This window comes from Saprospiraceae bacterium (assembly GCA_016719615.1).
GTDB lineage: Bacteria > Bacteroidota > Bacteroidia > Chitinophagales > Saprospiraceae > Vicinibacter.
Window position 1 is genome coordinate 1 of the sequence record JADJYQ010000006.1, and the last position, 115,343, is coordinate 115,343.

The window sequence follows — 115,343 nt, forward strand, 5'->3', positions numbered from 1 at the left end:
CAATTCGAAAATCACTTCAATAAAAAATTTAGGTAAAACGGATTTAATTTAGCAGCAAAGGAGTCCTTTACAATCTGTACTCTGCAATTTATTTCACATTGATTTTCCAACGGGAAATATTCTCTTTCAGATTGTAAGGTTTTTCTTAAAGCGAGAATCATCCCATCATCAAATCTGCTTTACCTATTGCTCTGGCGATCAATACGCAGGGATTCCGATTGGTAGGCACTACAGATACCTACGGGCATTGGACTCAATTCAATTTGAAACAGGACAATGGTTCGACAAGGATTTTCATGCAGTTATAGGATCAGAAGCCGCGATAAAAACAGGATTGAAAATTAATGATACGCTTTTATTTCAGGTCATGGTATCCAAACCGAAAATGTCAATGAACATCAACACGATGAACATCAGTTCAAAGTTTGCGAATCTTAAAACCTACCGGAACGATTACCGATCAACTCATCCTCATCTCTATTTCTTCTTATTGGGCTTTGCACCACGCCGAGTTGGTGCGAAGACCATTCTGCACATCACCACGGACCAGCTTTGTCTGACAAATCTAGACCTCATAAACACTGGAAGGTGAAATTACATCTGTCCTATTGGAATTTTGAAGAAACGAATATTCAAAGTTTAAATTTTGGCAGAAGCATCAATGAAAATACATAGAAATGATGGCAGCAAGTCCAGCCATCGAATTAAACAGATTGTATGAACTACAGGCACAGCCACTGAATTATTATCCTTTGTTTTGATCGCCTTAGTTTTGATCTCTGTTAAGCCTTTTATCAGCTTATGGCAAGCAATGGAGGAACGCAAATACGAAATGACTTTGTTGAGATTTGCAGGAGCGAGCCCTTCTAAAATAATTCGATGGACACTTTCAGAAGCCGCGCTGCTTAGTTTTTCAGGTGTTACAATTGAAAGCTTAGCACATATTTTGCTTGCTATTGTCAATCCACTACTCAAACTCGAAATGAAACATGGAATCCGTGCAGATGTCTTGCTGTCAGGTGAGTGGCCGATCCTGATTGCAGCTTGTTTATTGGGCATTTTGGCGGCATTAATTCCTGCCGTTCAGTAAGAGAAAACAGATATGAAGATCACACCTTAAGTTCTGAATAATATACTTATGAAAATAAATGTTATTTACATAAACTACTTTGGATTACAATACTAACATTCGTTTGTATTGTTAAAACCACATCCCTATATTCCCCAAAGCATGGCCAGTTTTAGCAAAAGTCACTTACAAAAAGAGTATGATGAATTACTTGGAATAAAGTCGATAAACCTTTATTCAGTAAAGATTTAAAAGATCTTTGAAGGTAAAACCATCAAACTAAAAGGGATATATTATTCCAACGGAAGATTTAAAAGTCATACGGAATTTGTGTTCTCTTGCATTTCCCTATGCAAGTTGTTTTTTTTTGCGGCAAAGCAGGTCCAGAAACCGTTGTAGAAATTAAAGCAAAAAAACCAATCCCATATACCTCCGAGCCTATAGATATTCAGGGAAAATTAATATTGAATTCTAAAGATATCAATCGCTTAATGTTCCTGTTGGAAGAGGTGGAGAAAATATGAAGGAAGGGGAGAAGGGAAAAGGTTAAAGGATCCCGACATGAAAAATACTATTGGTAGAAAAAAAATTATCATGTCGGGAGGCTAAAGTGAATGATTATAGATCAAAAGTATAGATTATGGAGTATGGATTATAGAGTATAGATTGTCAATGCCTAAATAGGGTTGACCGTTTTGTGTAACTTTACTGAATTATTTGCAGAGAATACATCAAGATTCTGAGGTGTATTTGCTCAAAATATATGGGGTTCGATACCCTATATATTTTGTTATTTGCATCAAATGACTCTTTCATCCTCGGTGTTTTTGCAAGTGTAAAGTTATATCCAAATTTTCAAATTCAACAGGACTTAATCTTTGTAACTCTTTTTATGAGTTTTTCTAAGTTATAAAGTTGTACACTTCGGTCAACCTCTATAGTCAATTGATGATAATTTTTAATATCCCTGTGTATCAAATAGTTATTCTTTATGATTCCATTAATCCTTTCAGCTTTACCATTTTCCCAAGCATATTCACACATACTGTTTCTGATTTCATATTTGCGGTAAGCTCTAAAAAAGGATTTTTGTATAGTATTGTCCACCACCATCGGAATGGAATATTAATTCGCTCATCTTTTGTTTGGCTCGCAACTTTATAGCCATTTTTAAGTTGGCATTGTGGTACAAATGGTCGTTAAATTATCCGACACGTTATGCCCAACAATTCGTCTAGAATAAGCATCAAGGATAAAGTTAAATAATAAAACCTATTGTTTAATTCAAAATAGGTTATGTCGCTTTGCCAGACTTGATCAACTCGATTGATTTGGAGATCTATAAGCAAATTGTCAAATCGTATAACCCCTGTGTTGTCTGTTGTTCTTGGCCTAAATACTTTCTTAAGGGACATCAAACTATTTTCTTTACAAAAGGCTTCAAAACGGTCCCTGCCCATGGATTCTGGCCGAATTTTATAAAACAGATCACGCACTCCCATCGTAGGGTGATCTTCACGAATTTGGTGTATGAGCCACAGAAGTTGTGCTTCTATTTCTAGATCCTGGTGATTCCTTTCTATTCTTTGATGAACAGATTGTTTGCTGATATTCATTACTCTGTACAACTTATTTAATGAGAATGGATATCGCTTTCGCTCCTGTCTGAAGTAGCAGATTGTGCTGAAGAATATTTTTTTAATATCAATCTTGTATGCTTCTTCTGCTAATTCAATCATCTTAGTTTGAAAGTCAATTAGATCTGTTTTGACCAATTACTCGTTCCAATTCTGCAACTTTTTGCTTAAGTTCTATTATTTTTTAGTGTCGGAATTTGCTTCAACAATCATGCGAATTTGGCTTTTTAGCTGCACCAAATTTACTCATCCATTTGTATACATTGGTAGGGCTAACCTCGTATTCCTTACAAATTTCACTGACTTTGCTCTACCTTGCTCTATCTCGAGAACCTTCGATCGTTTGAAACTTTCTGAAAAATGCCTCGCCATACGCTGCTCAATGCTCATTTAAATTGCCTTCTAATTGTTGCCATTTTTATGTTTTTTAATGATAAAATATGGTCAACCTATATCAGGCACTGACAGATTATGGAGTATTGAGTATAGATTCAAATCAAGCTTTATGCTTTTGGCTTTTAGCTTTTAACATTTAGCCTTAATCTTAATTTCCATCTATTCCAATTTCGAATCAAAGGGATGTTTGAGATTTGAATAGCTGCTCAAAATGGCTTTTACAGAACCCACAACCAAAGGCGATTCAATCAATACGGGCAAGCTATTGCGATCATCTCCTACGTATAATTTAATTTTAGCATCTTCATCGAATACATGCCCTGAAATGACATCAGCAACTGCATGAAACGTTTTATAAGTTCCAGAATCTTTTATCCGAAAAGACTTTTCGTAATTTCCGAATTTCAATCCCAGCTCGTATTTTTGTCATCCAGCAATAAATGAAATGAGGTTTTCTTTAATTTACTGAATTGTGGTAAATTCTGGCTCCGCAAATAATACATGCATGAAACCATGTCGTAATAGGGTTTATCCAAAGTTATTTCTGTCAATTTAAGATCCGTCATAGTCCGGCCTGTATAACTATAAGCAATCTGTTTGTCGTAATCAAATACAATTTTTTCGTACCGCCTGTAATTTCCTTGTTGGATATCGCGAATGTATAATCTGGGAAGTCCAGTTTGCTTATCGATGTATGAATGGTATTTATCGCGGACTTTATAAAACCACTCATATGAAGCATAGGTCCGGCCTGTGACTTCCACATGATACAAATGATCCTCCTCTTTGATTTCAAAGTGAACTTCGCCCGCTGACAGCCATACAAAATTCCAGTTGTAGAATATTTTGTATACCAGCTTTTCCCCATTTCCGAATGCAGATTCAGTTGGATTCAAATCAGGTTTTATGAGAAAACCCGTGGAGACTGTGCCCGCAAATAAAAGAATGAATATTATAGTTTTGTATGCCATCTTATCTCTCTTAACATAAAAAAAGAACCCAAGATTGCAGGAACTCCATTGTTTAACAAAAATATAAGCCAACAAAGACTCATTGCCAGGGAAGCTTCCATGCCCATAACTCCAAATACTGCACAAGCAATACCACTTCTGGAAAGTAAAGACAGGGCTGGAGGCAAGACCACAAAAGTTACCACGGCCAAATAAATAATAGAAGCTGTCAAAGCATACAAGAATGGTAACTGACCTATCCATATGAGGACTGTCACCCACTGCAACAGATAAATCACATAGCGTAAAAAACTATAAACAAATAATAAACCGAGCCTTTTAATATTCCACACTGACCTTCCCGCCCTCATAAATTTTAAGGGATTGAAGTTTTTCCATATTTCCCAGGTGAACCAATTTTTGAAAAAATACAATGCCAATAAAACAAATCCAAAAATTCCTAAAATTGCAATTATCCCAAAGTCATTTAATGTCGGAATTCTAGCTACATAAGCATTCGTCACGATGGTGGGAATCAAAAAGAGAAAAAACAATCCTAACAAATTACTTAGTGATTGGAACATTCCACCCAACAAACTTGCTTCAATCTGAATGCGTTTATACTGATCATCCACATTCCAACTTCGACCCGCAATGGCTCCTAGTCCGAGAGGTAATAAAAACTGCAAATAAAATCCCTGGCAGGTTTTGATCATCGAATCCGATAAACTAGAATCTTCAGATCTTCCCGTTAATAATTTCATAGCTTCCAATATAATATTCAAAGGCATTAATAAAGCAATGAGCGTTAGCGCGCAACAAAAGTTGAAGTCCATATTCAGTGATTCAATATTCAAATATGGAATGCCATTCACAATAGCGACCACCAATGCGATGAATGCCAGAAGCGGTAAGATTATTAATATTTTTGATGAGTTCACCATTACATTTATTAAAGAACCTTATCGCAGTTCCTTAGACTCTCAATATAAAATTCCTCAATCATGATTACTTTTGCCATTTATGAATACATCCTTTCGCATTCTTGGTGTAGATCCCGGTACAAACATTCTGGGTTATGGAATTATAGAAATCAAAGATAATCAGACTTCAGTAGTAGATCTCAATGTTCTGCATTTGAAATCCATTGAATCTCAACAAGACAAATTGAAAGAAATATTTCTGAGTATTCAGGAATTGATCGAAAAACATCAGCCATATGCCCTTTCCATTGAAGCGCCATTTTTTGGTAAAAATGCACAAAGTATGCACAAGCTAGGCAGAGCTCAGGGTGTAGCGATAGCGGCTGCAATTGTTATGGGTTTAGAAATTTACGAGTTTTCTCCTAAGAAAATAAAAAAATCAATCACGGGCAATGGTAACGCAAGTAAAGAGCAAGTTGCCGGGATGTTGGAATCCATTTTGAATTTCAAAATGAACACCAAATATTTTGATGCCTCTGATGCTTTGGCTGCTGCTCTCTGCCTATCTTTTCAAATGAAGTCTGCAGGGAAGCCAAAAGAAGCATCTACGGGTTGGAAAAAATTTATTCAAAAAAATCCTGAGCGGATTATTTAAGTGCTTCGTAAGCCTGCGATATTTTTAAGGCTATTTCTGTGTACTCTTGGTCTGAAAAATGCAACCTCGGATTGCTAAAATTCAATTCGGATATCTGGTTTAAGGGTACCAGGTGAATATGTGCATGCGGCACTTCCAATCCAATCACACTCATTCCTACTTTGATGCAAGGCACAACTGTTTTAATAGCAATCGCTAATTTTTTTGAAAAAAGGATCATCTCTTGCAGAAGTTCATCCGGCACATCAAAAATGTAATCGATTTCTTGTTTAGGAATAACCAGTGTATGACCTTTTGCAAGCGGTCTTATATCGAGAAATGAATAACAATATTCATTTTCAGAAATTTTATGACACGGAATTTCGCCTTGAATAATGCGGGTAAACAAACTGGCCATTAAATGCTGATTTCAAGAATTTCTAGTATCATCTCACCTGCTGGAGTGTTAACAGTTGCTTTGTCGCCAACTTTTTTGCCCAATAAACCTTGTCCAATTGGTGAACTTACGGATATTCGGCTGGTTTTAATGTCTGCCTCCGCTTCAGAGACAATTTTAAAAGTCATTTCCTTATTGGCCTTATGATTCTTGATTCTGACGTTGGTAAGCATAGCAACACTGGAGGTATCTATATCCCCTTCTGCAATGATGCGAACATTCATCAATTTTTTCTCCAGTTCATTGATCTTAAATTCCAACATACCCTGGGCATCTTTTGCAGCGTGGTATTCAGCATTTTCTGACAGATCTCCCTTTTCCCTTGCTTCTGCAATGGCTTTAGAAGCTTCTTGTCTTCCTGTTGTTTTAAAATGATCCAATTCGTGTTTAAGCCTGTCATAGCCTTCCTGGGTCATGTAATTCAGTCCACTCATGTTAAAATTATTTGGCGGATTAAAGTAAAAAAACGCTTGCCACGCTAGGTGACAAACGTTTTTAATATTCTTTTATAGAGATTATAACATCATAAGGCCCCTGTTTAGTTCAGGGAAAATTAAAATTCCAGTCTCAAACCGATTTGATGGGTTCCATCAAAGGGATCAGAATGCCTGTAGCAATAGTCTATAGCCAATCTGCTGTCATTCTTTTTGCTTAAAGGAACATTTACGGTCATTCCGGCAGCCAGGCCTGTATGAGCCGTATTAACGTCTCCTTCAATAGCCTCGCCTAATTCGAGTTTGTAGGATGCCCTAACGTCTAGGTATTTCGTAAGTTTAGTGTCGATACCTGCACCAATTTCGTCTCTACCGAAAGAATTGGAAGTAAAATTGACGATAGGCGTAAAACTTATGTGCTCTGAAGGATTAATGTCATATGATATCCCAATGTGTAACTGAGATGGCAATTCAAATCTTGATAATCTGATGTTATAGGTAAGGTCTGTATTCTCCGGGCTCTTCAGCTGGGCAGAAAGTCCGTCTCCGCTAAAACTCATCGGACCACCAATATTTCGCAAGGCAATGCCAAATTTAAAATTATTATCATCACCGGTAACATATTGTACTCCGGCATCGATAGACATTCCAAAAGCACTTAAATCCTGTATACCTTCTGATATTCCACGCAATAAAAATCCGACTGAAATTTTATTTCCAAACAAATGCGAATAACCTACTGCAATATTGCTGAATGTAGGCGAATAGGTAGCTCCAGTTCCTTCCGGGTTAGTGGTTGTAGTCACTTTGATGTCTCCCAGACTCAAACTCATCAATGCGATTCCGAGCGTTCCATTTTTTCCAATTTTGGTAGCAAATGCCCCGGAACTAATCTCAATGCCGCTAGGTCTTAACCATTTGGTTTGAGCCAGGCCAAGTTCCCAATTATTGATCCTACACAAACCGGCTGGATTAAGCATCATGGCTTCGATACCACCTACACGGGAAGCATTCAGGCTATTGAGAGCGCCACTTCTCGGCCAGGGATTCATCAACAATTCATAAGCCCCGGCTTCTCCTTGCCTGTCAGGATTTCCTGCAATGGCAAACAGTGCAAGATTCAGCATGATGATGAGGCTAAGTAACTTTTTATACATAAAAAATGAATTTAAAGTATTTCTAAAATACCTGTCTGGTTTTTGGGACCAGACAGGTGCTGTTTGTTTTGAATTATAAACCTGAAGGATCAAATTTTCTTGCAACTCCAAACCACTTCACAATTTTTTCTGCTCCGGTTGAATTTTCTTTGATATGAATGATGTAAGCTCCACTTGATACCGGAATGCTTTTGAAATTAGTCAAATCCCACTCAATATCAGGTGTGATTTGCGTTTCAATAATTCCCGGATTTGAACCTCTTCTCTTGACAGGAACTTCATCGCGTTTGTATTGCTTTATAAACTTACCATCAACAGAATAAATAGTTACAGTGCAACTTGCAGGAAGGTTAGTGATTTTTACCACATTTGAAAACTGACCCGTTTCATAATTTGAAAATCCATAATATGGATTTGGAACGACATTTACGTTGTCAAGGGCATTGGTAAATGCTGTTTGTTCTACAACGTGATCTGCTTCAAATCCGGATATACTAAATGAATACAAATTATGTCCTTTGTTTTCATTGGTCCCTACAGCATACTGATAAGGATTGTCAACCCGGAATCTAACGGTTACATCATTGGGTATCAATCCGTCTTTGTATGAATTCATTTGCATTCCCTGATTGATCACTGACATGCTGCACCAGGTGAAATCTCTGAACAACCTATTCTTATCGGCAATCCTGGTTGAATTCAAACCTGAACGGAAAGATTTACAGGAATCATAAGGAGTTTTTGTAACGTAAATGTAATGATGGCCACCTAATGGAATACCCAACTCTGATGTGAAAGCATTGATTGGACAACCCTGGTCTAAAATAACATATTCATCAGTAGGATTGTACATCATGTCATTACCGGTCCAACCACGTTGTGAGCAGCCAGAAAGCAAAATATTCTCCTCAGAGTAAAATGAATTTTCTCCAAATAAAATATTCAGTCTCTTGCCAGATTCTACATCTACTGCATAGCCTGGAAACCATCCATAGCCCGTACTGTCTTCATTGGTATCGATATCAGGTAATCCATCGCCGTCGAGGTCGTCTTTTGTTACAGAAGGACTTCTTTTGATGCCAAAGTTCTTTACACCGCTAATTGGAGAAAGCGGTTGATCTCCTGCATTTGAATTCCAGGTTTCAATGACAACACAACGACTCCATTTAGATTTATCTGAAGTGAAAACGATGTCAACATTATTCAAATCGCTCAACTTCATAGTTCCCTGAGTTACTTTTGATAATGGATCAATCCATACCGGAGTTAAAATAAAGGAATCTGAAGGTAATTTATAAGGATACCAGGTTCCCTGAATTTCGGGGCCACCTAATTTTGAAAAACATCCCTGTGGATCCAGTGCATATCTAGGCTGTCCTAAGCCGGTTTGAATAAAATCTGTTTGAGCAACATCGTTATCTGGCTGACCAATCAACCATCTTAAACCATTTGGATCCTTGTAATCAAAATACATGCCTTCGCCAATCACTCCACAAGTATTTGTAGAATCACTGCCGGCATCAATTGTTTGTCCTATGGCAACTGAAATTCCAAATTTATTCATTATCTGCTCGTTGAAACGGCTGATATCAGATTCAGAAACTGCAGTATCGTTTGAATTGGTGCGAATCAACATCCAATTTACAGGATCATCCAATTTTGTATTGTTCAAATTAGCATCAGAAAAACGCAATTGATAATCTCCATCTTTAACGCGAAGCGGATCGTAAACTTTTATTTCAACCGGACCATTTCCGCCCTGATAAGTTACTTTTCCATCAAAATTTGGATTCAGCATTTTATCATACATATCTGATTTAACTTTTAAATCAATTCCGCCAACTCCAATTCCATCATGACGCGTGATTTCAAATCCCTGGCCATATTCAGAATTTAATTTTTCATAAACCTGTGGCCTTGGTATGGCAGTATAAGGCTTACCATCGCCATTAGGACCAATGTTCAAACGACCCGGACAGTATTGTGTACGTTGTCCGAGATTTTCGACGAGGTCATAACTTTTATAATTATTATATCCGTATGCAATTGAAACGAAATAATATTTTTTGTGATTCACCAATCGCCGGTCGCCAGTCGCAAACTGATCTTCTGAAATTCTAAAGGTGTGGCGTATTCCTACATCTGCACCGGCTACTTTTTCAACCGGACTGTAAACGATAGGATGCGTAGTTTGATTCGGATTAGGGTTTTTGGTACCAACCCAATTATAAATCTTTGTGATTTTATTTTTTAAATCTACGGTAAACAATTCTCTTGCTTTGGTAGGATCTGAAATAACAGCATCTGTCAAAGTTACAGAAGCATCTGCAACTTGGAATATTCTGTAGCCTTCAAAACGATACAAGCTATCTACTCCAGGAGGAAGACCAATACCCTTATCTTCCCATGATTCCAGATAATTATTTGAACCTATATCATTGGTAAGGACCATCACCAATTCGCGATCTAATTCAATAAAATCGACATCCGGAGCATCAGGTCCATCTTTTAATCTGAAACAATTATCAAATAAATCCTGAGATAAATTATCTGCTGCAAACAGTTCGTCTAATCCCGGACAAGGATAATTTTGATCAGGAACAAAAACTGCACCGATGATTAATTCATTAATGGCACCCGGTTTTAACAACATAGGTCCTGTTGCCTGTAAAGTTCTTCTATCACCTTCGGGTGCTTGAACAGAACACATACTCCAGCCTGAATTGTCATTGGGCTCACTTGGGAAAGCATATCGTGTAGAATCGACTGAGCCGGGATTATATCCGCTTCCGCCTCTGGTCAAAGGTGTACCATCGCGCCATCTACCTGTTAAATAATTATAATATTCTGTGGCTAAACCAGGATCTGTGGTGGCTGCAGGGTGATTACCCCCGCCACTTGGGTTGTTATAATACATAAAAGATGACATCCCAATCTCATTTCCTGCAGTATCTAAAGGTCCTCTGAAATAATCCACACCTAGCACAGGTATTTCTGTACAATAGGTATTTACACCGCGGTCGCAATTACAACCATTATTTCCATCTGAACCGTCTATATTATAAATAAACATCATGCTTCTTTCAACATCGCAACCAATATAATCGTCAGAATAACATCCTAAATCGGGGTCTACCCACATTGCGAAATAACACTCTTCCAAATCCTGAGGCGCACGGTTAATCAACTTATATCTTTGAAAGGTCATGTCATTGATTTCATCTCCAGTTGTAAAAGCAAAAGCCTGTACCTGAACTTCCATACGGATAGGTTCTCCGTTTGAATTGGTGTGAATGCCTCCATTATCATTGTAGATCCAGAAAATCATTTGATCCGGAAAAACCGGCTCGGGGCAGCCCCGGATATCGATAATTGGAAATTCACCTTTTTCAGGTTGATAGATGCCATCTTCTGATTCGGGATATTCATAAAACAAACCCAAGCCCTGAGGATACAAGATCGGATCCGGTAATTCGAAATTATACTTTTGAGAAAAGTACTTATTTCCTCTTGCCGGATAATAAAGTACATCTTCCGGAATTTCATCTACGGTTAATTCGCGAATGCCTCTGACCGCCCTGAAGTTTTTTTGTTGTTCTCTGATACTGCTACCGTTGACCACGAAAAACTGATCCCATTTCAAACAAATATCCATATCTGTTTCACCGAGATTCGTAAGTGGCCCTGGCCAACAATCGTTAGCACTTGAACTTCTGAACGTTTGACCCATCATGTGTAGATTGCCTGCAGGATCTTTTCCACCTACCCATACTGCACCTGCAAAAATCGCTGATACCTCTTCCTTATTGGATCCCGGTTCGACCTTAGGAACGATATAACTTCCCCGGTTAAGATCCCACCAACAATCACCGCCATTCAATAATCTTGCGCGCACATTATTGATGTCGAGATCTATTTGTTTCGTAGCTGGAGCACATGCACCACCACGAACCTGTAATTTTTTACTGGATGCATTTGGCTTGCCATAACTTTCAGATGGCTTGTGTGCTAATGCATCGTTTAAAAATGAAACGAATAGAATGAAAATAAAAAATGAATATTTCATATTATTTTTTAAATTTTAAATTTAGAATTCCAATATAGCTCCAATAAATATTCTTCTTGGAAGCGTGAAATTGTCCGGATTAAGAACCCGGTAATTGTATTGGTTGACAAAATAATCTATATAACTTTCTCCATAGGAGCTGACCACATTATCCAATTCTGCATCGCCGCGATCAGAATTCAAATAGCCATCATCTTTGGCATCACCCGAACCTCTGTAAACAGCAATCACATTTTTGGTATCTAGTAAATTTTGGACACGCAGATAAATATTCAGGTCCAAAGGATTTTTTCCTTTCACAAGACTGAAGTTTTTATCTACTCTCACATCTATACCAAAGTTCCATGGCAAACGTGCACCATTGATATCTCCCCGGAAACCGGAGCCTCCAAAACGTACGATCTGTGTACCCGGTGAATAGGGTCTTCCGGATGCGGTGATCACTTGAAAATTGATTCCAAAATTGGAAAGAATGTCCTTGCCGGCAATTCTTGGACCATTGTATGCTTTACCGGATTGATAGCGATAATCAACCGTAAAAGCAAAACGGTGGCGTTCGTCGTAATTAAAAGGAAAAATATTTCTGATATTGATACCCTTTTGCGTTAAACCCGATTGCGATTCCGGATCAGAACCCGTACCATCTGCAAATTGCAAGGTATAGGCAGCAGTAAATTCAAGATTGCCAGTTCTTCGCAAATCGTAAGTGAAATTAAATCCTTTCACCGTTCCAAAATCTATGTTGCCATAACTGTCGTAAGTACCCACAGTGGCCACCCGGCTATAGGTAATTCTGTTGATCATATTTCTCAATTCCTTGTAATAAGCAGATAATTTAATCGCAGAAGAATTGGAAATTTTTTGTTGAAATCCAACCTCGTAATCAATAGTCTTACTTGGAATCAAATTCGGATTGTTTGCAGGCGTACGGCCTTGATCATTGAAATAGTAATATTCCAATGGTGAAACAAAAGAATTAGAAGTTGGTCTTTGAACGAGAATATCGTAATGCGCAAAAAAGTTGGAATTATCTGAAATGGGAAATGAAAAAGCCAACCTTGGCATAAAATTGATTTGAGGATCGTAATCTTCAAATGAGTCGTCTAATTTAAAAGTAGGTCGTTTGATCGAACGTATGGTATCTTCCGGTTCGATATAAGCTGGGAAAACCAGATTACTTGTAAAAATCTGATCAGAAGAGTTCACCGGTGTTCCAGCGGAATTGTACCACTGATCGCCGTTTCGATAAGCTTTGACGGAAGTTGAGCGTTCTCCGGAAACGTAAACTTTATAATCATCTCCAATGGAGCCCGGTTTATTAGTCCCATTGATATCATGAAATGCTTTGGCACTTAATACCCCATAAAGTGAATAAGGATCTTTTAAAACTTTGGTGTTTGCATCGTAGTAATCAACCCTGAAACCAAGTCTGAATATGATGTCTTTAAAAGTAAACTTATCCTGAATATAACCACCCGCATAAATTGGAGAAAAAGGCGCTACTGTAAAAGCTTTATTACCCTCTGCATCGATGATATTAAAGAAATCTTCGAATTTAGCATTGCCGGATAATTTATTTCCGAGATAATCGTATCCTGAATATCCAATAGCACTTTGGTCTGTCAATTCCTGAGCCGAAAACATATCAAGGCTCAATGCATTGTTGTCTAATTCATTGACATTTACATACTCATATACCGCTGAATCAATAGGAATATTGGGTAATAATTTTCTGCGTACTTCTCTGTAAAATCTCGATTCAGAAGAAGGCGTAATGATATTCCTGTATAAATCACCGCAATCATTATCAAAACCAACAACGATCGTGGTATCTACGCCAGAGATATGATTATTGGTATAAAGACGCGCAAGATTCCATAGGGCAAAAGGAGCCACGGTATAGGATCTGGAAACGCGTTGCTCATAGACCAAGCCAAATTGAATATTATGTCTTCCGCTTTTAGAACCACCGGGAAGAAAATCGAATCCACTTGTCACTTGCAGAGTGACCAGATCATTATCAGTTTTATTGTAACGGTTGTAGATTCCGCCCACATTATTATTAAGGCCTGACCAGGTATTGTCAAAAGCCGAGCTTAAGCGGCCATTGGAAGCTCTGTAACCATCTAAAAGCTGTGGCTCTGTAATTCCAATTTCATTGAGAGCTGCATATCCCGGATTTGTTGTTGTTGCCGGATCAAAACCATCAACTAAAAAAGTCCAGCCTGAGTGTACACCTTCCCTAGATTCACATTCGTAATGCCCCGGGAATTTTCCAATATATCCGTAATCAAACAAGCGGTCTTTATGTCTCCAATCCTGAGTTTCACTTTTAGATTTTTGGAGACCGGCCTGAATGGTGTAATAGGCGTTTTGGATATTTGAACCGGCACCACCATCTTCGCCCGGATTGTTTCCGAGATCAACTAACCTTCCCAGTCTGTGGCGTAAACGGATGTTTCCGCGATAGATCTGATTGTCTTGTACCGGATTATTGATCCAGTTTAACAAGGTCCAGGATCCCTGACCGGTTGTATTATCATCACCGGGATTAAATCGGTTATTGACATCTGAATAGTTTCCGGATATGGAAATATCAATATTTTCAACGGGTCTGAAATCCAGTTTTGCAGTAATATCGTAAGCCGTATTGTCTTCGTTAGGATTGTAATCCAAAACTTCAATTTCATCATCCTCCAAGAATTGACCTGAAACCGTTGGAGTACCACCCAATAAGCGCAAAGGATCGTTGGTCAATCTTGAGATGGAGGATTCTTTGGCTCTGTAAATTGGATAAGCAGGAGGATCATCATCTTTTTGGAAATTATACTGTCCGGCCACGCGATAACCAAGTATTGTACGACCATATGTAGAGTCTGTAAGTTTTTGTTTCCAGATAGGACCGCTTAGATTTAAGCTTAACAATCTGTAGCCATAAGGATCTAATCCTTCTGAAGTTTCCAATTCAACCCCGCCTGAAAATTTGGAGGAAGGGCCTTTACTGGTAAGTGCTATGATACCACCTGTTACATCGCCATATTGAGCCTCGATACCTCCGGTAACCACCTGAAGCTGTTCGAGTTCAGAAGTTGGAATTTGCCTTCCGGTGATTCTTAAACCATCCAGGTAAAAAACAGTGGCATCTGCCCGGCCACCTCGTATATATGCATTACCGCCATCGACACTAGATAAACCTGCAGCTGTTGCAGCAACCGCATTGATGTTTTTGACAGGCATGTTTTTAATCTTTTCGGCAGTAATTACCGAACCTTGTGTGGTATTATCCTTTTCAATGAGGGGAGCCCGGTATTCGACAACATCGACCACTCCAAGTTCCAGTCCAAAGGTCATTTTGATGTTAAGCGTATTGACCTTGCCGCCCAACACATTAATACCTGTTACGCGTTGAGGGTTATAGCCCACATATCGGGCCTCCACGTCATATTTACCGGGATCGAGCTGCACACTATAGTTCCCATCAAAGTCAGAAACAACTGTAGTGACCTGAATGCCATTTTTAAATATGATGATGGCACATTGAATAATGGGTTCTCCGTTATCCTTGTCGGCCACTTTTCCCGACAAAGCGGTTTGAGCTCCGGCGAGCAAGGACATGAGTATAACAGCATGGAAAATGAGTACTATTCGTTTGACCATAATGTAAATTTGAAAAAATTATCCTATAAAAAATTTCGCAATGTTAAGAATTTCTAAATGCATTTCAAACCTATTTGATCTGAAGCATTCTAAAATATTTCCGCAGTAAACGATGTCAATTGATAATCTATTGATTTTCAACGCTTAAGACATACTGTTCCATAGCAATGTATCAAGCTTTTCTAAAAGTAGTTGTGCAATTTTTTGTTTCGACTCAAAAGTCCATCCCGCGATGTGCGGGCTTAGTATCACCTGCTCAAAGGCGTACAATTCTTCATACATTTTTCGTTCCTCATCGGAATAGCTCAAAGGATGTTCGTTTTCGAAAACATCCAAACAGGCTCCCAGGACCTGGCCCGACCTTAGCGCTTTGACCAGGTCGGTCGTTTTTACAATCGGGCCCCTCGAAGTATTGATCAAATAAATAGAATTTTTGCAAGCATTAAAAAACTCCTCGTTGACCAAATGTTTCGTTTCAGGACTTAGGGGAATGTGTAAACTGATCACGCCGGCTTCATTTAGGATCGTTTCTACATTCTTTACATGCTCATAACGAGGTCCCAATTCCAAATGCTGCTTGTATTTATCAAAAACGAGGACTTTAACATCAAAGGCCGACAATAATTTTGCAAATGCAGGTCCTGTGTGTCCGTAACCAATAATTCCAACTGTTTGACCCTGAAGCTCTTTGCCTCTATTTTTCTCCCGATTCCATAACCAGGATCTCAATTCACGGTCAGCTCTGTTTATATTTCGAAATAAACTCAACAAGAGCCCTAAAGCGTGTTCGGCTACTGCCTGACAATTTGCTTCAGGAGTATTGATCAGTTGAATTCCTCTTTCCTGAGCAGCCGGGACATCGATAATTTCCATCCCGGAACCCAACCTTCCAATCCATTTCAGTTTATCCGCTTTTTCAATAAAAGCTCTGTCAACCTTGATCTTACTATTTATAACCAATCCTGTATAATGAGAAATAATCTCTTTGGTTTGATGTAAACTTATATCAGCTTGATATTCTACTTCATATCCCCTGGCTTCCAGTCCAGTAATAAGATTGGGATGAACATCATCTGTAATCAGCAACTTAGGTTTGGTCATGAACAATTTTTTGTAGCGGCCGATACCGAAATTCTAAAACTAACAAAACTGCTAAAGGAACTCAAGTCCGGCTTTCGTCGGGCAAAGCTTATCTTTGCGCCAAATTAACTATTTAATGCCAAAAGACAGCTCGATCCGCTCCGTTTTGATCATAGGAAGCGGACCCATCATCATAGGCCAGGCTTGCGAATTTGATTATTCCGGAACTCAGGCTTCCCGATCGCTCCGGGAAGAAGGCCTTGAAGTAAGCCTTATCAATTCTAATCCGGCAACCATTATGACCGACCCTGTGACTGCCGATCATATTTATTTGCTTCCTTTGACGGTTGAAAGTATTATCAAAATCCTCGAAGAGCGCAAAATTGATGCTGTTTTGCCTACCATGGGGGGACAGACAGCCCTTAATTTGGCAATAGAGGCTGATAAACAAAAAGTTTGGCAAAGATTTGGCGTCAAGATGATTGGCGTGGATATATCAGCGATAGAACTGACAGAAAACCGCGAATTGTTCAGAAAACACATGATCCATCTAGGTATTGGTGTGGCACCATCGCAGATTGCAAATTCCTTTTTGGAAGGAAAAGAAGCCGCTCAAAAAATTGGATATCCCCTAGTGATCAGACCCTCCTACACATTAGGTGGCTCAGGCGGAAGCTTTGTACTCAAATCTGATCAATTTGACGAAGCCTTGCGCCGAGGCTTGGATGCATCTCCAACGCATGAGGTATTGGTTGAAAAAGCTGTCCTTGGCTGGAAAGAATTTGAATTGGAATTATTGCGCGATCAAAAGGATAATGTCGTCATCATTTGTACTGTTGAAAATCTGGATCCGATGGGCATCCACACAGGTGATAGCATCACTGTGGCACCTGCGATGACTTTATCAGATACCGGATTCCAGTTGATGCGAGATACTGCTATCCGAATGATGCGATCCCTGGGTAATTTTTCCGGAGGTTGTAATGTGCAGTTTGCCATGAATCCCGACACCGAAGAAATTATTGCTGTCGAAATCAATCCAAGAGTTTCGCGATCTTCAGCTTTGGCAAGTAAAGCAACCGGATACCCCATTGCAAAAATTGCAGCTAAACTGGCTATTGGTTATACACTTGATGAATTGCAAAATCAAATCACGGGATCTACATCAGCATATTTTGAACCCTCGTTGGACTATGTTATTGTCAAAATGCCAAGATGGAATTTTGAAAAATTTCATGGAGCAGATCGAAGACTTGGATTACAAATGAAATCGGTTGGCGAAGTAATGGCCATTGGTCGAAGTTTCCGCGAAGCGCTGCAGAAAGCATGTCAGTCGCTCGAAAATGATCGTCACGGATTAGGAGCCGACAAAAAAGAATGGATCAACACTCAAGACATTCTTGAAAGACTGGAAGTCGTAAGCGACGATCGCATTTTTAGAATCAAAGATGCACTGAGATTGGGCGTACCTGAAAAAACGGTTTATAAATTAACGGGCATTGACCCCTGGTTTTTAAAAGAAATTAAAATGCTGGTCCAAATGGAAGATCAGTTATTGAAATATAATTTGCCCGAAGACATTCCCATTTCTTTTTTTAAGGAGCTGAAAAAAAGTGGGTATAGCGATACTCAGATTGCATGGCTGATGCGCGTAGAAGAAAAGGAAGTTTCCAAGCAGCGATTCAAATTAAACATCCGTCGCGTATTTAAACTGGTAGATACTTGTGCCGCAGAGTTCGAAGCAAAGACCCCTTACTATTATTCGAGTTTTGACACTGAGAATGAAAGTCCGTCAAATGATACCCAAAAAATAATCGTTTTGGGTTCAGGCCCTAATCGAATTGGCCAGGGCATTGAGTTTGATTATTGCTGTGTGCATGGGGTTATGGCCATCAGAGAAGAAGGCCTTGAAGCAATTATGATCAATTGCAACCCCGAGACGGTATCAACTGATTTTGACGTTGCTGATAAATTATATTTTGAACCCATCTATTGGGAGCATCTGGAAGAGATCATTGATCATGAAAAACCCTTGGGCATTATCGTGCAATTAGGCGGACAAACAGCACTCAAACTTGCCGAAAAAATTCATCAAAAAAGGCATCCCGATTATTGGCACAGATTATAACAATATGGATATCGCGGAAGACCGCGGCCGCTTTTCTGATTTATTGAAGGAAATGGGTATACCCTATCCAAATTATGGTGTCGCAACAGATGCTGACGAGGCATTGGAAGTTGCGAGAAAGATAGGCTATCCCGTTTTGGTCAGACCTTCTTACGTGCTCGGGGGACAAAGAATGCGGATCGTCATTAATGATGAGGAATTGGAAAGACATGTGCTTTCCATTTTTAAACATATGCCCGACAACAAAGTATTGATAGATCAGTTTTTGGAAAGAGCCAAAGAAGCTGAGATTGATGCCATATGCGACGGAGAAGAAGTTCATGTTATGGGCATTATGGAACATATTGAACCTGCAGGAATCCATTCCGGTGACAGTTCTGCGGTATTACCGCCTTACAGTCTTAGCGAACATTCCATTGAAACAATGATTGAATATGCACGAGCGATAGCTTTCCGATTGAATATTCGAGGATTGATCAATATTCAGTTTGCCATCAAAGACGAACAAGTGTTTGTCATTGAAGCAAACCCCAGGGCTTCCCGTACGACTCCTTTTATTGCGAAAGCATATCAGGTGCCCTATCTGAATATGGCAACTAAAATCATGATGGGCAGAAAAAAGATTAGTGACTTCAGCATCGAACACAAATTGAAAGGATATGCGATAAAAGTACCTGTATTTTCATTTAATAAATTTCCGGGTGTAGACATTAGTTTAGGCCCCGAGATGAAATCTACAGGTGAAGCCATTCACTTTATTAAAGACTTGTATGACCCATTTTTCAGGGACATTGATTCAAAAAGATATATGTACCTCACGCGATAAATAAAGATCGTTCGTTTTAAATGAACGTTATGAAAACTAAAAAGGAAATTGTCGAAAACTGGTTGCCAAGATACACGGGTACTCCGTTAGAAGAATTTGGCGAATACATTCTGTTGGTAAATTTTAATTTATATGTTGAATTGTTTGCCGAATGGCATCAGGTTCCGATTCACGGAAAAGATCGCTCGATGGCTAATGCAACAGCCAACAACATCACGATTATCAATTTTGGGATGGGGAGTCCCAATGCCGGAACTATAGTAGATTTGCTTACATCCATTCATCCCAAAGCGATATTATTTCTTGGAAAATGTGGCGGATTAAAATCGAAGAAGAATAAAGTCGGTGATTTTATTTTACCCATTGCTGCCATCCGGGGAGAAGGAACTTCCAATGATTACCTCCCCATTGAAGTGCCCGCTTTGCCAGCATTTGCTCTTCAAAAAGCACTATCAACAACCATCCGGCAATATGAAAAAGATTATTGGACCGGAACCGTTTATACAACCAATAAAAGAGTCTGGGAACATCGTCTCGATTTCAAAAAATACCTAACCCGGCTGCGTGCCCTTGCCATAGATATGGAAACAGCAACTATTTTTATTGCTGCTTTCAAGAATAGAATTCCGGCCGGAGCGCTTTTATTGGTTTCAGATATGCCGATGATTCCGGATGGCGTAAAAACGGAAGCCAGTGATCAATTAGTTACCAAACATTTTCTCGATTTACATCTGAAAATTGGTATCGATTCGCTCAAGAAACTCATTGACAACGACATCACTGTCAAACACCTCAGGTTTGAAGATTGAGAATACTAACGAATGTTAGTTTTTGGGTTCAAGTTTATTAAAGACCTTACTAAAAAGGTTTTCACTTTCTGTAAAATAAAGCATACCCACCGAGCTGTCGAAAATAAACTGATATTGTTCATCAACACCTATTGCTTTTAGAGCGGTATTGATTTTTTCCAATATGGGCTTAACCAATTCTTGTCTCTTTTTATCCAAGGAAGATCTCATGGACTCCCGATAATTTACAATGGCATTTTGATCCACTTCCAATTCTGATTCTTTTTGTTTTTGTTGATTGGTGGTGAGGCTACCCTTTTTGACTTCATCCTGAAAGGCTTTGAGCTTTTGTTGAAAACTAACAAGCATGTCTTCTCCTGCTTTTGCAAGAGACTGCTCATATTGTTTCAGAGCCATTGAAGCTTGTTTAGCTTCTTTTAAAGAGTCGATGAGTTGAACAGAATTAACATGTCCTACTTTTTGTGCATTGAGATTCCAGATAAATAAAGTCATAAACCCAGTGCACAAAAGCAATGATACTTTCATAAAAATTTTTAATATGTTAAAAGAAAAGACTATTTACTTTCAGAATCTATGCTTTGGCGGTCAGCATCTCTAATCCCCTCGCGGATTTCACTGGAAATATTGTTTTTGGCTTTGTTAAATTCGCGAATCCCGCTTCCAAGACCTTTCATGAGTTCCGGAATTTTTTTACCGCCAAACATCAAAAGGACTATGAGGAGAATTACGATTACTTCAGTTGTTCCCAGGTTTCCCAATAATAAAAGTTTCATGTTGTTTTTAATTTAAAGGTCAAAGTTATTTTTTTAATCCGATTTCTCGGAGTCTCTCGTTTAAATATTCCCCTGCAGTGATGGGAGGGTAGTCAGGATTTTGGCCCTGTTTAACACATCCCGGCAGACAGCTCAAGTCCATTTCGCTCCTTGGGTGAAGGAAAAAAGGAATGGACAATCTTGGAATATGCCAAAGTTCCTTTGGAGGATTTACCACTCGATGTGTAGTGGAAACCAGGTAGTTATTCGTCAGCCGTTGGAGCATATCTCCCACATTTACAACGATTTCATTTTCATTGGGGATGGCATCTTTCCATTCTCCGGCTTTGGTTAGCACCTGGAGACCGCCTGAGGAAGCCCCCACCAATAGGGTGATCAAATTAATATCTTCATGTTGTTCGGATCTGATGGCCGAAGCAGGTTCTTCGATAATGGGCGGATAATGTATGGCCCTCAAGATGCTGTTTCCATTATGAATTTTATCAGAAAAATAATCATTGCTGAGGCCAAGATGTAATGCTATGGCTTCCAGAAGTTTTGCGCCACTGCTTTCGAAAGCTTTATAAAGCTGATTTCCCAATTCTGTAAATTCTGGAGTCTCTCTAACCATCACATTATCAGGATATTCTGCTTTGATAGGATCATCGCCTTCCACGACCTGACCTATTTGATAAAATTCTTTTAAATCGCCTACATTCGAATGCTTGGCATGTTCTTTCCCAAATGAAGTATAGCCCCTTTGACCAGCCAGACCCGGAATTTCATATTGCATTTTTACCTCAAGGGGTAAAGAAAAAAAACGTTTGGAACCATTGTAGAACCCATCGACCAGGGGTTTTGGCACTCCGTGATTGACGACCCCAACAAAACCAATTTCATGAAAAGCCTTGCCCAACTCTTCTACAAATTGAGATTTATCCCGGTGATCACCGGTTTGGAATTTTTCCAGATCCACTAATGGTATAATTCGGGTAGACATCGCAGTTTTTAGATGGTTTGTATCAAAAATTAAACCAACCTTATTATAACAGCTTAGACAGATTATTCGTTCCGTGGTTTAAACCTCGATTTTTGTAAAAAGCTTTGACTATCGTCGGTTTCCAATAAGTCTACAAGGCGGGTATCCGGATTGTTTTTCATATAAGCTTTCACCAATTCATAACCGATATACGATCCGGTGCGGCCCGGAGCATTTTCGGGCATACCCGGAGAATTAGGACTCGGATTGACATACTTGTTAATTTTCATAAGTTCCGAAGAATACAGCAGCTTTTGGGCTAGAAAAAAGGACCAAATCTCCATTTTATTATTGCGGCACCACTGTAATTGATCAACAGACATATCAAAAACAGCTGTATCGGCTACATGAGGGAGCAATGTTTTCAGAATATACAATTTTTTACCTCTTTGGATTATAAAATCCAATAACTGACTAGAAGCCGGGACTTGAATTCGATCTTCTAACCAGGCATCCCAAGTTCTGGGCAATAAATGATCGGCATTCAAGCTACGCTTGATGTAATCTGAAAAAACGGGATTTTCGGGATCTATGGTCTTATAATCAATATGTTCCCCTGCAAAAAATTCGAGGCCAATACCCAGTCCATCAGCCCCAGATTCGTGCTCAAAAATAAAATTACCATAAGAAAAGTCACAAAAGGCAGTGTAAAAAACAGGTTCTCTCGTTTCCGGAAAATAATATTTAAAATATCTCAAGGATAGTTCTAAGCTTTTGTGAAGTATTTCATCTTCAGGGATCGCCAATTTTAATTTAGCAGAAAGCCGGATGTTTGAAGGATGATATAAAAACATTTTCAATTGCAAGCCAAATTCAGGATCCGTTTGATCCATTTGGAAGGGCATTTGCAGTATAGAATTAAAATATAAATTACAAAATGCAGGATGTGTGGAGCAGAGTTTTTTTATGTCAATGGCCAAGGCTGAACTATCGAGCTTCTCCAGTTCCTTTTCAAACCTGTATAATTTCAACTCCGTTTGAATGTGCTTAACATCAGGTGTATTTTCGTCCTTTTCACCTTTACAAGAAAACAACTGCAGGCTCAGGAGCATCCATAATCCAATTTCTATTTTTTGTATGGTATTCAAATTATTGGTTTTTACACTAAATGAAACTGCAAAGAAAAAGGATTTATTACTCCCCGGCGCGACAATTATACCAAGTCTCCTCTTTTTGAAGCTTGAAACAAATGAAATCAGGAAATACGCAATTTGTTATAGTTTTACTGAATAATTCAATCTTTTTAAGCTTAGCATCGATTATGAAAAATAAAATAGGATTTTTTATTATGTTTTTATGCGCTTCTGCGCACGCACAGGATATTCATGTGAATATCATGACTGGACTATCATATAGTTGGATGCGGGCCAATAAAAATATTATCGAAAGTTCAGCTTCGCTCTTTTCATATAAAGCCCACATACATTGTGAATATTGGTTAAACGACAGATATGCATTAACGGCAGGTATTGGGTTTTCAATTGCTCAAGGCGGAGCTATGGATTATAAGAAGGGAGGAGATCTTTTAAAAGATTCAGAATTAAGCCACCCAGAATACCACATGTTGCCTGCAGGTACACGGATTGATTATAAAATTAATTACCTCGATTTTCCATTTGGATTAAAATTGCGGACCGGTACTTTTAAAGGCTACCGATTTTATGTGCAAGCCCCAGAATTCAGTTTTGCATTCCGGACAAAAGCAAGAGCTAAAATTACAGCTGCAGGATTAGCCTTCACTGAAGATGAAGATATCAGAAATTCAATAGCAGGATTGAGTATGTTTTATGGCATCCACCTTGGATTTGAAAAGAAAATTACAGAAGATATGTCTTTGTTGGCCGGAATTCGGTTCAACCAATCATTTACAGATATCACAGATGATTCAGGTGTTTATACAGATGGGAATCCTGAAAATTCGAAGGGAATATTATCCAGTTTAGATTTTAGAATAGGCATTACATTTTAATATGGTTTCATTTGATATCAACAATTTTATTAAACAGGCATTGGATGAAGACATTCAGGATGGCGACATCAGTTCACTAGCCTGTATACCTGAAAAGCACCAATCAACAGGTCGTTTAAAAGTCAAAGAAGATGGGATTGTCGCAGGTGTGACAGCAGCGGAGCAAATTTTCAAGTATATTGATGAATCGCTGCAATTTAAAATTTTGAAAACAGATGGTAGCATCATTCATTATGGCGATATCGTTTTTGAAATTACGGGAAATACAAGAGCGCTTTTAAAAAGTGAAAGATTGATATTAAATCTGATGCAGCGAATGAGCGGGATTGCAACATTATCCAACAGGTTTCATGCAGAAGTTGAAGACCTGGCTGTCATTTTATTAGATACCAGGAAGACCACGCCCTTAAACAGATATTTTGAAAAATGGGCAGTCCGATTGGGAGGATGTCAAAATTATCGCTACGGATTATTTGATCGATTTATGATTAAAGACAATCACATTGAAGCATGCGGCGGAATTCAAACAGCCATTGAATCCGTTCAGAAGTATGCGAAAATGCATGGGCTTGAAAAATTGGGGATCACCATTGAAGTTAAAAATCTTGTAGAACTCGAAGAAGTACTCGCGATTGGGAAAGTGGATCAAATTATGATGGATAATTTCGCTTTGGAGTTATTGCGAGAAGGAGTGGACATGGTCCATAAACGATTTAAAACCGAAGCTTCCGGAGGTGTGAGTCTGGAGTCCGTTAGAAAAATCGCACTCACAGGAGTAGATTTTATTTCTATCGGAGCCCTAACCCACAGTGCCGGAAGCCTCGACCTAAGTCTGAAGATACAAGGATAATTTAAGCAGGATAAGTAGCGATTAATAAAACAACTAATAAAATAGTCATGATGGTAACCAACCAAAACCTGACGTCCTTGTACAAAACAGCTGGGGTCTGGTTTGTCTTCATACGCTTTCAGAGATTAATGAATTAAAAAAATGTGTTACAAATGCTAACAATGAATCATTTACTTAAACTTTTCAACTTTAAGAAAAGTAACTACAATCCATTGAGACTTATATCGGTTTGACCCATTGGTGAAGTAAGATGATTAATTCAAAAACTATACCATAGCAAATTCATCTAATATGAACCATTTTGCAAGGGTTTGAGTGCTTATATGTATGCAGAATATAATATCAAGTGTAAATAATTGGCAAAAAATACCACAATGATGTGAGTATCTGTATAGATATACTTTTAATATCAATGCGTATATTTTATAAAAATAGGATTTATATAGTTTTGTATTACAAACACTTACTTCTGTAAATGCCTTTAAAGATGCATTTTCATCACAAATGCCTTTTGTTTAAATTTTGTAATCATTTTTAAATAAATTATCATTGCAAACTTGAAAATTGGCCTACAACAGATCAAAAAAGCTCATGAAAAGGATCATCAGTTTAAACACAAATGGACTTCGGTCTGCGATCACCAAAGGTTTTAAAGAATGGCTTGTTGAACATTCCTTTGATCTCGTTTGCATTCAGGAAACCAAAATGGATGCTTCCCATGAAGACCCGGAAATGTTTAAAGCAGAAGGTTACCATGCATTTTGGAGTTCTGCTGAAAAGAAAGGTTATAGCGGAGTTTTGATCCTTACCAAAGAAAAACCCAAGAGCGTAACGATCGGATTTGATATGCCAATATATGATCGCGAAGGAAGAATGTTATTGTTGGAGTTTGATGGTTTTTCTATTTGCAATTGCTATTTTCCATCTGGATCTTCAGGAGAAGATCGACATCTTTTCAAAATGCAATTTTTGCAAGATGTATATCCCTATTTTGAAAAATTAGTTCAGTCAAACCGAAAATTGATTGTTGTTGGAGATTACAATATCGTACATCAGGATCTTGACATTCATAATCCCGAACGCAAGGACAATCCGAGTGGATTCCGGCCAGAGGAACGAAAATGGCTCGATAAATGGTTTACAAATTTATTTAAGGACAGTTTCAGGTTGGTATATCCGGATAAAATTGAATTCAGTTGGTGGAGTTTTCGTGCAGGGATCCTATGGTAAGAATAAAGGTTGGAGAATTGATTACCATTCTGTAACTGAAAATCTTGCTTCTGCGGTTGTTGATTACAAACATCACAGGGATATCCGATTTTCAGATCATTGTCCGATAGAAGGCTGTTATGAAATTTAGTTTTGTCAAAGCTAAACATTCACCATTCTCAATTGTACTTAAGGGTAACTGATTAAAATTGAATATTATGGCTACCAAACCTGTCGTAAATAATATGTTATTGGTGTATACTGAGCAAACACCCAATCCCGAGTCTTTAAAATTTGTTACGAATCAATTGCTTTATAAAGGTATTGCTGATTTTAAGGATCAGGAATTTGCCGGCAAATGGTCTGAACTGGCATCCAAACTTTACGAAAAAGAATACGTTCAAGCGGTTTATATATCCAACAATTTTGTGACAATTACCAAAAAGCCATCTTACGATTGGCAGGAAATCATGATTACTGCAAAGGAATACCTGAAAACCTTAATTGAAGAAGGCACTTCCATCGTTCATGAAGATTTTGAAGCTTTTCAAAAAGAACAAATGGACGCTGACGTTGCACGTGAATATGATGGAAAAGACGGAGAGATCGTACAACGCATCCGCGAAATGATACAAACTTATGTAAAACCCGCTGTCGAGATGGATGGTGGTAATATCGAATTCAAAAGTTACAAAGATGGTGTCGTCACAGTAACCATGCAGGGTTCCTGCAGCGGGTGCCCATCCTCAACGGTCACCTTAAAAGCTGGCATCGAAGGTTTATTAAAAAGAATGGTTCCGGAAGTGCAGGAAGTGGTTGCGGAAGCTGAGTAGGACTTTAGGCTAAAGGGAAAAGGCTAAAGGGAAAAGGGTTTTCATTCATTACTAACAATTGTTAGTTTTTTAACATCCATAATAAAGAACAAAATATCATTTCATTGACCAAATTCGGATTTCCTTTAGCCTTTTCCCTTTCAAATTTGTATTCTTAAGGAAAGGCTGGAGGGATCATTCGTTTCCTAACATTTGTTAGTTTTATATTAGAATCCTCAAGTACCAAAAAACTCAAACAGCTTATTTACAGGCCCTGTTTTACTTTGACCTTTCCTCTTAAATCCTTGTTTACTAACAATTGTTAATTTTATATCATCAACAAAAATGGACTTAAAACATTCAATCAATACTCAATCCCTTTAACCTTTTCCCTTAAGCCTTAAGCTTACAACTACTCTTCCACTATCGTCCCATAATCCACCAGCAACTCTTCTCCAATAGCAATTTCACGTAAACTCACAAAATATTCACCCTCATTTACCGAAGCGATATTTGGCAAATCACTGTGGTTGAGGAAAAGTGAAAGATCCATCTGTTTGAATCCACCGGCTGGAACGTAATAGGTATTCTCATCAAACAAACAATACGTCTCCACCAAATGGCGGGCATGAGATGGGAGTGCTTGAAATTCCTGCATGCTTAGCGTATGCCATTCTCCCTGCTCAGTCGAAAAAAGGTTCTTGCAGTCTTTAGGGATATCGATAATTGCAAAAACGCCGATTCCATGAAGTGGAGATGGTTTTAAGCATACAAAAGTATTGCAGCTAAGTTCTGCGAGAAGTTCTGATTTGGTGAACATGTTGCGAAGATAAATCAAAACAAAGCGTCCTGACAAATAGGATTTGCAGGACGCCTTTAGAATATTTAACAATCTTCTCTTAGTGTCTTCCCCAAAGCTCTACAACGGCACGACGTTTTTTATAATTTTTAGTATCGTACCAGAATACTACTTTTTTGATAAAACGTTTGTTTCCGGGAAGGTCAATGACGCGACTCTCTTCACCGGCTCTGAACATATTTTTCAATTCAATATTCTCAGTGCTCCCGTCGCCAAAGTGAACGACCATTTTATTCATGTCCATAGTTGAGCGCAGGACTTTAATTTTTAAGGCAGTAAACATTCCTTCTGCTGCGGTCACCTCGATCTCATCGCGGTCATTTGCAAAATTTACATTACGGGTACCCAGGAGTTCCCAACGTGGTTGGACCGCACATGTATTTACAAGACATGCCGCTGATGCCTGATTAAATGCTGTCAACAGAAACAGCGCAATTCCTAAAATTTGAATATGGTTTTTCATAATAGCTATATTTATTGTTTAGTTATAAGACCCTGAATAAAGAAAAAGGTTTAATGCAAGAATTGAATATTAATACTGTCCGTTTAAAGTCCAATCGTAATCGAGGTACTCGATTTGTATTTTTGGATCGAGTTTAGCAATGGGGCCATATTTTTGAATAAATAAATGCAAACCCTTTTTTCCACCAAAATCGTCCTGATACCAATTAAAAATGTTGGATAGTTTGATTTCCTTTTCTGAAATCACGTTTCGCGTTACATCTGAAAGAAACCTTCGCGAGCAAAGATCCATTTGTGATTGAAGTTGGTCTGCTGTAAAAGCCTGATTTAATAAAGCCGGACAGGATTTGGAAGCACAGACCAGAACCATATGAATTCTTGGATCTTTAAATTTCTTTCTTAAAATTCCATGTTCGATATTGTTGAGATCGTATTTTTTTTCATCGATTGAAATAAATTTCAGATCCCAGGTGCTATTGATAAAAGGAATTTTACCTCCAATTTCTTTGATGCTGTTTACGCCAGGATTTCGGATCATCAGCTGAATGGTAAATGCATTATATGCATTAATCCAATAAGCCATTTCTTCATTTTGAGTCCAATTTGCCTGAGGTGCATTTCTGCTCAAGCTGTTCAAATACACATTTAAACGGTTGCTATCTTTTATAAATGCTTTATAATTGACCCATCCGGTTTCGCTCACGTGTTTAGACAAGAGTTCATTCCATAAGCTGTGTTTTAAACTTTGAGCAAAAACACATTCGAAAAAAATGGAGCACCATAAAAAAAAAATGGATCGTTGTATGAAAGAAAGATATTTATTCAAGATTATTTGCATGCTTATGAAGTCCTCATTGCAAAACGAAACGGTTAATAAATTGGTATTGATCGGGCCATTTATTTTTCATAATAGAATTATAACATAAATAATAATATAACAACATTCCCGCCAGCGACAAAATGGGTTGTCCTATATATGTTTTAAGATCTGTTTCGTTGGTTTGTATGTGAGTACAACAATCTGAAATGATTTCATCACTAAGCGCTCCCCAATCGTCAGGCATTTTATGCAATTGGAAGAAAACCTGTCCCCATTCATAAATCGAAATGTTAAAATATGATTCCGGTTTGAGATAAGCAGACTCCAGATGCGGCAATGAAAAAATGAGAACACCATCTTCGTGCTCCGTTTCAGAAATATGTAAATAATCCTGTTGTGGACTTGGAAATTGATGGAAATAAAAAACGATCCTATTGTAATGGTCTGCGCCTTTGGTGCCGTAGTATAAGCCCAAATAAATAGCGGGAGCAAGGCACATGAGTTTCCATTCTTCCGGGATCTCTTTTTCAGCCATATTTATGAATTCCTTATGGTATAACTCACGGGCTAATTTCTGGTCGAAATGCTCGCGTTGGACCTTATTTAGATTTTCGTAATATGGTGCAAAATTTATCAGCCAATTTCTCTCATAATCAGAAATATTGGGTGGATTTTTATTGAACCACCAATTATTGACCAGATCAGCGAAAATAAAACTGGCTACCACGAGTAGTCCAGAAGGGATCAGGATCCATAAGCTATTGATGTCATCCTTGTCTGACTGCCACAGACAAAGCAGGAAGATGGCTGCGCATAGCGTTTGTAAACGTCTTGAGGGCATATATCACAAAATGAGCTTAAAGTTAATTCTCAATAGTATAAAGTTTGATTCTATTATGAATAGACATCATACCATCCATTTTTAAGAATAAAAGTGAAAAACCAGAAAATTCAATAAACTTCGGAATTAGCTGAATAATTGACTTCAATTCTTAGCTAAATACTTTTGAGTCTTTCCAATTTCAGTTATATTTGCGTCCCTTCTGCGAAAGCAGAATGAGTAGAATTAACTCATTATCAATGTTTTAGTTCTGTTCAGGAGGTACCTTAGCTCAGATGGTAGAGCAACGGACTGAAAATCCGTGTGTCCCTGGTTCGATTCCTGGAGGTACCACGAAAAGCCCTTGTAAGTCTTTGATTTGCAAGGGTTTTGTTTTTCATGCCTCCTTTTTTGCCACCTCTTTCATTAAACTAAGGCAAACACTATTGAACGCATTTAAAGATATAACAAATTGAAGATTCAATTCTATTTGCTATTAAACTCCTACCAAAATAACACCTGGTTGGAAATCCTCACTGTAAAGTGGTTTTATTGTTTCATAAACATCCTGACTGGTTTTAATCTGAGGCCTGTCAGGGCTTTTAGAATGATAACTGACTTGAATTTCTGATAGTTTCATGGATGTTTATTCTGGGTTATGAAAAGAGTTACTTTGAAATATTACTAACATAATGGTATATGTAAGTGAGCTATGATACCCTGGCTTGATATAGTTGGATGTATGATTAATTGTTTCTTTAGATTGTAGTGTCAATTCACCAAGACTTAATTTGATTTTACCTTTTACATAATTAGCTCAATTAAAGAACAACACATTGAATTCCTCAACCAATTCCATATCATCACCCCGATTTATCCGGAATATCTTTTCTGCATCCGAAGAATTATTAATTCTTGGATGACTATCTATTGGTAAATTGGATTGATACTTAATTTTTACTTCAGGTACCTGCAACAAAGGAAGTGATTGTCTCTCGCCATTTGATTTTTGATGATTACTGATATAGATTGTTAAGTAATATTTCTAAACCAGTGTATTAGTCAAAGAAATCAAAACCAAGACTGCAGATTTTTCCAGATTGGCATTAAATAAATTTTATATAAACCCTGTTAATGACATTTCTTCTCAGGGTTTCTACTGATAGGGTATCAGGGTAAACCCTGAATTTTTACTTTAAAAGTAAAATTTAACAAAAATTATTTGGAAGTAATTTTAATAAGTTGTATTATTGTTATCTCATTTACAAGTCACCCATTTTCAATTCTAATTAAGCGTTCAAAACAAAGAAGAAATATTTGAATATTTTTTCTTTAGCGGATATTAAGCATTTTTCAAAGACATGAAAACTGTTTCTTTGATTCAGTTGGTAAAATATTTTTTAACAAAAAATCCAAAACCATGGAAAATCAAGATCTTACTCCACCAGACAGGTCAAGGCTGTTTGAAAGCCAAAACTTGTTTTTCTGATTAACTATTTTGTTTTATCCTCAAATCGTTAAGGATAAACACACATTGGCCCTTCAAATTGACCTTTGAGTAAATACTTGGAAAAACTGGGTTTACATTCAGCCATACTTCTGGTTTTATTTAATCTACTTAGCATTGCCATATAAAGCAATTTGGCGCATATGAATTATCGATGAATAGCTATACAATTGATGAAAATTGATAATATTTTTGTTCAATTTAAATATAAAGTCAATAGAAAATTAACTGCAATCATTATTAATTAAAATATTTCTTGTTCAATCAAGAATAATGATCTTTAAATAAAAATTTAAGACCATTCAAGAAATTTTGATTTTATAAAAAATATTTCATGTTTAATATTGGTATGCTATGTTGAGAAATTATTGCTCTTTCAGCGTTTGAGAATTGAGAACGTGTCTTGTTAAGTAAGGAAATTATTTGAATAGGATTATATTTTACGATTGAAATTTAATTTTGTTTATTTAATGTAGTTCTATATGATAAATTGTTAATTTCATTAAAAAGGAGAAGTAAATATTTATTTATTTTTAAATGTAAGTCATATGAAAAATTTATTATTTCTATTATTTTTTACAGTTGTTTGTAATACTCCCCATTTATTGGACCAAAAGTTGAGTTCGTTAAGTTAATAAAATTCATATTAAGCTGCATGATTTTTAATGGAATCATCGTATCGTTTATTGGGAGTTTGTCCGGTAGTTTGGTGCATTTTCCGGTGGTAATAGGCGATATGGTTTTGAACTCCTTCAAAAAGTTCAAAACCATTATCGCATGGATTGAGATAAATATAATCGTACTTTAAAGTTTTCCAGAATCTTTCAATCCAGGTATTATCTGTAGCTCTTCCTTTGCCATCCATTGAGATCAATATCTTTTCAGATTCCAAATAATGAGTCCACATCGCACTTGTAAATTGAGAACCTTGATCCGAGTTTATAATATTGGGTTTACCATTGACAGCAATGGCTTCTTTTTAAAGCAGCAACACACCATTGTTTACTCATACTATTACTTATACTCCAGCCCATGATTTTGCGACTATAAACATCAATGAAGGCAATCATGTACATAAATCCTTTAGCCATCGGGATGTACGTAATATCGGTACACCAAACCTGATTGGCATGTGTGATTTCCAGATTTCTGAGTAAATACGGTTTAATAAATTGCTTTAGGCCCTGTTTTGTTAGGTTTTTGCGACGATATATTGTTTGCCATCCCATAACCTTAAACAACCTCCTTATTCGTTTAGGACCTACCGGATATCCTTTTTCCTTTAAAAGATTCACCATTGATTTAACCCCTTCTGTCGGGTGCTGTAACAAATGCTTATCCATGATATTCATCATTTTAACATTTTCAGGCTTTTCCTGAACAGGCTGGTAATAAAGTGTGCTCCTTGGTACGTTCAATAGATCACACTGTTTGCGAATACTCAGCTTTTGTGGTTTCGTATGCACCATCTCTATTCGTTGTTTCATATCCCCAGTTTCTTGCAACTTTTTTTTAAAAAATCATTCTCTACTTTCAATTGGCCGATTTGTGCATACAATTTCTCCATTTCAGCTGAATCAGTATCATACTGAGCTGATTTTGAGTTGTCGAAAATAGATCCCATGTTCTCTAAAAATTCAGTTTTCCACTTGGAAATCATAACGGGATTAACATCAAACTGAAGACTAAGATCAGCCATAGTCTTTTTGTTTTTAATGGCTTCTAATGCCACACTGGCCTTAAAGGCCCCGGTAAATTTGCGTCTTGTTTTTTTCATAGGTCTAGTAAATTTAAGTGTTTTTTTTAACTAAACCTCTGGTCTCAATTTAGGGGAGTATTACATCTCAATAATTCGATATTCCGGTAAATGATATGCAAACTTACTTACCAGGATAAAGTTTAATAAGCTAACATCAGCTTCACACTTAGAGATAGGTTCGGCTACCGGATCGGCTATAATTATTTTTCCGTCTGTGGGATCAACATACTTGTTTCTGACATAATGCTTAACATAAAGTTTTGCGGGCTTGAATGCCAATTTTTCTTGAACTATCTGCCCAATACAAGTCATTGAGCTAACATCTTGTTGCATCGGTAATATTTGTTGCTCTACCGGTAGATGCGTACACTGTGCTAATAATTGCCGGCCTTTATGATTGCTTTTTTGTGGTTTGTTCCTTTCGTAAGCAATTGTCTCTTTTTGCTGCTCCGGTACCTTGGAAATCAAATTATTTTGATCAAACAAATTGGCTAAGGGTGAGGATTCTGAAATAAATCGTTCTCTGCGTTGACCAAATACCAGTCTTTGTAATTGTGAGTATTGATCAAATAATACCATGTAAGATTCGGTTAATTCTTCGCGAGATAATTTATTTATATCCGAAATAGTCACACATAAATTTACGAATATTCATTCATATATAAAAATTATTTCATACATTTATTTGCATAGTTAATTCATTCGCATTCTGTTCAAATCGTTTACGTTGCCTTATTTTTTGCAAGCTGATGCCTCCGATCAACATTACCAAGTGGTCGTACCGGATTGGATGTTTTTTGTCAGGACTTAGAATCTTTTCAAATCTTCCCCTTTCCAGCTTCTTATAATACATTACAAATCCATCGGCATCTCAGACCAGGAGCTTAATAATATCTCTGGGCTTATTGAAAAAAATGTATACATCGCCATTCAAAGGATTGCATTGAAGTTCATTGCGTACAATTCCTGATAAGCGATTGTACCCACATCGCATATCTGTGTCTACAGTATAAACATAAAATCTCTGATGAGAAGGAAAGCCTAGCATTCCATCAACCGGCGTATATATTGAGGATCCAATCGGTGATAAACAATCAATTCAATCTGATTGGGGAATACTATTTTCATTAATTGAGACTCAGCTTGAATTAATGAATCCACTTTATCAACTAATTTAAAATTGCCTCTATCACTATGCCCGTCAAAACGCTTTTTCCAGTACCTGAATGTATGCTCTTTTATTCCGTTAGCTTCACAATATTTACGGACGCTCAGACTTGTGGCTGAATGAGCACTTATATGTTGCTCCATTGTCATTGATCCAATTTCCATATTCATTTTATTCATATTTTTGAGTGAGCAAAAGTAGCGTCCCTTCAAATTATATCAAATATGTATTTGGTCGGATGGATACGTTTGCAACGTGCAAACTACATGACATTAACCCATATGATTGGTTAACCGATGTGTTCCACAGAATTAAGGATCATCCTATAAACCGTATCTCAGAACTACTTCCACAGAATTGGTACAGGTCAACCGCGAAGAAGAACATTGAGAGTGTTGCCTAAGTGCACTTCGTGGGACGATACGCTTAAAAACAGATCCATGTTACTAAATGAAGAAAGTCCTGAGACCCTTAATATTCTTAATAAAGCTGATAGCTTTCAGACGTTTATTGTACTGACTACTAAACCACTATTTTGACAGGATAAAAATTCACCGCTATTATTGATTGTCAAATCTATCAAAAACCCAATAATCAGAGTTTTGGTCCTTAAATGAAACTATACCTTCGGTTTTGTTATATGATATTTCGTTAAATCCAGATTGATGCACACTATTTCCTATAAATACATTATGAAATGTATTGCCATTAAATGTTACAGAACCCGAATATCCATTAGGAGAAGTAAAATCAACTTCACCATTGGAAAATTTAATTAATATAAAACAAGAACCAAGTGCACCCAATGGCATTAATGTAATTTTTAACGTTTTGATTATCTTTCCATCCGCATTAAATGAACCCAGCACAATAATTTCAGAAATAGCAATATTATTAGTTTCATCATAAATTTTAATAATTCCTTGGTCGGTAGTATATTTTTCGTTATCCTTCACTAACTCTACAACATTGTTAGCATACTTAATTAAAAGCTTTTTTTCTTCACCTGCATTATTTTTAAAGTATACGTAATTATTATTTTCCCTTAATCCTTTAGGTATATAATTTAATATATCCTCAGTCTTTATATGGGCTCCATTAATGTTTACGACATCACTTTTCTCTGATGAACATGAAACAAAAAATGCTATCAATAAAACAACAAATAAGTTAATGATTTTCATAATAAAATTTTTATATTAACCAACAAAATTGCACCAATAAAGATATGTATCACAGTAAGTATAATCAGTATAATACAATCGGATCACAAATTCATAACAAGTGTTGTGCCCAGAATAAATATTTGGCCAAGGTGAACCTGGTTGCCATGGACTTATCAAAACAGTATTAGTATAAATCATACCTGATTGATAAAAACTCTGTCCCTGTGGATCAGATAGAGGGTTGTTAGGTATATCTGCCTAGCTAGATTGAATTATATATTCAATTGCATAAACTTCTTTAGATTGAGGTCTTGTGCCACAGTTATTACTAGATGCACAAGCACTAATAGCTGCATTATAATATGTTAAACATGATTCATTACACAATGCTAATTGATATGGATTGTATTCGTAACCTCCATAAGCTTCAGTACAGTAGTCATAACATTCTTGAAGATCTTCATTTATTTCTTGATCATTTTGACAAGCTTTCCAACAAAGACAAGAATTAACTGCACTCTGGTTACCATAAGAACATAAATCACAACCCTGATAACTAATAGTAACTGTATTAGTTCCTTGATTATAGTAAAATGAATACTGGCTAAATGCAAGGCTTGGAAATAGAAAAAACAATAAAATATTTTTCATTTTCATATAATTTGTTTTTTAAAAAAAAACCTTATACAATACACTCCCTAAACGTATTCCATAGTAGCATATAATTAGGATTGTTTTGAATTCAAATTAATTCACATCAATTAACTATAAAAATATTATTCATCAAAATCCCAATGGTTGATAATATGAATTTAGGTCCATGAATTAAGAAAATGGAAGGATTTGAACATATATTTTTTTTATCAACGCTATTTAATTGATAATGTGAATATTATAAATATTGAAATAAAATTGTAAAAAAGTATTTGTATTGCAAATGATGTGATTCGCAGTCTCAATAGCAATCAAAATGACTGATTATAATATCTTATATTTGCTCGTACCCTGTTTTTAAAATTAATGTTCTTAACTAGTTTTTTTGGCTCTTATCATATAATACAGTGCTATATTTCGATAATGTTGGACCTATATATATGTGCGCTGAATATTGACCGAAACCATTCAAACGAATTACTAAAATTGCAAGTACCAACATGTAAATTTTACACATCATATTACCAAATATTTAAACTGAGCTTGTTTTTCGTTTTTTCCCGTTTCGGCCTAATTATACCGGCCTACTTACCATTATAATTTTTTCATCCTGCCAACACATATCAAATTATCCATTACAAGGCGATCACCAACTCGTTTCAATGTATCATGAATATTTTAACTCCATTTATGATTCAAATCTTGCTGGCAGCATTGAAATTAAATATTTGCAAGGAAATCACTTTCAATTCTTTGCACCAGGGCTGATTCAATTTTAGAAATTAAATATTCATTTTCCATCAAGGATACTTTCACTTTTAATTCTCACTAACAATTAGTCAAACTTCACTAACTCTCTTAAGTCCTTGATTTGCAAAGCTTTTTAAATTTAATCCAAAAATTTGCAGGCCATTTTTCTAAAGCGGGGTAAATTGCATTCGGTTCGATAATAAAGCAAGTGAAAATACTAAATAGCAAGCTCACATACCCCTTTCTCTTAGTAATAATAAGCTTACTCTTCTTTGTTCCATACTTAGGAGGCGTTCATCTCTTTGATTGGGATGAAATCAACTTCGCGGAAATCAGCCGGGAAATGCTGGTGTTGAATGACTATTTGCGCGTACATGTCAACTTCAAAGCTTTTTATGAAAAGCCTCCTTTCTTTTTTTGGTTGCAGTGTGTAAGTATGTCGATTTTTGGGATCAATGAATTTGCAGCACGGTTTCCGAATGCCATTTGTGGTTTGATCACTTTGTTAGTACTGTATTCTATAGGCAAAAAATTATTTTCCGCTCGCTTTGGATGGTTATGGACACTTTCCTATTTTGGTTCGATATTACCCTTTCTGTATTTTAAATCGGGAATCATAGATCCCTGGTTCAATTTATTTACTTTTTTGGCATTATACTTTTTGATTAAAGTTTGTACGCCCGAACCCGGAACTGATTCACAGTTTCTTCCTTTCCAGCCTTTCCGAAATATTCTATGGGCAGGATGTTTTTCCGGTCTCGCTATACTTACCAAAGGTCCGGCTGCATTGATCATTATCACTTTGTGTATCCTGACATATTGGTTGTATCATCGCTTTCGAACTATTATTTCTTTCAAATATCTTTTCCTGTTTTTTATCATTTCTACATTCTTTCCTTTGCTATGGTTCGGACTTGAAACTCTGCTAAATGGTCCACAATTTATTTTTGAATTTTTCAAATACCAGTTCCGATTATTCAGTACTCCGGATGCCGGGCACGCAGGATTTCCAGGATATCATATTGTGGTACTTTTGTTTGGCGTTTTCCCAGCCTCTGTTTTTTGCATTAAAGCATTTTTATACAAGGATCGCGATGAAAACGTGGGACAAAAGCATTTTAAAAAATGGATGTTCGTATTACTAATAGTAGTCCTTATTTTATTCTCCATAGTTCAATCTAAAATTGTACATTATTCTTCGCTATGTTATTTCCCGATCACCTTTCTCAGTGCGTATACCCTGGATAAATTGCTGGATCAAAAAATGCAATGGAATAAAATGCTTGTCTATGGATTATCCGGGATGCTGATGATATATTCAATTGTTGTAATTGCTTTACCAGTAGTTGGAATGGACCTCGATTTAATTAAATCTATGTTTTCTAAGGATCCTTTCGCACTCGCGAATTTAGAAGCTGATGTGAAATGGTCATTTGTAAATTTTCTACCAGGTATTTTCCTGGCATTGCTGTTTATGTGGTTTATTCTTAATGCCAGCTCATTTGTACAGTTTTATAAAGTAAATGTTTTCTTCATTGGCATGGCTTGTTTTTCTTTGCTCGCACTGATCTTCACCATTCAAAACATTGAAGGCTATTCACAAAATGCTGCCATCTCCTTTTACAAAGAAAAATCTGCAGAAGACTGTTACATTCTACCCTATGGTTTTAAAACATATGGGCATTTGTTTTATGCTCAAAAACGCAGGCCCAATCATCCGGAATATTACCAACAAAATTGGTTGCTGAATGGCTCTACCGATAAACCTGTATATGTAGTCAGTAAAATTCACAAGGCAGAAGAATTAAATGCTTTAACGCAACTCCAGGAACTCTATCGTCTCAATGGTTTTGTATTTTATAAACGAGTGCGATAAAATATTAAAAAAAATCCCTTCGAAGTGAAGGGATTTTTTTTTAATTGGTTTCAGTTTTAAAATTTTCTTACAATACCACTATAAGCTGTATTGTCTTTTGATTCGCACCATCACTAACTCTGATAAAATGAATTCCAGCTTTGACGTTCAATTGTTTCAAATCCAATTCAAGCTCGTTTTCTGATTTATCAAGGATCACATTAAATATTAGTTTACCGAACATATCTGTCATGGTCAATGATTTAGTTGCAAAAGAAAATCCATTGAGCTGAATCGATACCAGGTCCTTCGCAGGATTTGGTACGGCTTTTAATTCCGGGATTTCAGATGATTTGATATAAAGTTCAGTATTATCAAGCTCTTCCACTTTTTTGAACTCTGTGAATCCATTATCCTGTTTTTTCAAAGGTGGCAATGTCAAGGTATGGAACCAACCATTCACAATAATCGAAAATGTAGTTCCGCATTTAGACTTGATCTGATATTGATAGTAACTTCCATCTTCTAATCCATTAAACAAATGCGTTAATGGACCCGAAGAATTGGTCCAGCTTGACCAGGCAGTCCACACTCCGGGAGATATTTCCCTTCTAATTCTCAATTGATAACTACCCGCACATGTACCCGCAGACCAGGATACTTTTGCACTTGAATACGTGGTATCATGGTGATAAACCGTAACGGGTTGGCCACATGTATAGGCAATAACGGTCACCTTTTGAATACAGGTTTTTACATTATTCGAAGAATCTTTTACGGTCCATTTCACATTAGTGACCCCAACTGGATAACTCGAAGGTGAATTATTTGTAATTGGATATTTTATTCCGCAATTATCAGAGACAGTCGGAGTTCCCAAGCTGACTGAACCTGCAGGAACGCTACACTGGCCTGGTAGGGTGGTAACTGTCAAATCTACAGGGCAAGTAGCCATAGGTGGTTCCAAATCTTTTACATTTACCTTAAAACTGCAATTTTTTGAATTGCCTGCGGCATCCAAAACCAACCACGTTATAGTGGTTATTCCTTTTTTCCAATATTGTCCATTTAATGAACCACTTCCAGATCCGGATTCTACTCCACTCAATGTCCAGGTCTTAGATACTATACCGCAATTATCGGATGCTGTTCCATCAAATTCAGTAGCTTGAACAACATAGCGGCATAATCCTTCGGTCATCCCTCTCACTTGATTACCAGGACAAGTCATCACTGGCATGGTTACATCTTTACCTGTCAGCACAGTAGTACATGTGGAAGAATTCCCATTTCCATCATTTACGGTTATAGTTACCGTATGCGTCATATTATGTGCTGAAGAGAGGCTACTTGTTGCTGATGGATTCTGACTCCAGGTAAAACTTGTGGCACAATTATCTGTAGCCATTGCTCCATCCGTAAGGTTAGGTACCACTAACATACAGTTTGCATTCAAATTGACGTTTTGAGGATCCTCACAAACAGCTACCGGTGCTGTGACATCATTTCCAGTTAACACTACCGTACATGTTGCACTGTTTCCGTTGCCATCATTTGCAGTGACTGTTACTGTATGTGTTGTTCCTTCGCCTGATGCTAATAATGTTGCTGATGTCGGATTCTGTGTCCATGTGAATGTTGTCGAACAATTATCTGTTGCTGTAGCCCCATCTGTAAGGTCTGGTACAGAAAGTTGACAGCTTGAATTTAGATTAATTGTTTGAGCTGTTTCACACGTAGGCACCGGATTCGTGTTGTCATTGCCGGTTAATACTACTGTACATGTTGCACTGTTTCCATTGCCATCATTAACAGTAACTGTCACCGTATGTGTTGTTCCTTCGCCTGATGCTAATAATGTTGATGATGTTGGACTTTGTGTCCATGTGAATGTTGTTGAACAATTGTCGGTTGCTGTTGCCCCATCTGTAAGATTTGGTACAGAAAGTTGACAACTTGCATTTAGATTAATTGTTTGAGCTGTTTCACAGTTAGGCACTGGATTCGTATTGTCATTTCCGGTTAACACTACTGTACACGTCGCACTGTTTCCATTGCCATCATTTGCAGTGACTGTTACCGTATGTGTTGTTCCTTCGCCTGATGCTAATAATGTTGCTGATGTCGGATTCTGTGACCATGTGAATATTGTCGAACAATTGTCAGTTGCTGTTGCCCCATCTGTAAGATTTGGTACAGAAAGTTGACAGCTTGAATTTAGATTAATTGTTTGAGCTGTTTCACACGTAGGCACCGGATTCGAGTTGTCATTTCCGGTTAACACTACTGTACACGTTGCACTGTTTCCATTGCCATCATTAACAGTAACTGTCACCGTATGTGTTGTTCCTTCGCCTGATGCTAATAATGTTGATGATGTCGGATTCTGTGTCCATGTGAATGTTGTCGAACAATTGTCTGTTGCTGTAGCCCCATCCGTAAGATTTGGTACAGACAGTTCACAGTTTGCATTTAGATTAATTGTTTGAGCTGTTTCACAGCTAGGTACTGGATTTGTATTGTCATTACCGGTTAATACTACTGTACATGTTGCACTGTTTCCATTGCCATCATTTGCAGTGACTGTTACTGTGTGAGTAGTTCCTTCGCCCGATGCTAATAATGTTGCTGATGTTGGATTTTGACTCCATGTGAATGAACTTGAGCAATTGTCACTAATGTTTGCTCCATCTGTAAGATTTGGAACTAACAGTTGACAGCTGGCATTCAGATTAATTGTTTGAGCTGTTTCACAAGTAGGTACAGGATTCGTATTGTCGTTTCCGGTTAATACTACGGTGCATGTTGCACTGTTTCCATTGCCATCATTTGATGTGACTGTCACTGTATGTGTTGTTCCTTCGCCTGATGCTAATAATGTTGCTGATGTTGGACTTTGTGTCCATGTGAATGTTGTCGAACAATTATCGGTTGCTGTTGCACCATCCGTAAGATTTGGTACAGACAGTTCACAGCTGGCATTTAGATTAATTGTCTGAGCTGTTTCACATGTAGGCACAGGATTTGCATTGTCATTTCCAGTTAATACAGAAGTGCAAGTTGACGAGTTTCCATTACCATCAGAAACCGTAACAGTTACAACATGCATCATTCCTTCACCTGAAGGCAGCATTGCTCCTTGTAAAGGATTCTGTGTCCATGTAAATGATATGCTACAATTATCTGATGCAGTAGCTGCATTGGTTTTATCTGGAACCGTAATCTCGCAATTCGCATTCAATGAAAGCGTTTGATTATTTTCACAATCAGGAATTGGTGCAGTAGTATCGTCTCCCGTTAATACTACTGTACATGTTGCACTGTTTCCATTGCCATCATTTGCAGTAACTGTTACCGTATGTGTTGTTCCTTCGCCTGATGCTAACAATGTTGCAGATGTTGGACTTTGTGTCCATGTGAATGTTGTCGAACAATTGTCTGTTGCACTTGCGCCATCGGTAAGATTTGGTACAGAAAGTTGACAACTTGCATTTAGATTAATTGTTTGTGCTGTTTCACACGTAGGCACCGGATTCGTATTGTCATTTCCGGTTAATACTACTGTACACGTCGCACTGTTTCCATTGCCATCATTAGCAGTAACTGTTACTGTATGTGTTGTTCCTTCGCCTGATGCCAATAATGTTGATGATGTCGGATTCTGTGACCATGTAAATGTTGTCGAACAATTGTCTGTTGCTGTTGCGCCATCTGTAAGATTTGGTACTAACAGTTGACAGCTTGAATTTAGATTAATTGTTTGAGCTGTTTCACACGTTGGCACTGGATTCGTATTGTCGTTTCCGGTTAATACTACTGTACATGTTGCACTGTTTCCATTGCCGTCATTTGCAGTGACTGTTACTGTATGTGTTGTTCCTTCGCCTGATGCTAACAATGTTGCTGATGTTGGACTTTGTGTCCATGTGAATGTCGTCGAACAATTATCAGTTGCTGTTGCGCCATCTGTAAGATCCGGTACTAACAGTTGACAGCTTGAATTTAGATTAATTGTTTGAGCTGTTTCACAGCTTGGTACAGGATTCGTATTGTCGTTTCCGGTTAATACTACTGTGCACGTTGCACTGTTTCCATTGCCATCATTTGCTGTGACTGTTACCGTATGTGTTGCTCCTTCGCCTGATGCTAATAATGTTGCTGATGTTGGACTTTGTGTCCATGTGAATGTTGTCGAACAATTATCAGTTGCTGTTGCGCCATCGGTAAGATCCGGTACTAACAGTTGACAGCTTGAATTTAGATTAATTGTTTGAGCCGATTCACAGCTTGGTACTGGATTCGTATTGTCATTTCCGGTTAATACTACTGTGCACGTTGCACTGTTTCCATTGCCGTCATTTGCAGTGACTGTTACTGTATGTGTTGTTCCTTCGCCTGATGCTAACAATGTTGCTGATGTTGGACTTTGTGTCCATGTGTATGTCGTCGAACAATTATCAGTTGCTGTTGCGCCATCTGTAAGATCCGGTACTAACAGTTGACAGCTTGAATTTAGATTAATTGTTTGAGCTGTTTCACAGCTTGGTACAGGATTCGTATTGTCGTTTCCGGTTAATACTACTGTGCACGTTGCACTGTTTCCATTGCCATCATTTGCTGTGACTGTTACCGTATGTGTTGCTCCTTCGCCTGATGCTAATAATGTTGCTGATGTTGGACTTTGTGTCCATGTGAATGTTGTCGAACAATTATCAGTTGCTGTTGCTGCATCTGTAAGATCTGGTAATAACAGTTGACAGCTTGAATTTAGATTAATTGTTTGAGCTGTTTCACAGCTTGGTACTGGATTCGTATTGTCATTTCCGGTTAATACTACTGTGCACGTTGCACTGTTTCCATTGCCATCATTTGCTGTTACAGTCACTGTATGTGTCGTTCCTTCGCCCGATGCTAATAATGTTGCTGATGTTGGACTTTGTGTCCATGTGAATGTTGTCGAACAATTGTCTGTTGCTGTTGCTGCATCCGTAAGATCCGGTACTAACAGTTGACAGCTTGAATTAAGATTAATTGTTTGAGCTGTTTCACACGTTGGCACTGGATTCGTATTGTCGTTTCCGGTTAATACTACTGTACATGTTGCACTGTTTCCATTGCCGTCATTTGCAGTGACTGTTACTGTATGTGTTGTTCCTTCGCCTGATGCTAACAATGTTGCTGATGTTGGACTTTGTGTCCATGTGAATGTCGTCGAACAATTATCAGTTGCTGTTGCGCCATCTGTAAGATCCGGTACTAACAGTTGACAGCTTGAATTTAGATTAATTGTTTGAGCTGTTTCACACGTTGGCACTGGATTCGTGTTGTCATTTCCGGTTAATACTACTGTGCACGTTGCACTGTTTCCATTGCCATCATTTGCTGTGACTGTTACCGTATGTGTTGTTCCTTCGCCTGATGCTAACAATGTTGCTGATGTTGGACTTTGTGTCCATGTGAATGTCGTCGAACAATTATCAGTTGCTGTTGCGCCATCTGTAAGATCCGGTACTAACAGTTGACAGCTTGAATTTAGATTAATTGTTTGAGCTGTTTCACAGCTTGGTACAGGATTCGTATTGTCGTTTCCGGTTAATACTACTGTGCACGTTGCACTGTTTCCATTGCCATCATTTGCTGTTACAGTCACTGTATGTGTCGTTCCTTCGCCTGATGCTAATAATGTTGATGATGTTGGACCTTGTGTCCATGTGAATGTTGTCGAACAATTATCAGTTGCTGTTGCGCCATCGGTAAGATCCGGTACTAACAGTTGACAGCTTGAATTAAGATTAATTGTTTGAGCTGTTTCACAAGTAGGTACAGGATTCGTATTGTCGTTTCCGGTTAATACTACGGTGCATGTTGCACTGTTTCCATTGCCATCATTTGATGTGACTGTCACTGTATGTGTTGTTCCTTCGCCTGATGCTAATAATGTTGCTGATGTTGGACTTTGTGTCCATGTGAATGTTGTCGAACAATTATCGGTTGCTGTTGCACCATCCGTAAGATTGTGGTACAGACAGTTCACAGCTGGCATTTAGATTAATTGTCTGAGCTGTTTCACATGTAGGCACAGGATTTGCATTGTCATTTCCAGTTAATACAGAAGTGCAAGTTGACGAGTTTCCATTACCATCAGAAACCGTAACAGTTACAACATGCATCATTCCTTCACCTGAAGGCAGCATTGCTCCTTGTAAAGGATTCTGTGTCCATGTAAATGATATGCTACAATTATCTGATGCAGTAGCTGCATTGGTTTTATCTGGAACCGTAATCTCGCAATTCGCATTCAATGAAAGCGTTTGATTATTTTCACAATCAGGAATTGGTGCAGTAGTATCGTCTCCCGTTAATACTACTGTACACGTCGCACTGTTTCCATTTCCATCATTTGCTGTGACTGTTATTGTATGTGTTGTTCCTTCGCCTGATGGTAATAATGTTGCTGATGTTGGACTTTGTGTCCATGTGAATGTCGTCGAACAATTATCAGTTGCTGTTGCCCCATCTGTAAGATCCGGTACTAACAGTTGACAGCTTGAATTAAGATTAATTGTTTGAGCTGTTTCACAGCTTGGTACTGGATTCGTATTGTCGTTTCCGGTTAATACTACTGTACATGTTGCACTGTTTCCATTGCCATCATTTGCTGTGACTGTTACCGTATGTGTTGTTCCTTCGCCTGATGATAATAATGTTGCTGATGTTGGACTTTGTGTCCATGTGAATGTCGTCGAACAATTATCAGTTGCTGTTGCTCCATCTGTTAAATCCGGTACTGCCAGTTTACAATTTGCATCCAGCAATATTGTTTGCGCAGATTCACAGGTAGGGACCGGATTTTCTGAATCATTCACCGTTACCGTAAATACACAAGTAGGTGCTCCGCAAGGATTTGTTGCTGTAACTGTAACCGTTGTATTTCCTTTTCCAAAAGATGAGCCCGTTCCTGTACCACTGCCACTACCTGTCGTTGCTCCACTAAAAACATAAGTTAAAGTAGGAGCTGGTGAGCCATTGGCGGTAACGATATAGTTGGCAATACCTGTACAGATTCCGGTTCCCGTATTTACAACGACAGCAGTGTTCGGGCAAGCTGTAAAGCTTGGAGGTGAACAGTTCTGTTCTGCCATAATTGCAAAATTATAAGGATTTTCATCACAATCACTGTTTGATACTTCTATAACTGCGTTGTCTATACCAATTCCTGATGGCGTATATTTAATTTGGAAAGTGGTTGTACCTCCTGAAGGTGAAACAGGACTGGAAGGTGCTGTCTCCAGACTAAATTCAGTTGATCCTACGATATTTACACCAGAGATATTGAGCGGTAAACTACCATGACTGTTTGTAATTGTAAAGGTACGTATAATTGGAGCCCCTGTGGTTTGACCAAAATCAGTATGATCTGCTAGATCGGGCATATTATCCCCGTCCATGATTGGAGTCGCATTACCGCTGATTTCTATTTCACCAATTGAGCCAAAATCTACTGTGGCCATTCCACTACCTGTTCCGGAACAACCATTAGCATCTTCAATTGAAGTAATGGTAAAAACATCCGGACCAGGTTCACTGACCGTCACTGTTATTTGTGAAACACCTATACTGGTAACATTATGACTGCTCCCATCTGATAACATTACAGTGAGCGGTGCTGTTCCGCTGGTAACATTTATGTTTAGCTGAACAGAAGTCGTACCGGGACAAACCAATAAGTTATCGCTTAATGAAGCAGCCGGCAATGGATTTACAATAATTATTTGAGCATCGGATCCGGTACAAGCATTGGCATCGGTGACCGTCACCGAATACGTATTTGCTGTATTTACCATAATGGATTGCGTGGTTGCTGAAGTGCTCCAAACCCATGATGGAAAAACGCCAGCATCTAAAGTTGCATTTTCTCCAGCACAAAGAATACCATCGTTATTGCTGGTACCTGAAGTTTCTGTAACAGCAATAGATGGTGTTGGAATTGCAAGTACTGTTAGCATTTCTGTATCGGTCGCACTACATCCATTGGCATCTGTAACGGTAACTGTGTAAGTTCCATTGGTGTTTACAGAAATCGTTTGCGTTGAAGCTGAATTACTCCAGGACCAGGAGGTATAAACTCCGGCATCCAATAATGCAGTTTCATTGGCACAAATAATACCATCATCATCATTAAGACTTGATGTTTCTGTCAATACAATGGTTGGCGTTGGCAAAGCATTTATAGTTGTTTGAGAGCTTCCACTTAAATCTGCACAACAATTGTTTGCATCTATTACTTTGAGGAGCGTATAATTTGTAGTGCTCACAGGAGATACTGAAATATAATGAACCCCGTTTGAATTTAAAACATGAAGACTGCCATCAGAAAGAGTGACATTAAATGGAGCCATTCCGCCAGTGATGGTAATTTTAACACTTGAAGGGTTTCCTATACAGACTGCTGTATCCCGACTGAGGACCGCTGTGGATGGATCGCAACCATTGCCTTGTACAGTGAAATTATATGGATTATTATTACAAGTATAATTTGCAATATTGACTACAGCAGAAAATAATCCAACACTTGTTGGAGCGAATTTAATAGAAACAGTGGTTGAGTCACCAGGAAACAATTCAAGATCGGCTGGTTGCGCAAAAACGGTGAATTCAGTAGATGGAACTGTTGTAACCGGAGCAGGGCCAATGAGTCTTATGATCCCACTTCCGTTATTTTTCATTCCATAATGAACAATACCTTCCTCACCAACTTCAATACCACAGACCAAGGTATTATCATTAAAGCTTGGTGTGATATCCTCATCTTCTATGAGCAATGCATTTCCAAGTACGTCTGTATTTGGCAAAGCCGGTGCACATGCATCTTGATTGGTAAGAAAAGAAGTCGCATCTACCGTACCTGTATATCCATTTCCAGTTCCACCTAAATTGGATGGACCGTTGGCTGCACCCCAATAATTGTTCATGGCATTTAATGTACCAGGTGCTGTTGAACGCAATCCTGTAGCATTACACATCATGCTATTATTGATTAAAGTCAAAGTGGAAATGGTCGGCGTAATAAAATCCATGCCGAAATTATTATCATAAAATGTATTACACTTTATCATTTCATTTTTACTACCATTTACCTGTAAACCTATATCTCTTCCTTGTGCATAAACTTTTTGAATGGTATTACCAACTCCATTTGATAATCGAATTCCGGTTCCTTGTCTTACAATTCCAGAACGAGAAAGATCCAAAGTATTCACTTCGGAATTGCAAACATCAGAAAGATGTAATACGTATCCTGTGCCAGCTGCAACTTCGCTTAAACCATTTGTTCCATAAAGTCCAAGATTCACATTGGTACCGGGGAACGTGCCATCTGATATTTTCAAGTTGGACATCTTGACAAATTTCAAACCAAATAATGATCCGGTTCCACCAAACTTATTTCCACTGATGGAAACACCACCGGGCATACTTCCTTCCGCTGCATGTTCTATTCTAATAGCGGGTTCATCATCTGCTATACCGGTTTTTTGAAAATCATTATTTTGGATGGTATAATCTGATCCGTTCAATATTCTAATTCCCAAACGGCGATTTTTGATTAAATTATTTTGAATGTTATTTCCATATTGACTTGCGTTATCATTGGCACAATAAATACCTGTACCGGTTTGTGTTCCTGAAATAGATAAATCAATACTGTCTATGGTAACTCCGGAAGTATTGCGCAATGTAATTACAGATGGATAGCTCCCACTAATACCCTTCACCTCAGAAAGACTATCAGACCTCAATATAACAATGTGATTGGCAGGATCAGCAAAATTTGAAATTTTGATTCCGCAAAGATTTTCAAGTCGAATTCCGGCATTGGAGAAAATATTATCGGACCAACCAAATTGATTTGCACTGGCTTTTAAACCCATTGGAATGGATCCATCCAATTGTGTTATCCCGCTTACATAAAGCGCAGGTTCATCTGACTCTACGCCACTTGCGCGCAAATCATTGTTTGTTATCGTATAATCTTTTCCTCCTTGGATATTAATACCAGTTTTGTGGCGTCGCAAATCACAATTTTTAAGGATAACCGGACCATGGGCAGCACCATTGTCAATCCTAATTCCCGTAAAATCCTGAGCCGGAGTAGCGCCAATTGGACGAGATAAATCCAAATTATCTACAGTCGTATTTTTAACATTTACAAGATGAAGAACATAGTAAGTATTGCTATTACCATTCCCACCCATGTTGTTTAGACCACAGGTATCTTCCAAGGTAATGTTTCGACCTGCTATAGATAAATCACCTATGATGAGATCGCGCATATTTTCACAACGCAATCCACCTCTTGATAAAGAACCGCCAAATTTATTTCCGCTAAAATCGATACCACCGGGAAGATTACCCGATTGAATATGTTGAAGATACACGGATGGTTGGTCATTCGTCCAACCGGAATTCAACATAGTATTATTCTTAATTATATAGTCCCGACCACCGCTACAATAAATGGAGCGGTATAAATTATTAAAATTACAATTTTTAATTGTGACATTGTAATTGTTTAAATTATTAGCCACCCAAATACCGGCTCTATCTTTCGCTCCTGGTCGTGAAGCATCTATATTGTCAACAGTGGTATTTGTCATATTGGTCAAATACATATTCGGGCTATTGCTATTGTTGTCATTAATTATTAAATTATTCATACCGCTATTATCTTCTATGACGACATGAGCACCAACAACGGATGCATCTCCGATGATGATATTTTTCATACCTTCCATTCTGAGAGCCGTACGCACATTCGGTCCTCCAAAGGTATTTCCTGAAGCACTGACGCCTCCTGAGATGATTTGAGGGCTTATACCTGAAAACCAAAGTGCCGGATCATCTTTATTTACACCTGTTGAATCAAGGTCATTGTTTAAAACGGTGTAATCTCTTCCCCCAGTAAATTGAAAACCTCTATATCTATTCGAACCCTTACAATTTTGAACCAAAGTATTATTACCATTATTCATCCACAAAGCAAATGAATTGCCTTGACCTGCAGTTGCTTTAGACAGATCAACATTTTTGATTTGCACATTGCGTGTATTGTTCATGTATAGACAACCACGATTGCCAGAATCTTCACCAATGATATTATTCATGCCACTGTTGTCTTCAATGGTGATATTACGTCCTGCAACTGAGGTATTTCCTATGATCAAATCACGCATATTATCGATGCGAATACCCATGTGAGCAGTTGAACTGTTAAACGAGCCTCCGAATAAATTTCCACTCATATCTATCCCACCTGGAAGCACAGCTGCTAATATGCCATTGAGATAGATCCCAGGTCGTGAGGTATAATAACCTGAATACCTTAAATCATTATCTTTAATAGTGACATCTTTTCCACCACTGATCCAAATACCCGATGTACGCTGATTGATTTTGCAATTTTTTATAATATTATTTCTATAGACGGAACTGCCGCTGTTTTCAATATAGATTCCAGTTCCATCTCTTCCTGCAGCAGATCTTGACACATCCACATTGTCTATCATAATATTTGATACTCCATTTAAGTATATGGATGCGGACAAATCAGAATTGTTCATTGAATTCATACCGCTGTTGTCTTCAATTACAATGTTGGCGCCTACCACGCCAGCATCGCCGATTAAAAGACCGTCCATATTATCCAGCCTTAATCCGCAATTGGTTGTTGCTGAAGTAAAACCGAATAAATTGCTATTTGCAGTTATACCTGCAGGGATGTTACCAGGTCGAACATTAGATAAATATAAAGCCGGACGGTTATTATCATTACCTGTATTTCTTAAGTCATTACCTGTTATCGTATAATCTTTTCCACCACTACAATAAATACCAGAGTAACGTGTATTGATTTTACAATTTAGGATACTGTTGTTTGAATGACTTGCGTTGTTTGAAAAAACAATACCCCAACCTTGATAACCAAAGATGGAATTTAGATTCACTTTATTAATCGTAGTATTAGAAACATTGATAAGGTATAAAACATAGTTATCTCCTGTACCTGCGGCACCCAATCCACTGGTATCTTCTAACGTAATATGAGCACCAACGACCGTTTGATTTCCTATGAGTAAGCCATTCATTCCATCAATCCGGATTCCAAATAACGATCCATTGGCTGCATCCCCAAATACGTTTCCGCTCATTAATATCCCTCTTGGGATGCTGCCCTCAATTATTGAATTCAGCCACAAAGAAGGTCTGTTGGCATCATTTCCTGTTTTTTTCAAATAATTATTTTGGATCGTATAATCTCTCCCACTCGAGCAATTTATACCATAATAACGATTATTTATTATGCAATTTTTAATGGTAATGCTACTATCGCTTGATCCATTTTGCACTCTGATGCCACCTCCTTGTCTACCATATGTCGTAGCAGTGAAATCCAAATTGTCCATAGTAATATTGGATACATTCTGCAGATAAAGGCAATATTCATCACCTGTCCCTGTGGATGCCATACCACTTCCATCTTCTATTACAAAATTGGCTCCAACAACGGATGCATCTCCAATGAGTAAATTACTCATGTTGCTGATGCGAATTCCAAATGAACTTCGATTATTCCCTGAAACGTCGCCATACAAATTACCACTGATATCTACAGCATTTGGAATGTTTTTTGCAGTTACATTATTCAGATAAATCGCTGGGTTGCTACTATTGACCCCGGTTCTTCTAAAATCATTGTTTTTAATGGTGTGATCTCGCCCGCCATTTGAATAGACTCCACGAAAACGGTTTTTGAAAATATTATTGAGAATAAAAACCTCATTACAATTTGTCAAATCAACTCCATACCCATCATAATTGGCATCTGGTCGCGAAATGTCCAAATACTTTATGGTTAGGCCCGTAACAGTTGTCGCAGAAAATGAAGTAAAACTACTATTAGAATTGATCGTGATCAAGGGCGTGCCAGCAAATCCAGGTTGCGAACTACCATCAATCATCAATGGTGCGATGATCGTAGGTAATGCAGAAGTATTCACGATCATTTGTGCACCGGAGCCAATAGCAAATTCAATGACATCGGCATCGGCATTCGCGTTAGCATCTGTAATGGCCTGACGTAAAGATCCAACGCCGGTATTGTTTGTATTGGTCACAAGGATCACATCCTTGCCGGTACCTTGCACGGCCGCATCAAATGCTGCTTCATCAGCATCATCATTTACGATATCTAATGTTGCAGTGCGAAGTCCTGTAGCTCCGGGCGTAAATGTGACATTAAATGTTGCTGAACTACCGGGAGGAATCGGACTGGCAGGAGTCAAAGCTCCTGCAACAAAATCTGCTGCATGAGTTCCACTAAATCCAATAGAGGTAATATTTAATGCAGCTCCTCCAATATTATTGATTGTAAAAGTCCTGACAACATTTGATCCATTTTTCACAGAACTAAAGTCTGTAAAATTGCTTGTAGTTGGAGCAACAGAACCATCTTCTATCAAATTTAGATTTCCGATCAGTTCAATTTCCTGAGCAGTTGAACTTGGACAACCCGAAGGTGCAGATCCAAGAAATGGAGTAAAATCAACAGATGCAGTTACAGCATTTGGTGGATCTCCTACAGGCGGCGCACCACCACCGAAATAATTGTTTTCTGCTTTAATGCTTGCTGCAGATTGAATTGCATATCCGGTGTTACCCACAAATGTGTTTTGTTCTACGGTCAATCCTGTTACACCACTTGCAACTTGCAAAGCATCTGTGTTGGAAGACAAATCACAACATTCAACGGTATGTCCAAAACCAGATGTAATGTCTATGGCATCTACTCTGTTTTGAATGGTTAGCGATTTTGCAGTCACATGAGACCCGCCATTGATATACAAACCCGTTCCGGCTGGCCCGCCAGTCAATGAAAGTTGTACCAATTCAATTTCAATCCGATTGCAGGTTTCCAAATGAATTGCTCTTACAGCGGCTTCTTTAATTCCACCCAGAGGAAGTAACTCAATTTGAACACCGGCTACTGTATTGTCTCCAATGATGACATCATTGATATTATCAAGTCGCAGTCCATAGTTGAAATTTGTACCCCCGAAGGTATTATCATAAATACTTTTACCAGAACTGAAACCTGCATTCAAAATATAAAGTGCCGGTTCTGTTGTTGTACTTCCGCAAACTGTTAAATTATTATTCTGGACAGTATAATTTTTTCCACCACTAAGATAAATACCGGTCCTTCGATTACCAATTGCACAATTTTTAATGGCAAATGGATAACTACTTGCATTATTATCAACTCTAATCCCGATTCCTTTTTGTGTTGCACCGGTTCTAGTAAGGTCAACATTGTCAACCGATGCATTGGATACATTGTTAAAAAACAGGACTGCTTCGTTGCTGTTTCCATTATTTCCGATTGAATCCAAACCTGAAGTGACATCCTCAAATGTTATATTTCGACCTCCTACACTGGCATCTCCAATTGTAAGATTTTTCATGTTGTCAAATCTTACTGCACAGTTTGAATTTGTACCGCCAAAAAAATTGGCACTCATGGAAATACCACCAACAAGAGAACCCTCTAGAATTCCATTAAGGTAGATTCCCGGATCAGTATTATTCAAACCACTCGCCGTTAGTATATTTCCAGTAATGGTGTAATCGACACCGCCGGTAATTTGAATACCGGTTCTGCGATTTGAGATTGAGTTGTTTGTGATCGAAATGGTTTTATTACCGCTTCCATTTGAAATTGTCAAACCACCGCCTAACTGAGTTCCACCGCTTTTTGATAATTGTAATCCGTTGATTGTAACATTAGAGACTTGAGCGAGGAACAATACACTTTCATTGCTATTGGCATTATTGCCAACTGACGTCAAGCCACTGGAAACGTCATCAAAAAAGATATCATCACTAACATTGTCGCCAATGGTAAAACTCCTCATATCTTCAACTCGCAATGCAGTATTCGCATTGGTTCCTCCAAATGTATTGCCACTCATGGCAATACCCCCATCAAAACTTTCTTTTAAAAGGCCATTCAACCAGACCGCTGGTTCATCATTTCTAATTCCTGATCCGGTAAAATTATTTCCCGTGATGGTATAATCTCTACCACCTATGATGTAAATACCCGTACGACGATTCTGAATATTGCAATCTTTTATGATTACATTTTTCATGCCTATTGAATTGTTAATCTTGATACCAATTCCTCTTTGAATAGGATTTGGAAAGGAAGATGAGATGTCCAGATTGTCAATGGTGGAATTTCTTACATTATTAAGCGCAATTACTGCGTAGCTGCTACTTGCCTCAAAACCCACGTCTGATAATCCATTTCCATCTTCTAATTTTACGTTTGTTCCGGTAGTTGCATCTCCTATAGTAAGATCGCTCATGTTATCAAACCGGACTCCAGCTCTACTGAAATTATTAGTGTTCGGAACATTTCCAAAGGTATTACCACTCACCAACACACCTCCGGTTAATGTTCCTGCGGTAACATCGCGAAAATCTAAAGCGAAAGCTTCTGTATCCCAACCGCTGTTTGTAATGCTATTGTTTTGAACTATATAATCTTTTCCACCCCTGCAATTAATTCCACGGTAGCGATTATCTGCTTTGCAATTTTTAATGGTGATTGCCTGGTTAACAACTCCATTGTTTACATATATTCCGTATGAACTGCTTGCTGTTGCGGTAACTTTTGAACAATCTATATTGTCAATAACAACACTGTCTACATTGCTTAAAAACAGCGCACCTTGATTGTTATAATCTGCTCCTACGCATTGGTTGAGTCCGCTATTGTCTTCGAGGATAATGTTTGCTCCTACCACAGATGCATCCCCAATTAAAAGATTTCGCATTCCGGAAATAACAACGCCGCGATTAAAGTTTGGGATACCAAAAGTATTTCCACTTGCCATTACTCCAGCAGCCAGAGTTCCCGGAATAATATTAGACAACTCCAAAGCAGCAGTTGAATTGCCACTTCCACTACTCACCAAATTGTTGTTGGTGACTGTATAATCACTTCCGCCATTTATCCAGATACCGCGATTGCGGTTGCCTGCAAGACAATCTTTAATTATTATATTTGAATTGAGCGTAGTATTTACAACTTTAATTCCAAAAGAATTGCCCTGGCCAGCCGTATTTTTTGAACAGTCCAGATTATCCACCACAAAATTATTGACGCCATTCAGATATAAAGCTCCTTGATTAGTAACATCCGCACCAGATATTTGATTGAAACCACTACCATCTTCTATTTTAATTTCAACACCAGTGGTGGCATCTCCAATGGTAAGGTCATTCATATACTGAACAGAAATACCGGAATTACTTACTTGCGCAACATTGGTCCCAAATAAATTCGAATGAACCAACACACCATTGGGAATCGTTCCTTCCCGAATATTTGAGAGTTCAAGTGAATAATAATCATTGTGTCCGCTTCCTCTCAGATCATTATTAAATACTGTGTAATCTTTTCCGCCTCTAATTCTGATACCATTTGACCGGTTTCGGGCAAGGCAGTTTTTGATCGTAACGTTGTGATGAGCTGTAGAAACATTGCTAAATCTACTGGTTTCATTTTCAACATAAATCCCAAATGAATTCGGGATGCCGCCCAAGGTGTAAGAAACATCAATATCATCTACTGTAATATTACTTACATCATCCAAATACAACATCCCCCGCCGGTCAGCCGAATTACCTCCGAATGTATTCATCCCGCTGTTGTCTTCAATTTTTATTTCAACCCCAGTTGTTGCGTCACCTATGGTGAGATTACTCATTCCTGAAACAAACAAGCCTATACTATTGGGATTAATAGGTCCGGTAGGATTTTGACCGTATAAATTGGAATGAACCAATACGCCACCGGGAATAGCTCCTTCTCCTATACTTCTTAGGTCAAGTGCAGCATTGTCTTCATGCCCTGAGCCCCGAAGATCATTGTTGAATATAGAATAATCTTTACCATCACTACATGCGATTCCGAGATAATGATTTTTAACATCACAGTTCTTAATGGTGATGTTTCCATTTGATCCAGTATTATTGATCCGAATTCCAAATCCAGAAATGATCCCTCCTAAAGTCCAGGAAGCATCTAAGTTGTCAACAACAATATTCGATACATTTAATAAAAATAATGCACCTCGATCTGATGTGTTATTAGCATTTATTTTATTAAATCCACTAGTGTCTCCAATTTTTACTTCTACTCCTGTCGTTTCATCTCCAATAGTAAGGGCACTCATATTGCTAAGTTTTAATCCGCCACGACTTTCTACCCCATTTGTATTTCTCCCAAAAAGATTTCCGCTCACTAATATACCACCGGGAATGGCTGCAGCTGTTATATTGCTTAATGAAATCGCGTATTGGTCACCCTCTCCGGTACCTTTTAAATTATTGTTTTGAATTGTATAATCTTTACCATTAGTGCAATTTATTCCTTCGTACCTGTTGTTGATTGCACAATTCTTAATAGTGATACCACTATTTGTAACCTGATTTGAAACGACGATTCCGTTGGAATGCCTTAAACCACCTCCTAACCAGGACATTTCGATATTGTCAATGGTAATATTATTTACAGTTGTCAAATAGAATAAATAATGACCACTTTGACCCATATCTGTTAAGCCACTATTGTCTTCAATAGTTATATTGGATCCAATAACGGAAGCATCTCCAATGACCAGGTTACTCATATTATGAATCCTGAGTGCAGTCAGTCCTGAACCGCCAAATTTATTACCGCTTACTGCCAATCCGCCAGATATGCTTCCTTGTGTGATGTTTAAAAAATATAAAGAAGGATTATCATTATTCGCACTGGTAGCAAATAAATCATTGTTCTGTACCGTATGATCCTGACCGCCGTTGATGATGATGCCTGAATTGCGGTTTTTAATAAAATTGTTTAAAATAAAACTTTGACTGCAGTTTGTTAGGTGGATACCACCTCCATTTCTTACCGAAGTATAGGATATATCCAATCCTTTTATGGTCAATCCAGTCAAATTAGCAGCTGCAAAAATGGTCCCGGTAAAGGCAGTTCCTACTTTGACATAGCTTGACTGGGTACCACTTGTAAATCCGGGTTGTGTAGTCCCATCCATCACGGTCGGTCCGGATATCGTTGGTAAAGCCGAACTCACGGTTATACTCCATGGTCCTCCTCCCGGTATATTGAATACGATGGTATCAGCGCCAACATTTGCATTTGCGTCAGTTATGGCTTGCCTTAAAGAACCTGCTCCGGAATCAGCTGTATTAATAACTGTATAGGTATTTGCAAATGCATTGATAGAAAAAAACAAAGAAATGCATGCTAAAATGTGTAAAATCTTAGAATAATTCATTGGAATTGAGTTGGTTAGATTGATAAATTGGTTATTAAAATTATTTCGAGAGTACCTTAGAAATGTAAAATGGCCCAAATATATATATTTGATTTTTGACAAAACAGACATTTTGATGGGACAAAACGGACATTCTTGATTGACAAAAGGTATAAAGCAATGCACCGCAGTAGGTTTATATCAAAATTTGAACTTCCAGACTGCTTTGCGTGAAGAAACCATATTTACAGAAATTTAATAATATGAAAATATTTGGCTTCATATGAATAGAGTACTCATTCTTCGGTCAAATATGTTGAAATTGCCAGTGAGTAAAGCTCCACTAGTAATTGTATAGCCCATGGTTTTTTATGAGGTATGAACTTTTTGAGTCAAAAAAAAACTGAGAAAATAAATGGAAATAGAGGGGTTTAAACTAATTTAGAAGTTATTGTTATATTCAGTTTTTGAGTATTTTGAATAATATTTTTTTCAAACTTAAAAGCTTTAACGCAACTTCGGGAATTCTATCGTCTCAATGGGTTTGTATTTTATAAACGAGTACGGTAAAATATTAAAAAAAAATCCCTTCGTAGTGAAGGGATTTTTTTTTTAATTCAATTTAAAAGTTACTTACAATACTACTAACAGTTGTATGGTCTTTTGATTCACACCATCACTGACTCTGATAAAATGAATTCCAGCTTTGACATTCAATTGTTTCAAATCCAATTCAAGTTCGTTTTCTGATTTATCAAGGATCACATTAAATATGAGTTTTCCAAACATATCTGTCATGGTCAATGATTTAGTTGCAAAAGAAAATCCATTGAGCTGAATCGATACCAGGTCCTTCGCAGGATTTGGTACGGCTTTTAATTCCGGGGCTTCTGATGATTTGATATAAAGTTCCGTATTATCAAGCTCTTCCACTTTTTTGAACTCTGTGAATCCATTATCCTGTTTCTTCAAAGGTGGCAATGTCAAGGTATGGAACCAACCATTCACAAGATTTGAATTACCGGTACCACATTTTGAACGAATTTGATAATGATAAAAACTTCCATCGTCTAAACCGTTAAACAGATGTGTTAATGGACCAGAAGAATTTACCCAACTTGACCATGAAGTCCACACACCGGCAGAGATTTCTTTCCTAATTCTCAATTGATAACTGCTTGCGCAAGTTCCCGCCGACCATGAAACTTTTGCACTTGAATAGGTGGTATCGTGATGATAAACTGTCACGGGTTGTCCGCAAGTATATGCCACTACTGTCACCTTTTGTATACATGTCTTTACATTATTTGAAGAATCTTTAACGGTCCATTTCACATTGGTGACTCCAACCGGATAACTCGATGGCGAATTATTTGTAATTGGATATTTTATTCCGCAATTGTCAGATACTGTCGGAGTCCCAAGACTTACCGATCCTGCAGGAACACTGCATTGACCCGGCAAAGTGATGATTATTAAATCCGGAGGACAAGTCACGGTAGGCGGTTCCAAATCTTTAACATTCACTGTAAAACTGCAGCTTTTTGTATTTCCCGCCGCATCTGTAACCACCCATTTTACGGTTGTGATGCCTTTCTTCCAATATAAACCTGCTAATGATCCGCTTCCAGTGCCAGATTCAATTCCGGTCAGGGTATATGTTTTTGTAATTATACCACAATTATCAGAAGCTGTTCCATCAAATTCACTACCCTGTACAACATACCTGCACAGTCCTTCTGTCATTCCTCTCACTTGATTTCCGGGACAAGTCATCACAGGCATGGTAACATCTTTTCCTGTAAGAACTGTTGTGCATGTAGAAGAATTTCCATTCCCATCACTTACTGTAATGGTTATAGTATGTGACAAATTATGTGCTGATGATAGGATTGATCCAGCGTTTGGATTTTGACTCCAGTTGAATGTTGTAACGCAATTATCTGTTGCCATAGACCCATCAGTAAGATTGGGTACTAACAACTGACAGTTTGCATTCAAATTAACGTTTTGAGGATCCTCACAAACGGGTACAGGAGCTGTTACATCATTACCCGTTAGGACTACTGTACACGTTGCTGAATTTCCGTTTCCATCACTTGCTGTTACCGTAACTGTATGTGTCGTTCCTTCACCGGAGGCTAATAAACTTCCACTCGTTGGACTTTGGCTCCAAGTAAATGTTGTAGCACAATTATCGGTGGCTGTGGCACCATCGGTTAAATTTGGAACGAGTAACTGACATGTTGCATTCAACACAATTGTTTGTGCTGGTTCACAAATAGGTACAGGATTCGTGTTATCGTTTCCGGTTAATATTACCGTACAGGTCGCACTGTTTCCATTTCCATCATTTGCTGTTACAGTCACTGTATGTGTCGTTCCTTCACCCGATGCTAATAATGTTGATGTTGTTGGACTTTGACTCCATGTGAAAGTGGTTGAACAATTATCAGTTGCTGTTGCCCCATCTGTAAGATCCGGAACTAACAGTTGACAGCTTGCATTCAGATTGATAGTTTGTGCTGATTCGCAGCTTGGTACAGGATTCGTATTGTCATTTCCAGTTAATACTACCGTACAGGTCGCACTGTTTCCGTTTCCATCATTTGCTGTTACGGTCACTGTATGTGTTGTTCCTTCGCCCGATGCTAATAATGTTGATGATGTTGGACTTTGACTCCAGGTAAATGTAGTTGAACAATTATCAGTTGCACTTGCACCATCTGTGAGATCCGGAACTAACAGTTGACAGCTTGAATTCAGATTGATAGTTTGTGCTGATTCGCAGCTTGGTACAGGATTCGTATTGTCATTTCCTGTTAATACCACCGTACAGGTCGCGCTGTTTCCATTGCCGTCATTAGCAGTAACAGTTACTGTGTGCGTTGTTCCTTCGCCTGATGCTAATAATGTTGATGTTGTTGGACTTTGACTCCAACTTAAAGTAGTTGAACAATTATCGGTTGCACTTGCACCATCTGTAAGATCCGGAACTAACAGTTGACAGCTTGAGTTTAAATTAATTGTTTGTGCTGATTCACAGCTTGGTACAGGATTCGTATTGTCATTTCCGGTTAATACTACCGTACAGGTCGCACTGTTTCCGTTTCCATCATTTGCTGTTACCGTTACCGTGTGTGTCGTTCCTTCACCCGATGCTAATAATGTTGATGTTGTTGGACTTTGACTCCAACTTAAAGTAGTTGAACAATTATCGGTTGCACTTGCACCATCTGTAAGATCCGGAACTAACAGTTGACAGCTTGCATTCAGATTGATAGTCTGGGCAGATTCACAGCTTGGTACAGGATTCGTATTGTCATTTCCGGTTAATACTACTGTACACGTCGCACTGTTTCCGTTGCCATCATTTGCTGTGACTGTTACCGTATGTGTTGTTCCTTCGCCTGATGCTAATAATGTTGCAGATGTTGGACTTTGTGTCCATGTGAATGTTGTTGAACAATTATCGGTTGCTGTTGCGCCATCCGTAAGATCCGGTACTAATAGTTGACAGCTTGAATTAATATTAATTGTTTGAGCTGTTTCACAGCTCGGTACTGGATTCGTATTGTCATTTCCGGTTAATACTACTGTACACGTTGCACTGTTTCCATTGCCATCATTTGCTGTGACTGTCACTGTGTGAGTAGTTCCTTCGCCTGAAGCTAATAATGTTGCTGATGTTGGATTTTGTGTCCATGTGAATGTTGTCGAACAATTATCGGTTGCTGTTGCTGCATCTGTAAGATCCGGTACTAACAGTTGACAGCTTGAATTTAAATTAATTGTTTGTGCTGATTCACAGCTTGGTACAGGATTCGTATTGTCATTTCCGGTTAATACTACTGTACACGTCGCACTGTTTCCATTTCCATCATTTGCTGTGACTGTCACTGTGTGAGTAGTTCCTTCGCCTGATGCTAATAATGTTGCAGATGTTGGATTTTGTGTCCATGTGAATGTCGTCGAACAATTATCAGTTGCTGTTGTGCCATCTGTAAGATCCGGTACTAACATTTGACAGCTTGAATTTAAATTAATTGTTTGAGCTGTTTCACAGCTTGGTACTGGATTCGTATTGTCGTTTCCGGTTAATACTACTGTGCATGTTGCACTGTTTCCGTTGCCATCATTTGCTGTGACTGTTACCGTATGTGTTGTTCCTTCGCCTGATGCTAACAATGTTGCAGATGTTGGACTTTGTGTCCATGTAAATGTTGTCGAACAATTATCGGTTGCTGTTGCGCCATCTGTAAGATCCGGTACTAACAGTTGACAGCTTGCATTTAGATTAATTGTTTGAGCTGTTTCACAGCTTGGTACTGGATTCGTATTGTCATTTCCGGTTAAAACAGAAGTGCAAGTTGATGAGTTTCCATTACCATCAGAAACAGTAACTGTTACAACATGCATCATTCCTTCACCTGAAGGTAGCATTGCTCCTTGTAAAGGATTTTGGGTCCAGGTAAAAGATATGCTACAATTATCTGTTGCAGTTGCTGCATTGGTTTTATCGGGAACCGTAATCTCACAGTTCGCATTTAATGAAAGCGTTTGATTGTTCTCACAATCAGGAATTGGCGCAGTAGTATCGTCTCCCGTTAATACTACTGTACATGTTGCACTGTTTCCATTGCCATCATTTGCAGTAACTGTCACTGTGTGAGTAGTTCCTTCGCCTGATGCTAATAATGTTGCAGATGTTGGACTTTGAGTCCATGTAAATGATATTGAACAATTGTCTGTTGCTGTTGCGCCATTTGTAAGATCCGGTACTAACAGTTGACAGCTTGCATTTAGATTAATTGTTTGTGCAGATTCACAGCTCGGTACTGGATTTTGCATATCATTTACGGTGATCGTAAACAAACACACATCAGGCGTACATCCATTAATTGCTGTGATAGTTACTGTTGTAACGCCCAATAAAAATGCAGAGCCACTTCCTGTGCCTGCGCCACTTCCACTTGTTGCTCCTGAAAAACTGTAAGTGTAGGTAGGCGTAGGATCCCCTGAAGCCGTTGCAGTATAAATTACATTAGCGTTACATTCATTTAAATCTGTATTTACTGTTGTGCTGCCTGGACAAGTTGTAAAAGTTGGTGATTGTTTCACAGTGATCGTTTGTGTTTGTACTACCTGACAATCACTAAAACTAACAGTGACTGTAAATGTTGTTGTTGACGAAGGTGTAACTGTTATGCTTGGTGTTGTAGCTCCTCCCGGCATCCAACTATAAGAAATTGCGGCAGTAGTAGTAGCATCTAAACTTACCATATCTCCATTGCATATCATACCATCATTGTTAGTGCCAAAACTTGTTTCTGTCACATCGATGTTTACCGTTGGAGAAACCAGTGGGAGTCCTGTTCCGCCAAATGGAACTGGCACATCACCCAACCAAGGGCAATAAATTACATAGGTTGTTATTTTTGCTCCAGAGCCACCAGCAATTAAGCCTGGCCCTGATGTGTGATTCCAATAATTCAGGGTAGCATCAATGTCGTTGCCGCTTAAATTTTCAATTCCAAAACTCGAGCCGGCGAACCAATTATTGGGAGTAGCTATGACACTTCCTGCACTTCCTGTTGCATGGATATCTACGTCATTTAAATCTGTGTCATAAAACTTATTCGTTTTTACAGTTCCAGTTCCAGAATTTGTAAATCGAACACCCATTCCATTATCATAAATATGATTTCCTTCTACAATTGCACTAGCTCCATCAATATCAACACCAACTGCAAAACCATTGATGGATGCATCGTTATCCTTAATAGTTGCAGACGCGTTAGTACCACTCACCAGAATCCCCGTTCCTGTGCCAGTATTGTTAATTTCACAATCATCCTTTATAATAGCAGAGACAGCTGCATGCAAAGTGCTGCTTGGACTGTCGAATATTTTAACAGCCGTTGAGCAGGCTGATATAGTTATACCAGACACAGTGGCATGAGCTCCATCGCCTGCATCTGAAACATAGCCTTCATAATTGTTCACAAACAATCCAATAGTAGTGTTGCTCACCAAACCACCATTAATTAATATCGGACTGCTATTCTTCACATTCCAAACTTCGTAACCTTCTGTAGGTTTACCGACAATGGCTACGCCATCGATGGAATTATCCGTAGCAGTCGATGTTACGCTTTGCGAAGAAATCAAAATTCCATCCCAAAAACTTTCATTGGCATTGTTTATACCTGTAATAGTATTGTTGACCATCGAATAGGGCGAGGCTGTTCCATAAAATAAATTATGGAATACTCCTCTCCTTCTGACTTCCATTGTGTTGTTTTCAATCATTTGGAATGACACTGTACCAGGATTTGCCAAATGAAAGTTTCCGGTTTGCACGCCAATTCTTAAATTAGTCATGCAATTGTCTTTGACCCATGCATATTGATTATTATATAATAACACTCCTCCGCCCCAAAAGTCTATACCTGAACTTGCATCATAAGTTCCGAAATCCTGAAATTTATTTTGAGAAATTGTGTGCCCTGAGGAAGGCACAGCAGCAGGATAATCATAAAGCGTAACTCCGAAATAAGATAGATTCTTAAAAATATTACGGTTTACTGTTAAATTATTAATTCCCGTTTCATAAATAGTGACACCCTCTGCAGCATCTAAATCCGCTCCGTTTGTGCTGGTGTATCCACTCGTAAGAGATGGATTGTCACCATCAATTGTAAAACCAGAAATTGTAACATTAGATGCAGCAACGTGAAATATTTCTCCGTATGAAATAGCTTTGATTGCAGGAAAAACTTTAGCCTCTGAACCACGTGTTCCGGTACAGGGATCTATATTGCTGTTAGGCCCATTGATGGTAAGTTGTTTGTTGACGATAATATTTTCAACATACGTACCGGCTCCCACCATCAATGTGTGGCCATTCAAAGTTTGAGGATCATCAATTGCTTCCTGAATCGAACAAAATGTTTCTAAAGTAGTTGTATTTGTTACCAGATTATTGGATGCACAAATACATCCACCTGAAGGTTGAAATCCGACATCACCACTTGCATCTGTGCCTGAATTTAAAACTGTCGAGAGTATGATATCTCCACTTGAACCCTCTTCAAAGGTGGTAAGAATTACAGGCAGATCAATGGTTCCATGCCAGTTGCAATTAACACTTATATCATTGTTTATTCTACTTATCAGAGCTTTATTTGCATATGCAAAAGATAGATCATTGCCTTCAATAGTTACATTAGATGGCGTTGCATTGATCTTTCCAAATTCTCCGATTCGAATTGCGTTTTGAGGACCTGTGATCTTATTATTTTTAATTATTACATTACTTAAGCTAGCTGGAATGCTATTATAAGACGGTGCATCATCTCTTGCCTTTATAGCAATGACTGCAGGATTTTGAGGATCAATTGCTGTACCCGTTACGCCAGAATTAGTGATGTCACAATCTTTGATGGTAATATTTGAATAGGATCCGTATTTCAAATTAATATCAATACCATTATTAAATCCATAAGTGGCATCTGTCCCATTATTGTCCATGGTCAGCTTTTCAAAAGTAGCATTGCTCAATTTTTCAAAATACATTCCTTTTTGAAGATTATTGCTAATCGTACTATTTTTAATCACGATATTGTCGAAGGCCACAGGAGTTGTTGCTTGAAAATTTACAATTCCTTGCAAAGCATTTCCAGTAATGGTACAGTTATCAATCAACATACCATTGACTGCATTTGCCGTACCAATTCGCATTCCAATTGTTCCCGCTAATAAACTTGTACGTTGAATATCAGTATTGCTTATTTCAACATCTGAATTATTTCCTCCAAAGTTTACTCCGTATCTACAATAATCTATTAATGCAAGATTATTCAATGTTGGATTTGTAACACCACTTAAGAGAACTGCATCCTGAAAATTTGTAATAAACATATTTTGTAGCGTCACATTCGCAGCTGAAATTGTAAATCCTGCACCTATGCAAGAAATCGAAGGTGTAATTACTGTATTTGTGGCCGGATTGCTTCCTTTGCCTGCACCGCTGATCGTTAATTCTTTATTGACGACAACATTTTCTGCATAGGTTCCTGCAGCAATTGTGATTGTATGTCCATTGACTGTCTGGGGATCATTAATGGCATCCTGAATGCTGCAAAATATTTCACCGGTATTTGTATTTACGATTCCGGCTGCACATTTTGATAGCACAACATCATTTCCATCTCCCCCCTGCATAATCAATATCAAATGTATAGCCACCAGATGTGATGGCTGCTCCTTGCGTAAACTGGCCGACAACTGCATCTCCTCCGTCATTGTCGATAATTTTAAATTGATTTCCATTTGCAGGTATAAATCCTACACTCAGTATTAAATTGGAACCACCAAGTGTTACTGTCCCGTTTACGATCAATTGATCGTAGAGACTACATACAGTCGTACCATTTAACTCCATACTCAGCGCATCACCACTCGTTAAATTCAGATTTCCTCCCAGTGTCACACAACCCGGACTAGAGCCCGGTACCAATGTTAATTCTTTCGAACTTCCATCGAATCCATTGGCATACGATCCTGTTTCAACATGTATGGATTCGCCAGTTGCATTGGCAGCAGAAATCGCAAGTGGAATGGTTTCATCAGATGCACCTGTACCAGGTGCAGACACATATAAATTATTACCATCAATTCTTATCAAGCCTGATGCGGCATTGTCAAGCGCTCCATAGATCCTATCAGTACGTCTGAATGAATTCGATTGATCAAAAGTCTCACCGCTGATGTCTAAGCCGGTACTGCTCAAATTCTCTATATAATATGTTTCTCCCGCGTATTGATTGCCTCCACCGGTTGTCATTATACTTCCTGATTGAATTTGAATATCTTTAGTATTATCGACAGCATCATCGAAATCATTGTTGGTAAATAAAGCTTTCCCATTGGATTGTAAAAGCACGCCCAGTTCATTTCCATTTACAATATTCCCGGTTAATTGTACTGCTTGTTCTGCACTGAAGTTGCTACCAGCTATCCACTGGAAACCAAGATTGGCACCTTTAACGGTATTACCGGAATAGATAACATTGGTTCCTGCACTTGAATGCGATGTTACCCGAAATCCTCTCTGTAAATTAAGACTTGGGTTATTACTTCCCGAAAGATTCAAAAATTGATTGTTGCTCACTGTAATATTACTTGAATGAGCGTGTGCATTTTCCCAAATACCCAATACAACCTGAGGATTTGCGGATTGTGCATTCAGTATATTGGTCGTATTACCTGTTATAAGTAATCCATTGTAAACGTTTCCACCACTGGTATTGGATTGCATACATACGGTACTTGAATAATTTGTACCGTTACTTATTCCATCTCCAGGTACATTAAAAATATTGTTTGATATTGTTTGATTCGTACCAAATGAATAATGTATTCCTATATTTTGATTCACATCTGCCGGTGCTACTACGGTGTTCAAATCTGTGGCAATATCAAATCTGTTATTCGTTATTGTAGTATTGTTAAATGCATCTGTACCTCCAGCTCCATTAAACATTCCTATCCCTAAATCAAATTCCTTAAATTCGATATTGGATATCGTCCAATTTTGATTGTCTCCTCCATCAAATACAAGAACCCCTTCAAGATTTATAGCTGCCAAATCTCCTGGTCCTGTTATAGATGCGGTTCCCAAACCTTCAGGTGCTGTAAATGTGATCCCGTTTCTATTGGCTGGTATTAAGATAGAATAATCGTCGGCTGGGGAAACTACTCCATCATTACCCAATGACCAAGATGTTGCTGCATTGGCTTCCGTCCAATCAAAACTACCTTTTAAATTTATGGTCCAGTTGTTTGTTGCTTTTTCTACAGCATTGCGGATCCTCGTATAATCATTGTCGGTTGCTTGGGCTGCGCTTATATCTGTCACATATAAATGATTTGGAATCGCTATAAAAAAACCATTACACCTGGAATCTGTCCCATGTTGAAGTTTGTCTTCCAAGGCAAAGCGATTTGACAAGGACATAGCCATAGGAGTTTGCAAGCCAGCGCCGGCATCAAAATTATTATTAGTTACATCTATATCGATGTCCCAACAAGCCATGGTTGTAGTCCAGCCTCCTCCTGTTCCATAAATTGGAAAAGTAGAAAAGTCAGATGAGCCTGTCTGTTTATCCATGGTGATAAAAGAACTCAATGTAGCAGCAAAATTGTTCTCGTTTCCTGCAGTTCCAATAGTAAGGGTACCGTAAGAATCATTGTCGTTATCGTGATTTGCAAAATAAACTCCTGTGCCAGCACCGTTGAAATTATTGTTGGTCATGATGACACCAATAGGTACTTGAACAATTGTATTAGAGTTCGAACTGATGGACTTTGTATTGACAACAACACCATAAGTAGTACCAGCGGCTGGATTAAATGTATTTCCATCTAACAGCACATTGTTCATATTCTCTAAAGAAACAGCCCAATTAAATGTGTTGAAAGTGTTATTTGAAATTACATGGCTTATACCATTGTAATTGTTTTTAACACGCAACACTGCTGTATTCGGTGCGCCGGCGCCTGTGAATATATTCGTTGAAACGCTGATGATTCCCGATCCTGCATTTTGGTCGGCCAACTCTATGCCACCTCCATTACAATTATTGTTTGAAATTGTTACAGCGCCATTACTGCTAAAGCGGACTAGAACATCGTGGTTGATCGTTTGAAGTGTATTTCCGGTAACAGTTCCGCCCCCTTCATCAAATGCAATTCCAGATCTGAAAAAACTGGTTGGAAGGCTTCCATTCACTGTATTATTCTGACATAGAATACTATTAACACCACCAGTTGCAACTCTATAATTGGAAGGTCCTCCGTAATTAATACTGATGGCATTTCGGTCACCGTAAGAACCTGCCGGAGTTCCATAGGCATCAACCATATTGTTTTTCACTGTTATATTATCAAGCCCTGTGGCGCTTGCAATAATAGCACTCCGCAATTTTGACAAGTCTACTTTGAAATGTATATTATCAATCGTTACACCATCTACCGATACATCAAATAATGTTGGCTTTCCGGTTACTGTTCCCGTAAAATCAACAATAGGTTTGGGCATTCCTACTCCTTTTATCGTAAGGGTCTTATTTACTAACACTTGTTCGTTATAGGTTCCGCTTGACACTTCCAATACATGTCCATTTAAAGTTTGTGGATCGTTGATTGCTTCCTGAATGGAGCAAAAGAATTCCCCTGAATTGATATTAGCGACGGAGTTACCATTGCTGCATCCATTGCATGAATTAGCCACAGGTTGAAATCCCGGTGTTCCCGGCAAATCATCCACTCCCGAAGTTAAAAACAACTCGTAATCAACTGTGCCCGACATAAGAAGAGGCACTGAAGTACCTGTTACGCCCCACCAATTGCATTCAGCACTGATACTTCCTGTACCAATGATGGAATTGGCTCCGAGCCCCATGGCATTGCCATTCATCAATACACTATTGTCATTGGCCGTGATGGTATTGACCGGAGTATTACCCGTAAAAAAGGCAGTTACTGGGTAGGTGCTCGCTGCAGGATGCGTAATAAAATTGTTATACACATTGACCACAGCCCCTCTTTGGGCTATGATTGAATATCCATCATTGCCTCCTGCTCCCCATGGAGCTGAACCATTCCCTGTCAAAGTATTTTGGGTAATTGTTGCAAGGACATATCCTCTCGAATCAATTCCGCGATTCAGGTTATTTGAAATGGTATTTTCATCAATTGTGATATTTTGAACTGTCACAGCACCGGTACTGAAGTCTCCCAAATAAATTCCAGCACCCGATGGACTTAAACTTTCGGTACCACTGATGGTGCAGTTTTGAATAAGTGCCTGAATGCCATTTGCCGGAACTGTAGTTGCAGTGGTAAAAGTATATATTCCAGCATGAAAGTTTTGCGCTGGAAGACTTGGATAATTGCCTGAAAATCCGGTTAAACTCATTGAAACTATTTCAATATCAACCATACCCAAAGGTCCGCCAACAGTATTCACCAGAGCGACTCCCTGCATACTTCCTGTAACTGTACCGTTTGAAATTATGGTTTTAGGATTGGTACTAATGTCATGCATGACATAACCGTAAAATCCATCTGTCACTGTGTTGTTGTTCATCGTAAGCTTTTCGGTCCCACTCGCTCCACTTATAAAAATACCAACAGAGGAATTCGTCCCACCAAATACCTGACTGACCAAATCAATGCAATTTTTTTCTATCAGGCATGTATTTCCAACACTTGTTGTCATGCCGGTTATTTGCACGCCAACAGCTTGGGTATAAATTTTATTATTGATTATTTCAAGATCATTAAATCCTGCTGCACTGACACCTGTCAATCCAAGGAGCTCAAAACCATCTATGGTCACACCGTTGGCTGAAATAGTCACTGCTGTTCCAGCCAGCCCATCAATACGACTCTCTGTAATACGACTACCTGAACAACCGTTAGTTCCGTTATTTGCCCCTTTCAGCGTAAGAGACTTTGTTACATTGACATTTTCCACAAAAACGCCTCCGTAAACAATCAACTCATGCCCACTTAAAGTTTCTGCATCATTAATCGCTGCCTGGATCGTGCAAAATGTCTCTCCTGAATTAGTATTTTTCACAAATCCTGTGCCTCCAACAGAACCATTATTTCTTGTATTTGTCCCGTTTCCGCTAAATGTATTTCCACTGATTGTATTTCCGCAAGCAATAGGAGAATTACCGCGTCCAAAATATAAGTCGGCAAGATCTGATTGATCACCATCGCCGGGATAAGGCGTATGTCCTGCCTGTTGTTGAATTCCAACATCATTGTTATTTAGGGTATTTCCGGTTACGGTATGATTGGTTCCTTCCACAACAATCCCAAAGCCTTCACTGGTACTGGCACCGTTATCCTGAACATAGCCACTTACTGTATTTCCTGTAATGGTGACACCAGTTGGTACATCCACATTATCCGCCAGAACTCCTCTCCTAAAAGCAGCGATCCCAACAAGATCTCTTTCTTCAGAAGGCCTTAATGTCACAAAACTTCCGGTTATGCTAACCATATTCCCAGTAACGCTCGTATTGCTTCCATTGGCATCCGGGTTTTTAATTTCAATACCAAAACGCCCATTATTATTTAAAACATTGTTAGCAATAGTATTGGATCCGGTCGAACCATGAAGACCCACAGCACTCATTCCATTATCCCAATTGTCGTGAACATTATTATTGCTCATATTCACTGCTGAAGAGGTTCCATCTTGTAATTCAATTCCACAACAATTATTGTTGTAAACTTCGCAATTGGTAATCGTAATATTCTCCTTTAAGCCATTCCAAATGACGATACCTCTTGCTGCTCCGGCTACATTTGTATGTCCGGAAATATCCAGATCATCAAGGGTTACTCCATTGACAGGTCCGTTTGCATAAAAACCACTTCCTCCCAAATTGTCTTTGATGGTGCAGTCCATGATAACTAAGTTATTATTGCCTCCAATTGCATAAATGCCTGCATAACTGTTAGGCCCTGCACCTGTATGATTCTTTATCGTAAATCTTTGTATAGTAACATTTGTTACTGCACTATTTATCACAATTCCGGAACCTGTTCCCAAGCCCATACCGTCGATGATACAGCTAGCTTCATTGACGCCTTGGAGTGTGATAGATTTTGTTATGGTAACTTTTTCCATATAAATCATAGCATCGCATTCGATCACGTCTCCAGGATTGGCTGCATTGATTGCTGCCTGAATTGTAGGATGATCCGTCATCTGTGTGAGGTTATGAACTGGATCTGCAAAATTTTTCTCGAAAAGAAAATTACTTGTATTTGGATTCTTACAGTTTGAAGTCTTCAAATTAAATTCGGTATCAGTTACACTTTTACCACATTCATACTTTAAGCTTAATTCTATATTGGAAGATCCAGCATACAACATAAATGAATGTAAGCTAAAAATGAATAAAATTGCAGGTTTAAAAAATACCGCAACATTCTGAAATAAAACATCAAATGAATTCATGATAGGGTTATTATTGTAAATGAAAAAATCAGGAGTAACGATGTTACTCTTGTGATGGTCAAATAAATGTGTCTAAAAATTGGGTAATACAATTCACTGCCTTTGAAAAAAGGCAATAAAGCGGGGCGAGAGATTTTGGTTATTGTCAACATATTTAGTCAATAGACAAATTAAAGCATCAGTATAAAAACCCAAGTAATGCAATAAGTCTAATTTCTATTAAAGGCTAAATATTCTGCGATCTAAACATCCAAAGTTAATCACTCTTTAGTTATTCAAACGTTAAATTATTCTAAACCATTGAAAATGGTTTAATTAGAAAAAATTTGGCATATATACTTTTTATGATAGCAGGACCAAACAGATATACAATTATCCTAATGAAATAAACCTAATCTTGCCAAATTGTCCCGTTTTAAAAAAATGATAATCAGTATTCTATTGATATTTAGGCAAATGAATATGGTCTTATCTTCATATATTCTCATGTAAATGATTCATAGAAAAATATTTTTAAAATATTAGATTATTGATGCTCCATTCATGCTGTTTACCCCTAAGATGATACAAATCCTGGAATATTTTAGACTTTAATCATCTCGGTTTCAGAAGTCTAATCATGAAGCTAATATCAGCTTCAATTTTCGAGACTTCATTTAAAATTTGCATTCACAGGATTCCAATTTATAATCCAGCTGGCTCAAAATCCAACTCAACTAAATGTAATAGTTCTTATGAATAGACAACTACAATTATTAGTCAATCAGATTAAATAATATGGTCTGTCTATTCACTCCATCTGTTACTCCAATTAAATAAATACCTGGCTTCCATAACATCGATTTAAAGTCTAATTCAAGTTCATGAATGTTTTTGTCTACTTTAATACTCCATAATTCTCTACCCAACATATCCATCACCTGAACTTGCTTTAATTTGTCACCCCACCCTTCAAGATAAAGTGTTGCAGACTCCTTCGAAGGATTCGGATATAATTCGATAAAATATTCCCTTTCTTCGGTATTCGCCTTACTAACGAACGTTTGTTCGTATTCATACAGTGGCATCCAATTTTCATCAATTTGCTTTTTAAGCATTCCAGCTGACAGCGTAGTAAAAAATCCGTTGACCTGTGTTGAAGAAGATATCCCGCATTTGCTCCTCACCTGGTAATGATAATAGCTGCTCTCGTCTAAATCCATAAACATATGAAGGTTACCGGGCCCGCTGGCTGCTACCCAGCCGCTATAAGGTCCCCAAACACCAGGAGAAAGTTGTTTGCGGATTCTCAGCTCGGTACCGCTAGCACATAAGCCGGGTGTCCAAATTACTTTTGCTGAATTGAAGGTAATGCTATGGTGAGATACCCCTGAAGGTTTAACGCAGTTATATGCCGATACGGTCACTTTTTGAATACAACTGTTCATGTTTCCACTTGAATCTTTTACGATCCATTTCACGTTGGTCACACCTAATGGATAAATAGCAGGTGAATTATTTGTAATCGGATATTGAATGGCACAATTATCAGATACAATAGGCGCGCCCAATGGTACAGAACCCGAAGGCACCGTACATTGACCCGGTAATGTAATCACATTGATATTGTTGGGGCATTTAATCTGTGGGGGTTCTGTGTCTTTTACCTCAACTGTAAAACTGCACATACTCATATTTCCTGCAACATCAAAAGCTTTCCATTTAATCGTCGTTATTCCTTTGTTGAGTGAAATACCTCCAATGGTGTTTTCACCACTGCCAATGGTCACTCCCGTTAGGGTGTATTCGACTTTTTCCAAGCCGCAATTATCGCTTACCGCAGGATCAAATTCACTTTCTAAAATATGATACACACATAATCCTTCCGTATTTCCACGCATGGTTTTAATAGGGCATTCTATGGTGGGTGGTGTACTATCGTCGCCTGTTAGAACGGTCGTACAGATCGAACTGTTTCCATTTCCATCAAAAACAGTGACCGTTATGGTATGCATCATTCCATCTGCTGAAAACAATGCACTGCCGGCTACAGGAGTCTGATTCCAGCTGAACATATCTGCGCAGTTGTCAGACACCACCGCGCCATCTGTAAGATCCGGTACCACCAATTCGCATTTATGATTTAAAGCTACCAGTTGCGGATCTTCGCAAACTAAATTAGGATTTGTGGCATCTTCACCCGTCAGTGTTACTAAACATACAGAACTGTTTCCATTGCCATCGTAAACAGTCACCGTAAAAGAATGCATCATGCCTTCTCCTGAGGGAATTATTGCGCCTGCCATTGTACTTTGTTCCCAACTGAACATATCCGAACAATTGTCAGTTGCTGAAGCACCATCTGTGAGATCCGGTACTTTTAATTCACAGTTGTTATCTAATATAATGGTTTGATCTAATTCACAATTAATAAACGGCGGGAGTTTGTCATCTCCTCGTAAGATTACTTCGCAGGTTGAACTGTTTCCATTGTTATCATCGACTGTTACTGTAACCGTATGCGTCATCCCTTCCGCTGATGCCAAATAAGTTCCGGCTACGGGCGATTGCGACCAAAGGAATGAAGATGCACAATTATCAGTTGCTGAAGCAGTATAGGTCACATCAAGCACATATAGTTCACAATTTTCATCCAATGAAACATTGATTAATGGCCCGCAATCAGGCGTGGGCGGCGTAGTATCGTCACCGGTAAGTATAACCAAACAAGTGTTCGTATTTCCATTTCCATCGTCGACGGTGACCGTTACAGTATGGGTAGTTCCTTCTCCGGATGCAAGAGTACTTCCTGCAACTGGATTTTGGGTCCACACAAAATTCACTGCACAATTGTCATTTGCGCTGGCTTCATCAGTGAGATCCGGTACCGTCAACTCACAAAATCTATTCAAAATAATGGTCTGATCATTTTCACATATAGGGTTCGGCTCAAGATTATCCTCACCGGTAAGTACTACTGTACAACTTCCTGTATTCCCATTGCCGTCATCAGCTGTAACCGTAACTGTGTGAGTCATTCCCTCTCCTGATGCCAAAAGTTCATCCTCATCCGGACTCTGAGTCCAGATAAACGTTTGTGTACAATTATCGGTCGCACTTGCATTGCTTAATAAGTCCGGAACTTGTAAATCACAATTTTCATCTAATATAATGGTTTGATCCGGCAAACAATTTACTACAGGGTCGCGTCTATCGTCGCCTGTTAAAATAACTGTACAATCGGCGGAATTCCCATTGCCATCATCAACAGTTACGGTGACGGTGTGCATAGCACCTTCACTTGAGGCTAATTTAGTTCCTTGTGGCGGATTCTGCGACCAGGTAAAACTCATTGAACAATTATCGGTTGCAGTTGCATTATTGATTTTATCAGGCACCATTAATTCACAATTAATATTTAAAGCGACTGTTTGATTGTTTTCACAATCAGGTACAGGCGGTGTAGTGTCGTCTCCTGTAAGCAAAACCGAACAAGTGTTCGTATTTCCATTTCCATCATCCACTGTAACCGTAACAGTGTGCGTCATGCCTTCACCGGATGCCAACATACTTCCAGGCATTGGATTTTGAGACCAGGTAAAGGTTTGTGAGCAATTGTCAGATGCCAATGCACCGGTCAGCAGATCGGGAACTACTAATTCACAATCAGCATTCAGCATTAAAGTTCCCCCATTTACACAAATCGGATCAGGAGCTGTGACATCATCTCCGGTCAAAACAACAGTACAAGTTGCGCTGTTTCCGTTTCCATCATCTACGGTCACAGTGATGGTATGTGTCATTCCTTCTCCGGAGGCCAATAAAGTTCCCGGAGGCCAACTTTGTCCCCATGTAAAGCTTGACGAACAGTTGTCAGTTACGCTCGCTCCATCCGTCAAATCAGGAACCATTAATTCGCAATTATTATTTAAAACAATCAATTGATCTGCTTCGCAAATCGGCAAGGGATTTCTTTGATCATCTCCGGTCAAAACAACCGTGCATGTATTTGTATTTCCATTTCCATCATCGACAGTAACTGTAACAGTGTGGGTCATGCCTTCACCAGAATTGAGACGTGCATCAAAAGCAGGATTTTGTGTCCATATAAAACTGTTCACACAATTATCTGTTGCTGTTGCCCCGTTTGTCAAATCGGGAACAGCCAATCTGCAATTTGCATTTAAAAGTCGGGTCTGATTATTTTCACAAATAGGAGCGGGCGGACTTACATCATCCCCGGTAATTTTTATGACACAAAAATCAGAATTACCGTTACCATCGTCGGCAGTGACCGTTACAAGATGCATCATGCCCTCACCGGAAAGCATCAATGTGGTGGCCGGAGGCGATTGTGTCCAGCTAAAACTATTGGAGCAATTATCATAAGCCGATGAGCCCGCAATAAAATCAGGCATCAAAAAATTACAGTTGTTATCCAAACTTATGATTTGATCTCCAGGACATACAGGTGTAGGTCTTGAAACATCATCACCGGTTAAGACAACCGTACAAGTTGTTGTATTTCCATTTCCATCATCTACGGTAACTGTGACGGTATGCGTCATTCCCTCTGCTGAAGCCAAAAAAGTTCCTGCTACGGGATTCTGCGACCAAATAAAAGTAGTTGCACAGTTGTCTGTTGATGTAGATCCATCTGTTACATCCGGTACCACCAGCATACAATCCCGATCAAGGCTTACCGTTTGATTTGCTTCACAAGTTGGCACAGGGTCCTGACGATCATCAGCCGTGAGCACTACGGTACAAGTACCTGTATTTCCATTGCCATCATCTGCTGTTACCGTCGCGGTATACATTGCGCCTTCTGCAAGATGTAATTTAGTGTTTTGAATAGGATTTTGGGTCCAGGTAAACGTTGGAGAACAATTATCTGTGGCGGTTGCTCCGTTCCTAAGATTGGGAACATTCACCTGACAATTTACATTTAACAGCACGGTTTGGTTGTTTTCACAATCTGGTACCGGCGGTGTAGCATCATCTCCTGTTAATAAAACCGAACAAGTGTTCGTATTGCCGTTTCCATCGTCAACGGTAACTGTAATGGTATGTGAAAACCCTTCACCGGATGCAAGTAAAGTACCTGCATAAGGAAATTGGCTCCAACTAAATGTTGAAGAACAATTATCGGTCGCACTTGAATTGTCCGTTAAATCAGGGACTTCAAGCTGACAAACTGAATTTAAAACTATGATTTGACTATTCTCACAAGTCGGTATAGGAGCAGTGTTATCATCTACTATGACATTAAATACACAAGTATTTTGATTACCACATTCATCAGTTGCAATAAGCAAGGCCCCCAAAGCCAACTCCGTGGTGTATAAAGTTCCAGGTACCGGCAATTGATTCACGGTTACCATTCCCTGGCAATCATCAGAAGTTAACGCCAAACCTGAATAATCTGCTAAAGCACTTTCGCAATTTGCATCCAGATATTGTGTTTGCGTTGATGGACAGGTAATGCCTGGCGCAGCATTACTGATACGGGTATTAAAAACTGCTTGCGTTGAATTATTGCATAGATCTGTTACCGTTACGGTAATCATTGCTGAACAACTCCCTGAAGTAGTTGCTTGTTTTCCCAGTTGATCAGATGGCGTACAATCATCAGCAGCATGTGTAGCTGAGATCGCAGCACTTTCAGCTTCAGCTTGGGTAGCATAACAAGTTGCAATGGGATCTTGTGCAAGTATGACTGGTCCTATAGAATGATCAAATTCGATTGTTTGAATACAACTAGATGAATTGCCTACGGCATCACTAACAATCCAGGTCCTATATACAAAAGTCGGACAAACGCCCGTTGAATCATCAATGTAACGAACACTTGTTATTCCAACATTATCACTTGCAGAACCCTGGTTATCATTATCTGAAAATGTGGCATAATCAGTATCTGTTTCTGTTTCAGAATAAGGCGGATTACTCATTCCTGAAGTCATACAATAAGCAACCAATTGATTCACCGGACAGGATGAAATATCAGGTGCTGTGACATCTCCATCGGCCATTGTTTTCCATAATTCAATTCCAGTGACACCATCTTTTGCAGCAAAATAGATGTATGGTCCGCAGAGTGTAAAGAAATCCGGATCAGATCCGTTTCCGGCAGGTGGAGGATTGATATTGGCAATATTTACGGTACCCGGATCCGTTCCGTCACTTTTCCAGGGCTCTTGGCCGAAACTAGTCTCGTTGGCTTCAAAATAAACTTTAGGACCTGCTTTATAAATATCCATGATGTTGGAACCTGATCCTGCTCCACCAGCTCTTATATCTTTTACCAATACAGTACCCATATCGGTACCATCGCTTTTCCAGAGCTCTTCACCTACAACACCATTGTTTGCTCTGAAAATTAAAGTGCCATTTAAATTTCTTAAAAAAACAGGATTTGAATTGGCAACACCCGGACGAATATTTTTTACCATACTTGTGCCCAATTCGCTGCCATCGCTCTTCCAAAGTTCTTTTCCATTGACATTGTCATCCGCTGCAAAAAGAGCATATTTCCAACCGCTGCAAAATCTGAAGGATTTGAATTTCCGGCAGGATTTATATCTTTGACCATATAGGTTCCAGCATTGGTACCGTCGCTACGCCACAACTCAAAACCATTTGTTCCATCATTAACTGAAAAAAACAACAAACTACCAACTGCTGTTAGATTCAATAAATTGGAAGAGCCAGCACCTACATTGATATCTTTTACGAGAAATGTACCTAAAGCCGTACCATCGCTGACCCAAAGTTCCCGACCTGTAGAACCATCAGTAGCTTCGAAGAAAAGTTTATTTCCAACGCGCAATAATTCATCGGGCGTTGAATTACCGGCACCGGAGTTAATGTCTTTTACCAAAACAGTACCAGCCATAGTTCCATCTGATTTATACAGTTCTCTTCCCGTTGCATTTTCGTCGGCAGAAAAAAACAATAGACCATTGGCCACTGTCATATAAAGTGGATCTGAATTTCCACCACCCGGTTTAATGTCTTTAAATAGAACAGTACCTAAGGCAGTACCATCTGTTTGCCAGAGTTCGATACCACTAGTGCCATCATTTGCCTGAAAGTAAAGTCGATTATTAAAAACAGCAAAATAATCCGGAGAACTTCCGGTACCACCCGGACGGATATCTTTTAATAAGATCGTACCTAATGCACTTCCGTCACTTTGATAAAGTTCTTTTCCGGAAACATTATCATCTGCTTCAAAATAAAGCAGATCATTATAACAGATCAGAGTATTCGGACTTGAGTTGGAACTTGCGCCGCCGGCCTGAATGTCTTTGACTTGTGTGGCTTGTGTAAAAATAAAGGTCAAGGGTGCAATAAATGCACAAAAAAGCAGGACTGCTTTTTGATGTATATTTTTCATGTGAAATCGGTTTTCAGGATAAAGGTAGGCACATTCAAACCTCTATCAATGCATATGAGCTTTTGATAAAAACATATTTTTGAATTGTATTAGTTAATTAACAATATATCGAAGAACATACGAACGTATGTTAGTTTTTAAAAATGGATAAAAGCCTGATTCTGTGAAAATATTTGTTTGAGGGTAAAAGACTTAAGGGAAAAGGCCGAAGGTTAAAGTCGAAAGGCAGGGGGATTCTTTTTCCTTTTTGTTTGAAACAGAATTTTCAGGATTAAAGAATTTTCAGAATGGCATGAGTGTGAATGCAAGTGTGTGAATCGCCTTTGGCCTTCAGCCTTTAGTCTTAAGACTTTTTACAACTGCCAACTGATCATTGCCAACTTCCTCTCTGTCTGAAGCAGAATTTTCAGGATTATAGAATTTTCAGAATGAACTGAATACAATTAAAAATATTTTCTGCATATTCACTTCTTCCTTTTGCCTTTAGACTTTGGACTTTTTCCACATGCCAACTGTCAACTGAAAACTGCGAACTTTCCTCCTGTCTGAAGCAGAATTTTCAGAATGGAGTATAGGTGTAAAGGCTAAAGGGTCGAAGGGAAGGAGGGATCTTTTTCCTTTTTGTCTGAAGCAGAATTTTCAAAATTAAAGAATTTTCAGAAAGGCATGAGTGTGAATGCACGTGTGTGAATCGCCTTTGACCTTTGACCTTTGGCCTTCAGCCTTTAGTCTTAAGTCTTAAGATTTTTTAAACCTGCCAACTTCCTCTCTGTCTGAAGCAGAATTCAAAGAATATTTCCTAATGATAATCCGGACGACAACTTTTGATATTTAACGCAATCTACAATTACAAATCGCTGTATATCTCTTCATCCAATATTCCTGTAATCCTGTCAATGGTCTCCTTACATCTTCTCAAATTTCAAAATCAGGCTATTGCCACTAACAGATGTTAGTTTTAAATAATATAATCCCGGCACTAGTGATCTTACTTCGAATTGATACATACTACCGGAATAGGTATTTAAATTTCTGCCACCCTGATCAAATAGTTCAATGAATTTAAGATTTCCGGTTCCATTTCCTTTAAGTGTAAATAAGTTTAATACTGGAGATGGGAATATAGAATACATGAGTCCATCAAGTTCATTATTCACGGAAGTTCTGACATCTATTCGCACAGATATCTGGCGTGTACATCCGTTTTTATCTTGAATAGATAATATATAATTTCCTGCTGCAAGTGAATCGATACTTCCTCCGGATATTTGAAATTGATAGGGTGGTGTTCCACCGGCAATATTCAAATTCTCAATGCCGCCGTCATTTTTGCCGGGGCTGGCTGGTCTTAAATTGTAGCTGGCTGATATGGGTGCCGGTTCTACCAAATCAAAAGTATATTCAGCGTCTGTGTTGCGAGACGAAGTGATGGTGAGTTTGTAAGTACCTGCGTTGATGTTGCTCAATTGCGGCAAGCTGTCTCCCGTATTCCATTTAAATCTGAATGGGTCGGCGCCGGTCAGATCTACAATTTCGATACCTCCCTTTAAACCATTGCAACGAATGGTATCAATATTGATTTTAGAAACCTTTGGGATACTGCAATCGTAATTGATGGTTTTACAGATCTGATCCATATCGCATGCCCCTTCTGCGATCAAACAAATTAAAGCATTATTAGACGTACAATCCAGCACAACATCCAATTCATTGCCGGTTAGGGTGTCTTTTCCAATGATCCATCTTACATTGTTGGTGTTTTTAGATTCTGATTTTAAGTGCACGAATTCATAATCTTTTGTAAAACTAAAATCAGCTGTTGGGGTGATGGTTAAAACTTTAGTGAGCGTGTCTCTGATGCCTGTTGAAAGATTGTAGTAATTTCCACTTGCAGAGGTCTCCATTTTTACACCTCTGACCATATATTCGTATCTGAATCCGGGAAGCAGGCAAGCATCCCTGTAAGTGGTATCCTTCACATTGCGCGCAATGACATCAAACTGAGTATTTCCTTCAATTCGTCTATAAATAGTATACCCATCATTAGCCTGGGTATTTGTATTCCAGCGCAAATCAATATTGGGTCCGGACTCAACAAGTTGTAATTGGCCTGAGCTGTTCCAGGGATGAAGTCGGAGCGTTGGATCACCCATGAGTGCAATATGCGTGCCGCGAGCACTAAATCCGGCTGTGTAAGTTGAACTGTTATTTGTACTGATGCGGGTTGAATATCCGATCGTTTCACCCAATGCCATGTGGTGCAGAGTCCACAAAGGCCTGCCTGACCATGCATTGGTCAAAACAGTTCCGCTAGCTAAAGCTGACCTCAAAAAATTATTAGGACTATCCCAATCGCCGAAATAACTGCCAAAAATGAAAGTGAAAATGGATTGCAGGCTGTCGGTTGCCATCATCCCTGTGTTGGAAATGCCTCCGGCACTTGTGTAGCTTCCCCCTCCGGATCCATAAGAACATAGATACGATTTTTTAAGCAGACTATCTCTGTAACTTGCGTATTGGACATTTGAAGGGCCAAAAAAACTTGAAAAATTTTTCATTCCGCTTTGTCCAAAAGCTTCGTTCATAAAATTAAAATTATCGAGAACGATGCCTCGTTTCTCTGCTTGAATTTGTCCGGTTCTCCATAAATGATTTTTATCGAGATAATTGCCAATCAAATTCATTTCGGACTTATTTAATGCCGGCATATCAAAAAAGTCAACTCTGCCTACTTCGAGTTCCACATCAGACGGAATGCTGCTTTGATCAAATTTTCCATCTCCGGGTATGTTTCTATTAGCCGTTCGCGAAGCTGCATTGTTATCCACAGAAATATCGGTCCAAAAACCATCGACATCTGCATAATAGGTATCTGAAGGCCAGGCACCCTGATGATCCGGATGTGCATCGGGGTTAAAATTTCCTGAATAGGGAACTTTTACATGCCCGAGAATAAAAACAGAGCGAAGGTCTCTGTGTATAGTTTTAAAATTGGCAATTTTGTTGCGTATGTCCGAAACGGATTCTTTGGACATTGGCACATAAGTTAAAACGTACCAACCCTCATTCGCCAGATCTTCTTTTAAGGTGGATATTTTAGTGGTGAGTTGTTTATTAACGGTACTGTCGATCAAAAGCAGAATACTTCCATTCCATTCTTGTGCAGGTAAGCCAATGGACGCATACACATAGCCAGAACCCGGAATGGACGTAGCACTTCTGTTGACCCGGTACTCATAAGCTTTATCAACTTCAACTGTAAGGTCCGTATATCTGGTAGAATCTTTAGGCAAAGTAGCTTTTGCGGCACCCCAGGAAGAAGCTCCTTTCAATTTTCTGAACACAGTGTAGGAGGTCGCATCAGCCTCATTCTGCCATTTAAGAGTAATAGCAGGAGGATTGGTGGAGGTTTCAACGGACAGCAAAACAGAAGCTTTGAGGCTATAGTTTTGAGCTATAATGGTAAACGAAAGGAAAATGGCCAGAATTGCAGACGTAAATTTTAACATAATTTAAAATTGATCCGTGAAATTACTAAATCTCGAATAATTAGACCTTTATAAAGCATTGAACAAGCTAGATTCTGTCTACAATTTTCGCTAAATCAATTTTTATCCTTCAAAATGAAACTTTTAAACATCATTTTTCCTTTTATATATAAAGTACTCTAAAACACTTTAAATCAAATAAATAGCAAATAAGTTCGCCAAATCCTTAGGCAGCGGCTTATCTTTGCAACCATTTCAAAAGACATGCAGCAACAAGAAATTCAGGATTTTACGGCTAAAGTCAAGCTGGCTTTAAAATCGATCAAAGCTTACCAGGTCACTGACAATAAAAAAGCCATTATCCAAATCATCAATTCCTTCGGGCCCTTTTTAATACTTTGGGTTGCGATATATCAATTGTGGGATTCCTATTTATGGTTGGCTCTCCTGCTTTGTTTACTCAATGCACTTTTTTTGGTAAGAATATTTATCATTCAGCACGATTGTGGGCATCAGAGTTTTGTTGCCAATGCTACCGTTCGAAAAATCATTGGTTATTGTTGCAGCCTGGCGAGTTCAATCCCCTATTTTTATTGGGCCAAGTCTCATCATTTTCACCATATGAATAATGGCAGATTGGAAGTGAGAGATATTGGCGACATTGATACTTTGACCGTCAAAGAATACGCAGCATTGGGTAGATGGGGAAGATTTAAATACAGATTGTATCGTTCTACACTTGTCATGTTTTTTCTGGGTCCCATTTATTATGTGTTTATCCATAACAGACTTCCGCTGATCAATATTGCAGAATTCAAAAAACTCAAACCAGGTTTGCTTTTAAATAATATTCTTTATATTGTATTAATTGTTGGCCTATGTCTGGTTTTGGATTGGAAGAAAGTTGTTTTACTACAGGTTTCTATTTTGTGCGCTTTTGCAATTATCGCTATTTGGTTTTTTTACGTACAACATCAACATGAGCACGGTTATAAACATTGGAAAGATAAATGGGAATTCATGTATGCTGCTATCAAAGGCAGCAGTTATTACAAATTACCTAAGATCATGCATTGGTTTACCGGAAATATTGCATTTCACCACATACACCATTTGAATCCTGCGATCCCTAATTACAATCTCAAAAAATGCGTTGACGCGATTCCATGGTTTCATAAATACACTACGGAAATCAATTTTTGGGAAAGTCTCAAACTGGCAAGCCATAAATTGTGGGACGAACAGCAACAGCGCATGATCACCTTCAGAGAGTTTTATAGGTTGGAACGTTTGGGGATGATTACCGCTTAGATTTATTTCCTTTAAAAGGAAAAAGCTAAAAGCCGAAAGCTTGAAGCCTTATGGATCATGCGTTGAATTTTTCCAGTTGATATACGCAAGCAAAATTTTCTGTGTACAATCTGCGAGATCTGCGGGAAACCATTGGATCATTATGAGAACCCCGATCATCAAAAGACGATTTATTTAAACAGGACTAACAAATGTTAGTTCAATGTGCGTTGAAAACACAAATCTTCAGACTCTCAACCGAATCTTCCACTCTTCCGTTCATCCTCTTGCGTACCTACGGCACACTGTGGAGCTTTGTGCACCTTTTTACCAATATTTTGTCCCTACGGGACAAGCAAAACAAAAGTCAAGAGTTAATATTATCCATTCCTCCTAAGCTAACAGCTTGCGTTCCACCTCCCAGAATTTCTACTACATGCCTACACTCCTAAATGCCTTTTCCCAGACTTTCAGACTTCTTCCTAACAGCCTAAATGCCTATATACCTAAAAGCCTACATGCCGCCTCTTCCCCCCGTTTTCCAACTCACACCTACCGAAACATAATTCATCTTTCTTTGTATTCCGGTTCCCCATGAAAAATCCAATTGAAAATTGGGCTTCAGCAGATAGGTCATACCTGCATCAAAGTTGGTGATAAACTCCTCCATTTCTTCCACAGTTCCGAAAGCTTCTACATACATAGCTGTTCGATCTGAAATTCCAATGCCATATGAAAGAGAATAACTGAGATCGCCTTTACCTTGACCATAGTAATTATAACCTACATTATAACCGAGGCTGGTGTTTTCGGAGACATCATGACTGATACAAAACTTATTTAAACTGCCGTATTTTTTATTACTTAGAAATTCGGTCCCACTTGGAAATATCAAATGCGTTAAAAAGGCCATTTTTAATGAACTATTAGCTGCATCTTTCAAGCGAAATTTGAGACCAACCTCCAAATCTGCCACACCCAATAGCGCGTTTGTTCCATTTGTTTCCCTGACCAACTGCTGAAATACCCTTAACTCCAGGGGCCCACCCAATCCATATCTAAACAAAGTGCCCGGGACCACCAGGCTATTGCTGGAAAAACCATCACCATCCTGAAAATTCCAGGAAATCCCGGATTCCACCTGCAATTGCGAAGTGTAAAGACAGAGCGCACTCTCGGTTTGGTCGGGCCTGTCCGTTACGATCTCCTGAGCGTATACATTGAGACCTAAAAGCAGACACAAACTTATGATAAAATTATTTTTAAACATTTGATTTGATTCTGGGATGAAGATAGGGAGAATACGTAAGAAGGAGAAAGGGAAAAGGGTCGAAAGGAAGGGGGATTCTTTTTCCTTTTTGTCTGAAGCAGAATTTTCAGAATTAAAGAATTTTCAGAATGGCATGAGTGTGAATGGAAGTGTGTGAATCGCCTTTGCCTTTAGTCTTTAGACTTTTTAAAACTGCCAACTGATCACTGCCAACTTCCTCATTGTCTGAAACAGAATTTACAGAATGGAGTATAGGTGTAAAGGCAAAAGGGAAAAGGGAAAAGAAATACCAGATTATAACTAACTTATGTTAGTTGGACACCATTGTTTTAAACCAAACCCTACTTTCCACTTTACCCCTTTAGCCTTTTCCCTTTAGACTATACCTACGAAATCTCCCAAACTTTTACAATATTTGCATAAACATTAAACTCATGACTCGTATTCTAGTATTTCTTTTGATTCTCGTTTCTATAAGTATGAAAGCACAAAGCGGCTGGACGCTTCAAAAAAGCGGATTGTATCTCAAGGCAGATTATTCTGCTCTAAAAGCCGACACTTATTACGATAATAGCAGTGATGGTTTTCGGGTGCATGACTTCAAACAAACGATATTCAATCTCTTTGCTTCGTATGGTTTGTCGGATCGTTGGAACCTGCAACTCCATTTTCCGCTGCTAAAATCTTATAGTTTTGAGAATACAGAAAAAGTAAGTGGTATTGGCGACCCCAGGCTCGAACTCAAATACAGGTTCACGGACAATCGATTCCCGGTTTCCATAAGCATCGCGCCTGAATTTCCGCTGGGCAAAAAAAATGCCTATGCTAATTTTTTAGATTCCACAAATTCATCCAGGAACTTACCCTTAGGCGATGGAGAATGGAATGTGTGGACCACAATAGCAGCTTCAAAATCATTCGGAAAAATGTATTGTTCGGCGTTTGCAGCCTTTAACTACAGAACTGAATTTGAAGACTATGAACTGCGCAATGCCTACCAAATTGGTCTTGAAGTAGGTTATCAGGCCTTGTCGAATCTATGGCTCAATGCAAAAATCAGAGGACAATTCAGTGAAGACCCTGATTTAGCTTCCCCAACAGAAGTTCTCAGAAATGACGGAACAACTTATACATTGATGAGTGCAGAGTTGTTTTACAAACCTCTGAAAAACTGGGGCGTCTCCGTGACTTATCTTACTGGTAGTGAACTGTTGAGCAAATATAGAAATTTGTATGCTGCTGCGTATTTGTCGTTTGGGGTGGTGTATCAGTATTAGGAATTTATTATTTCCCTGAAAATTCACTTGACATAAAATTAATAGAGTCCATATAATTAAAACGATGTTTATTTCTTTTAGCTAATACAGCTATTAAGATTGATTTTGTTGTTTGTTTTATTCTAGCTGCTAAAGTTAATTTTCTTTATTTGTAAGTTGATCAATACCCAAAAATTGTGTTTTTTGAGATGTTCGGTAATTCGTTATGCCGCTAAATACGTTCTAGTTTCTCTTATTTATTTAAATTTTTTCGTATCCTTGTCTCATGAACTTCTTTTGGATACTTTGGATCTTTGATGCCCTGATCGCTTTAGTAGCGGTGTATTTTTTTATCGTCGGACTTTCGGATGGATCTGTAAGTTCCTTCAACATCAAATTATGGCTGGGCTTATTAGCCGTACTCGCCATTATATTGGGCGGTAGTTATTGGTTATATACACATGAAAAATTGGTGTTTGCCAAAAGATTACTTTATCTACTTGCCATTCCCGGTTTTTTATACCTGCTTTTTCTACTGTTTATACTTATTGCCAGACCACGATGGAATTAAGCTTCCTTAATGGTTTTGATGATTCCTCCTTTGGTAATTCTCTTATGGTTTCTTAAACAGAATTGTATTACATAACATGAAAGCCATTTACCTCGTTCGTCATGCTGCTGCTTCTCGTTCCTTTGAATTCAGAGAAGAAGCCATTCCCGTTCCTCGCCATTCTGATGTGGTGATCAAAACCATTTGTTCCGGATTGAATTTTGCCGATATCATGGTCCGCAAAAATTTATATGATGGCGCGCCCAAACTTCCGGCGGTCATTGGTTTTGATGCTTGTGGTACCATAACTGCTGTTGGTGCTGAAGTCAAAAATTTTAAACCCGGTGATGTGGTTGTTGCACTTTGCAAATTCAGTGGTTATGCAGAATACATTTGCACTCCTGCATCTGGGGTTGCTAAAATTCCCGAACATATAGACCCGCACGATGCAGTTGCATTGGCTGTACAATACCTCACTGCATATTATGCAGCAGCCAAATTAACCCAATTGCAAGAAGGAGATAAGGTATTGATTCATGCCGGTGCCGGTGGACTTGGACGTGCATTGATCCAATATGCCTTGTTTAAAAAATGTATTGTTTTTGCAACAGCCGGATCAGAAGAAAAAATCACAATGTTGAAAAACATGGGCGTACATCATCCCATCAACTACTATACATCTGATTTTGCGAAAGATGTAGCACGTTTGACAAATCAAAAAGGCCTTGATGTTGTCTTTGATGGAATTGGTGGCTCGAATGCCCGCAAAAGTTTTAAAAGTCTTGCTACAGGTGGCCGCCTCGTTTTACATGGAGCTTCGGTTCTGAGTTCAGGAAATCTTTTCTCCAAAATTTTTCAATTCTTATCCTTCGGTTTGTATCATCCGGTGATGCTGATGATGCCTTCTAAATCCATACTGGGTATCAACATGCTCGAAATGGCTGATCACAAACCTGAGTTTATCAGCCAGATGTTAAGTGAAGTCATTCAACTCACGGTGTCAGGTATTTTTAAACCGGAGACACCGCATCGTTTTCCGGCAGCGGATATTGCCGAAGCGCATGCATTTCTCGAAAACAGAAAAAGCAGCGGCAAGGTGTGTATTGTTTGGTAGTTGAGGAAGGGAGAAGTCTGCTTGACTATTTGACTGCTTGGAGGAATAGTCTGTTAGTCTGTTAGTCTGTTAGTCTGTTAGTCTGTTAGTCTGTTAGTCTGTTAGTCTGTTAGTCTGTTAGTCTGTTAGTCTGTTAGTCTGTTAGTCTGTTAGTCTGTTAGTCTGTTAGTCTGTTAGTCTGTTAGTCTGTTAGTCTGTTAGTCTGTTAGAAAAAAACACGCCCTAACGAATGTTAGTTCAATAAATTTCAACTATTTTTAATTTATTTTTCCGAACTTTACTTGTTAAAGATAGCTTTAGGCGTGGCTTTAGGCTGCTTTGGCTTTGGCTGGGCTTTGGCTTGGCTTTAGGCTTTAGGCTTGGCTGTGTCGTTGTCTGTTAGTCTGTTAGTCTGTTAGTCATCAACGCGAACTAACGTATGTTAGTTCAATAAATTACAGCTATTTATTAATTATTTTTCTAATCCTGATTCTTTAAAAGAATTTTGCTAAAAGATCCCGACATCATTAAGTTATTGTCAATAAAAGGCTACTTCATGTCGGGATGACTATTGACCAATAACTCTTGACCCTTGTTCATGTCCCGTAGGGACAAAATATCGGTAGAATATTGCAAAAACGTAAACCGCGTGCCGTAGGTACGCAAGAGGACGAATGAAGGAGAGGGGGTCTGTCCGATAGTCCGGAGATTCGTGTTATCATAGTGCCAGTAACTAACAAATGTTAGTTATGGTTTGTCTTTTTTCATTTTTGATGTTCGGGGTTCAAATGATGATTCGATGGGTTCCCGCAAATCACGCAGACTCTGGTCCCTGCAGATATTCGCAGACAAATTTTTCCTTTAAATCTGCGCGATCCGCGGGAAAAATCCCAACACATGATCCTTAAGGCTTTCCGCTTTAGCCTTCCAACCTACTTCAACGTCGCTGCCCGCATCACGGAACCCGCACCCCAGCGCCGGCGAATGTGATCCAGCTGTCGCATCAGCGAGATCTGTTCTTCGGTATCCTCAAACAAGCTGATCTGGTAATGCCCTTGTACCAGTCCGCTGAACTTCAATCCAACGAGTCGGATCAACTGCCGCTTTTCGTTCAAGCTGTCGAAAAGTTCATAACAAACTCTTCGCAGCGAGTCGTCGTGAGCTGTATAAGCAATGCGTCTTTGTTTGGAGTAGGTATTGAAATCGGCATACCGGATCTTTACAGTTACACAACAACATACGCGGCCGCTTTGGCGCAATTCAAAAGCCAGCTTTTCGCACATATCGAGCAGCAGGATCTTGATGCGGCGGATATCCAAGGTATCTTTTTCAAAAGTCGTTTCCTTCGAAATAGACTTTTGTTCGTGATAGGCCACGACCGGAGATTCGTCGATGGCATTGGCGTGCTCCGACAAACTTTTTCCGGACTCGTTGCCAAACTCGCGCTGCAGCAAAGGCACAGGGATGTCGCGCAGGGTATGTATATACCGCACCCCCATAAAACTCAGACGCTTGTAGGTCTGCGTTCCGATACCGGGAATCTTGGAAGTGCTTAGGGGCGATAAAAATTCGCGTTCCGTACCCGCATCGATCTGAAGCATGCCATTGGGCTTGGACTCATTCGTGCCGATCTTGGATACCAGTTTATTGACTGACAAACCAAATGATATGGGCAAGCCCGCCTCCCGCATCAGTTTGCAACGCAACTCCGTAGACCATTTCATACATCCGAAATAGCGGTCCATCCCCGTGAGGTCCAGGTAAAACTCGTCGATCGAGGCCTTTTCAAAGACCGGGGCCTGCTCTGCAATGATCTCCGTTACCATTGCCGAATACTTCGTATAGGAATCCATGTCGCCGCGGATCACCGTAGCCTGCGGGCACAGTCGCAATGCCATTTTCATGGGCATGGCAGAATGCACCCCAAAGGCCCTGGCTTCATAACTGCAAGCCGCCACCACCCCTCTGTTGCTATAACCGCCCACAATCAGCGGACGGCCCTTAAGCTGACTGTTTTTAACGCACTCAACCGACACAAAAAATGCGTCTAGATCCATATGTAAAATCGCACGGTGGTACATCGCATTACTCATTTTGATCTCAATGACGAATTTATCGTCAAATATATGCTGAATAAAAATTTAAGACGAGTTTTTCAACAAGTATTTTGTACTTTTGTATTCTGTAAATAGGCTATAAATATGTATCTGGCAGAAAATCTAAGATTTATAAGGCAGGAGAAGCGTTATTCTCAGGCTGAAGCCGCCGATAAAATCGGCATTCCAAGAACCACTTTGGGCGATTACGAACGAGGGCACACGGAACCCAATATTGAAACGCTTTCCAAAATAGCTCGGGTCTATGCCATCAATATCGAAAACCTGATCAGCCAAAGGCTCAAAAATATCGCTTGGGAAGACCAGCGTTCCAATCAACTCAAAATATTGGCCATTTCTGTGGATGCTAAGGAAAAAGCCAATATCGAACTCGTACGAACCAAAGCCGCAGCAGGGTATATGGATAGTTTCCAGGATCCCGAATTCATCAGCGATCTTCCGCGTTTTCAACTCCCATCCTTACAAGGGCATCTTCGGGCCTTTGAAATTGAAGGCGACTCCATGCTACCCATGGAATCCGGAAGCATCGTCATTTGCAAATATGTAGAACGATTACAAGAAGTAAAAAATAATGCCTGTTACATCATCGTATCCAATCGGGAAGGTGTGGTATACAAAGATTGCAAAAGGATAAAAGCGGTTTAGAGCTGATTTGCATTTCTGATAATCAACTCTATGCCAGCTTTCAGCTTCCTTTGGAAGAAGTAAAGGAATTGTGGGAATATCAGGCTCATATTTCTTTTCGCGAACCTTCGCAGATCCATGAAAACCTGATGAGAGACCGTCTAGACGACATCCATCAAAAAGTCAACGCCTTACATAAACATTATATCGGGAAATCGTGAGGCGGTTTATAAGAATTTGGAGATAATGTATTCCGTAATGGAAGTCCGTTGTGCATGAACCAAGCTATATATGGTCGTTTATCTGAAATGAACAATTGTAAATAATCAAATGACAATTGATGCAGAAATTCTTAAATGCACCTTCTATTACATTGATCTCAAAAAAAAATTTCATTGCTTATAATATTCTTACATATTATAGGAAAAAATATATCAAAATATTTTGAAAATTGCTTGGTTATTTTTATTTTTATGGGTGGATCTGTTCAATTATAATTTGATTGGCTCGACTGATTTTTTTCATTTTAAATTTATCCAATATATGGAAACAAAAAATACAATACCACCTGGCTATTTTAGCTGATTTTTTGAAAGACCTATTGAGAGTGTATGATTGTTCATAAGCACCCTTTAACCCTGTAACCAAAAAATCAGCTCCAAAGCACTACAGTTTGTCAACTGGTTTTTTTCAGCTTGCCACTGTTACTTATTAATACTTTTTGTCAATGAATCGGGAGTGGTGTTATGAACACCTATTGCAATTGTTATGCTTTAACTAATCATACCGGTTTGCGGCCTTTTGAATCGCACCGGCCAGAATTGCATTCATCAGCAAAACTATTTGCCAGGATCATTCCCGCTTCTTCTGATAATGAAAGAATATTTTCCATTCATTTGGAAAACACTAGAGATCTCATGATATGATGAAATTTTTTTTCACTTTTTAAATCGTATTTTTATGAAAACCCTTATTTTTAAATTTGTAAATAAATACATTTTTTTTCTGATGTTTCTCGCATTCACTCAACATATCAAGGCCCAGTATTCTGACCCAAGATTTGAAATTCAGTTTTACGAATTGGAAAATCTGTCCTGCGATATGGCCATGGTTAAACTGAGAATTCGATTTACTGGAGACCAACCTGGCACCAACGGCGAAAACGTCTATGTTGCCGGCATGAATATTCACATTCATTGTTATCCGGAACCCAATTCCGGCAACATCATCCGGATTGATCCGGCAACCACCAAAGCAAGTTTTCATTCTATTCTCAAAGCGCAGTCCTGGATAGACGTGAGCAATCCGGGATCCAATGAAGAAGAATTGCTTTTATCAGGAGACAATCCAAACGGATCTTGCTGCGATGGCGACATGGTATTTGTAGAGGGTGTGGTTTACGATCTTTGTACCATCTACATGTATGTGGAAGGTACCGGTCTGTTGGAATTTGAAGACATGGTGGAGCCAACCGTCACCTTTGATTACCATGCTACTTCAAGCACCTGGATACGGGATGAATTTGAAATCTATGGTACCTGGGGCGACTATCCTTTGTATGTCAATCCGGTTTCCGGAAATTACAACATCAGTGGAAAAATTTTAAGACAACCCAACGATCCAAATGTGCATTGTCCGGATGGGATGCCTTTGGTTGGGGTAAGCATCACGCTGACGGAACCGGATCCCGATATCGATTTGGAATCGGTTGCCAATTTTGAGGGCGACTGGTGTTTTCCGGCTGCCTACGATGACAGCCACAACATAAGTTTATACGGCATAGGTATCGGAGAAGAATTGTGCGGGGTAAGCACAGCTGATATCGTTCGCATTCAAAGACATATCCTGGGCTTGCAGACCTTTAATACACGATGGGAAAAACTTGCTGCCGATGCCAACAATAATTTATACATCACGGCAGCAGATATCGCTTGTATCCGCAAAGCTATTCTTGGAGCATCTACAGAAGAATATTGCCCTTTATTCAGTCAATCCTGGAGATACGAAACTACAGATAGTTATGGGCAAAGTCATAATCCTGAACTGCTTCGCGAAACGGACTATGTTGATTTAGTATCTACTACAGCCCTGTCAGACATTGATTTTTATGCCTATAAAGTTGGTGATGTAGATGGAAGTTGTGACGATTGTCAGACCATTCAGAACAACAACATTGAAATCAGATCCAATTACGACACCCTGACACTGGCACTGGGAAACCCCCAGGCGTACGGTATTACCGGAAATTACAAAATCCCGGTTTATTGTAAGTTGGAGACAGATCTGACGCTTTTGTCTATCAGCATACATGATCCTTCTTCATCGCTTATCGGATTGAGCAACTGGTTTTTGGATTTTGGAGATATCCGGGGAGATTACCAGATCAGCGGAAATGGGTCTGATCTGGATCTGATGTGGATGATTGACACGGTTGAATCGGTCGAAGTGCCTGAAGATACCTTACTTTTTTACATTATTGCCGAAGATTCGACCAACAATTTTACATTAAATGTTAGTCCTGTGAGTCAGATCAGGAATAACTGGTATCCCAGCACTTCCGATTCTGGTCCTGTAAAACTGATCAAAGAAATCGGTAGTTTTGGTTTAAAGAAAGACGGTTCCTTTGTATATCCAAATCCAGGGCGTCATGAATTGGTAATCTCTCTCAAAGAGGCCGGATTACAACAAGCAGATCTTATCATCAGAAATGTGGAAGGGACCCCGGTGCTTCAACTTAAGGACATCAAAAAAGATGTTTTGCTGATACCGGTACACGAGCTGAAATCCGGAATGTATTTTATTTCTTTGGAAGATCGTTCAAACAAACGGGTACAAAAGTGGATTAAATTCTAAACCCGAATGAATACACTGCAATTCTAAAACCACTGCTATGAAAAAATTAATGCAACTTGTTTTAATTGTTATCCTTGCTCCTGAATTGGGTGATGCACAACAAATGTATTATTTTTCATGGCAGTATGGTTTTGGAATTGCTGAGTATTCAAATTGCAGCATTGTTCAAAGAATACCCTTGGCAAAAGCTCTGCCTGGCGCAACAATCAATATCATAAAATTTCCAGACGGCAGGTTATACAGGGCTTCTGAATGGGATGGCGGATTTTTTAACGATTCCATCCCTGTGGTTTATACACCCATAAAAAAACATAAATATTCAGATATTGGCAGAATCAATGAAAGAGCTGTCTCTGTTTGTGTAGATTCCAGATCACTTATATACATCGTCATGCGAACCTGGGATGATTCAACTTTATCCTACCTGATGGAATATGACTATACAACAGGCCGTTTTACGATATTGGGCAATGTCAACAAGGGTCTGCGCAGTATTCTGGCTGTTGGAAATAAATTATTGGGGTTTGAAGAAATTCTTCAACCCTACAGACATTATAGAATGATCCAGATGAATCCCTACGAACCTGAAAAAGCCAAAGTTCTGTTTACGGTAGATTCCACGCTTTGGGTAAAAGATTACAGCCCTAAACACATTAGTCCTTATCTTTGTTTATTCAAAGCCTACGAATCCTGCGATCAATTAAACCTGATGTTGAGTTCTTTCACCAACAACGATTCGCTCACCCGATTTTATAAAATTGATTTTAATCAAAAGAAGCTGGTACCCGCTTGTACCATACCTATGCATTTCGAATTTCAAAACAATGAAGGATACCGTGGTTACGATTATCTGAGAGAATGCGATTTTCAGTTTGACTTCGATCTAAACAACTCAACAGACAGCGTGCGAAATTGCCGGATAGCCTATACATGTCCGCGAATCGAACAAGAAATCCATGACCTGGATTGGGATTATCACAGCGATGGTTCACTCGACTCCATACATGTAGAGATTTTGAGTGGAAATGTGGATTCCATCAATGAGTATATTTGGGCCGCCTACCTTCCTCCGGGTGCTATTGTTATCGGTAACCGGTCTGCTGATTTAAAAATTTATTCGACACTTAAAATATCAGGACAAGAAATCAAAAAAATTCTGGGAGGTATTCGTTACAAAAATGATCTGAACAATCCCAGCCCTGGCGAACGTACATTGCGAACAACTGTTTTTATTCCATGGTTTGAGGATACAGCCAATTCCCGGATAACCATCCCCCAATTTCAGAATAAACTTCAAGACACCAGCATCTGGTTGTGTCCACAAAATGGTATGTTTGATTTATCTGCTTTGCATTTTCAACAATCAATAAACGGGATCTGGATGGAAAACGATTTGAACAATGGTTTCATCAATACTTCAAAGACTCCATCAGGTACATTTCACTACTTGTATCAACGAGTTGATCATTGTCCCACGGACACTGCACAACTTCAATTGAATTATTATGAAAATCCCTTGATTGAATTAGGGTCTAATACCATTGCTGAAGGACATACCATCCAAAAAATTAATTTGAATTCAACATATCAAAATATTCAATCTATTCAATGGTTTCAAAATGGCCAACTTGTCGCCATAGACACCAGAGAATTTGAGTTTGAAATGAATCAGGATGTTTTAATCAGAGTTAATGTCCAAACGGATGATGATTGTGTATTTCAGGATTCTATATTCTTTGCCTTATCTGTTGATCAAAATGATATTTGGATACCGGATGCCTTTTCTCCCAACGGTGACCAGATCAATGATCTGTTTACCATCAAAGGCAAATACGACATTCATATTCATTCTCTGGATATTTTCGATCGGTGGGGAAATCTGGTCTTTTTTCAAAAGGATTTTTCTGCAAATGACTACACCAAAAGTTGGAACGGTTTTGTAAATAATCAACCGGTCAACCCGGGCACTTATATTTACCAACTCGTTTTTGCCGTCACTTCGGGTGTAAAAACGATGAAGAACGGTACTTTACATTTGATTCGTTAAAGGTGAATCGAGGCGTTTTCCTGTTTTTAATTGTTTAGCTGTTTTAAGAAGATGAGATTCACTATCGAAATCTCCAATCATTTAAAAAAAGATCACTAAAAATTATCTTTATGGTTGGATAAACTGTTGATGTAAACAAGAATTAAATACGATATCCTTTTACTTTTCATCATAATGGCTTGTAATCCAAATTTATTTATTAAATGCTTATTTCGGTTATAATCGCCTATGGGCACATTTAATTAAGAAAAAACCAATTATCAAGATAGATTTTTATTTCTAAATATTTCTCAGACTTACTACACTCATTTAATATTCATTCTAAGAATGATTGAATGATAAACCCAGCCAAATTTCGATCTTTTCTTTGCAGGTTAAGGTTGGGAATAAAATAATTCTTTCTTAGCATATGACAGTTTTTGATATATGAAAAAATTGCCATATATGCGGTTGATAATCAATATTTTACAAGAATTCCACAAGATATGGCAACTGAATGTAAAGTTAATGCCATCCTGAGAATATTAAAGTTGAACTCGAAAATGTGAATTTTAGCAGACTCAAAAAAATGGCCTTAATGATAAACGCCATTATTAAAACCCAAACGATATGTCTATGGCTCTTGTGTGAAGTTATTGACATAAGTACAAAATTGCTGAGCATAAACAAGAAATTGCAACGGTTTGTCTCTGAAGTCAAATTTGATCAGAATCAAATCGCAAAGTTTGTTCACCAAGTGTACAAAGTGGAAGATGATGTATATTTAATTATAGATAGAACGAATTGGAAACTGGGTGAAACGAATTTAAATATTTTGATGTTGGTACTTAGTTGGAACGGAAAAGGGATTCCATTATTTTGGAAACCAATGGACAAAAGAGGCAATTCAAATTTGGATGAAAAAATGGAATTACTAAACAAGTTTAAAAATGCATTTCCCAAAATAAAAATAGCTGGGCTGCTAGCAGATAGGGAGTTTATAGGTGAGGACTGGTTTATGGAATTAATAAAAAGGAAATTCCATTCTTCATAAGAGTTCTGAATAATTTTCTGATACAAAAGAGATACATAATGCAGAAAATTAGATCTCTATTTAGAAAATTACCATTGAATGGATCAAAATTATTCCATCAAAATAAAAGTGTTAAATGTACCATTGTTTATAGCTGGCACGAAGAAAAGAAATAAATTTAACAATGTAGATAATTGTATAGTTGTTTCATATGTAAATGATGAAAACCCACTACAAGAATATAGGCAGCAATGGCAAATAGAAAATATGTTCCGAAATATGAAAAGTTCAGGATTTGATTTGGAGTCAACTCATGTGACCAAATATGACTGATTAAATAATGTATTGACAATGATAAGTATCGCTTATGTTTGGGTTGTTAAATTTGGAGATAAGATACAGTCTACAATGAACTAAGCTGAAATATTGGTGCTTGAAAATAGGAATATAAGCATTTTTAGGCTTGGTTTGAGACACTTAAAAATGCATTGAACTCAATGAAATAACAGGCTCTGACGGTTTATGTTAAATTATTGTCATATACTTAGTAATTCTTTATAAAGTTTAAAAGACCAATTATCACCAACTTTTGTCATGCTTCCAATATTAGCTACTTTCGCAAATTGATTTCACTTATGAAAAAAAATGTACTGATCCTGGGATCCGGCGCCCGTGAACATGCACTGGCTTTAAAAATATTACAAAGCGACTTATTAGGACAACTTTTTGTCATGCCAGGCAATCCCGGAACCATGTCGGTCGCACTAAATATTCCGGGTGATATCATGGATATCCATGCCGTCGTAAATACAGTCCGAGAGTTTGATATTGACCTGGTAGTCTGTGGACCCGAAGCTCCCTTGGATGCAGGAATCATGGACGCTTTGTCCAAAATGGAGGGAAAATATAAACCAATTCTAATTGGACCTACGCAGGCTGGAGCACAACTTGAAAGCAGTAAAGCTTTTGCAAAAACATTTATGCAAAAACATGGAATACCTACTGCAACTTATAAGATCTTTCAAAAAAATCAACTCGATGAAGCAATGGAATTTTGCAGCACATTGGTACCCCCCATCGTTCTAAAAGCATCCGGACTCGCCGCGGGAAAAGGAGTGATCATTTGCGAAGACCACATGGAAGCAGAACGAGAAATCATCGCCATGCTGTCTGGAAAATTCGGTTCTGCATCTGAAACACTGGTCATCGAAGAATTCATGAATGGAATTGAATTTTCAGTATTCGTACTCACGAATGGCAATCAATATGTTTTGCTACCGGAAGCCAAAGATTATAAGCGCATAGGCGAAGGTGATACCGGACTGAACACAGGAGGTATGGGCGCAATATCACCGGTTCCCTTTGCAAGCCCATCGCTGATGAAATCTATCTGCACAGAAATTATTGAACCCAGCATCAAAGGTCTTCAGGAAGATGGCATTCCATATCAGGGATTTCTATTTTTTGGACTCATGGTCGTTGATCAACAAGCAAAAGTGATCGAATACAACTGCCGATTGGGAGATCCTGAGACCGAAGCCATTTTACCTAGAATCCAATCAGATCTACTAGCACTTTTCTTAGCCATGAATGCACATAAATTAGATTCATTTGCTTTGGAAATAGATCCAAGAACCGCCGCAACCGTTGTGTTGGCCAGTGGCGGCTACCCGGGTCATTTCCCAAAAGGAAAAACCATCAAATTTCCAGACCAAATGGCTGCTGAAAGTTACATCTTTCACGCAGGTACACGTACAGAAGATTATATATTGAAATCCAATGGAGGACGGGTATTGGCCATTACTTCTCTTCATGAATCTCCTACAGAAGCCCTGAACTTGAGCCTTCATCTGGCAGACCAGGTTCAATTCGAAGGAAAATATTTCCGGAGAGATATAGGTTTGGATGTTTATCCGGATAAAAGGCGCTCCGATGAACTCAATATATGAATTATAAGGTACGGGAACTGGCAGAGATTTTAGAATGTCTAACTTACGAACGTTCGTTAGCTGATTGGATTGTCGAACACGCCGAATGCGATAGCCGTTCGTTACTTCATCCTGCCAAAACCTTGTTTTTTGCCTTGAAAGGAGCCCGTACAGATGGACATCATTATATTCCACAGCTGATCGAACAAGGTGTCCGTGTTTTTGTAGTTTCTACGGATGTTCCGGACTTGCCAAAAGATGTTTGTTTACTTAAAGTTCCGGATGTATTGATGGCACTCCAAAAATTAGCAAGCTTTCATCGGAGAAAATTTGATATCCCTGTCGTCGGAATCACGGGAAGTAATGGCAAAACAATAGTAAAGGAATGGCTGTACACGATATTACAAGGAAAATATAATGTTTGCAAAAACCCGAAATCATATAATTCTCAATTAGGTGTGGCATTATCCATTTTAGAATTAGATAGTTCCCATAATATCGCTTTGTTTGAAGCCGGGATCAGCCGACAAGGTGAAATGCAGCGACTTTCAGAAATGATTTGTGCTAACATCGGGATTTTCACCAATATTGGAGATGCTCATCAGTCGGGATTTTCAGGCATGGATGAAAAGACCAAAGAAAAATTGATCCTTTTTGAGCATTCCGAAAAACTCATTTATTGCAAAGACTACCAAAGTATAGATTATCATAGAAAAAACCAGAAACAAAACATAAGCTGGTCTCAAAAATTGGATGCTCCCTATAAAATTGTACAGCTTAAAAAAAATAAAGATGCTTTGGTTTTAGAATTACTAGCCAAGGGAATATCATTTTCGTTTAATATTCATTTTCAGGATGATGCCTCCTTAGAAAATATCATGCATTGCATTGTCTTAGCACTTGAGTTGGGTTTAACAGAAAGCGAAATACAAAATAGAATCAACCAGCTGCAGAATTTAAGCATGCGTTTAGAACAAAAAGAAGGCATCAATGGCTGTTTGCTCATTAATGATAGTTATAGTCTTGATTTAAAATCACTTCAGCTTGCGTTACAATTTGTGGATCAACAAAATCAGGATCTACCGAGAACATTGGTCATCACTGATTTTGCAGAACACAGGGATCATTCGGAATTATTTTCAGGATTGGAGTATTTAATGGATAAATACCTCATTCAAAAAGTAATAACTGTTGGACATGATATCGCTGAACTTCTTGAATATACGAAAAGAAAGAATCATTTTTTTTCATTTCAGACAACAGAAGAATTATTAGCAAAAATTGATGACTTGCATTTTCAAAATGAACTCATTCTGATCAAAGGCGCAAGAAAATTCAGTCTGGAGCGATTTTTTCACCAACTCAGTTTATCCAAACACGATACTATTTTAGAGATTGATCTAAAAGCCGTTGCCCATAACCTGGATGTATACAGATCTCTACTTCAGCCGGGCACTCAAATTATGGCCATTGTAAAAGCAGCGGCCTACGGAAGTGGTCATTATGAAATCGCCAGATTGCTGGAGCATAAAAAAGTGGATTATCTGGCAGTCGCATATTTGGATGAAGGCATTTTGTTGCGACAAAAGGGAATTCACCTTCCTGTAATGGTCATGAATACAGGTACTGCTGATTTTAATAGTTTTTTAGAGTATCATTTGGAACCTGAAATATTTTCTATACAACAGTTGGAAAGATGTTTAGTAGAAATAGGTTCTTCAACATTTATACCCATCCACATCAAATTGGATACAGGTATGCACCGATTGGGATTTCTGGAGCAAGACCTTCCACAATTAATTCAAATGCTCAGTAAACATCCTCAGATTCAGGTAAAAAGTATATTCACACATTTGGCTGCAAGTGATCAGCAGCACTATGATGATTTTACTAGTTTCCAATCCAGGATTTTTGAAAAAATGGTAGCTCAAATTATTAAAGTTTTAAACTATCAACCAGCCATCCATGCTTTAAATAGCGGCGGCATTGCCAGACACCCTAACATGAATTATTCGATGGTAAGACTGGGCATTGGGCTCTATGGCTTTGATAGTGAAGCCAATGTTCAAATGAAATTAGAAAAAGTCCATACCTTAAAAACAAGAATAAGCCAGATAAAATCCTATGCCGCCGGCGAAACGATTAGTTATAACAGATCCGGTCTACTTTCTAAAAATTCAAAAATTGCCGTTCTCAGTATTGGATATGCAGATGGTTTGCCCCGTTCGGCAGGAATGAAGGCCTATCATTTATGGGTAAACCGGCATAAAGTGCCATTGATTGGTCTCGTTTGCATGGATATGTGCATGGTTGATTTGACCGGGATAGACCACGTTTCAGAGGGTATGGAAGTCGAAGTTTTTGGCAAAAACGCAGCTTTGGAAGAATTAGCCCATATTTGTGATACGATTCCTTATGAAATACTGGCCAGAATCTCCGGACGAGTAAAACGCTTGTTCCTTCAGGATTAAGGCTTTAGATGATAAATTGCACATGAATGACTCCTTCTTATTAAATTTTAGACCAAATGCCCTCCAGATTTGCTCAAATGAGAAGTTAATTGCATCAATCTTCCAATAGAATAGGCCATTTGAACGTTTCTAGTTCTTAATTTTGACCGTTTTAATAAAAACCAATTTGATATGAGATTAATACTAACACTAGTTTTTGCTTGTTTTGCCTGGGTGGTTGGCTCACAACAAGATCCAGTCTTATTTACTGTAGCCGGCAAGCCGGTCAATCTTTCCGAGTTTGAATACATCTACAATAAAAACAATGGAAAAGATGCTGATTACAGTAAAAAATCACTTGAAGATTATTTGAATCTTTATACCAAATTCAAACTTAAGGTGCATGCTGCCAGAGACATGAAGGTGGATACCATACCAGCATTGATCAAAGAACTCGAAGGCTACCGCCAACAGCTAACCACCAGCTATTTAAATGACAAAGAGGTCACCGACAAATTGGCACGTGAAGTCTACGAAAGGCAGAGAAAAGATTTGTTGCTCAACCACATCTTATTTAGCCTGAGTCCGAATGCAACAGGTCCGGATACTGTGAAATCTTACAACATGGCTGCCAATGCCATTCGCATGATCAACACGGGAATGAAATGGGCAGATGCTGCAAAAAACAGCAATGACCTCAATTCGGCTCAAAAAAATGGCAGACTGGGCTGGTTCACATCAATGTTTCCCGATGGATTCTATAATTTGGAAAATGCAGCCTATGCTATCCAACCTGGGCAAGTGTACCCTATGCCAATTCGAACTAGACTAGGTTATCATGTACTACAAGTAGAAGCGCAAAGACCCGCCTACAGAAGAATGGAAATCGCACATATATTCCTTAAAAAATCCAGCCGTGGAAATCCGGATATAATTGCACAGACCAAAGCTGATAGTTTGTATAAGCTCATTAAATCAGGTCAGAATTTCGAAGAACTCGCGCGGGTAAACAGCGATGACAAAGCAAGTGCTGTACAAGGAGGATCTATAGGTTACATTGGCATCAATCAATTTGAGCCTGCTTTTGAAGATGCAGCGTTCGCCATCACACAAGATGGAGAAGTTGCAGCACCTATTGAGTCTGCTATAGGTTGGCATATTATAAAACGTTTGCGCAAAGACGACGAGCTTCCATATGAAAGAGCAAAAAGAAAAATCCAGGTCGATATTCAGCGCGATGAACGATTCAATGTTGCGCAAGCATCTTTGATCGAAAAAATAAAATCAGAAGCCGGATATAAGGAAAATGAAAATACATTGAATTATTTTATGGCCAACATTGATACCCTTTTTTACACCTACAAATGGAAAATTCCCGAAGATCTGAAAAATGAAACCATTTTTAACTTAAGTCATCAATCTTTTGGATTGCTCGATTTTGCTGAATATGTAAAAAGCAATACGCGTTTGCGGATGCAAGGAGGTGAAAACAAAGAAGTGATGGGCACATTGAAAAATATGCTCAAAGAATATTCCAATCAAAAATGTCTGCAGTTTGAAGAAGGTAAATTAGAAGAAAAATATCCCGATTTCAAAGCATTAATGCGCGAATACAGAGAAGGAATTTTATTATTTGAAGCCACTAAAATTGTTGTTTGGGACAGAGCATCAGAAGATACTACCGGATTAAAAGCTTTCCATCAAAAAAATAAAGACAAATACCGCTGGGAAGAAAGAGCCATGATGTTAACAGTATCTGTAGATACCACTGATAAAGATTTAGTGGACCAGATTTACAGCTTTGCAAAAAAGAATCCTATAGAAAAGATATTCGATAAATTTGATAAAGATAAAAAGTTCATTTCTTATCAAAGAACAATGGTCGAGAAAAAGGGTATGGACTCTTATAAAGGAATGTCCTTTTCGAAAAATGAAGCATCCAAACTTCAATTGAATCAGGAAAATACGGGTTATAATTTTAATAAAATTGAAGCCATACATCCTGCCGGTTATAAAACACTGGACGAAGCAAGAGGATATATTATTGCCGATTACCAGGATAACCTTGAAATGATGTGGGTTGATGAGTTGAAAAGAAAATATGAAGTCAAAGTCCAACAGGACGTATTTAATGCACTGATAAAAAGCTAAGGCCCTTCAAAGTGAATCAAAAACAGGCCATAGGATTGTACTCGGGAATTTTCCTGCTTTTACTTTTGATCAGTTGCAAAGAAGGAACCCCGGCCAATGCATCCAATCCTGATGAGATTCTTGTTCAATATGAAGGCCGTAAACTGCGTTTTAAAGAAGTTGCAGAAAACATACCCGAAGAAATTCAGGGAGAAGACAGTTTGCAATTTATCAATAACTACATTGACCGTTGGTTAAAAGATCAGATTCTGATCAAAGATGCAAGTACTGAATTAAATGAACTTGATGAAATTAACCAATTGGCTGAAAAGTATAAAGATGAATTATTGCTTTTGAAGTACGAAGAAAAACTGATTCGAGAAAAATTAGATACAGCCATTGGAGATGCAGAATTGCTGCGGTATTACAATAGCAATAAATCAAATTACAAATTAGAGAGCACCATATTCAGGTTTGTCATGATCAAAGCGAATAAACCTGTCAGTGACTCTCGTAAATTGGATCAGCTTTGGGAAAATCTAAATCAGAATTCTCTACAGGCCTTAAATATGTATTGCCAAAATAATGCCGATATCTGTTTCCTAAACCCCGCCAAATGGTACCAATGGGCTGATATTAAATCTTTGATTCCGGCTAAGTTTTTTCAGGAAAAAAATATTAACCCGGGTTTGCGTAGAGATTTTGCAGATTTTAGCCATAGTTATAAAATTCATTTTTACGAAGTCGTCAGGCCTCATGAAGACCCGCCACTTTCATTTGTGAAAGATCAGGCCAAAAAAGCCATCCTTCACCAACGAAAAATAAAATTACTGGAAAATCATAAGATCGAACGGTACGAAAAAGAACTTAAAGAAAAAAGGATTCAAATCTTGAACAAATGAAATACTCGATAATGAAATATGCATTGACCATATTGATAGCTTTCAGCTCTCTATTTTCTTTTGCTCAAACCATCGATAGAATTATCGCGAAAGTTGGTTCTGAGATTATTCTTTATTCTGATTGGCAGGAACAAATTCAATTCATTAAATCGCGCCAGAATAATTTTATGAATCGCAATAATGAATGTGGTATTTTGGAAAATCTGATCATTCAAAATATTTGGTCAATCGTGCTAAAGTGGATAGTATTGAAATCAAGGATGAAGAAGTAGAACAACAATTGAATGCAAGAATTGAAAATATTCTCGCCTACTTTAACAATGACTACGATAAATTCAGAGAACACTATGGGCAATCCGTTTCGAAACCAGAGAACGTTTCCGTGAAGAATTAAAAAATCAATTGTTGACCGAGCGGCTTCAAAATAAAATAATTGGAGAGATCAGAATCACACCGGAAGAAACAAAAGATTTTTTTAGTAAAATACCAAAAGACAGTATTCCTTATATCAATGCAGAAGTTGAAATATCAGAAATAGTCTATAAACCTAAACTCAACGATACACAAAAGCGGATTGCAAAAGAAAGGTTGCAAAAAATTCTCAACAGAATTCAGAGCGGAGAAGATTTTTCCAAAATTGCAGAAGTCCAATCTGATGATCCTGGTTCCGCAAAAAATGGTGGTATATTAGGTTGGACCAAACGCGGCAGCCTCGTGCCAGAATTTGAAGCTGTCGCTTATTCCTTAAAAAAGGATAGCATTTCCGGCATCGTTGAAAGTGAATACGGCTATCATATTATCCAGTTGCTTGAAAGAAGAGGAAATTCCGTTCACTGCAAACATATTTTAATCAAACCTCGCTTCGATGATGCAGACTATAAAGCTGCTGAAGTATATCTGGATTCTATTAGAAGCCTAATCCTGAAAGACTCGATTCCCTTTGAATCTGCAGTACGATACTATTCAGATAAAAAATCTGAATCCTACAATAATGGTGGCTTACTCTTAAATCCAAAAACGGGAACTGCTGATTTTGAAACGGGTGACCTCGATCCGGATATTTTCTTTGCCATTGACAAACTTAATATCGGCGAAGTCAGTAAAGTGTTTTCAAGTACAGAAATAGATGGAACTAAAGTCTTTAAACTGGTACGCCTCAATGCCAAAACTCCACCACACAAAGCCAATCTCAAAGATGACTATGCTAAAATCCAACAAGTCGCTAAAGAAAATAAAAAAGGTCAGAAATTCCAGGAATGGCTTGCTAATAATGTTCCTAAAGCATTCATTAATATTGATCCCGAAGTGAAGGCGATTTGCCCCGATGTGGCAACCTGGGCGATGCCCCAGCCTTAGTTTAAAAAGAGTTTTGGGAATAAGTGGTTTGTGAAAATGATTACTAACGTATGTTAGTAACAAATCATTTTAGGATACATTTCGATACACAGTTGGAATACATTTCGAATTTCAATACGATGGAAAAATGATACCAGCCGAACCAAGAATTTATAGGCCGTTTATCATCTTGCAATAGACTTCGGTTAACTCCCTTCCACTCAAATGAGCAGATTTGTTTTCATGGACGCTTTGTAAAGCATTGCGTTGCAATTTTAAATAAGTAAACGAATCAATCGACATGATCTCATCCAGAATCTCTGTCAATGCATTTAGATCTTGCTCTTCGGTCAGATATGCATTAAAATGATGAACAAGGATGTCCGGGATATCACAATGTCTTGAACCAATTACCGGACGGCCCAGACCAAGGCTGTCTTTGATGAAAACCGGACAACCGCCTTCTGTATCATTCGTTTTTGTTCTTTTACTCCATTGCATTGAAAAATGTGTATATCTAAGTGCCTTCAGATAATCCTCAAAATTCAATTTCCCATTTATGGATATAGAATGTTTATGTTTGCTGCGAGCAACTTTTTGTATTTCATGTACATAGGCCTGATTATAAAATTCGCCGTAAAACGAAAGCGAGAACCTACCTGCGTGCCTATCTTGCAAAGCTTCCAAGAGTTCTAATTGATTTTTTTTCTCCGTATAGGTGGCTACTTGCAATAATCTGATTGGATGATTCCATAAATTGAAATGAATTTCAGCATTTCTAAAAAATAGAAGATGCACGATGCTAATTTGATGTGCTGGTATTCCATATCCAATCAACAGTTGTCTTGAATAATTTCCTTCCACAATAAATCTCGCTCCACTTTTGCCAAGTCCCGATAAGACTCCAACACAGAAGGATGTTTAAATATTAAATGTTCATAGTCAAAACCGTATAATGAAATAACAATAGGTTTTTGGATTGGATTAGCCAATGTTTGTAGCGAACAGCCATATGTCCAAAATGAACATGAATCACATGCACCTCGTTTGAAGCTAGCCAATTGCTCAAATGTTCCGACATTTGATAACGTCTCCATCTTTGCTTGATTTTTTCAACATTAGAAACAGGGTAATTCACTTTTGGAACAGACCTGATATAAAAATAGTCAGGATTTGGATCGCTCACCAGATATTCACTATAGATATAATGACGGCATGATTTCAAGGTACTGTCAAGCAAGGCATCCAACCAGTTCATTGTGTCCGGCAACCAATGGTCAACAATATGAAGAACTTTATAGTACATGCGGACTATCCTTTTGGAGCATTCGATTCCAAACAACTAAACTCAACATTCTCAATTTATGTTCGCGTTTTTTTAAATTAAAATTTTGATCCAAATTTTTGATATCGCTGGCAAATTCCTTTAACCAAAATTCTATTTGTTCATCGAAAATTGAATAGTTAATAACATGTCGGCTCTTCCCCATCAAATTATATATCTTTTCAAATGCTGAATTTAATTTAAACTTTTGAAACAGACAATTGGCTCCAATAAACTTTGGATGGAGCCCTGTTCTTTGCCAGGGTATGTTCAACAAATCGTTTGACAACTCTCTATTTAAAACATTTAGATAAAATCGGCCATATGCCTGATCTTTATCATCAATGCTGTAATTAAACATGATCCAATCCAAATCATAAAATGGAATTGCTATTTTGGTATAACTCGATAATAAAAATATACTATAAGCTGCCTGATAGCGCATGCGGTGATGAACGATGTAGGGGTCAATTGTCTTTGCATTAAAAAAGGGATCGTCCAGTTTAAACTTACCATGCTCTACTTTAAAATATCGGGCTGCAGTTTCGCGATCGATGCGCTTATTGAGCTCATTCATTCCAGCATAAATGCCACCACCATAAAATCCATGGTAGAAAACATCTGAATGTTGCAACAAATCTCGATGTAAGTTGCCTTCATGCAAATGCCCAAGATGCAAACAAGCATCACTATGCCATAAGGATTCTAATCTATTCTCCAGCCAGTTTGAAGCACTGAGTTCATGAAAAGTATGGGGAATATGTAATTCCGAAGCAACTCTTCTGGATAAGCTCAATTCCCAATTATGATCAAATGAAAAACAATGGGCTGTACAAGCTTTCTCTTTGCTTAATATTTGTGCGATCCACCTACTGTCTAATCCTCCACTCAAACCAATGCCAATGGAACTCATATCAGCCAATTCAAGGTCGATAGTGCTTTGAACAAACAGATGCGCGTATTCTTCCATGGCTTTTCGCGAAGCGATCCGTTTTGGCGGAACCTGATCCCAGCCCCAGTACATTTTAGAACACAGACGTTTAGTGCTCGCTTCATAAATATATAAGCTCGAAGGATCACATCGTTTGATTTCATTAAACCAACTTTGATCCCACATCATGTGTCCGTTGTGTAAATAAGAATAGATTGTTTTTGTATTCAGTTCAGGTTTTGGATACAAAATTTTGCCAACCACTTCATGGAATTAGATAAACAGATTTGATTTTGGTTTTCATACATATACAAAGGATAAAATCCAAGGAAATCCGTAACGATACAAATGCTATACTGGAGTTCATCAACAAAGATTAAATTAAAAATACCATTGTAAGATTTACACCATTCAATAGCTTCCGTTTCGTTTACCAAGGTTTTCCCATGTAACCATTGATCAACTTTTTGTTTAGCTTTTTTTCGCGGTATTGCGTTTCCAATCACTAGAACAGACCGTTTTAAATTATCATTCTTATAAATATAACTGATGGCTCCTTTATCCAATAAGCTTACATGACCTAGCCATAAATGCTGCTTGGATTCAGAGTCCGTCGTTTTTTGAACAGGCTCTGACTTTCCTATCTGCAATAAAAAATCATTCATCTTAGAGGATTCTTAAATGAAGTAAACGCATCACTTTGTCGCGGTAAAACAACAAACTCAATACCATCAAACAAACTACACTTAAGCCTATAGAAAAGACCAGATACAAATGAAGTAGACTGATCCCGTAAAGTAAAACGCTGGCAAAAAGATAATACATCAAAAAATAAAGTACTTCGCGAATGCCCCTGGATAAATTCGAATAATATTGAAACATTTTATAAATAGTAAAAGTCAACACAAAGAGACTGACAAAAATGTTGATTTCCAAGAAAGTAACAATAGGCGCCTTTGTCAAATAAATGATAAAAATAAATACATAATTAAAGATCAAAACCGCAATATTCCATTGTAATAACTTTCGAGAGGCCCCCAGTGCAAGCAGTTGGCTGAAGGCAAGATTATTTACAGAACGTATCATTGCCATAATACAAATGAACTTTGAAAACACCAGGATCTTTCCCTCATCATCCTTAAAAAGTAAGTCCACAAGTTCGGGTAAATGAAAAAATAATAAGAGATACAATCCCAAACAAATCAATGCATGACTCAGCATAGATTCGCTGATGATCCATTGCCTTTCGCCGGCATCCTCCTGATGTTTGGATAAGATGGGAAAAACTACCTTATTGAAGATCGGATTTATTTTTGAAAACAGAAGATAACTCAATTCTGAAGCAAAATTATAGGGACCTAAAGTTTGCAAACCGAATACAGCCAAAATAAGAACAGTATCAAAATTTCCCTGAATAAAACTTAAGCCCTGATTGATCATCTGGTAGGATGAAAACTTTAAATGAGCTACATTCTCTTCGATTTCTGTATTTTCAGGAATATCTTTTATTTCTTTATTTGTAAAATAAAAGCAAAGTCCATAATAAACGACAAAAACGAAACAAGAAACTCAGTGTAAAAACAAACATGGGATTGTAAAACCAGATAAAACTCACTAAAAATAAAAACTCAAGACTTGCACCGGCGATTTGAGCCAGGCTGATCTGCCGCTGGTGCAATTGCCTTGTGAGTATGGCCGTGTAACGAGAACCCCAGGCGATCAATAAAAATAACAGAAGTCCGGTATAAACGATCCAATGATTTTCGCTGTAATACTTTTTTTCGATAATAAAAAAGAGCAGTATCAAAAAATACCCCCACTGCCTAAAGCCATGTGCCAATTGTACACAAGTTGGATCAAGGTCTTCGACCAGCTTTATTTCTGGAGTATGCATACAAACATACCCGGTTCAAACAAGGCTACCGACACTCGAAAAATCAGCTGAAAGATTGCATAAATGCCCATCTCCAGGTATCCGAGAAATCTTCCAAGGAATACAATGCCAATAATCTGCAACAAGGTCAGATAGAGGGAAGATCCCAATTGCCATCTAAACATGTGGTTCAGCGCGATGGCACTCCCTTGTATGCGTTTATTGTTTTGCAAATAATTTCTTTAAAGACCAAAAATAGAAAACCGCAGGCAGGTAATTGACTCTTTTAATTTCGATTCCTTTCCCATTCAAAGCTATATACAATTTAAATCCTTTTCGGATGACACCATCTATACTGCATTCTATTATGAAATCCCCTGTATGCAACACATATCGTTGATTTATAATCCAGCGTTTAGAACCAGATTGCATTGAAAATCTAGCTGATTGAAAAGTAACATTTACATAGTCAATATATTCCAACATGGTATGATTAGAACCTATTGTTTCATCTTGCATTTTTAACGTCGCCGAATCGCCAAACAATCGATACAATTGAAAAGACGCATGTCTTGTAAGCAGATCGCATATACTGGAATCCGGTAATCCCGGATTCAAATCCAGTCTTTCCTGCAATACAATCTCTCCAGCATCCATTTGATCTGTAATTATATGAAAACTGTATCCAAAATCATGGTCTCCTAAGCATTTCTGCCAGAATATAGGGAAGGTTCCTCTGTGTTTTGGTAAGAGCGAATAATGAAAATTCAAAGCCCGCTTTTTGAATTTCATCAAGAACCGATGTGGCAATTTAGTTTGGATTCCAGCTGAGAGCAGATAATCACTAGCATCTGCCAAAGCATCAAGTCTTTCATCATCTAAAGTCTTGAAAAAATAAAGCTCCACAGATTTCTGATAACAAAATACACTCCAGTAGTATGAAATGAAAATCTTGTTTACGCTATTACAGATCCTTTGCCAAAAAATGAATATTCTTAATAAATAGTCAGGACTCTCCGGCCAAACAGTTCTTTGGGGCTCGTCGATGAAAACGCAAGTCAGTCGGATCCCTTTAAGTAATGACAAAACCGGTACAAAACACTTTGTAAACATACTATCTGTATGTCCCATATAAATAAGCCTCTCGCCTTGTAAATCCATCCCCGCAAAGATCATGAAATGTATTGGCAATTCACCAATGAAGCAGGGTCTAAAAATCAACAAGGTATTAAATGCAGCAATTCATATTCAATCAGTCTGTCTTAGGTGAAATAAAATGATAAAGAGATTTGAATTTGGCTATGTTTGTATATGCTTTCCGTTAAGAAAGAATGTATCAAAAAACGATTATACTTGAAAGCAAAATAGATCCGTCATCTCGAAATGGAAATAAGCAATGAAGTTTTTCAAACCTCAGAGAAAGCCGCAATGGATTGGCTCATTTATGCTTCAAAAATGAAAGAATATAGAGGTATTCCGCATAGTAGATGCATGTGTTTGCCCGAATTTATTGCCTGGACATCATCCTATCCGGAAACCAGCGGCTATCTGATTGAAAATTTTCTCGAACGCAATATTCATGATCCTGAATTACAATACTTTTTGGTTACTAAAACAGCAGTATGGCTTTTTGAACAACAATCTCCGGATGGATATTTTTATGCCGGCCTTAAAAAGCAAAATCCCAGTATCTTTAATACAGCTCAAATTATAGGTGGCTTGCACATTTTGAATAAAAAAAATCAAAATGAAGAATACCGCGATCAAATTATAAAAGCTTACAACTGGTGTATAGCCCAAATCAATAAAGATGGTAGCTGGCAGGAAGGTTTGTATGTGGATTCCTGGTTTCCGGTATATTATGTACATGCATTATGGAAATTTATCGACACAGATATATATTACTTTGATGGAAAGAATCTGAATCTGCTCACAAAATCTTATACTTATTTATTGGACAAAGCTCAAAAAGAACTTTATAAAAACTGTAGCTTTTACCCAAATACTTCATGCCTCAGCCATACATTGGCTTATGCGTTGGAAGGCTTTTTGGAATGTGCTAAACTCATAAAAGATGAAGATACTATTCAATGGGTATATAAAAAGCTTCGCGAAATGAACGAACGTTCGTTAGGTGGAAATAAATTTCCCGCCGAATTTCATAGCAAAACAAAGTGGGATACTTCTTACATATGTACAACGGGACATGCCCAGTTTGCTTCTCTTTATTATCAAGTTTACGCTGATCTCAAAGAACCATGGGCTATACTTACTGCCGAACAATTGATGCATAAGCTGATCAACATTCAATATAAAAATAAGCATCCCGGAATAAATGGAGCTTTTCCGGCCTCCTATCCCATCTGGAAACCTTATTTCCCATTTCGCATCGTTAACTGGACTCAGAAATTTTTTCTGGATGCATGTTGGAGGAGGAGGGAGTTGGTTGTCTCGACATGAAGATGCCTCTTATTAACAATAAATGATGATGTTGGGAGTTAGTGGCTAGGTGTTAGATGATATGTTTTATGAAATCCCTTACTGAACGAGAACAAAAATAAATCAATTAATCATCCGTTTGGAAAACGGAGTTTTCCTATCGCCCCAACGTATCCCGCTTTGAAAAAATTTGGGGTGTATATTTTACAATAATAAAGCGGGAGGAGACTACTCAGAGCTACTTATTTAAAATAATAGGATATTTTTATAAGAACCAGAATCTGCTCTCCTCTCCGCATAGTAGAGAGGAGCAGGAGGTGAAGTGACCGAAATGTCTACATGATTGATTATCTACAATTTGCTTGACTACTAAAAATAAGTTATATAAAAAATGATAATTGTTAGTTATTAGAGAACCTTCATACTAACAATTGTTTGTTTATTAATTTATAATTGCCATTATTTAATATTTTCAAAAATGTTAAACATAATTCTAAAAGCGTTCAAAAATGAAAAATCAAGACCCGAATGAAAAAATTAAGTTTAACGAATTCTTATAGAATAAAAAAGCCTATTTATATCTGGGAATAACTCATCCTCACTTCACTATCCTTCCTCAAGTATAAACAGTCTATAATCAATTGAAAATCTGTCAGTGCCTGATATAGGTTGACCATATTTTATCATTAAAAAACATAAAAATGGCAACAATTAGAAGGCAATTTAAAATGAGCATTGAGCAGCGTATGGCGAGGCATTTTTCAGAAAGTTTCAAACGATCGAAGGTTCTCGAGATAGAGCAAGGTAGGAGCAAAGTCAGTGAAATTTGTAAGGAATACGAGGTTAGCCCTACCAATGTATACAAATGGATGAGTAAATTTGGTGCAGCTAAAAGCCAAATTCGCATGATTGTTGAAACAAATTCCGACACTAAAAAATAATAGAACTTAAGCAAAAAGTTGCAGAATTGGAACGAGTAATTGGTCAAAAACAGATCCTAATTGACTTTCAAACTAAGATGATTGAATTAGCAGAAGAAGCATACAAGATTGATATTAAAAAAAAATATTCTTCAGCACAATCTGCTACTTCAGACAGGAGCGAAAGCGATATCCATTCTCATTAAATAAGTTGTACAGAGTAATGAATATCAGCAAACAATCTGTTCATCAAAGAATAGAAAGGAATCACCAGGATCTAGAAATAGAAGCACAACTTCTGTGGCTCATACACCAAATTCGTGAAGATCACCCTACGATGGGAGTGCGTGATCTGTTTTATAAAATTCGGCCAGAATCCATGGGCAGGGACCGTTTTGAAGCCTTTTGTAAAGAAAATAGTTTGATGTCCCTTAAGAAAGTATTTAGGCCAAGAACAACAGACAACACAGGGGTTATACGATTTGACAATTTGCTTATAGATCTCCAAATCAATCGAGTTGATCAAGTCTGGCAAAGCGACATAACCTATTTTGAATTAAACAATAGGTTTTATTATTTAACTTTTATCCTTGATGCTTATTCTAGACGAATTGTTGGGCATAACGTGTCGGATAATTTAACGACCATTTGCACCACAATGCCAGCCTTAAAAATGGCTATAAAGTTGCGAGCCAAACAAAAGATGAGCGAATTAATATTCCATTCCGATGGTGGTGGACAATACTATGCAAAATCCTTTTTAGAGCTTACCGCAAAATATGAAATCAGAAACAGTATGTGTGAATATGCTTGGGAAAATGGTAAAGCTGAAAGGATTAATGGAATCATAAAGAATAACTATTTGATACACAGGGATATTAAAAATTATCATCAATTGACTATAGAGGTTGACCGAAGTGTACAACTTTATAACTTAGAAAAACCTCATAAAGAGTTACAAAGATTAAGTCCTGTTGAATTTGAAAATTTGGATATAACTTTACAATTGCAAAAAACACCGAGGATGAAAGAGTCATTTGATGCAAATAACAAAATATATGGGGTATCGAACCCCATATATTTTGAGCAAAAAACACCTCAGAATCTTGATGTATTCTCTGCAAATAATTCGAGTAAAAAGTTACACAAAACGGTCAACCCTATTTAGGCATTGACAATCCTAAATCCATAATCCTTGCTCTATAATCCTTGCTCTATAATCCAATATCCACCATATCAGTTTATAAAACCTTTTTCTCAAATTCTCCTACTTACTCCCGGAAAATAAGTAATCCATTTCAATAAAGTTCTGCCTGCGATATAGGCCACGTATTCGAATAATTTTTGAAAGACGCCGCGATGCCGCTGCCTGTCTATTTGATGGCATCCGCTCTTGATGAGCTTGTCCATTAATATTCTAGTTGATTTGACGAGATCTTTGTCTGTTACGTCCACGTTGAGTTCGATACTGGCATAAGTACTCAAGTGATTTAAATTAAAAGAACCAATCGTCATCCATTCATCATCAACAAGTGCAAGTTTGCCATGAAGTACGCTTTTATGCCATTCGTAAACTTCTATACCATTTTTTAAAAGCCAACGATACAAATACAAACTAGCATTTAAAAAAGTTGGGATATCCGATTTTCCTGCAAGCACGATCTTGATCTTGATCCCTCTTTTAGCAGCCCTTTCCATTGCTTTTCGCAATTTACGGCCCGGTAAAAAATAACTTGCTACAATATACATTTCGCGTTCGGCCTGTTCCAAAGCCAAGAGATAACTGTAGTGAATCTGTTTTTTATTTCTAAGCCAATCATTCTGTCGGATATTGATCTGCGGAATATTCTGGCCATGATATTTTGGAAGTTTTAGCTCGTTAAAGACAGGAAATTTCCGTTCTTCTATCTGATCGCAAATTTTCTTTAATTGCCTACAAACATCTCCCTCTATATATAGCGCAAAATCCAGCCAGGGCTCTTCCTGTATTGTACCCCTGTATTTATCTGCAATGTTAATACCACCTACAAGTGATTTGTATTCATCTGCAATGAATATTTTATGGTGCAGTCTTCTGCCAATCGCAAGGTTTTTAAAAAGCGATATCCGCGAAAATAAATGCACCTTAATACCATAGTATTTCCATTCTTCGAGTATTAGCTTCGAAAATCCCAAAGAACCATATCCATCCATAATCACTGATATTTCAAGCCCTCTTTTGGCTGCATTGATAAGTTCATTCGAGATGCTTGTACCGATGCTATCATTTTCAAATATGTAGGTATGAAATTGGATACTGCTTTGAGCTGCTTTGATCAGTGCCATCAGCGTATCAAAATATTCAGTGCCACTTTGCAAAAGCCTTACTACATCTGCAGGTTGAAACGCATTTGCATAGGCCAGGTGTTTATGTTCAAATAACTTCATGGATAGAAGTTTAACCGGCAGGTTTCAGTCTTTCTCTATTGTATCTGTATTTCTTTACAGCGTATCTAATGATATAATACATACAAAATGCCAAGACGCTACTTAGAATGAGGCTTCCGGCCAATACGGAAATACTAAGATGATCTAAATGTTTGTACCAATCTTTGAAACTAAATGCTGCTTGTTTTTCAAAAAAAACGCTACCGAGTTTGTAACTCATAGCCATAAAAAACGGACTGGTAAAGACATTACTGATCATACTTCCGCCTATGGCTGCCAACAAATTAAATTTCCACAGGCGGTATAGAAACAAAACAATTAATGTACCGGCTCCAAATGTTGGAAAAATACTGACAAATGTACCCACAGCCGCACCAAACGCTATTTCATGGGTAGTGCCCCGATCTCTTGAAATCTTGATTAACCAATATTTAAATTTACGCCACATGTTTTAAAAAAGCCCAATACATTAGGTCTTATAATAGAACAAACCCAGATTTCAAATGAATGTTTTAAAATAATTTTTAATCTAAAGAATTTCTTTCATGATCACATTTGCGCAACAAATGCTTATCTCAAGATAAGCATTTTAC

The 115,343-nt window shown here is 38.3% G+C and carries 77 protein-coding genes, 1 tRNA gene and 1 pseudogene (1 of these 79 running past the window's edge); 31 read left to right on the plus strand and 48 right to left on the minus strand.

Annotated features, from left to right (window positions below):
- Positions 1 to 247 precede the first annotated feature (247 nt).
- Together IPM92_12775 and IPM92_12780 are read left to right on the plus strand one after the other, a co-directional pair.
- The gene (locus IPM92_12775) at positions 248 to 592 is read left to right on the plus strand and encodes a hypothetical protein (protein ID MBK9109203.1); all 345 of its coding nucleotides are present in this window, start codon (positions 248 to 250) and stop codon (positions 590 to 592) included.
- Positions 593 to 757: 165 nt separating this feature from the next.
- Complete coding sequence (locus tag IPM92_12780; GenBank protein MBK9109204.1) at positions 758 to 1,090, plus strand: hypothetical protein; 333 nt, start codon at positions 758 to 760, stop codon at positions 1,088 to 1,090.
- A gap of 1,178 nt (positions 1,091 to 2,268) precedes the next feature.
- Here the strand turns inward: IPM92_12780 and IPM92_12785 are convergent.
- The 4 genes from IPM92_12785 to IPM92_12800 all read right to left on the minus strand — a co-directional run bounded on the left by IPM92_12785 (position 2,269) and on the right by IPM92_12800 (position 4,996).
- Positions 2,269 to 2,685 (minus strand): hypothetical protein, encoded by a 417-nt coding sequence (locus IPM92_12785; GenBank protein ID MBK9109205.1) that lies wholly within the window; start codon positions 2,683 to 2,685, stop codon positions 2,269 to 2,271.
- A gap of 576 nt (positions 2,686 to 3,261) precedes the next feature.
- Complete coding sequence (locus tag IPM92_12790) at positions 3,262 to 3,510, minus strand: DUF3108 domain-containing protein (GenBank protein ID MBK9109206.1); 249 nt, start codon at positions 3,508 to 3,510, stop codon at positions 3,262 to 3,264.
- The gene (locus IPM92_12795; GenBank protein MBK9109207.1) at positions 3,507 to 4,073 is read right to left on the minus strand and encodes a DUF3108 domain-containing protein; all 567 of its coding nucleotides are present in this window, start codon (positions 4,071 to 4,073) and stop codon (positions 3,507 to 3,509) included. The genes IPM92_12790 and IPM92_12795 overlap by 4 nt, the downstream gene beginning before the upstream one ends.
- The gene (locus IPM92_12800) at positions 4,055 to 4,996 is read right to left on the minus strand and encodes a hypothetical protein (protein MBK9109208.1); all 942 of its coding nucleotides are present in this window, start codon (positions 4,994 to 4,996) and stop codon (positions 4,055 to 4,057) included. The genes IPM92_12795 and IPM92_12800 overlap by 19 nt, the downstream gene beginning before the upstream one ends.
- A gap of 79 nt (positions 4,997 to 5,075) precedes the next feature.
- Between IPM92_12800 and ruvC the strand changes: the two genes are divergently transcribed.
- Positions 5,076 to 5,630: a crossover junction endodeoxyribonuclease RuvC gene (gene ruvC / locus IPM92_12805; GenBank protein ID MBK9109209.1), complete on the plus strand. Its 555-nt coding sequence runs from the start codon at positions 5,076 to 5,078 to the stop codon at positions 5,628 to 5,630.
- On the opposite strand, the gene IPM92_12810 is transcribed toward ruvC, so the two are convergent.
- The 6 genes from IPM92_12810 to IPM92_12835 all read right to left on the minus strand — a co-directional run bounded on the left by IPM92_12810 (position 5,623) and on the right by IPM92_12835 (position 16,481).
- Positions 5,623 to 6,027, minus strand: coding sequence for an HIT family protein (locus tag IPM92_12810; protein ID MBK9109210.1), 405 nt, complete (start codon positions 6,025 to 6,027; stop codon positions 5,623 to 5,625). The genes ruvC and IPM92_12810 overlap by 8 nt on opposite strands.
- The gene (greA, locus tag IPM92_12815; protein ID MBK9109211.1) at positions 6,027 to 6,500 is read right to left on the minus strand and encodes a transcription elongation factor GreA; all 474 of its coding nucleotides are present in this window, start codon (positions 6,498 to 6,500) and stop codon (positions 6,027 to 6,029) included. The genes IPM92_12810 and greA overlap by 1 nt, the downstream gene beginning before the upstream one ends.
- 119 nt (positions 6,501 to 6,619) lie before the next feature.
- Positions 6,620 to 7,657: a PorV/PorQ family protein gene (locus IPM92_12820; protein ID MBK9109212.1), complete on the minus strand. Its 1,038-nt coding sequence runs from the start codon at positions 7,655 to 7,657 to the stop codon at positions 6,620 to 6,622.
- A gap of 73 nt (positions 7,658 to 7,730) precedes the next feature.
- Positions 7,731 to 11,723: a hypothetical protein gene (locus IPM92_12825; GenBank protein ID MBK9109213.1), complete on the minus strand. Its 3,993-nt coding sequence runs from the start codon at positions 11,721 to 11,723 to the stop codon at positions 7,731 to 7,733.
- A 21-nt stretch (positions 11,724 to 11,744) separates the two neighbouring features.
- Positions 11,745 to 15,380, minus strand: a complete 3,636-nt coding sequence (locus IPM92_12830; GenBank protein MBK9109214.1) for a TonB-dependent receptor — start codon at positions 15,378 to 15,380, stop codon at positions 11,745 to 11,747.
- Between the two features lie 144 nt (positions 15,381 to 15,524).
- Entirely contained in the window at positions 15,525 to 16,481 is a 957-nt protein-coding gene (locus IPM92_12835; GenBank protein MBK9109215.1) for a hypothetical protein, read from the minus strand.
- Positions 16,482 to 16,596: 115 nt separating this feature from the next.
- Here IPM92_12835 and carB point away from each other — a divergent pair.
- Together carB and IPM92_12845 are read left to right on the plus strand one after the other, a co-directional pair.
- Positions 16,597 to 19,414: pseudogene (gene carB, locus IPM92_12840) on the plus strand (carbamoyl-phosphate synthase large subunit).
- Between the two features lie 29 nt (positions 19,415 to 19,443).
- Entirely contained in the window at positions 19,444 to 20,223 is a 780-nt protein-coding gene (locus tag IPM92_12845) for an AMP nucleosidase (protein ID MBK9109216.1), read from the plus strand.
- A gap of 15 nt (positions 20,224 to 20,238) precedes the next feature.
- On the opposite strand, the gene IPM92_12850 is transcribed toward IPM92_12845, so the two are convergent.
- The 4 genes from IPM92_12850 to IPM92_12865 all read right to left on the minus strand — a co-directional run bounded on the left by IPM92_12850 (position 20,239) and on the right by IPM92_12865 (position 23,102).
- Complete coding sequence (locus IPM92_12850; GenBank protein ID MBK9109217.1) at positions 20,239 to 20,748, minus strand: OmpH family outer membrane protein; 510 nt, start codon at positions 20,746 to 20,748, stop codon at positions 20,239 to 20,241.
- Between the two features lie 29 nt (positions 20,749 to 20,777).
- Complete coding sequence (locus tag IPM92_12855; protein MBK9109218.1) at positions 20,778 to 20,996, minus strand: twin-arginine translocase TatA/TatE family subunit; 219 nt, start codon at positions 20,994 to 20,996, stop codon at positions 20,778 to 20,780.
- Positions 20,997 to 21,021: 25 nt separating this feature from the next.
- The gene (locus tag IPM92_12860; GenBank protein ID MBK9109219.1) at positions 21,022 to 21,975 is read right to left on the minus strand and encodes an isopenicillin N synthase family oxygenase; all 954 of its coding nucleotides are present in this window, start codon (positions 21,973 to 21,975) and stop codon (positions 21,022 to 21,024) included.
- Positions 21,976 to 22,037: 62 nt separating this feature from the next.
- A complete protein-coding gene (locus IPM92_12865) occupies positions 22,038 to 23,102 on the minus strand; it encodes a hypothetical protein (GenBank protein ID MBK9109220.1) in 1,065 nt (354 codons plus the stop codon).
- A 173-nt stretch (positions 23,103 to 23,275) separates the two neighbouring features.
- Between IPM92_12865 and IPM92_12870 the strand changes: the two genes are divergently transcribed.
- The 4 genes from IPM92_12870 to IPM92_12885 all read left to right on the plus strand — a co-directional run bounded on the left by IPM92_12870 (position 23,276) and on the right by IPM92_12885 (position 26,875).
- Positions 23,276 to 23,983 carry a PorT family protein gene (locus IPM92_12870; GenBank protein MBK9109221.1) on the plus strand — a complete coding sequence of 236 codons (708 nt, stop codon included), beginning with the start codon at positions 23,276 to 23,278 and terminating at the stop codon, positions 23,981 to 23,983.
- 1 nt (position 23,984) lies between these two features.
- Positions 23,985 to 24,833: a carboxylating nicotinate-nucleotide diphosphorylase gene (gene nadC / locus IPM92_12875; protein MBK9109222.1), complete on the plus strand. Its 849-nt coding sequence runs from the start codon at positions 23,985 to 23,987 to the stop codon at positions 24,831 to 24,833.
- Positions 24,834 to 25,424: 591 nt separating this feature from the next.
- Positions 25,425 to 26,063 carry an exodeoxyribonuclease III gene (gene xth / locus IPM92_12880; protein MBK9109223.1) on the plus strand — a complete coding sequence of 213 codons (639 nt, stop codon included), beginning with the start codon at positions 25,425 to 25,427 and terminating at the stop codon, positions 26,061 to 26,063.
- 197 nt (positions 26,064 to 26,260) lie between these two features.
- A complete protein-coding gene (locus IPM92_12885; GenBank protein ID MBK9109224.1) occupies positions 26,261 to 26,875 on the plus strand; it encodes a NifU family protein in 615 nt (204 codons plus the stop codon).
- Between the two features lie 391 nt (positions 26,876 to 27,266).
- On the opposite strand, the gene IPM92_12890 is transcribed toward IPM92_12885, so the two are convergent.
- The 4 genes from IPM92_12890 to IPM92_12905 form a co-directional block, all read right to left on the minus strand.
- Positions 27,267 to 27,674: an SET domain-containing protein gene (locus IPM92_12890; protein MBK9109225.1), complete on the minus strand. Its 408-nt coding sequence runs from the start codon at positions 27,672 to 27,674 to the stop codon at positions 27,267 to 27,269.
- Between the two features lie 79 nt (positions 27,675 to 27,753).
- Complete coding sequence (locus IPM92_12895) at positions 27,754 to 28,176, minus strand: hypothetical protein (GenBank protein ID MBK9109226.1); 423 nt, start codon at positions 28,174 to 28,176, stop codon at positions 27,754 to 27,756.
- 69 nt (positions 28,177 to 28,245) lie between these two features.
- Positions 28,246 to 28,890: a DUF547 domain-containing protein gene (locus IPM92_12900; GenBank protein MBK9109227.1), complete on the minus strand. Its 645-nt coding sequence runs from the start codon at positions 28,888 to 28,890 to the stop codon at positions 28,246 to 28,248.
- Positions 28,891 to 29,026: 136 nt separating this feature from the next.
- Complete coding sequence (locus IPM92_12905; protein ID MBK9109228.1) at positions 29,027 to 29,836, minus strand: hypothetical protein; 810 nt, start codon at positions 29,834 to 29,836, stop codon at positions 29,027 to 29,029.
- A 260-nt stretch (positions 29,837 to 30,096) separates the two neighbouring features.
- On the opposite strand from IPM92_12905, the gene IPM92_12910 reads away from it, so the two are divergent.
- Positions 30,097 to 30,169 (plus strand) — tRNA-Phe (locus tag IPM92_12910).
- Positions 30,170 to 30,311: 142 nt separating this feature from the next.
- On the opposite strand, the gene IPM92_12915 is transcribed toward IPM92_12910, so the two are convergent.
- The 8 genes from IPM92_12915 to IPM92_12950 all read right to left on the minus strand — a co-directional run bounded on the left by IPM92_12915 (position 30,312) and on the right by IPM92_12950 (position 34,419).
- The gene (locus IPM92_12915) at positions 30,312 to 30,455 is read right to left on the minus strand and encodes a hypothetical protein (protein ID MBK9109229.1); all 144 of its coding nucleotides are present in this window, start codon (positions 30,453 to 30,455) and stop codon (positions 30,312 to 30,314) included.
- A gap of 1,513 nt (positions 30,456 to 31,968) precedes the next feature.
- Complete coding sequence (locus IPM92_12920; protein ID MBK9109230.1) at positions 31,969 to 32,292, minus strand: transposase; 324 nt, start codon at positions 32,290 to 32,292, stop codon at positions 31,969 to 31,971.
- Positions 32,276 to 32,809, minus strand: coding sequence for a DDE-type integrase/transposase/recombinase (locus IPM92_12925; protein MBK9109231.1), 534 nt, complete (start codon positions 32,807 to 32,809; stop codon positions 32,276 to 32,278). Before IPM92_12925 ends, IPM92_12920 begins: the two co-directional genes overlap by 17 nt.
- Complete coding sequence (locus IPM92_12930) at positions 32,806 to 33,099, minus strand: transposase (protein ID MBK9109232.1); 294 nt, start codon at positions 33,097 to 33,099, stop codon at positions 32,806 to 32,808. The genes IPM92_12925 and IPM92_12930 overlap by 4 nt, the downstream gene beginning before the upstream one ends.
- Before the next feature lie 60 nt (positions 33,100 to 33,159).
- A complete protein-coding gene (locus tag IPM92_12935; protein MBK9109233.1) occupies positions 33,160 to 33,714 on the minus strand; it encodes a hypothetical protein in 555 nt (184 codons plus the stop codon).
- A gap of 40 nt (positions 33,715 to 33,754) precedes the next feature.
- Entirely contained in the window at positions 33,755 to 33,934 is a 180-nt protein-coding gene (locus IPM92_12940; protein MBK9109234.1) for a hypothetical protein, read from the minus strand.
- An 18-nt stretch (positions 33,935 to 33,952) separates the two neighbouring features.
- The gene (locus IPM92_12945) at positions 33,953 to 34,129 is read right to left on the minus strand and encodes an IS66 family insertion sequence element accessory protein TnpB (protein ID MBK9109235.1); all 177 of its coding nucleotides are present in this window, start codon (positions 34,127 to 34,129) and stop codon (positions 33,953 to 33,955) included.
- A complete protein-coding gene (locus IPM92_12950) occupies positions 34,123 to 34,419 on the minus strand; it encodes a hypothetical protein (GenBank protein MBK9109236.1) in 297 nt (98 codons plus the stop codon). Before IPM92_12950 ends, IPM92_12945 begins: the two co-directional genes overlap by 7 nt.
- A gap of 17 nt (positions 34,420 to 34,436) precedes the next feature.
- Here IPM92_12950 and IPM92_12955 point away from each other — a divergent pair, with 17 nt between their 5' ends.
- On the plus strand, positions 34,437 to 34,652 hold the full coding sequence (locus IPM92_12955; GenBank protein ID MBK9109237.1) for a transposase domain-containing protein: 216 nt from the start codon (positions 34,437 to 34,439) through the stop codon (positions 34,650 to 34,652).
- A 157-nt stretch (positions 34,653 to 34,809) separates the two neighbouring features.
- Here the strand turns inward: IPM92_12955 and IPM92_12960 are convergent, their stop codons facing one another.
- Together IPM92_12960 and IPM92_12965 are read right to left on the minus strand one after the other, a co-directional pair.
- Positions 34,810 to 35,433, minus strand: coding sequence for a hypothetical protein (locus IPM92_12960; GenBank protein MBK9109238.1), 624 nt, complete (start codon positions 35,431 to 35,433; stop codon positions 34,810 to 34,812).
- Between the two features lie 240 nt (positions 35,434 to 35,673).
- Positions 35,674 to 36,066, minus strand: a complete 393-nt coding sequence (locus IPM92_12965; protein ID MBK9109239.1) for a hypothetical protein — start codon at positions 36,064 to 36,066, stop codon at positions 35,674 to 35,676.
- Between the two features lie 961 nt (positions 36,067 to 37,027).
- Between IPM92_12965 and IPM92_12970 the strand changes: the two genes are divergently transcribed.
- Positions 37,028 to 38,695 (plus strand): glycosyltransferase family 39 protein, encoded by a 1,668-nt coding sequence (locus IPM92_12970; protein MBK9109240.1) that lies wholly within the window; start codon positions 37,028 to 37,030, stop codon positions 38,693 to 38,695.
- A 67-nt stretch (positions 38,696 to 38,762) separates the two neighbouring features.
- On the opposite strand, the gene IPM92_12975 is transcribed toward IPM92_12970, so the two are convergent.
- The 7 genes from IPM92_12975 to IPM92_13005 form a co-directional block, all read right to left on the minus strand.
- On the minus strand, positions 38,763 to 44,708 hold the full coding sequence (locus tag IPM92_12975; protein ID MBK9109241.1) for an HYR domain-containing protein: 5,946 nt from the start codon (positions 44,706 to 44,708) through the stop codon (positions 38,763 to 38,765).
- Positions 44,659 to 57,084 (minus strand): choice-of-anchor D domain-containing protein, encoded by a 12,426-nt coding sequence (locus IPM92_12980; GenBank protein ID MBK9109242.1) that lies wholly within the window; start codon positions 57,082 to 57,084, stop codon positions 44,659 to 44,661. The genes IPM92_12975 and IPM92_12980 overlap by 50 nt, the downstream gene beginning before the upstream one ends.
- Positions 57,085 to 57,696: 612 nt before the next feature.
- On the minus strand, positions 57,697 to 65,370 hold the full coding sequence (locus tag IPM92_12985) for an HYR domain-containing protein (GenBank protein ID MBK9109243.1): 7,674 nt from the start codon (positions 65,368 to 65,370) through the stop codon (positions 57,697 to 57,699).
- A complete protein-coding gene (locus tag IPM92_12990) occupies positions 65,267 to 71,110 on the minus strand; it encodes a right-handed parallel beta-helix repeat-containing protein (GenBank protein ID MBK9109244.1) in 5,844 nt (1,947 codons plus the stop codon). The genes IPM92_12985 and IPM92_12990 overlap by 104 nt, the downstream gene beginning before the upstream one ends.
- A gap of 755 nt (positions 71,111 to 71,865) precedes the next feature.
- Positions 71,866 to 77,544, minus strand: coding sequence for an HYR domain-containing protein (locus tag IPM92_12995; GenBank protein ID MBK9109245.1), 5,679 nt, complete (start codon positions 77,542 to 77,544; stop codon positions 71,866 to 71,868).
- On the minus strand, positions 77,538 to 78,491 hold the full coding sequence (locus IPM92_13000; protein ID MBK9109246.1) for a hypothetical protein: 954 nt from the start codon (positions 78,489 to 78,491) through the stop codon (positions 77,538 to 77,540). The genes IPM92_12995 and IPM92_13000 overlap by 7 nt, the downstream gene beginning before the upstream one ends.
- Before the next feature lie 905 nt (positions 78,492 to 79,396).
- Positions 79,397 to 82,000 (minus strand): T9SS type A sorting domain-containing protein, encoded by a 2,604-nt coding sequence (locus tag IPM92_13005; protein MBK9109247.1) that lies wholly within the window; start codon positions 81,998 to 82,000, stop codon positions 79,397 to 79,399.
- 243 nt (positions 82,001 to 82,243) lie between these two features.
- On the opposite strand from IPM92_13005, the gene IPM92_13010 reads away from it, so the two are divergent.
- Positions 82,244 to 83,290: a fatty acid desaturase gene (locus IPM92_13010; GenBank protein MBK9109248.1), complete on the plus strand. Its 1,047-nt coding sequence runs from the start codon at positions 82,244 to 82,246 to the stop codon at positions 83,288 to 83,290.
- Positions 83,291 to 83,783: 493 nt separating this feature from the next.
- Here IPM92_13010 and IPM92_13015 read toward each other — a convergent pair whose 3' ends face one another.
- Positions 83,784 to 84,539, minus strand: coding sequence for a transporter (locus tag IPM92_13015; protein MBK9109249.1), 756 nt, complete (start codon positions 84,537 to 84,539; stop codon positions 83,784 to 83,786).
- A gap of 434 nt (positions 84,540 to 84,973) precedes the next feature.
- Here IPM92_13015 and IPM92_13020 point away from each other — a divergent pair, with 434 nt between their 5' ends.
- The 3 genes from IPM92_13020 (at position 84,974) to IPM92_13030 (ending at position 87,459) form a co-directional block, all read left to right on the plus strand.
- The gene (locus IPM92_13020; GenBank protein ID MBK9109250.1) at positions 84,974 to 85,816 is read left to right on the plus strand and encodes a hypothetical protein; all 843 of its coding nucleotides are present in this window, start codon (positions 84,974 to 84,976) and stop codon (positions 85,814 to 85,816) included.
- 265 nt (positions 85,817 to 86,081) lie between these two features.
- Positions 86,082 to 86,366, plus strand: coding sequence for an osmoprotectant transporter permease (locus IPM92_13025; protein ID MBK9109251.1), 285 nt, complete (start codon positions 86,082 to 86,084; stop codon positions 86,364 to 86,366).
- Positions 86,367 to 86,442: 76 nt separating this feature from the next.
- Positions 86,443 to 87,459, plus strand: a complete 1,017-nt coding sequence (locus IPM92_13030; protein ID MBK9109252.1) for a zinc-binding dehydrogenase — start codon at positions 86,443 to 86,445, stop codon at positions 87,457 to 87,459.
- Positions 87,460 to 88,370: 911 nt separating this feature from the next.
- Here the strand turns inward: IPM92_13030 and dinB are convergent.
- Positions 88,371 to 89,519 carry a DNA polymerase IV gene (dinB, locus tag IPM92_13035; GenBank protein MBK9109253.1) on the minus strand — a complete coding sequence of 383 codons (1,149 nt, stop codon included), beginning with the start codon at positions 89,517 to 89,519 and terminating at the stop codon, positions 88,371 to 88,373.
- Between the two features lie 120 nt (positions 89,520 to 89,639).
- Here dinB and IPM92_13040 point away from each other — a divergent pair, with 120 nt between their 5' ends.
- From IPM92_13040 to IPM92_13095, 12 genes are all read left to right on the plus strand, one after another.
- On the plus strand, positions 89,640 to 90,200 hold the full coding sequence (locus IPM92_13040) for a helix-turn-helix domain-containing protein (GenBank protein MBK9109254.1): 561 nt from the start codon (positions 89,640 to 89,642) through the stop codon (positions 90,198 to 90,200).
- Complete coding sequence (locus IPM92_13045) at positions 90,176 to 90,400, plus strand: hypothetical protein (protein MBK9109255.1); 225 nt, start codon at positions 90,176 to 90,178, stop codon at positions 90,398 to 90,400. Before IPM92_13040 ends, IPM92_13045 begins: the two co-directional genes overlap by 25 nt.
- Before the next feature lie 739 nt (positions 90,401 to 91,139).
- Positions 91,140 to 93,032, plus strand: a complete 1,893-nt coding sequence (locus tag IPM92_13050) for a T9SS type A sorting domain-containing protein (protein MBK9109256.1) — start codon at positions 91,140 to 91,142, stop codon at positions 93,030 to 93,032.
- Positions 93,033 to 93,069: 37 nt separating this feature from the next.
- Complete coding sequence (locus IPM92_13055) at positions 93,070 to 95,079, plus strand: gliding motility-associated C-terminal domain-containing protein (protein MBK9109257.1); 2,010 nt, start codon at positions 93,070 to 93,072, stop codon at positions 95,077 to 95,079.
- Between the two features lie 577 nt (positions 95,080 to 95,656).
- Positions 95,657 to 96,112, plus strand: a complete 456-nt coding sequence (locus IPM92_13060; protein MBK9109258.1) for a hypothetical protein — start codon at positions 95,657 to 95,659, stop codon at positions 96,110 to 96,112.
- 78 nt (positions 96,113 to 96,190) lie between these two features.
- On the plus strand, positions 96,191 to 96,424 hold the full coding sequence (locus IPM92_13065) for a hypothetical protein (protein MBK9109259.1): 234 nt from the start codon (positions 96,191 to 96,193) through the stop codon (positions 96,422 to 96,424).
- Positions 96,425 to 96,726: 302 nt separating this feature from the next.
- Entirely contained in the window at positions 96,727 to 98,040 is a 1,314-nt protein-coding gene (gene purD, locus IPM92_13070) for a phosphoribosylamine--glycine ligase (GenBank protein ID MBK9109260.1), read from the plus strand.
- Complete coding sequence (locus IPM92_13075; protein MBK9109261.1) at positions 98,037 to 100,490, plus strand: bifunctional UDP-N-acetylmuramoyl-tripeptide:D-alanyl-D-alanine ligase/alanine racemase; 2,454 nt, start codon at positions 98,037 to 98,039, stop codon at positions 100,488 to 100,490. Before purD ends, IPM92_13075 begins: the two co-directional genes overlap by 4 nt.
- Positions 100,491 to 100,661: 171 nt before the next feature.
- Entirely contained in the window at positions 100,662 to 102,620 is a 1,959-nt protein-coding gene (locus tag IPM92_13080) for a peptidylprolyl isomerase (GenBank protein MBK9109262.1), read from the plus strand.
- Positions 102,621 to 102,631: 11 nt separating this feature from the next.
- On the plus strand, positions 102,632 to 103,501 hold the full coding sequence (locus tag IPM92_13085; GenBank protein ID MBK9109263.1) for a hypothetical protein: 870 nt from the start codon (positions 102,632 to 102,634) through the stop codon (positions 103,499 to 103,501).
- Between the two features lie 184 nt (positions 103,502 to 103,685).
- A complete protein-coding gene (locus tag IPM92_13090; GenBank protein ID MBK9109264.1) occupies positions 103,686 to 103,895 on the plus strand; it encodes a hypothetical protein in 210 nt (69 codons plus the stop codon).
- A gap of 11 nt (positions 103,896 to 103,906) precedes the next feature.
- On the plus strand, positions 103,907 to 104,857 hold the full coding sequence (locus IPM92_13095; protein ID MBK9109265.1) for a peptidylprolyl isomerase: 951 nt from the start codon (positions 103,907 to 103,909) through the stop codon (positions 104,855 to 104,857).
- Between the two features lie 150 nt (positions 104,858 to 105,007).
- Here IPM92_13095 and IPM92_13100 read toward each other — a convergent pair whose 3' ends face one another.
- From IPM92_13100 to IPM92_13135, 8 genes are all read right to left on the minus strand, one after another.
- Positions 105,008 to 105,634, minus strand: coding sequence for a glycosyltransferase (locus tag IPM92_13100; protein MBK9109266.1), 627 nt, complete (start codon positions 105,632 to 105,634; stop codon positions 105,008 to 105,010).
- A 130-nt stretch (positions 105,635 to 105,764) separates the two neighbouring features.
- Entirely contained in the window at positions 105,765 to 106,142 is a 378-nt protein-coding gene (locus tag IPM92_13105) for a hypothetical protein (protein ID MBK9109267.1), read from the minus strand.
- Complete coding sequence (locus IPM92_13110) at positions 106,132 to 107,340, minus strand: hypothetical protein (protein ID MBK9109268.1); 1,209 nt, start codon at positions 107,338 to 107,340, stop codon at positions 106,132 to 106,134. The genes IPM92_13105 and IPM92_13110 overlap by 11 nt, the downstream gene beginning before the upstream one ends.
- Entirely contained in the window at positions 107,319 to 107,756 is a 438-nt protein-coding gene (locus IPM92_13115; GenBank protein ID MBK9109269.1) for a hypothetical protein, read from the minus strand. The genes IPM92_13110 and IPM92_13115 overlap by 22 nt, the downstream gene beginning before the upstream one ends.
- 1 nt (position 107,757) lies before the next feature.
- On the minus strand, positions 107,758 to 108,531 hold the full coding sequence (locus IPM92_13120) for an oligosaccharide flippase family protein (GenBank protein ID MBK9109270.1): 774 nt from the start codon (positions 108,529 to 108,531) through the stop codon (positions 107,758 to 107,760).
- 73 nt (positions 108,532 to 108,604) lie between these two features.
- Positions 108,605 to 108,985, minus strand: a complete 381-nt coding sequence (locus IPM92_13125; GenBank protein MBK9109271.1) for a hypothetical protein — start codon at positions 108,983 to 108,985, stop codon at positions 108,605 to 108,607.
- Positions 108,967 to 109,197: a hypothetical protein gene (locus IPM92_13130; protein ID MBK9109272.1), complete on the minus strand. Its 231-nt coding sequence runs from the start codon at positions 109,195 to 109,197 to the stop codon at positions 108,967 to 108,969. The genes IPM92_13125 and IPM92_13130 overlap by 19 nt, the downstream gene beginning before the upstream one ends.
- Positions 109,184 to 110,140, minus strand: a complete 957-nt coding sequence (locus IPM92_13135) for a hypothetical protein (protein ID MBK9109273.1) — start codon at positions 110,138 to 110,140, stop codon at positions 109,184 to 109,186. The genes IPM92_13130 and IPM92_13135 overlap by 14 nt, the downstream gene beginning before the upstream one ends.
- Before the next feature lie 207 nt (positions 110,141 to 110,347).
- Between IPM92_13135 and IPM92_13140 the strand changes: the two genes are divergently transcribed.
- The 3 genes from IPM92_13140 (at position 110,348) to IPM92_13150 (ending at position 113,491) form a co-directional block, all read left to right on the plus strand.
- Positions 110,348 to 111,424 (plus strand): hypothetical protein, encoded by a 1,077-nt coding sequence (locus tag IPM92_13140; GenBank protein MBK9109274.1) that lies wholly within the window; start codon positions 110,348 to 110,350, stop codon positions 111,422 to 111,424.
- Between the two features lie 680 nt (positions 111,425 to 112,104).
- Positions 112,105 to 112,344, plus strand: a complete 240-nt coding sequence (locus IPM92_13145) for a transposase (GenBank protein ID MBK9109275.1) — start codon at positions 112,105 to 112,107, stop codon at positions 112,342 to 112,344.
- Positions 112,345 to 112,546: 202 nt separating this feature from the next.
- Entirely contained in the window at positions 112,547 to 113,491 is a 945-nt protein-coding gene (locus IPM92_13150; GenBank protein ID MBK9109276.1) for an IS3 family transposase, read from the plus strand.
- A gap of 89 nt (positions 113,492 to 113,580) precedes the next feature.
- Here IPM92_13150 and IPM92_13155 read toward each other — a convergent pair whose 3' ends face one another.
- The 3 genes from IPM92_13155 to IPM92_13165 form a co-directional block, all read right to left on the minus strand.
- Complete coding sequence (locus IPM92_13155) at positions 113,581 to 114,750, minus strand: hypothetical protein (GenBank protein ID MBK9109277.1); 1,170 nt, start codon at positions 114,748 to 114,750, stop codon at positions 113,581 to 113,583.
- Positions 114,751 to 114,760: 10 nt separating this feature from the next.
- A complete protein-coding gene (locus tag IPM92_13160; protein ID MBK9109278.1) occupies positions 114,761 to 115,198 on the minus strand; it encodes a DUF2062 domain-containing protein in 438 nt (145 codons plus the stop codon).
- Positions 115,199 to 115,320: 122 nt separating this feature from the next.
- Positions 115,321 to 115,343, minus strand: partial view of a hypothetical protein gene (locus tag IPM92_13165; GenBank protein ID MBK9109279.1) — the final stretch only. The gene runs 4,969 nt beyond the window's last position; the window shows 23 of its 4,992 coding nt (coding positions 4,970-4,992); the start codon falls outside the window, past its right edge; its stop codon occupies positions 115,321 to 115,323.

Bases quoted from the DNA above. Each gene is read 5' to 3' on its own strand.
- dinB (MBK9109253.1), bottom strand. From the start codon at position 89,519: ATGTACCACCGTGCGATTTTACATATGGATCTAGACGCATTTTTTGTG.
- IPM92_12960 (MBK9109238.1), bottom strand. From the start codon at position 35,433: ATGAAAATCATTAACTTATTTGTTGTTTTATTGATAGCATTTTTTGTT.
- IPM92_12885 (MBK9109224.1), top strand. From the start codon at position 26,261: ATGGCTACCAAACCTGTCGTAAATAATATGTTATTGGTGTATACTGAG.
- IPM92_12835 (MBK9109215.1), bottom strand. From the start codon at position 16,481: ATGACCAAACCTAAGTTGCTGATTACAGATGATGTTCATCCCAATCTT.
- IPM92_12825 (MBK9109213.1), bottom strand. From the start codon at position 11,723: ATGAAATATTCATTTTTTATTTTCATTCTATTCGTTTCATTTTTAAAC.
- IPM92_12925 (MBK9109231.1), bottom strand. From the start codon at position 32,809: ATGAAACAACGAATAGAGATGGTGCATACGAAACCACAAAAGCTGAGT.
- IPM92_13135 (MBK9109273.1), bottom strand. From the start codon at position 110,140: ATGATCTTTGCGGGGATGGATTTACAAGGCGAGAGGCTTATTTATATG.
- IPM92_13065 (MBK9109259.1), top strand. From the start codon at position 96,191: ATGGATCAAAATTATTCCATCAAAATAAAAGTGTTAAATGTACCATTG.
- IPM92_12890 (MBK9109225.1), bottom strand. From the start codon at position 27,674: ATGTTCACCAAATCAGAACTTCTCGCAGAACTTAGCTGCAATACTTTT.
- IPM92_13150 (MBK9109276.1), top strand. From the start codon at position 112,547: ATGAATATCAGCAAACAATCTGTTCATCAAAGAATAGAAAGGAATCAC.
- IPM92_13060 (MBK9109258.1), top strand. From the start codon at position 95,657: ATGATAAACGCCATTATTAAAACCCAAACGATATGTCTATGGCTCTTG.
- IPM92_12980 (MBK9109242.1), bottom strand. From the start codon at position 57,084: ATGAATTATTCTAAGATTTTACACATTTTAGCATGCATTTCTTTGTTT.
- IPM92_12845 (MBK9109216.1), top strand. From the start codon at position 19,444: ATGAAAACTAAAAAGGAAATTGTCGAAAACTGGTTGCCAAGATACACG.
- IPM92_13160 (MBK9109278.1), bottom strand. From the start codon at position 115,198: ATGTGGCGTAAATTTAAATATTGGTTAATCAAGATTTCAAGAGATCGG.
- IPM92_12860 (MBK9109219.1), bottom strand. From the start codon at position 21,975: ATGTCTACCCGAATTATACCATTAGTGGATCTGGAAAAATTCCAAACC.
- IPM92_13120 (MBK9109270.1), bottom strand. From the start codon at position 108,531: ATGATCAATCAGGGCTTAAGTTTTATTCAGGGAAATTTTGATACTGTT.
- IPM92_13115 (MBK9109269.1), bottom strand. From the start codon at position 107,756: ATGAATGATTTTTTATTGCAGATAGGAAAGTCAGAGCCTGTTCAAAAA.
- IPM92_13015 (MBK9109249.1), bottom strand. From the start codon at position 84,539: ATGTTTAAAAATAATTTTATCATAAGTTTGTGTCTGCTTTTAGGTCTC.
- IPM92_13145 (MBK9109275.1), top strand. From the start codon at position 112,105: ATGGCAACAATTAGAAGGCAATTTAAAATGAGCATTGAGCAGCGTATG.
- IPM92_12990 (MBK9109244.1), bottom strand. From the start codon at position 71,110: ATGAATTCATTTGATGTTTTATTTCAGAATGTTGCGGTATTTTTTAAA.
- IPM92_13140 (MBK9109274.1), top strand. From the start codon at position 110,348: ATGGAAATAAGCAATGAAGTTTTTCAAACCTCAGAGAAAGCCGCAATG.
- IPM92_13000 (MBK9109246.1), bottom strand. From the start codon at position 78,491: ATGAAAAATATACATCAAAAAGCAGTCCTGCTTTTTTGTGCATTTATT.
- IPM92_13040 (MBK9109254.1), top strand. From the start codon at position 89,640: ATGTATCTGGCAGAAAATCTAAGATTTATAAGGCAGGAGAAGCGTTAT.
- IPM92_13025 (MBK9109251.1), top strand. From the start codon at position 86,082: ATGAACTTCTTTTGGATACTTTGGATCTTTGATGCCCTGATCGCTTTA.
- IPM92_12850 (MBK9109217.1), bottom strand. From the start codon at position 20,748: ATGAAAGTATCATTGCTTTTGTGCACTGGGTTTATGACTTTATTTATC.
- IPM92_13005 (MBK9109247.1), bottom strand. From the start codon at position 82,000: ATGTTAAAATTTACGTCTGCAATTCTGGCCATTTTCCTTTCGTTTACC.
- IPM92_13055 (MBK9109257.1), top strand. From the start codon at position 93,070: ATGAAAAAATTAATGCAACTTGTTTTAATTGTTATCCTTGCTCCTGAA.
- IPM92_12940 (MBK9109234.1), bottom strand. From the start codon at position 33,934: ATGTATTATAAGAAGCTGGAAAGGGGAAGATTTGAAAAGATTCTAAGT.
- nadC (MBK9109222.1), top strand. From the start codon at position 23,985: ATGGTTTCATTTGATATCAACAATTTTATTAAACAGGCATTGGATGAA.
- IPM92_12895 (MBK9109226.1), bottom strand. From the start codon at position 28,176: ATGAAAAACCATATTCAAATTTTAGGAATTGCGCTGTTTCTGTTGACA.
- ruvC (MBK9109209.1), top strand. From the start codon at position 5,076: ATGAATACATCCTTTCGCATTCTTGGTGTAGATCCCGGTACAAACATT.
- IPM92_13090 (MBK9109264.1), top strand. From the start codon at position 103,686: ATGTGGTATTTTGGAAAATCTGATCATTCAAAATATTTGGTCAATCGT.
- IPM92_12870 (MBK9109221.1), top strand. From the start codon at position 23,276: ATGAAAAATAAAATAGGATTTTTTATTATGTTTTTATGCGCTTCTGCG.
- IPM92_12905 (MBK9109228.1), bottom strand. From the start codon at position 29,836: ATGCCCTCAAGACGTTTACAAACGCTATGCGCAGCCATCTTCCTGCTT.
- purD (MBK9109260.1), top strand. From the start codon at position 96,727: ATGAAAAAAAATGTACTGATCCTGGGATCCGGCGCCCGTGAACATGCA.
- xth (MBK9109223.1), top strand. From the start codon at position 25,425: ATGAAAAGGATCATCAGTTTAAACACAAATGGACTTCGGTCTGCGATC.
- IPM92_12800 (MBK9109208.1), bottom strand. From the start codon at position 4,996: ATGGTGAACTCATCAAAAATATTAATAATCTTACCGCTTCTGGCATTC.
- IPM92_13075 (MBK9109261.1), top strand. From the start codon at position 98,037: ATGAATTATAAGGTACGGGAACTGGCAGAGATTTTAGAATGTCTAACT.
- IPM92_12785 (MBK9109205.1), bottom strand. From the start codon at position 2,685: ATGAATATCAGCAAACAATCTGTTCATCAAAGAATAGAAAGGAATCAC.
- IPM92_13020 (MBK9109250.1), top strand. From the start codon at position 84,974: ATGACTCGTATTCTAGTATTTCTTTTGATTCTCGTTTCTATAAGTATG.
- IPM92_12795 (MBK9109207.1), bottom strand. From the start codon at position 4,073: ATGGCATACAAAACTATAATATTCATTCTTTTATTTGCGGGCACAGTC.
- IPM92_12830 (MBK9109214.1), bottom strand. From the start codon at position 15,380: ATGGTCAAACGAATAGTACTCATTTTCCATGCTGTTATACTCATGTCC.
- IPM92_12855 (MBK9109218.1), bottom strand. From the start codon at position 20,996: ATGAAACTTTTATTATTGGGAAACCTGGGAACAACTGAAGTAATCGTA.
- IPM92_13105 (MBK9109267.1), bottom strand. From the start codon at position 106,142: ATGTACTATAAAGTTCTTCATATTGTTGACCATTGGTTGCCGGACACA.
- IPM92_13155 (MBK9109277.1), bottom strand. From the start codon at position 114,750: ATGAAGTTATTTGAACATAAACACCTGGCCTATGCAAATGCGTTTCAA.
- IPM92_13125 (MBK9109271.1), bottom strand. From the start codon at position 108,985: ATGCATACTCCAGAAATAAAGCTGGTCGAAGACCTTGATCCAACTTGT.
- IPM92_12915 (MBK9109229.1), bottom strand. From the start codon at position 30,455: ATGAAACTATCAGAAATTCAAGTCAGTTATCATTCTAAAAGCCCTGAC.
- IPM92_12995 (MBK9109245.1), bottom strand. From the start codon at position 77,544: ATGGTAAAAAATATTCGTCCGGGTGTTGCCAATTCAAATCCTGTTTTT.
- IPM92_12820 (MBK9109212.1), bottom strand. From the start codon at position 7,657: ATGTATAAAAAGTTACTTAGCCTCATCATCATGCTGAATCTTGCACTG.
- IPM92_13080 (MBK9109262.1), top strand. From the start codon at position 100,662: ATGAGATTAATACTAACACTAGTTTTTGCTTGTTTTGCCTGGGTGGTT.
- IPM92_13010 (MBK9109248.1), top strand. From the start codon at position 82,244: ATGCAGCAACAAGAAATTCAGGATTTTACGGCTAAAGTCAAGCTGGCT.
- IPM92_12965 (MBK9109239.1), bottom strand. From the start codon at position 36,066: ATGAAAAATATTTTATTGTTTTTTCTATTTCCAAGCCTTGCATTTAGC.
- IPM92_12985 (MBK9109243.1), bottom strand. From the start codon at position 65,370: ATGACGGAGGAGATGCAGTTGTCGGCCAGTTTACGCAAGGAGCAGCCA.
- IPM92_12930 (MBK9109232.1), bottom strand. From the start codon at position 33,099: ATGAAAAAAACAAGACGCAAATTTACCGGGGCCTTTAAGGCCAGTGTG.
- greA (MBK9109211.1), bottom strand. From the start codon at position 6,500: ATGAGTGGACTGAATTACATGACCCAGGAAGGCTATGACAGGCTTAAA.
- IPM92_12950 (MBK9109236.1), bottom strand. From the start codon at position 34,419: ATGAATATGGAAATTGGATCAATGACAATGGAGCAACATATAAGTGCT.
- IPM92_12945 (MBK9109235.1), bottom strand. From the start codon at position 34,129: ATGCTAGGCTTTCCTTCTCATCAGAGATTTTATGTTTATACTGTAGAC.
- IPM92_12810 (MBK9109210.1), bottom strand. From the start codon at position 6,027: ATGGCCAGTTTGTTTACCCGCATTATTCAAGGCGAAATTCCGTGTCAT.
- IPM92_13030 (MBK9109252.1), top strand. From the start codon at position 86,443: ATGAAAGCCATTTACCTCGTTCGTCATGCTGCTGCTTCTCGTTCCTTT.
- IPM92_13050 (MBK9109256.1), top strand. From the start codon at position 91,140: ATGAAAACCCTTATTTTTAAATTTGTAAATAAATACATTTTTTTTCTG.